Here is a 115343-nt window from a genome sequence, read left to right on the forward strand (position 1 = left end):
TCTGACTGATACAAATTTTGTGCTATCTAGATTTAGCTGTTAGCTCAGTTGCTGCTGGTATGAATGAATAGGCAGTTGGCTTGCTCTTTCTTATCCAATTGGTCGAAGGTTGAATCCTTCACGGCCCACCACTTTCTGTTTCGATCGATTACCGCAATAATCCATTTCCTTGTTTCAATCGTTTACTTCAATAATCTACTTATATATTCAATTTTTACAGCGTTCGTATAACGTGACGATTATGAGATAGGTCGTTAGCTCAGTTGCTGATGGTATCGATGAATAGGCAGTTGGCTTGCTCTTTCTTATCTAATTGGTCGAAGGTTCGAATCCTTCACAGCCCACCACTTTCTGTTTCAATCGATTTTCGCAATAATCTACTGCAAAAACTTACTCGTTTTATCTATTCTATTTTTAAAATTGAAAATGCCAAATATGCTTCCAAAACGGTTGTTCGTTTTATGAGCACGGTTCTTGTCATGTATATTACTCGATAATGTGTATGCAGCATTTATGTAATAGATAAAACTGGTGAAGCCTGCTATCTCAGTCTCTATCTGCATATCGGTTATTTTAAGGAAGCATCTCGCCTAATGGTTTTTATTCTCCATCCCATTCTAGGCAGAAATATTGGCAGGTAATCATTCTAACGAAATTTTTAAGTTGTATACCGACTCAAGACTGTTGGTAAAGTTGGACAGAGTAAACTGGCAAAGACTCAATAAAATAGTTCAGAGTTTTAATTAATGAGATGACAAAATTGTTACACATTTCTTGCAGTGCAATAAAAATCTAAACTAATAAGTGTAAGGTATTGTTTTAAATGCATAAGGTGTTCGCTTGTAAAGTCTCTTCTAGATATCCCCCTATTTATCTTTCAGCAAAACCTCAAATTTCATTAATGATTTATCCCCCCAAAAACGGTACTAATTAACACTTTGGATAATTCTTTACTAATATTAGCGGCGTTGAATGGGAATGTGATTAATTTGTAAAGGTCGTTCTACCTTTGTCTGATAGACCTATTGCTAATGTTGACTTGTTGTTAAGTCGGTCATATTTCGTAAGGAAAATAAAAAATATGGGAGAAAGGGAATGAAACAAGCAAAACTAAGCGTTCTTTGCGCAGCAGCAATTGCGACAATGAGCGTCAGTGCATATGCAGAGACAGATTTTAAGTTCGGTGGTTATGTAAAAGCTGATGTTATGTTTAGTGACTACAGTAATGGCGCACCTGATTCTGGGAACCTATCTCGTCAGTTTTATGTACCAGGGACTATTTATGGTGACTCAAGCAGAGGCAACCAAGTCGTCGACTTTCATGCAAGAGAGTCACGCTTTAACTTTAAATCGTCTACTGATATTGATGGTCATAAGCTGGTCGGCTTTATTGAACTTGATTTTATGACTCATAGCGACGGTAACGAGCGAGTATCAAACAGTTACTCTCCTCGTATTCGTCAAGCTTTTCTCAGCTTTGACAATTGGGCCGCTGGCCAAATGTGGACCACCTTCCAAAACCCAGGTGCTTTGCCTGAAAACTTAGACTTTGTTGGTGCAGCTGAAGGTACGCCGTTCGTGCGTCAAACCATGGTTCGCTACACCAATGGTGGTTTTCAGTTCTCTGCTGAGAATCCAGAAACGACGTTAAACGGCTATCGTGATCCAACGGGTGCCCGTATTACTAGTGGCAGCGGCATGGTGCCTGATTTTGTTGCGCGCTACAACATGAAAACAGAAGGTGGAGCAGCCTTTACCTTTGCAGGGCTAGCACGACAGCTTAATATTGAAAAAGATGATCTAGATTCATCTGAGTTTGGTTATGGTTTGAGCTTTACCGGTGTTATTCCTGTTGGACAAGATGATATTAAAATGTCAGCGACCTATGGTGAAGGCTTAGGGCGTTATATGGCACTTAACTATGCTAATGCCGGTGTGTTGGACGCTAATGGTGATATAAATGCTATAAGCTCATACGGTGGCTACATCTCTTACCGTCACTGGTGGAATGATAAATGGCGTACCAGTATCACAGGTTCTGGCTTCAAAGCTGATAACGAAATCAATTTAATCGGTAATAACGTCAACAAAGATTCATACTCAGGATACCTCAACCTATTGTATTCACCTGTGAAGCCACTAACAGTGGGCGTTGAGTATATGTACGCTAAGAATACTAAAGAAAATGGTTTTGATGGCGAGTTAAGTCGAGTCATCTTCTCAATGAAATATGTGCTTTAGTCGATGGGGTAGATAGATAACTAGATAAAATGTTACCCACAAAAAAGGAGGCGATAGCCTCCTTTTTTTGTTTAAAGCGCTTAACTTATGCCGCTGGCATTAACTCGTTGTCTCGCACATACAGTTCAAACTCAGTACAGCCACCAACATGGTCTTTGTCGACAAAGATCTGTGGAACTGTTTCAACTGGCTTACCGACTGTTTTTTCTAGATCGGCTTTGCTGATCCCTTCAGCGTGAATATCAACATATTTAAATTTGAAATCATCACGCTTTTCAGTAAGTTGCTCAGCAACTTGAACTGCTCGAACACAATAAGGACAACCTGGACGACCGAAAATAACAACAAACATAATAATTCCTCTAAAATAGCTTGAGCACTTTATAACATAGCCAGGAGATTAGTTCTAATCGATATTTAAACTCGGTTTAATCGCATTACTGATTTCTATTCTAATTCAGAAGGTTGTGTTTGATAGCGGCCATGGTAATCAAAGATAGACTCCAGCAGATCCCAACCTTTTTTACCTTTTTTCAGCAACAATAAGTCGGGCTTTCTAAAACAGGACTCATCTGCAGCTAGTTCTTGTGCCGAGCTATATTTCTTATGCTTCATCCCAGGCGTCTTGCTGTGGGGGAAAATAAACAGTGCAAAGACGGCTCTTATCTGTGCGGGCGTTTGCATCTTGAAGTAACGACAAAAATCATTGCCCTCGATATCGATATAACGCACTACTAAACGCTCCTTTTCAGGCTCGAGCAACATGGTTTGACATTTGAACAAGTGATGATGTTTCTGTTGTAATACCTCTTTGAGCCTCTTATCAGGATCAACCAATACAGCCTGACAATGGCCACATATCTTGGCGGCAATATCGTTCTCTTCGCCGCAATTAGGGCAAGACTTGGAACGAAAGCGAAAATCGCACTGTTGTTTGCCCTTAGCCGTTTCAATCAAAGCTTGGCAACGTCTACCAAAATGCTCAATGATATCGCCATCATCATCGGTTAAGCCCCAAAATATATTGGCAAAATCACACACAGGGCAGTGAACTTGCACCGGCTTACATTTACTGTTGGGTTTAGGTTGACCGACTTCAGGATAGAATAAGTCATAGCCGTTGGCTGCATAATCAATAATCAGGCATTCGGTTTTGTCTTTGTCGATCCTTAAGCCGCGGCCAACCATCTGCTGGAAAAGGCTTACCGATGCGGTTGGACGCATAATCGCAATAAGATCAACATGGGGTGCATCAAAGCCAGTAGTTAATACGGCAACATTGACTAAAAATTTGATCTGCTTGGCTTTAAAAGCGCTGATGATCAGGTCTCGGTCTTCTCGTGATGTCTTAGCGGTGACCAGTGCTGGGTTATATCCCGCAAGCTTAGCCATTATCTCTTCTGCGTGTTTTACCGTAGCGGCAAAGATAATCACCCCTTGACGATGTTTTGCTAGTTCAATGAGTTGTTTAACAATGGCCGTGGTGGCGCGGCCACAATGATTGAGTATGGAGTTTACTTCTGACTCGTTATATTCGCCTGTCGGCGATGAGGTTAGTTCACTAAAATCATATTGGGCGCTCAAGCCATCAAACATCTTAGGCTGACTCAAGAACCCCTGCTTAATTAAAGGGCGCATCGGCAGTTCGAAAATGCACTTTTCAAATACAGGTTTATCAGTATTACCTATTTTTCCATGATAGTGATGGCGATAGATCCACCCTAAATCTAATCGATATGGGGTGGCGGTTAATCCTAGTAGCCTTAAACGCTGGTTCTTGGACCTTAAATGGCTTAATAGTTGTTGATACTGACTGTCTTTATCAGGACTTACGCGGTGGCATTCATCGATAATCACCAGGCTGTAGGGCTCGTCAAATTGAGTCGGGCGCTTAACCGCTGACTGAATACTGGCAACCACTGTCTTGCCAGCCGTTGATTTTTGATTTAACCCAGCAGAATAGATGGACGCTTTATCGGTGAGTAAGCCGACTTTTTCGGCATTTTGCGCCACCAGTTCTTTTACGTGGGTGAGCACAAGTACGCGGCCTTTAGCTATTCTGGCAAGCTCTGCTATGACAATGCTTTTACCCGCGCCAGTAGGCAAGACAAGCACCGCGGAGTCGGCACTGGATTTAAAATGGCTGATGGCCGCATCGACCGATTGTTGCTGATAATCTCTAAGTTGCACGAGTTAGTTTCCGTTTGGCATGCCATTGGAGCAGAGCGGATAGCGAAATGATCACACAAATATGCAGTGACGATAAGTAAAATTTTGGCCTGTTTATTAAAGTCATAAGAAAAAGCCCCTCAGTGAGGGGCTAGGGAAGGTAAAACGGCTATAAGTGCTTAAGCATTACTCGCTGCGGTTAAGTCGTGACTCAATGAGAGTGTCAATCACTGCAGGATCGGCAAGAGTTGAAGAGTCACCTAAGTTGGTTACTTCATTTGCGGCAATCTTACGCAAGAAACGACGCATGATCTTGCCCGAACGTGTCTTAGGTAGACCACCTGCAAATTGGATTAAATCGGGTGTGGCCAATGCACCAATCTCTTTTCTAACCCACTGTCTAAGTTCCTGTCGCAGCTCTTCTGTTTCTACAGTGCTTCGAGTGAGCGTTACGTATGCATAGATCCCTTGGCCCTTAATGTCATGTGGATAACCCACTACAGCGGCCTCAGCGACATGTTCATGAGCCACTAGCGCACTTTCAACTTCAGCAGTGCCGAGTCTATGACCTGATACGTTAATAACATCATCGACACGGCCAGTGATCCAGTAATAACCGTCTTCATCGCGTTTTGCACCGTCGCCAGTAAAGTACATGCCTCTAAAGGTTTTAAAGTATGTCAGCACAAAGCGTTCATGATCGCCAAATACGGTGCGCATCTGTCCTGGCCATGAATCTAGAATAACCAGATTACCTTCATTCGCGCCTTCAACTATATTGCCCATGTTGTCAACGAGTGCGGGCTGGACGCCAAAGAAGGGACGGGTAGCAGAGCCAGGCTTGGTGTCAGTAGCACCTGGCAGTGGGCTAATCAAAATACCGCCAGTTTCAGTTTGCCACCAGGTGTCAACAATAGGGCAGTTCTCATGACCAATAACATCGTTGTACCAGCGCCATGCTTCTGGGTTAATCGGTTCACCGACTGAGCCCATAATGCGCAATGAACTGCCATCAAAGTTATCGAACTGCTCTTTGCCTTCGGCCATTAGCGCGCGAATGAGCGTCGGGGCGGTATAAAGGATATTAACCTTATGTCTGTCAACTATCTCACCGAGTCGTGCTGGTGTCGGATAATTTGGCACACCTTCGTGGATTAATACGGTTGCACCATTGGCGAGTGGACCATACACCATATAGGAGTGCCCCGTGATCCAACCGACATCGGCAGTACACCAATATACTTCGCCGTCTTTATAATCGAATACATACTCGTGGGTCATCGCCGCGTATACCATGTAACCACCGGTGGTGTGTAACACACCTTTCGGGTTACCGGTTGAACCTGAGGTATACAGTAAAAACAGTGGGTCTTCTGCACCCATCTCTTCCGGAACACAATACTCTGATGCAGTATCCATCAAAGAGTTCCAGCAGATATCACGACCTTCAACCCAGTTGATGTCGCCGCCAGTGCGCTTCATTACAATGACTTTTTCAACGCAATCGACGTCAGGATGAGCGAGTGCCTCATCGATATTGGCTTTGAGAGGAATAATACGACCCGCTCGTAGACCTTCATCGGCGGTGATCACCACTTTAGAATTACCATCAATAACGCGAGATGCGATTGAATCAGGTGAGAAGCCACCAAATACCACAGAGTGAATGGCACCAATACGGGCGCAGGCAAGCATGGCTACGGCAGCTTCTGGCACCATAGGCATATATATTGTGACGACATCGCCGCGTCGTACCCCTTGGCTGCGAAGGGCATTGGCAAATTTACATACATCTTTGTGTAATTCACCATAAGTGATAGTGCGTTGATCTTTAGCATCATCGCCTTCCCAGATAATAGCGACCTTATCGGCGTTAGTTTCTAAATGTCTGTCTAGACAGTTAGCTGATGCGTTTAACGTGCCATCATAAAACCATTTGATAAATAAGTTATGGTCATCGAACGAAGTCTTCTTTACCTTAGTGAAGGGCTTTATCCAATCGATACGGTTGCCGTGTTCTCTCCAGAAACCTTCAGGATTTACAATCGACTCCTGATACATTTTTTTATATTGTTCGTCATTTACAAGTGCGTTTTCAGCGATTTCACTTGGAACTTTGTAGAGAGACTGCATGCTCATTGGGCTTCCCTTATCTAATAGTGCGTGAGAAGAGTATGAATTGTGTAAGGGCTATATCTCTATTAGACCTTGGTCTAGTAAAAAAATATCCTTATTTTTTAAATGGTTGTAAATTAATTTTGGCTAGATTTCATTTGTTTTTTACCGCAAAATAGGGAAAAAAAGAGAATCCTATGAATTTGACTGTGCTTGTTGGCACCATTGCCATTATTTATGTCTGTCTATTGTTCCTCATCGCATGGGGCGCAGAGCGCTGGTTTAGCCGCATTACCAAGCGTATTCAAGCGTGGATCTATGGTTTAAGCCTTGCTGTGTATTGCTCCTCTTGGAGTTTTTTAGGCACGGTCGGGCAATCTGCCGATGACTTATGGTCATTTCTGCCAATCTTTATCGGGCCTATTCTTATTTTTACCGTTGGATTTGGTCTGCTTAGAAAAATGGTGATTGTGTCTAAGGCGCAAAATATTACCTCTGTCGCCGACTTTATTGCGGCAAGATACGGTAAGTCACAGCTACTAGCGGCAATTGTGACCCTAATCGCCCTGTTTGGCATCATGCCCTACATTGCGCTGCAACTTAAGGCGATGGTCTTTAGCTTGAACCTTTTTCAACCTGAAGGGGCGTTGTTTGATGGCGCTAAAGTATCGTTAGTCATTACTGGCATATTAGCTGTTTTCGCCATCTTATTTGGTACTCGTAAACTGGATGCAACCGAGCATAACCCTGGCATGATCCTCGCGATAGCATTCGAGTCGTTGGTTAAGTTAGGGGCTTTCTTATTGGTTGGCGCTGTGATCAGTTTTGGTGTTTTTGATGGCTTTGGCGATATCTGGCAGCAAGCGAATGCGCGGGATTTGATCGGTAAACCCAATTTGCGCATTGAATCTCTAATGCCTGAGTTACTGGTGGGAATGGCGGCCTTTTTATGCATGCCAAGACAGTTCCATGTGATGATGGTTGAGTGTAGTAATGAACAAACCATGGTTAAAGCGCGGTGGATGTTTCCGCTCTATTTGTTGTTGTTTGGTCTATTTGTTGCGCCGTTAGCGTTAGCCGGAAAGCTATTGTTGGGTGATGCCGTTGCTGCGGATACTTATGTGATTAACCTTCCCCTAGCGCTTGATAAACCTTGGCTTGCCGTTGTGGCACTGCTTGGCACTTTATCAGCGGCGACAGGCATGGTGATTGTCGCGGTTGTGACGATTAGCGTCATGGTGAGTAATGAGTGGCTGGTGCCATTAATGCTGCGTACCGGGCAGATAAAAGCTCGAAACTTCAGCCAGTTCTCGCAATTATTACTCAATGCTCGCCGATTGGCGATCATGCTTATTTTAGCGTTGGGCTATTTTAGTTATCTGTCGTTTATGGATAACGACTCTTTATCCTCTCTAGGTATGTTGTCTTTCGGTGCATTCGCGCAGCTGGCACCCGCGTTAATCGGTGGTATGTATTGGAAAAACGGTAATCGAAGTGGCGTGTTCTTGGGACTCGCGGTCGGGTTTGGTTGTTGGTGTTATATCCTGCTGCAAGGTGTGGCTCAATCACCTGGACTTGTTATAACCGATTTTGCCTTACTCGATTCGATTAAACCTAATGTTCGCGATATTCTCATCGCCTTGCTAGCGAACTGTGCTTGTTATGTACTTGGTTCTGTATGGTTTCGTGCCGGTGTTGTTGAACGAATGCAAGCTAGCGCTTTTGTCACTCCAGGGCAGTTAAAGAAGTCCACAAACCGCAAGAGTGCGGCGGTTTCACAGCAAGATTTACTCATCCTAGCGAGTCGTTTTGTGAGTCCAACCCGAGCATATGAGAGCTTCTCTGGTTTTTCTGAAGATGCAGTAAAGAGCGATAGTTGGCATAAAGTCGCCCCGCCTGAATTGATTGAACACACAGAACATATGCTCTCGGGAGTGCTTGGCGCCTCTAGTGCGTCATTGGTGATGGATTCGGTGTTACAAGGTCGAGACTTGGCGTTAGATGAAGTGTTTAGCCTTGTGGATGAGGCGTCTTCAAAAATCATTTTGAGCCAAGATGTGCTGCGCGGCGCGATTGAGCACGCATATGAAGGTATGAGCGTGGTGGATAAAGATCTGAATCTTGTGGCTTGGAATTTTAAATATGCTGAGCTTTATCAGTATCCAGATAATTTTTTGAAGGCTGGTATGCCCATTAGCGATGTCATCCATTTCAATGCAAAACGCGGCTATTGCGGCCTAGGTGATATTGATGAACAAGTTGACAAGCGGGTGCAGCATATGCGAGATGGCTCTCAACATGTGTCTGAGCGACAACGTAAAGATGGTAAGGTTATAAAGATCCAAGGTAATCCTATGCCTGGTGGCGGCTTTGTTATGACGTTTACCGACATTACTCAATATCGTTTGCAAGCCAAAGCGTTGCAAGAGTCGAATGAGACACTAGAAGCCAGAGTCAAAGAGCGTACTTTTGAGCTATCGATGCTGAACAGTAAGCTGCTGGAGTCGAAGGCGCAAGAGGAGATGGCCAATGCCTCAAAGAGTCAGTTTCTAGCCGCAGTAGGGCATGATTTGATGCAGCCATTAAATGCTGCTCGATTATTTACGGCATCACTCTCGCAGTATCCAAATTTGGATTTAGAAGCTAAAACAACATTAAGTCATGTTAATAGCTCCCTTAAAATTGCAGGAGAACTGCTGACTGACTTACTGGATATCTCTAAATTGGACTCTGGCATGGTAGATGTCAATCGCCGAGATTTTGCTATTGCGGACTTACTCGATGGTTTAACGGTAGAGTTTCAGGCAATGGCTAAAGACTGCTCAATAAGGTTTAGTTCAATCCCCTGTTCAGCAACCATTAACTCAGATCCGAGTTTGCTCAGGCGAGTACTGCAAAACTTCCTAACCAATGCTTATCGCTACGCTAAGGGTAATCGTGTGCTGTTGGGTTGCCGTTACCACAAGACAGAGCTTGAGATCCAGGTACTGGATACCGGTTGCGGTATTGATGAGAGTGACACACTGGAGATTTTTAAAGAGTTTAAGCGACTCGATAATCCACAAAGTAAAAGTGTCAGTGGCTTAGGTTTAGGCCTCGCCATTGCCGATAGAATAAGCCGTGTTTTAGAGCATAAAATTAGTGTGACTTCAATTTTAGGTCAAGGCTCTGTGTTCTCCATTAGAGTACCACTTGGCGTAAAAGTAACCGCGCCCACACCAAAGAAAATACCGTCGTTATTGCAACCATTAGCGGGTATCAAGGTTTTGTGTATTGATAATGAAGAGGCGATTTTAGCAGGGCTTGAGAGTTTATTGACTCGCTGGCAATGTGAGGTCATTTGCGCCAGTGATTTTGCCGACGCTCGCATTAAATTAGGCCTAAAAGGCGTGGCTCCTGATATCGTACTGGCTGATTATCACTTAGATAACAATCAAAATGGTGTCGATGCAATGGATGGCGTCCGTAGTCTTTATGGTGAGCATCTGCCGGGTATTTTGATCACCGCCAATACGCGTAAAGATCTGATTGATGATGTACACGCCCGTGGCTATCACTATATGGCTAAAATGATCAAACCAGCCGCCCTAAGAGCGTTGATTTCAAGTCTGGTTAGTAAAGGCTAGTTATCTAGCGATGAAAAACGGCACACCGACTAAGTGTGTCGTTTCCATCATAATAGGCTAGTTACTCAATTTTGACGGGGGTTAGGCCTTTATCTCTAGAATCGACCGCACTTTCTACATCGAATCCGCCAGCCTTCCAGTTTTTTGCCTCTTGAGCATCAAAAGATTGGCTTTTCCAACTACTAGCATTGGTTAGATCAAAGCCTTGCTTTGACCAGTTTTGAGATTGCTCAGGGTTAAATCCGCTACCTTTCCACGCTTGCGCTTTTTCAGCATTAAAACCAATCTCTTTCCATGCTGCAATGTCACGCTCTGACATACCTTTCCAGGTGGCAGGCGCTGAAGCACAGGCACTGAGGGTGAAAATGATAATCGCTAAACAGAGTTTTTTCATATCACAGTCCTTCATGTTAATCGTTAATTAATCTGCCGAACCTGCAGAGATCATTCCCTGAAAACCCATCGACAATAAATTTGCACAACTTGTTATCTATACCGTTCGACATTGACGTGCTTGGGGAAAGCACTGCACTGTGGATTAATCACTACTCTATGAGGAAGGGTATAAAACATTCACTATTGAAGATAGTCGCTGAAATATCACTCGACAAGTTATAGCAATAGCATTAAGTCTTCAGTCAATTCGGAATCGCTCAAAATTTTCAATTCAAACTGGATAAACAGCCTTTACCCCCAAAGCGGTGTTCGGCTTGTTTGACTCTTCTTGCTCAAGAAGAGTCTTAGCATTAAGACTACTTGACCAGAATATAAAGGTGGATATACTGAACGCCGTGTAAAATATATAAAACATAGAAGTGATCGATTAATCAAAAGGAAATTGTTATGTCAGAACCGCGCTGCAACTCCTACTACAACGCCACCATTACTGATGAAACAGATTACCCCGAACTTGAGGGAGAAATTCGCGTCGACGTAGTGATTGTTGGGGGTGGTTTTACTGGCGTCGCGACGGCTGTGGAACTATGTGAAAAAGGCTATAAAGTTGCCATTGTTGAAGCGAATAAGATCGGTTGGGGGGCAACAGGGCGCAATGGTGGGCAGGTGACAGGAAGTTTGTCTGGCGATGCTGCTATGACCAAACAGCTTAAGAATAAATTGGGTGCTGCAGCTGAACAGTTCGTATGGAATATGCGTTGGCGTGGGCATGAGATTATTAAGGCCCGAGTTAAAAAATATGCTATTGAGTGCGATCTTAAATTTGGACACATACATACCGCTTACAAAGCTAGCCACATAGGTGAGCTGCAGAAGACTTTTGATGAAGGCTGCAGTCGTGGAATGGAAAGCGAGCTAGCGCTGCTATCAAAAGCTGAGCTGCCCGAATACATTAATACGCCTTTGTATCATGGGGGCCTGCTTAATAAACGTAATATGCACCTTCATTCTGTCAATCTTTGTATTGGCGAAGCTAGAGCTGCTGAAAGTATGGGGGCGCTAATTTTTGAAGGTTCAGCTGTACTGAATATTGATGATGGTGTGGTTGCGACAGTGACAACAGCAAAAGGTAAGATCAGCGCCAATAGTGTAGTGCTGGCAGGTAATGCTTACCATAAACTGGCGCGAAAAAAGCTCAGAGGTATGCTGTTTCCTGCATCGCTAGGTAATTGCACTACCGCACCATTGACGCCAGAGCAGGCTCAAAACCTTATTCCCAAAGACGTTGCTGTCTATGATACTCGCTTCGTGTTGGATTATTACCGTTTAACCGCTGATAACCGTTTGATGTTCGGTGGTGGCACTAATTACTCTGGCCGTGATTCAAAGGATGTTGCCAAGGCATTGAGACCCGCTATTGAACGCACATTCCCTCAGTTAAAAGGGATAGAAATAGAATACCAGTGGACGGGGATGGCAGGGATAGTGCTAAATCGTATTCCTCAGCTTGGCAAAGCATCGGCTAATGTTTTTTATTGCCAAGGTTACTCTGGCCATGGTGTGGCGACGTCTCATATTATGGGCGAAATTATGGCCAGTGCTGTAGTTGGAGAGCTACAAGAGTTTAGTTTATTTGCTGAGATGTCACATCTGCGGATCCCGCTGAATGAGTGGTTTGGAAACCAGGCGCTAGCGTTAGGAATGATGTATTACAAAGTGTTGGAGAACTTTAGATAATAAAGCTTGGTATTAATCTATTCGAGGGAGTTTGAAGTGGTAATAAGGCTGGTTACCATTTGCTTTTATTGAGTTATTCCAAATGGGCGCCGGCATATTTAAATCATAAAAAACCGCAATTAATTGCGGTTTTTTATTAACAATGTTTAGCAGGCTAGAGGTCGATTTTTTCCATCTCTAGCTGCTGTAAAGCGATAACGGCTTGAGTTCGATTTCGCACGCCGAGTTTTCTGAATATTGCCGTGGCATGGGCTTTAATTGTTGCCTCTGAAACACCTAAATCATAGGCTATCTGCTTATTAAGCAAACCTTCGGCAAACATCTGCAGCACCTTGTACTGCTGCGGCGTGAGATCGGATAGTTTACTGGCGACTTGATCGGTACCGTCTGCACTTATCTCCAATAACTCAACACCATCAGGCAACCAAACATCACCGAACAGAACAGCTTCGAGTGCTGCTGCAAGGGTTTCCATTGACGAAGATTTAGGCATAAACCCTGAGCTTCCATAATGGATTGCGCGGCTAATGGTTGTATTATCTTCATGAGCGGAGATCACAACCACAGGCAGTTCTTGGTAGTGGGTTCGAAGATGGATCAACGTAGAATAACCGTGAGAACCCGGCATCTGTAGATCGAGCAGTACGACATCATATTCAATGTCTTTATTGTCTAATAATTTCTGCAGCGCATCAGCGCTATCAGCTTCAAACCATTGGGTATTGATAAATGCAGACGACAAAGCGTGTCTTAGTGCATTCCTAAATAAAGGGTGGTCATCGGCGATAATAATATTTAAATTTTCAGGCTTCATGGCTTTATAGGGTAATTTTTGTTGCGCGTGAAGGTAGTTCAATGTAACAGATAAATGATAAGGGGTTCTATGAGTTTATCAGCGAAAGGTTATAATTTCGTGAAATTCGCTACAGAGTTAGACTTTGGTCTAAAGGTTTAGCAAGCGATTAGTAGCTCTGCTTTATCGCTGAAAAGAAACAATGAGGATTATGCTGCTAATCCTCAACGCACGGCTATTCTTGAGTCCAAACCGTGGTGGGTTTTCTGTCATCATCAACGGCGACAAAGGTAAACACACCGCGTATGGCATGTTCGCGATGATCTCTATACATGTCTTCAACGAAGATGTTCACCTCCACTTTGATTGAGGTGTTACCCACATGGATCACGCGAGCGATGATTTCAGCTAGTGAACCCGCAGGAATGGCTTTATTGAAATCGATTCTATCTGAGCTTACCGTGACGAGTGCTTTTCGACAAAAACGGGTGGCTGCGATAAAAGCAGTTTCATCCATCCAAGCCAATGCTTCGCCACCAAACAGGGTGTTGTGATGGTTGGTTATAGATGGAAATACAGCTTTGATCACACGAGCTTCAGATTGCTCAACTCTAAGTGACATGGCTTCATTAAATTGAGTCGGTGTGTTTGTTAAGGGCATACGGCAACCTAAGGTTATGCATTGTAGGCGCGCGATTATAGTCGTTTGTTAGCGCTCAAAACAGCTAATTCATACATATGTTTAAATGTATTAGAGGCCACTAGAGCAATATAGATAATCAAGCAGCACACCAATCGCTGTAAGTGATTTTTACTAGCTTTACAATCGCATTAATTTTCAATACGTTGATGATGTTTTATTTGAATGAAATTTATAGAGTTAATGGCGATTCGGACTATTTGTATCGCTATACAGAGGTAAAAGGAAAAACTTAATGTACCAGATAGAGCGTAAAGATAAGCTATCACAGCAGGAACAAAATACTATTTGGGATGGTATAGAAGCTTTTAGCCAAACTAAAGTTCCCGCAACAGGACGGCAAGAATTAGCATTTGTACTGCGAGATCGTGAAGGATTACTAATCGGAGGTGTTATAGGGAACTATGAAAATTCTGGTTGGTTATGGATCGACTCTCTATGGGTATCGGCCGATCTGCGTGGTCAAGGATATGGTATCCGTTTACTAGATAAGATTGAGACTGAAGCTCGACTTCATGGCTGTGAACATTCGCATTTAACCAGTTTTAGCTATCAAGCTGTAGATTTCTATAAACGACAAGGCTACCGCGTTTTTGGTGAACTTGAGGACTACCTTCCAGGCCATAGTCGCTGCTGGTTAAGAAAAAACTTAGTTTGAGACTCTCATTGATTTGGTAATTGCTAGTGTTAGCCCGATAGAAGATAGAGTCAGTAGCATAAAATGGCTAAAGATATAAAAAACGCAGTCACTTTGCGAGGTGACTGCGTTTTTAAGGATCTAAATTTGACTCGAGTAAGATTATTTTTTCAATAACTCGATTCTTGCGCGAGATGCTTTGGCTAGATCGCGCAGTAATATTTCTGAGTCTGCCCAGTTAAGACATGCATCGGTAATACTTTTACCGTAGATGAGTGCTTCACCTGGCACGACTTTCTGATTGCCTTCCTCAATAAAGCTTTCTGCCATAATGCCAGCAATTGCGGTTGAGCCTTGGCTCATCTGCTGCATGATAGAGTCGGCAACACTTAGCTGTTGTTTGTGTTTTTTCTGGCTATTACCGTGGCTAAAATCAACTACCATACGTTGAGTTACCCCCACGCTATTAAGTTGTTCTACGGCTTTTTCGATATCTGCACTATGGTAATTAGGCTGCTTACCACCACGTAAAATGATGTGGCCAAATGGGTTACCATGGGTACGATAAACGGCCATTGCACCGTCTTTATCGGGTGAATAAAAGATATGTGGTGCTTGTGCTGCTCGCACTGCATCGACGGCAATATCGATATTGCCATCAGTACCATTTTTAAAACCAACAGGGCATGACAGTGCAGAGGCCATTTCGCGATGAACTTGGCTTTCAGTGGTACGTGCGCCAATAGCGCCCCACGTAATCAAGTCGGCAATATACTGACCATTGACCATATCAAGAAATTCGGTCGCGATAGGTAACTTAAGTTCAGTGATCTGCTGTAACAAGTGGCGTGCTTTACGTAAGCCTTTATTAGGGCTAAAACTACCATCCAAATCTGGATCTGAAATAAGGCCTTTCCAACCAACAGTAGTCCGAGGCTTTTCAAAGTAGACGCGCATTAGAATGCACAGGTCATCTTGATATTGGTGGTGCAATGTGGCCAAACGCTTAGCGTACTCAAGTGCAGCTTCAGTATCGTGTATAGAACAAGGGCCGATAATGACAAGTAAACGTTGATCGTCGCCATTGATAATAGCTTCAACTTCACGTCGCTGCTGCACTAAGTAGTCGGCAGCATCTTGGGTTAAAGGGTATTCAGAAGCGAGTTGTGCAGGTGAAATCACCTTACATAAAAGGGAGGTACGTAGTTCGTCTGTTTTAATGGTCATTCACAATACCGAGCGTTCGTATGGGCTGTTTGCCTGATTACCTCGGATTATAACTAATCGTAGCGCTATGCACAGTGGCAAATCATGGAAATTTGCCGTTTCATTGTAACTATTTGATTTATGTTAAAGGCTTTTACGCTAAAAAGCCTTTAAATAGGGGATGGACATTTAAAACATATGGCGTTCTAAACTGGTGGCTTCGAGGATTTTGGTTGAAATCTCTTCAACTGAATGATTGGTCGTGTTTACGAAAGGGATCCGCTCTCTTTTGTACATCATCTCTACCTCTTTCACTTCCAATCGACATTGACGCAGTGAGGAGTAACGACTGTCCGACATGCGGCTTTGGCGGATCTCATGTAAACGAACGGGATCAATCGTTAGGCCGAATAATTTATCTTTGTTGCGCTTTAATGCATCCGGGAGCTTCAAATTGTCCATGTCATCCTCAGTAAAAGGATAGTTCGCTGCCTTTATACCAAACTGCATCGATAGATACAGGCTTGAGGGGGTTTTACCACAGCGAGACACACCCAGCAAAATGAGGTCAGCTTTATCCATATGCTTCATTGTTTGGCCGTCATCATTCTCCATTGCATAGTTAATCGCTTCAATTCGTGCTTCATAACTGTCATTGGTTTTACCATGGGTACGGTGTAAAGCTGGCGTTGCAGTTATGCCTAATTGTTTTTCCAGTGGTGCAACGAAGGTGTTCAAAAAGTCATAATCTAAACCTTCACTGCTATAGATGATGTTTCTAATCTCGGCTTTTACGATGGAATGGAAAACAAGAGGGCGCTCACCTGTTGTAATAAAACAATCATTAATTTGCGCCTTCACAGCCTCTGCTTTTTTTTCTGTTTCAACGAACGGAATTGTAAGTGCGTCAAATTCAAGGGGAAACTGTGACAAAACTGCATGACCAAACACTTCTGCAGTGATGGCTGTGCCATCAGAGATATAGAATACTTTACGTAACATTTTGACCTCTTGTAGTAATAAAATTACAAATAAAATTATACATTTACGCTTGTTGCCGTGGAGTGTAAAATGCCGATGCTCTCGTGTGAAGAGCCAAACTAAAATATACTTGCGGAGATTAGAACTGTGCAGCAATACGTACTCTGGTATCAAGAATTAGGCATGGGTGACGTCAACAAGGTAGGCGGCAAGAACGCCTCTCTTGGTGAGATGATTAGCAATCTTTCAAATGCAGGTGTTCAAGTGCCTGGTGGATTTGCGACAACGTCTTTCGCGTTCAATGAATTCCTTGAACAAAGCGGACTTAACCAGAAGATATACGAGATTCTAGACGTTCTAGATGTAGATGACGTGAACGCACTCGCTACAGCCGGTGCACAGATCAGACAGTGGGTTATCGATACTCCATTCCACCCAGAATTTGAGCAAGTGGTTCGTGACTCTTACGACAAGCTTGCTGCTGAAACAAGTGACGCATCTTTTGCGGTTCGTTCTTCAGCTACTGCAGAAGATATGCCGGATGCTTCTTTTGCAGGACAACAAGAAACATTCCTGAACGTTAAAGGTTATGAAGCTGTGCTAGTGGCAACTAAGCATGTATTTGCTTCTTTGTTTAACGACCGCGCGATTTCATACCGTGTTCACCAGGGATATGACCATAAAGGTGTTGCACTATCTGCAGGTGTTCAGCGCATGGTGCGTTCAGACACAGCATCTTCAGGTGTGATGTTCACTATGGATACTGAGTCTGGCAACAATGATGTGGTATTTATTACCTCTTCATTTGGCCTCGGCGAAATGGTTGTTCAAGGTGCTGTTAACCCAGATGAGTTTTATGTTCATAAGCCAAGTTTAGTTGCTGGCCATAAAGCGGTTGTTCGCCGTAATATCGGTAGCAAACTTATCCAGATGGTTTATTCAGACGATAAAGCTCATGGTAAGCAAGTAAAAATTGAAGATATCGCCGCTGATAAGCGCCGTGAATTCTCAATCAATGACGCAGAAGTACAAGAGCTTGCTAAGCAAGCAATGACAATCGAGAAGCACTACGGTCGTCCAATGGACATCGAGTGGGCAAAAGACGGTAGCGACGGTAAGTTGTATATTGTTCAAGCTCGCCCTGAAACTGTTCGTTCTCGTGAAGATGTACAGCTTATTGAGCGTTATCATCTTAAAACTAAAGGTGATGTCCTTTGTGAAGGTCGTTCAATCGGTCACAAAATTGGTAAAGGTGTTGCTAAAGTCCTGAAGTCAATTGACGATATGGACCAAATTAAGCCCGGTGATGTACTTGTTACTGACATGACAGACCCTGATTGGGAACCTATCATGAAGCGTGCAAGCGCTATTGTCACCAACCGTGGTGGCCGCACATGTCACGCTGCAATTATTGCACGTGAACTCGGTGTTCCAGCGGTTGTTGGTTGTGGCGATGTCACTGAACGTATTAAGAACGGTCAAGAAATTACAGTCTCTTGTGCTGAAGGTGATACTGGTTTCATCTATGACGGTCTGCAAGATTTCGAAGTGATTTCATCGCGTGTTGATTCAATGCCTGATCTTCCTATGAAGGTCATGATGAACGTGGGTAACCCTGACCGAGCATTTGATTTTGCTCGCCTTCCTAACGCAGGTGTTGGTCTGGCGCGTCTTGAGTTCATTATCAACCGTATGATTGGTATTCATCCAAAGGCACTACTTGAGTTCAATCAGCAAACGGCTGAGCTTCAAGAAGAGATCCACGAGATGATCGCCGGTTATGAGTCGCCAGTTGAGTACTATGTTGCTCGCTTGGTTGAAGGTATTGCCACTATCGCTTCAGCGTTCCACCCAAAGAAAGTGATTGTGCGTATGTCTGACTTTAAGTCAAACGAATACGCAAACCTTGTTGGTGGTGACCGTTATGAGCCAGAGGAAGAGAACCCAATGTTGGGCTTCCGTGGCGCTAGCCGTTATATCTCTGAATCGTTCCGTGACTGTTTCGCACTTGAGTGTGAAGCGATTAAACGTGTACGTAATGAGATGGGTCTTACCAACGTAGAGATCATGATCCCGTTTGTTCGTACCGTGAGCGAAGCTGCGCAAGTGATTGAGCTGCTGAAAGAGGAAGGTCTTGAGCGTGGTAAAGATGGTTTGCGCGTTATCATGATGTGTGAGCTGCCATCAAACGCACTGCTTGCTGACCAGTTCCTTGAGCACTTCGATGGTTTCTCTATTGGTTCAAACGACTTAACGCAACTGACTCTAGGTCTTGACCGAGATTCTGGCATTATCAGCCATCTATTCGATGAGCGTAATGACGCCGTTAAAGCACTACTTTCAATGGCGATTAAAGCCGCTAAAGCCAAAGGCGCTTACGTGGGTATTTGTGGTCAAGGTCCTTCAGATCACAATGATTTCGCAGCTTGGTTGGTTGAACAGGGCATTGATACGGTATCGCTAAACCCTGATACTGTTATCGATACTTGGTTATATTTGGCCAACGCGCATAACGAAGCTTAAATGCTAAAGTGCGCGGTTAAATCTGCGTGATTTAACATTTCGTTAAAAACATTCAAAAAGCCGCTATTTAGCGGCTTTTTTTTGTTTATACTAAGCCCATAATCTTAAGAATAATAATTGACAGAAGCTGCTATGTTACCGAAATTATCGCATCAACAAACGCTTGAACCCACCTACCTTTCTTTTTTAACGACGTTAGAAGAGGGAGCGTTTTCGGGTGACATCGATACCCGCTATAGTGCGCGTTTAGCCCAAGCGACCGATAACTCGGTATATCAGTTTTTGCCACAAGCGGTGATTTATCCTAAAACGGCTGAAGATGTGCAGGTCGCACTGCAGCTTGCTAATCAAGCTGAATTCGCCAAGGTTGTCTTTAGTGCGAGAGGCGGCGGTACTGGCACCAATGGTCAATCATTAACCCACGGTATCATTGTCGATATGTCGCGTTATATGAACCAAGTGCTCGAGGTTAATGCGGCCGAAGGGTGGGTAAAAGTCCAAGCTGGCGTAGTAAAAGACGCGCTAAACGATGCATTGCGCCCCCATGGTTTCTTCTTTAGTCCTGATCTGTCGACCTCCAATCGTGCCACACTAGGCGGCATGATCAATACCGATGCTTCTGGCGCAGGTTCCTTGGTATACGGTAAAACCTCTGATCATGTCCTTGGGCTCACTAGTGTTTTGTTTGATGGTAGTGAGCTGCGCACTAGGCCAGTCACTCTTGCAGAACTAGACGATGTAACAGCGGTTACCGATAATGTGTTAGGTCAGCAGCTGATCACCACTATTGCTCAAATGTGCAGAGACAATCGAGAGCAGGTTGAGCAACGCTTTCCAAAATTAAACCGCTTTTTGACCGGTTACGATCTTAAAAATGTATGGGATGACACGCTAGAGAATTTCGACCTGTCACGAATTTTGACGGGTTCTGAGGGTACGCTGGCGGTGATCACCGCAGCCAAATTAAATATTACCCCGCTACCGACGTGCCGAATGATGGTTAACATCAAGTATGATTCATTTTTATCCGCGCTGCGCCATGCCCCCGATTTAGTTAAAACCAATGCCACTGTGGTGGAAACGGTTGACTCAAAAGTGCTCAACTTGGCAAAAGAGGACATAATTTGGCATTCGGTGTCATCACTGATCACCGAGGTTCCAGGTAAAGAGATTGACGGTTTAAACATGGTTGAGTTTGCGGGTGAGCAAACCGATGTTGAAGCAAGACTGGCGAATCTTGAAGCCATGTTAACTGCGCAAATTGACAATAACGAAGCGGGGCTTTTGGGGTATCAGGTCACATCTGATCGAGCCAGTATTAATACCATCTATGGGATGCGCAAAAAAGCCGTTGGTCTATTGGGCGCCGCTAAAGGCACTCGTAAGCCGCTGGCATTTGCCGAAGACACCGCCGTACCTCCAGAAAAACTGGCTGATTTTATTATTGAATTTAGAGCTCTGCTCGATAGTCATCAGCTGCAGTACGGCATGTTTGGTCATGTTGATGCCGGTGTATTGCATGTGCGCCCAGCGTTAGATATGTGCGATGTAGAAGATGAGAAACTGCTAAGAACGATTTCTGATCAAGTGGCCGAATTAACGCTTAAGTATGGCGGCTTGATGTGGGGCGAGCATGGAAAAGGTGTACGTGGCGAATATGGCCCAGCGGTGTTTGGTGAGCATTTATATGGCTTGCTAGAGGACGTTAAAGGGCTATTTGATCCGCAAAATAAGCTTAATCCAGGTAAATTAGTGACACCCAAAAACAGTGGGCCGATGATTTACAATGTCGACAGTGTTAAGCGCGGCAGCTTTGATAGACAAATTCCTATCCAAACCCGAAATGCATTTCCTGATGTGATGAACTGTAATGGTAATGGCCTGTGTTTTAACTACAGCGCTTATTCGCCAATGTGTCCATCGTTTAAAGTGACTGGCGACCGAGTTCAATCCCCCAAGGGACGTGCTGGCCTTATGCGTGAATGGTTGCGTTTGCTTGAAGCGGAAGGAATCGATGTCAACGAGCTTGCACGCGCTAAGCCATTAGGTTGGCTGCAACGAGCGCAGAACACCTTAAAAATTGATAAAGAGTATGATTACTCACATGAAGTAATGGAATCACTTAAAGGTTGTTTAGCGTGTAAGGCATGCTCTAGTCAGTGCCCTGTTAAAGTGGATGTGCCCAAGTTTAGAGCCCAATTCTTTGATATCTATTATCAGCGTTATCTGCGCCCTGCAAAAGATTACTTGGTTGCAGGTATCGAAGACTCACTGCCGTTAATGGCTGCAGCGCCAAAACTGGTTAATGCGGTCTCACAAAATCGCTTAAGCAAATGGGTGATAAAGAAGTCAATTGGCTATGTCGATACGCCTGCTTTATCAGTGCCGACGTTAAAGCAGCGGCTTGAAGGACACGTGAGCCGTGGTTATGATTTAGCGGCACTGCAACAAATTTCAGAGTCAGAGCGCAAAAACTACGTCTTAGTGGTACAAGATCCCTTTAACAGCTTTTATGAAGCGGGGACGGTGCTACATTTCATACAGCTTATTGAAAAGTTAGGGCTAAAACCTGTGCTACTGCCGTTCAAACCCAATGGCAAACCTATCCATATTAAAGGCTTCTTGGACAAGTTTGCCCGGACTGCTAAGTCGACTGCCGATTTCTTAAATGAGATTGGTAAACTTAATATGCCCATGGTCGGTATTGACCCTGCCTTAGTGCTTTGCTATCGAGACGAATATCTTGAGGTACTCGGTGGCGCAAGAGGTAACTTCCATGTCCAGTTGGCTAATGAATGGTTATTGGATGTGCTTAAAACTGAGCCGACGTTAACGCAAGGCGAACATGCAGCTCAAGGGAGCGAGCACAGTCAACCCGAGTTCACCTGGTTTAGCCACTGCACAGAATCTACCACCAAGCCAAATACTGCAAATGAGTGGCAAGGTATTTTTGAATATTTTGGCGCCAAGCTTAATACTGTCAACCTAGGTTGTTGCGGTATGGCTGGGACTTATGGTCATGAAGCTGAAAACCTCGAGCGTTCAAAATCCTTGTATACTATGTCTTGGGAGCAAACGTTATCGGAGTTACCTCAATCGCAAATCTTGGTTTCAGGCTATTCTTGCAGAAGTCAGGTGAAGCGTTTTAGCGGTTTTAGGCCAAAACATCCGCTAGAAGCATTGTTAAATTTACTGTAACGACATCCAATATTAAAACTAGCATTAGCTAGTTTTTTTATACACTTACAAATGAGTCTACAGTTAAAAAGTGTGGAGGCCGAAATGGCAACAAAGGTATCGAATGCGTCTGATGTGATTACATCTTTAAAAGCGAGCGCCCCCTTGTGTGCAGATAAAGCAATTTTTGAAATCACAGATAATGGTGACTGGTTTTATCAAGGTGGAATATTACCGCTCAAGTTTAGTAAGCTGTTTGCCAGTATTTTGAATAGAATTGATGATGAGTACTTTCTCATCACGCCGGTAGAAAAGTTGAAAGTCGAAGTCGCTAGCCAAGCATTGATCATTGTGGATTATGATGCAGATGGAAAGGGTGGATATGAAGTGTTGTCGAGTATTGGTACCCATCACAACATCCCGTCATTTGACGGGTTTATCGTCAGTGACGAAAGCATCACCGCAACGGTAGAAAGAGCAATCGTTGCTCGGCTAAACAGAGCTTGTTTTTATCGCTTTATCAATGAATTTTTAGCTTAAGCAGCTTGTGTTACCTTAAGCTTAATGGACTATTTTAAGCTAATGATTAATAAGCTGTTTGATTGAATATTGATAATTAGCTAATCCGAAGGCTAGTTTCTTCCAGCGTAAGTGATAAGATGAAATGAAGCGCTATATTGCAGTGGAGGTGCTGATTGAATCGGTTTGAAAGTTTAGGTTACCTGGTCTCTCATCTAAATGTAGACCTACAAAATGCGTTAGATCAAAAGCTTAAACGCTATGATCTGGACATAAAGCTCTGGCCAGTGCTGTTTTCACTTTGGCAGGAAGAGGGGGTGACACAAACTGAACTTTCCAAACGTTGTGATGTGGCTAATTACACCATGACCAGATTACTCGATCAGCTTCAACAGCAGCAATTAATCACCCGCCAGCAAGATGTCGACAATCGTCGAGCCTTCAATATCTATTTGACCAATAATGGAAAAGCATTAGAGCAGGATCTTATTCGTGAAGCAGAGCGAGTCAATGAAACCTTTCTGGATAACTTAGATTTTGACGAACGAACGACATTCTTAGCGCTTATTAACAAAATCAATCGGTTTACAGATTGAACCTTGTCTTATCGATGTCCTTATAACGCGATGAATTTCTGGCTCAAAACAGAATTTTCATAAAATGGTACTCGTTAAATGGAGTTTTTATGTATCGAACCCTACTCATCGTGACTGTAATCGCTGCTTTAACAGCGTGTTCGGTCAATATCAATAAATCTAAAGCTAAGCCGCCAACAGCACCAGTAGTTAAACAAACAAGCTCTAGCGAAGGGTTTATTCAGTCTATTTCACTTGCGAATGGCTCAAGCATAATCGTTGCAGAGGGGCGCTTAGAGCCTCGTTCTATTGGCAGTATCAGTGTTAAATTGTATAGAGATCTGTATGTGGGGGACTTTATTGCTGCGGTTAATTTTGCTCGTGATGGAACAATTGTTAAAGCGGTATTGATTGAAAATGGTTTAGATAAACAAAAATTATCAATTACAACAGTGACAGCAGGCAGCGGGAATTATCTAGCAAGTCAGCTCGTTTGTGTTACATCTAATGATATCACGTTATGCTGAGTTATTGGCTTAACTGATTGTCAGTATTAATACGATTAATAAGCCGATAGCAAGAATACTTTGTTGAGTTATTAAACGGCTTCGATATAGATCTTTTTTCCCCTGTTTTAGACTTGCCACTAAGTTGTTCTGTTTATATATCAGGCAGATAAGCTGTTCGGTCCTTGGATCGAGCAGCAGATGCAGCCTCGCGGGTTTACCATCTTTGAGCACAACATTGTGCTCGCTCTGGTGGCCAAAGTTTAATTTTCTAGATACCCGCTTGCCATCGACATATGCTTGTTCTAAACCACACCAGTTACTGGCTTGTAGCTCAATATTTTCTTGGTTGAGATCATACTTAAAACACACCATGTTACGACCCACTATTATCCTAGGGCCTTTAATTCAAGCAGAGGAATATGACCTTTGCCAGTTCAGTACAATGAAAATTTTATGAATGATCGCTATATCATTGGAACGACATAAGTAATAGGCAAAAAAAAGCCAAGCTAATGCTTGGCTTTTTAAAAATACTCGATATTTACTTCGCAGCGTTAATGATCTCGCGCGCCATTTCATCAGCGACATCACCGGTTGTGCGGTTTTGTGCATCAGCCTGTTTGAAAATGGTGATAAGCGTATTGTAGATCTCTTCTACTTTGGCCGTTGCTGCGGTGGCATCATAGTCTTTTTCAAAAGAGACATTGATAATACCCCCAGCGTTAATAACGTAATCTGGTGCATAAAGTATGTTTTGCTCTTTTAACAACTCACCATGACGCACTTCAGCAAGCTGGTTATTGGCACAACCTGCAACAATAGTCGCTTTTAACATCGGAATGGTGATGTCGTTGATTGTTGCACCAAGTGCACAGGGGGCGTAGACATCAACATCTTGATGATAGATATCTTGCGGTGCCACAACTGTGGCGCCAAATTCAGTTGCCACTTTATCCAACGACTCTTGATTTATATCGGTAACGATAAGCTCTGCGCCTGCTTCGTGCAGGTGACGACATAGGTAGTAACCAACATGGCCAACACCTTGAACTGAGATCTTTAGCCCTTTAAGGCTGTCTAAGCCACGCTGATGCTTCACAGCAGCTTTAATACCCAAGAAGGTACCAAGAGCAGTGTATGGTGAAGGATCGCCACTCTTGCCTTCTAAACCCGCCATATAAGGCGTCTCTTGATGCGCGATCATAATATCGGCTGTTGAAACACCAACATCTTCAGCTGAATAGTACTTTCCACCTAAGGTATCAATACAACGGCCGAACGCTCTAAAGAGGGCTTCACGATCTTTTACTTTAGGATCGGCAATAATAACTGACTTGCCGCCACCCATGGTCAGGCCAGCTAATGCATTTTTATAGGTCATTCCACGAGAAAGACGAAGTACGTCGGTTATCGCTTCATCGTCAGATTCATAATGCCACATTCTACAACCGCCTACAGCGGGGCCTAAGTTGGTGTTATGAATTGCAATAATGGCTTTGAGGCCGCTTTCTTTATCCTGACAAAAAACGACTTGTTCATGGTCGTCAAAAGAGATGTGATTGAATACTGCCACTTGTTGATCTCCGCTCTGAGCATCGATAATACCGCTACTGCTAGATTACAGTGCGATCTGCTTGTTATATTTATTGCAGAACGATAGCATTTAGCGATACTCTCAACAAAGCAAAGATTCGGATTATTTGTGATCCATGTGGCAATTCTGCTTTCCACTTTACGTTAACGTAAAGTTTTAAGTGTTACTTATGCTAAATAAGTTGGTAAATTATAAAAGAGTTGCTGTTTTTAAGGGCTCAAAAAGAAAATAAGAAAGGAAGGAAGAGATGGCTGAAGAAGTCGAGCAAGCTCAAGACCAAGAAGCGTTAAGACAAGAGTGGATCAGAACTCAGTTTCAAAAAGCAAACAAATTTCTCGCTGAAAAAGGGATTTTGCCCAGTAAGGTTCATGCTGACGAAAGCCGTTATTTAGCGCCATTTGTTGCCATTTGGAAAATGGAATCTAAAAAGCCCTCTAAGCAAACATTTTGGGTGATGTCCGGTGACCTGCCGTCTGATTACGTTGATGTTAACGTTGCCGCTACTGCGAGAGATGCAATTCGTCATTTTTCTATGATTTGGCAAATGAAAGCGGAGAATATCAGGCGCTCAAGTTTGGTCAAAGACCCTGCGCAAGCGAAGTTTGCCGAACTACTAATCTCTCGAGCTGAAGGGCTCTATAAAATGCAGGCTGATGATAAAATCTGGGGACCTGTTACTTAATCTACGCCGATAAAACCCGTTAAAAAAATGCCTGAATAAATTGCTTTATTCAGGCATTTTATTTTCTGAGCATAATTTATTAAGTGAATACATATAGGCATAAAAAAGGCCGCTTCATGGCCTGATTCAACACTCGATGTTAGATCTCTGTCACATTAACCCAAGTAAAAGTAACCACGATTAAGCAGTGTCACAATGAGCTCTTGAGTTGCCACATTTTGCAGTAACTGCTTAGTTTTTTCTGCAGCAAAACTGCAGCTGTTCGCCAGAATGGTGACATCGGCAGTGATATTTTCTGGATGCACAAAGGGCTCGCCGTTAATAAATACCCGTGATAGCGAATCATTTTCTAGCTGTAACAATTTTAAACCACCGATACGGCATAACAGTGCGCCTTGCTCAATATCGTCCTTCAGCATGTCGGCAGTGTAAGGCTCTTCAGGCTCACACAAATCTAATTCAAATCGATTCTCACTCAACATGTTGCCCAGCATCGTTTGATAACTTTCAGGGGAGCTGGCGAGTTCGCTTATCAGTGCCATCATATCTTGCTGGTGGCTAACACTCACTTGGTTAGCGACAGTCGGTTCTGATGTTGATGTGAAACGCTTTAACCCCGTATTGGTATCAATTAGCGCATCTGCTAATGCACTAAATAGCTCTTGCTGACTCGGCGCTCTATAGCCTATTGAATAGCTCATCGCAGTGGTTAACGTTTGGCCCTGATGTGGATAGCCTGGAGGGATGTAAAGCATGTCGCCTTTTTCCAATACGACATCAATGATCGGGGTAAACCCTTCTATCAATGGCGTGGTTGGGTCATTATTTTTCGGTGCATATTGGCCTTTTTCGCCCACAGTCCAGTGACGCTCGCCTTCACCTTGAATAATAAATACATCATAGTTATCAATATGCGCACCGACGCCACCACCAGGTGTTGCAAAAGAGGCCATTAAATCATCGAAGCGCCAATCAGGAATAAAGCGGAAGGCATCAATAAAGTTGGCTGAATCTGGATGCCAATGATTTAACGCTTGTACCAGCAATTGCCAATGGCTGCTGCCAAACTGATCATAATCTTCAAAGGGTCCTTGGCAGATCTGCCAATCGTTGTCCTTGGTTACTACAACACGAGAAGATACTTCCTCCTCACAGGCTAAACCTGCAAGTTCATCTGGACTGATGATCTCTTCAAAATGTGGAAATGCATTTTTGATGAGTAATGGCTTTTTTTGCCAATAGTCCCTAAGAAAAGCGTTGGTGTCTAAATTAAGGCTGTACATTTTGGCTGCACCCATGAAAAGGATAAAAATAAAGGCGATAAGCCTAAGCTTACCGCCTTATTTGCACCATTAGTAGTCTAACTACATCTGGTCTTTTTGTTTACTTAAGCTCATCAACAAAAGTTTCGGCACGGCCAATATAGTTGGCTGGTGTCATCTTCTTCAGGTCGATTTTCACGCTTTCTGGTAGCTCAAGGCCATCGATAAACACAGCAAGTTGCTGACCATCGATGCGCTTACCACGGGTCAATTCTTTTAGCTTCTCATAGGGCTTTTCGATGCCATAACGACGCATGACAGTTTGTACTGGCTCTGCTAGTACTTCCCAGTTGCCATCAAGTTCTTTACGCAGTTGCTGTTCGTTAACTTGTAGCTTGCTGATCCCTTTCAATGTCGCTTGATAAGCGATAAGAGAGTGAGATATACCAACGCCTAAGTTACGCAAAACAGTCGAGTCAGTAAGGTCACGCTGCCAGCGAGAAACAGGAAGCTTTGCGGCTAAGTGTTGCATTAACGCGTTTGCAATCCCTAAGTTACCTTCAGAGTTCTCGAAATCAATTGGGTTAACTTTATGTGGCATGGTTGAAGAGCCAATTTCACCGGCAATAGTGCGCTGCTTAAAGTGACCTAATGCGATGTAACCCCAAATATCACGATCGAAATCGATAAGAATGGTGTTGAATCGCGCGAGTGCATCAAACAACTCTGCAATGTAATCGTGTGGCTCAATTTGAGTCGTATACGGATTCCAGTTGATGCCAAGACTAGTCACAAAACGTTGTGAAAGGGCATGCCAATCAACTTCTGGGTAAGCAGATATGTGAGCATTGTAGTTACCTACAGCGCCATTGATTTTACCCATAATCTCAACGTTTGAAACTTGCTTCAGCTGACGTTCAAGACGCACAACAACGTTAGCCATCTCTTTACCTAAAGTAGAAGGTGAAGCGGGTTGACCGTGGGTACGGGACATCAATGGTACCGTCTTGTGCTCTTTTGCTAATGCTTTAATCGCATCAACAATTTTCTGGCAATAGGGTACAAGCACTTGTTCACGTGCTTCTGTTAGCATTAACGCGTGAGAAAGGTTATTGATATCTTCAGAGGTACAAGCAAAGTGGACAAACTCGTCAATTGCAACAAGCTCTGCATTATCTGCAATACGTTCTTTAATGAAGTATTCAACCGCTTTAACGTCGTGGTTGGTGGTGGCTTCAATATCTTTTATGCGCTGGGCATCGGCTTCGCTAAAGTTATCTTTAATTTGATCAAGCAAAGCCAATGCAGCTTCACTAAAAGGGGGAACTTCTTCAATTTCTGGGCAGCTAGAGAGCAGCTTTAGCCAGTTTACTTCGACTTGAACACGGTATTTGGTCAGGCCGTACTCGCTGAAAATCCCTCTTAATGAGGCGGTTTTACTACCATAACGACCGTCTACCGGAGAGATAGCAGTTAGTGCGGAAAGTTCCATTAGAAGCTCCTTGATGAACTTGTCTTATATTATAGGGTGAGGCTTTTCATAGCTGTATCGACTATTGTTTTTCTTGCGAAGACAAGATGCCTACGCTTGCCTCCTAATTGTCGCCATAACACTGCACTGCGCATGGCAGACAGTAACAGGGCGCGAATTTTGTGCTGAGTCTGGGTGCGTTTAAGGAACTCTGGGTTACCCGAAATTTGCAGCTTTGGCCCTAGCTCGCTAACGATATCACTGTATATACTGGCAAAATTAGCAATAACCTGCTCATCAGTAATGTCGAAGTGTCCAAGTTGGCGATGAATTTGACTTATCCGCTCAGACAGCATTCCCATGGCATTTGATGAGCGGGTGAGTTTGCGCTCCAGTGCCAAAATACCCACTAGATAGCGGGTGACTTCAACATCTTTTTCTTTGCCGTCACCCAGTTGGGCAACAATCATTTGGTAGCCTTTTTTCAACGCTTCTTGATCAGCGTATACATCGGCTGTTGAGTCGGGGTTAGTGACTAACACTGAATTTAAACTGGCCGCTAGCGCGTCTTTATCGGAGTCGCCATTGCGTGCTATGTATTGTACTTGGGCTACGGCTTGCAATATGCCAGCAAAAGCCATTGTGCGTTCAAACAGCTGATCGCTCATGGATTAATCTCTTATTAGTTCGTCAATTATTCCGCCGCCAAGACAGATTTCACCATCATAAAATACAGCAGATTGGCCTGGGGTTACAGCGGCGACTGGCTCATTAAAAATAACGCGAATTTGATCGGCACTGTCATAAGTCACCGTACAAGCTACATCTTGTTGACGATAACGGGTTTTAAGAGTGATTTGAGCGCCATTATCAGGCCCTTTTCTATCAACCCAATGCAGTTGGTTAGCCACTAGGCCATTAGACATCAGGCGAGGGTGTTTGCCGCCTTGACCAACAACTAACACATTACGTAGCAGATCTTTATCAACAACATACCAAGGATCATCATTACTGTTTTTAAGACCACCAATGCCTAAGCCTTTACGTTGGCCTAAGGTGTGGTACATCAAACCTTGATGTTGACCAATCACTTCGCCTTCGCTGGTTTCGATGTTACCTGGCTGTGCCGGCAAGAAGGTGGCAAGAAAATCAGTAAACTTGCGCTCGCCAATAAAGCAGATGCCAGTACTGTCTTTCTTGTCGTGGGTGATAAGCCCCATCTCTTTGGCTATTTCACGTACTTCGCTTTTTTGTAACTCTCCAACAGGGAATAGTGAGCGGGCAACTTGCTCGTGGCTGAGAGTATATAAGAAGTAGCTTTGATCTTTATTGCCATCAACACCGCGGAGCATTTGGCGGGTGCCATCGATGTCACGGCGACGCACGTAGTGACCCATGGCGATATAATCGGCATCGAGTATTTCATCTGCGAACTCGAGAAAAGCTTTAAACTTAATCTCTTTATTACAGATGATGTCTGGGTTAGGCGTGCGGCCTGCTTTGTATTCAGCAAGGAAATATTCAAACACATTGTCCCAGTACTCAGAGGCAAAGTTGACGGTATGCAGTTTAATACCAAGCTTGTCACAGACAGCTTGCGCATCTTTTAGATCATCAGCTGCCGCACAATATTCATCCGTGTCATCCTCTTCCCAGTTCTTCATGAACAGGCCTTCGACTTGATAGCCTTGCTTCATCAGCAAGTAAGCAGAAACAGATGAATCTACACCACCGGACATGCCGACGATGACTTTTTTACCAAGATGAGTGGGTTCGATTGATGTCATAAATTCTAAAAAACCTTTGTGTTTGACGAGTGTCGCAGCCATGTATTAGCTAAATATATGGGTAAAAAACCTAATTACAAGGGAGGCCTAAATCAGCCGCTTTCTGCGGGGGCATATTCTATCACGCATTATGTGACTGAGCTATCAAAGCAATCGATCATTTAGTATTTCCAGTGGATAGCGTTTGTTGTTTTGATAATCTTCAATACATTTAAGCACTAGCGGGCTTCGTAGCGTAGATTTAAGTGCAAGTATCTCCGTTAATGTAAGCCATTTACTGCTGCAGATAGCGGGGTCTAAGGGCGTTGAAGTGACACATTGCTTAAGCGTTGAATAAAAGGTGAAACGTACAAACGCAAGCTGCTCTGTTGCCGTATATTGGTATATCGCCACCAGTCCTTCGGGTTCTATATCAAGACCCGTCTCCTCTTTAACTTCGCGAATACAGGCATCAATAATCGACTCGTTCGGCTCAAGATGGCCAGCGGGTTGGTTATATCGGATCTCGCCATCTATCAGCTCTTCGACCAACAAATATTTACCGTTAGCCTCAATCACACAGGCTACAGTTGTGTTAGGTTCATCCCCATCTTACCTGAAGATGCAGGATTCAGTGGGAATTTAATGGGCTTTAATCAAGGCTTTGGTTGTCACTAATGGTCGCTCCCTTAGTAAAATCAATAACACAGAGTAAAGCTCATTAAAACCCATCGCAGAAGGCGTTGTGCAAGCCCACTTCGTTGTTGCACTAATTTAAAAGGGAATAACCATTTCTACGTTAATGCGCCTAGAATTGAACTGGCACAACACCTCTGAAACGAGCATCTTCAAGTAGGATGGGGATATAGCGCTCAGACATTCTTAGCCTTCATATCCAGTTGGCGGTACTGGCCATTAGGTAAATCATCTAGACTCCATTGGCCTATTTTATAGCGGATCAATCTTAACGTTGGAAAACCAATATTGGCGGTCATTCTTCTGACTTGACGGTTTCTACCCTCACAAATCTCAATTGTTAACCAAGTCGTAGGAATGCTGGCGCGCTCCCTAATCGCAGGTACTCGTGGCCATACTGCAGGCTTGTCCATAATGCTAATGTTAGCCGGTAAGGTTAAACCGTCTTTAAGTTCCACCCCTTTACGCAGTTTATCAAGATCCGCTTCCGTCGGTGCACCTTCAACTTGTACCCAGTACGTTTTAAAGGTTTTCTTCTTTGGTTCAGTAATTTGAGCCTGCAATTTACCGTCATTAGTGAGCAGCAATAAACCTTCGCTATCTCTATCAAGACGTCCCGCTGCGTATACATCAGCAATCGGAATAAAATCTTTTAGGGTTTTACGGCCTTGTTCATCAGTAAACTGACAAAGAACATCAAAGGGTTTGTTAAACAATACGATGATAGGATTCTGAACTTCTTTGGGTCTATTCGATGGACGGTAGGGCTTGTTCGCCGACTTTGCGGAGAAACCATTGGCTTTAGTGGGTTTCTTTTGTGGTTTTTTCTTTGAAAATGGCTGAGTCACACGAATTAACTTTTTAAAAAGGGGCTAATTTTCCTATTGTACTGCTCATTCGCCATTAGTGGAATTTGAATCTTGCGCGGAATGTTTTATGATGTCGGCAATAAAAGTGTGATCCGCAACTAAATTCGCGAATTTATGCGATCTCAATTGAGAGCGTGGCGGTAGGAAAAATAACAAGTTATCGCACAACGTGAGTGACGATAAGTATCGAAAGTGACTGAATTTTTTACCTTTTCATCATGAAAATAGACATAATTATTATAAAAATCTTAAATTTAAAATAATGTAGGACGAAAAATGAACGATAAATCATCAACGATCATCTATACCGAAACTGACGAAGCTCCAGCACTGGCAACTCTTTCTTTGTTACCTATTATTCAGAAATTCACTCAAAGTGCAGGTATTGACGTTGAGACCCGTGATATTTCACTGTCTGGCCGCATCATCTCTGTTTTCCCTGAAAACTTAACCGCCGAACAAAAAATCAGTGATGCACTGGCTGAACTTGGCGAGCTGGCTAAAACACCTGCAGCTAACATCATTAAGCTCCCCAATATCAGCGCATCAGTTCCGCAGCTTAAAGCGTGTATTTTAGAACTGCAGAATAAAGGCTACAACATTCCTAGCTACCCTGATGAACCTGCTAATGATATTGAAAAAGATATCCAAGCGCGTTACGACAGAATTAAAGGCAGTGCGGTAAACCCGGTATTGCGCGAAGGAAATTCAGATCGCCGTGCACCAGGTTCAGTGAAGAAATTTGCTCAAAAAAATCCACACTCGATGGGTAAATGGTCTGCAGACTCTAAGTCGCACGTTGCTCATATGAGTGAAGGTGATTTTTACGGTAGTGAAAAGTCGGTCACTGTTGCAGCTGCGGGTAGTGTTTCAATTGTATTGAACAAGACTGATGGTTCTGAGCTGGTATTGCGCAATGCAATCGCGCTGCAAGCCGATGAAGTGATTGATTCAGCTGTCATGAGCAAAGTGGCTTTGGTTAGTTTTTACGAGCGTGAAGCTAAAAAAGCGAAACAGCAGGATGTTTTATTATCGCTGCATTTAAAAGCCACCATGATGAAGATATCGGATCCGATTCTTTTCGGTCATGCCGTTAAAGTTTACTACAAAGATGTATTTGCTAAGCACGGTAAGTTATTTGAAGAACTAGGTGTTGATGTCAATAACGGTGTCGGTGATGTTTACGCCAAGATTGCGAGTTTACCTGCAGATCAAAAAGCGGCTATAGAAGCTGATATCGCAGCGGTTTACGCAAGCAGCGCTGAACTGGCGATGGTTGATTCAGACAAAGGCATCACTAACTTACATGTGCCAAGCGATGTGATTATTGACGCATCAATGCCTGCCGCTATCCGTACCTCGGGTAAGATGTGGGGTCCTGATGGTCAACTAAAAGACATGAAAGCAATGATCCCTGATCGTTGTTATGCCGGTGTTTATCAAGAAACTATTGATTTTTGTATCAATAACGGTGCATTTAACCCTAGCACTATGGGTAGCGTACCTAACGTTGGTCTGATGGCTCAAAAAGCCGAAGAGTACGGCAGCCACGATAAAACATTTGAAATCGCAGCCGCGGGCAGCGTTAATGTCGTTGACCAAGATGGCGTAGTGCTAATGTCACATGACGTTGAAGCCGGTGATATTTTCAGAATGTGTCAGGTTAAAGATGCACCAATTCGTGATTGGGTAAAGCTTGCGGTTAACCGTTCTCGCTTGTCAGCGACTCCAGCAATATTTTGGTTAGATACGGATCGTGCTCATGATACAGAGATCATTAAAAAGGTTGAGCTGTATCTTAAAGATCACAATACAAACGGTCTTGAGCTGCACATCATGTCTCCTGTTGAAGCAACACGCTTTACGCTGGAACGCGTCAATGCGGGTAAAGATACCATCTCAGTAACGGGTAACGTTTTACGTGATTACCTTACTGACTTGTTCCCGATTTTAGAGCTAGGTACTAGTGCTAAAATGCTTTCAATTGTGCCACTAATGAATGGTGGTGGATTGTTTGAAACTGGCGCGGGTGGTAGTGCACCTAAGCATGTTCAACAAGTTGAGAAAGAAGGTCACCTGCGTTGGGATTCATTAGGTGAGTTTTTAGCGTTAGGTGCATCATTAGAGCATCTAAGCCAAACAACCAACAATGCCAAGGCACAGGTATTAGCAGATACGCTAGACTTGGCAATCGGTCAGTTCCTTGATACCAACAAGTCACCGTCACGTCGTGTTGGTGAACTTGATAATCGCGGTAGCCATTTCTATCTAGCGATGTATTGGGCACAAGCGGTAACCGCGCAAACACAAGATAGCGAGCTACAAGCGCAGTTTGCTCAGTTTGCTGAAGACTTGACTCGTAATGAAGACAAAATTGTTGCCGAGTTAAATAGTGTACAAGGTCCAGCAGTTGATTTAGGCGGTTACTATCGTCTTGATGCGGCGAAAGCTGCAGCTGTAATGCGTCCAAGTGCAACATTGAACGCAATTGTTAATGGCTAAATGATAAAAGGCCTGTATCGCGCAGGCCTTTTTACCAGCAATAAAAAAGCAGAGTAGGTCGCTACTCTGCTTTTTTTATTTCAATCACGACTAAACTAGTTAGTTGTCGATATTGCCGACGCGTGCATACCTTTTGGACCTGCTTCCACTTCGAAACTGACGGGTTGGCCTGCTTTTAGAGTTCGATAGCCTTCCATTTCGATGGTAGAATAGTGCGCAAAAACGTCTTCACCGCCAGCATCAGGGCAAATAAACCCGAATCCTTTGGCGTTGTTGAACCATTTAACAGTTCCGCTTGCCATACTTCCACTTCCTTCTGTTGTTCACTTCCCAGTAAGATAGTAAAACTTATCAGCGAGGAAAATCCTCGCGTACTGAACACAATGAAAGCAGAAAAGCGTGTTGTCAAGATAAAATTAACAAGCGGGCAACATTATCCTTACAAAGTTGCACGTACTATTTGGTATAATTTGTGGTATTAAATAGATTGAGTTTGATAATCAATTGGAACAAGCCAAGACTAGAGGCTAGTATTGAAGCATGAGCAGAACAGAAAACGTAGAACACGTAGAAGAGAGTGTTGAAACGGAACTAAAACAACCTTCTCTGTATAAAGTTATTTTAAATAACGATGACTACACGCCAATGGACTTCGTTATTGAGATTTTACAGCTATTTTTTAGAAAGGATGAAGTACAAGCCACTGAAATAATGCTTGCAATTCATCATCAAGGAAAGGGGATTTGTGGTGTTTTCCCTTTTGGTATTGCAGAAACTAAGGTTGCTCAGGTAAATCAGTTTGCAAGACAAAACGAACATCCGTTATTGTGTTCATTAGAGGAGGCCTAATTTGGTTGAATCTGTTGTTAATTTTTGGGGGTGCTTATGCTAAATAAAGATCTTGAAGTCACCTTAAATCTGGCTTTTCAGCAAGCCAGAGATGCACGTCATGAATATATGACGGTTGAGCATCTATTGTTGGCGTTAATCGATAATCCGGCCGCACAAGAGGCGCTAGTTGCTTGCGGAGCAAACCTTGATAAACTCAGAGATGAAGTTTCGAGTTTTATTCAACAAACCACGCCTATCATTGCCGATCCTGAAGATGAGAAGGAAACACAGCCCACGCTCGGTTTTCAGCGCGTTTTGCAACGAGCCGTTTTCCATGTGCAGTCATCCGGGCGAAACGAAGTCACTGGCGCTAATGTTTTAGTGGCCATTTTTAGCGAACAAGAATCTCAAGCTGTTTATTTATTACGTTCTGGCGATGTTAATCGTCTTGATGTGGTCAATTTCATTTCCCATGGTTTTTCAAAAAATGATGTTGATACCGATGCTGAACCCAATCGTATTGAAGATCATACTGAAGCTGCAGAAGAGCGCAGCATATTGTCGCAATTTACCGCTAACTTGAATGAGTTAGCTAAAAAAGGTGAGATCGACCCATTGATTGGTCGAGGTGAAGAGATTGAACGCTCTATTCAAACCTTGTGTCGTCGCCGTAAGAATAACCCATTGTTAGTCGGTGAAGCTGGCGTCGGTAAAACGGCAATAGCAGAAGGGCTAGCTTATCGAATTGTAAAAGAAGAAGTGCCTGAAATCATGAGCGAGGCGACTGTTTACTCGCTTGATTTAGGCGCATTGCTTGCGGGTACCAAGTACCGTGGTGATTTTGAGAAACGCTTTAAAGGTTTACTCAAAGAACTGGCAGATGATGAGCATGCAATTTTATTTATTGACGAAATTCATACCATTATCGGTGCAGGCTCAGCGTCTGGCGGCGTAATGGATGCATCAAACTTACTTAAACCACTGCTTTCAAGTGGTCATTTAAGGTGCATGGGTTCGACAACGTTCCAAGAGTATCAAAGTATTTTTGAAAAAGACCGCGCATTGGCGCGTCGCTTCCAGAAAATAGATATCAACGAGCCTTCTGTTGCTGAGACGACTAAAATCCTTCAGGGACTGAAGTCGACCTATGAAAAATATCATAATGTGCGCTACACCATGGCCGCATTGAGTATTGCAGCCAAGCTGTCTGATAAGCACATTAACGATAGGCACCTGCCCGACAAAGCCATTGATGTGATCGATGAAGCAGGCGCTCGCATGGCGATGTTACCTGCAAGCAAGCGGAAAAAAACCATCGGTCAAAGTGAAATCGAAACCATTATTGCAAAAATGGCGCGCATACCTGAGAAGTCGGTATCTAGCTCTGATAAGGACATGCTTAAGAACCTTGAGCGTAACCTTAAGATGGTGGTATTTGGTCAAGACATCGCTATTGAGGGGCTTAGCTCCGCTATTCGCCTATCTCGTAGTGGTCTAGGCGGTGAAAATAAGCCCGTCGGTAGTTTCTTGTTTGCCGGTCCCACCGGCGTAGGTAAAACCGAGGTGACTAGCCAGTTAGCTAAATGCCTTGGGCTTAACCTGATTCGATTCGATATGTCTGAGTACATGGAGAGTCACACGGTGTCACGTCTTATTGGTGCACCTCCAGGATATGTTGGTTACGACCAAGGTGGCCTGTTAACCGATGCGGTGATTAAAAATCCGCACTGCGTGGTGTTACTCGATGAGATTGAAAAAGCCCATCCGGACGTTTATAACTTGCTGCTGCAAGTGATGGATCACGGTACCTTGACAGATAATAACGGCCGCAAAGCTGACTTTAGACATGTCACTGTCGTGATGACCACTAATGCAGGTGTACAGGAAACCGTTCGTAAATCGATCGGCTTTAAGCAGCAAGATCATACTCAAGATGCGTTATCGGAAATTAACAAGGTGTTCTCACCTGAATTCCGTAACCGATTAGATTCCATTATCTGGTTTAATCATCTTGATATGACTGTTATTGCTAAGGTCGTAGATAAGTTCTTAGTTGAGTTGCAAGCTCAATTAGACGACAAGTCAGTGATGCTCAATGTCACAGATGAGGCAAGAACCTTATTAGCCGAGAAGGGTTACGATAAGTCTATGGGCGCAAGGCCAATGGCGCGGGTAGTGACAGATTTAATTAAACGTCCACTTGCAGATGCGATTCTATTTGGTGATCTTGAAAAAGGTGGTGTTGCCACTGTTGATGTGAAAGGCGATGAGATTGTGATTAAAGTTGAATCACAGGAAAAAGCAGTGCATTAATGACGGTTGAATGGAGTCGTCATTTGGCTCCATCCTCTGTTAATTAATCATTAGCATTAAGGTGTGGTCAGTATCACTGAATGACAGATAATAAAAAGCCGGCGTAAGCCGGCTTTTTTTAATACGTTATGGGCTAATAATAACTTAGCGTGAACGGAAGACGATGCGTCCTTTGCTCAAATCGTAAGGGGTCAGTTGAACCGTTACCTTGTCACCCGTAAGAATACGGATATAGTTTTTACGCATTTTTCCTGAAATGTGTGCCGTTACGACATGACCATTTTCAAGTTCTACACGAAACATTGTATTTGGCAAGGTTTCAAGGATTGTGCCTTGCATTTCAATGTTGTCTTCTTTCGCCATTAATCAGTTATCCTGTTTAGCCTTCAAATATTAAAAACGGGCGTATCATGCCGCAAATTCACGTCGCTGTAAAGAAAAGGTTGAGTGAATCACGGCTGTAGCGTCGTTATTAGTCAATTGCTTATATTTTTGATCTTAATCTCTGTAACCCAGCCTGAATGCGTGAGAATTTGGTGGGGACGATAGTCTCGTTTGTAATTCATCTTTCGTGATTCATCAATCTGATAACCTAAGTACAAAAACTGTTTCTGCATCATCTTGGCTATCTTGGTTTGCAGTAATATTAGCAGACTTCCTAAAGAGCGCTTATGCTCATCGGGATCAAAATAGCTGTAAATAGCCGATAGACTGTTCGGCAGCACATCTGTGACTGCAACGCCAATAAGTTTGTCTGCGAAAGAGAGCTCAATAAAGATAGGTTGCGTCCACTTCGCGGTGGCAAAACTATCGTACTGCTCAGGAGTCGCTGGGTACATTGGGCCGTCTAGATGACGTGTATTAACATAGCGTTCATATAAGGCATATTGCTCGTCTGTTTTATGGTCAACTATTTTCCAACTTAAATCTTGGTTATTTTTCAGAGTACGCTTCTGTCTTTTTGATAGTTGAAATTGATCAATTTCAAGTCTAATGGGTAAACACGCGCTGCAGTGAGGGCATTGTGGTTTATAGATCATACTACTACTGCGACGAAAACCTAACGCCAGTAGCTGCTCAAACAAGCCGACATCAATGATATCCTCTTGTAATACCATGAGCTGCTCTTGTTGCTCCTCAAGGTAGCTACAAGGAAAGGTTTTGGTTCTGCCAACCGTGATAGATCTAGAGTTAGAGTTCAATTGGTACCTCTGCAGTTAACCAGCTGTCTGGATTAACCTTGCCGTCTCTTAGGTGCTTAAGCAGTGAGAGAAAGTCTTTTCGCTTTATTGATTTAGCGCCCAAGCTGTCCAAGTGTGGATTAACCACTTGTGCATCAATGAGCTTAAAGCCACAGCGTATTAGGTGTTGCTGTAATAAGATCATAGCAGCTTTAGAAGCATTAGTGCGAAGATGGAACATCGATTCGCCGCAAAAAACTTGCCCAATAGCCAGGCCATAAAGCCCTCCAATGAGAGTGCCATCTTCCCACACCTCAATCGAGTGAGCATGACCTTGATGATGCAAGCTAAGGTAAGCCTGTTGGATATCATTTGAAATCCAAGTTTCATCTTGTTCTGCTCGAGGGGCTGCACAGCCTTGAATAACCGCAGAAAACTGTTTGTTAATGCTAAAAGTCCATGGTTGTTTTTTGAGGTATTTCAATAAGCTGCGGCTTATTTTTAAATTGCCGGGCACAAAAACAGCGCGGGGATCCGGAGACCACCACAAAATGGGATCATCTTGGTTAAACCAAGGGAAAATACCATTGTAGTAGGCATTTAGCAGCCTTTCTGGCTGCAGGTCTCCACCAACCGCAAGTAGACCATTAGGGTCGCTTAGCGCCTGCTCTGGTGGTGGGAAATCGTGTTGATCTTGATTTAAATAGGACAGTGAGTTCACAATTGAGTAAAATTAGGCAATGTACATACCTTTAAGTTAGCGGAAAAATGCATATGTTGAAACCTCATCTTATTGTTTTTATGGTTATCAGTCTGTTTTTGAGCATTCCTCAGCTCAGTGCAGCCCCTTATGATCGTAATCAGGCAGTACCTGTTGAAAAAGTTGAATTCGGCCAAGTCGCTTCTGTGAGAAACATTAAGGAGAAACAGTTGGTTGAAGACCAAAATCGCGGTTGGAAAACATTTGGTGGTGCATTAATTGGTGGTGTTGTTGGTCATCAATTCGGTGGTGGCTCGGGGCAAGATGTCGCCACCGTCTTGGGCGCACTTTTGGGCGCTGGCATTGGTAATCGTTATGGTGATAGCTCATACTATCAAGAGCTTAAGTTAGTAGAGATGATGATTACCCTAGACACTGGCGAACAGGTCATGGTGATCCAAGATTTAGATCAAGGGATGATTTTTAACGTCAATGATGAGGTTAGAGTGGTTTACCTCAAAGGTTACGTTAGAGTCGATCAGCAGATGTGAGCAACTTAAGTCACTTAGGCCTTTTGTGCTTAGCTCTAAGAAGCCCTGTAGTGTGTTTAGTCTAGCGTTGCTATCAAGCAAGGCTTTGAAGACGATTACGTTTCATACTCTGAAAAACATCAAGTTTGGTCTACAAGTCTCAGTAAATCATTAAAATTAGATCTAACTAAAATTTCACTTAATCGAAGTAAGTTAATCCCACTAATGCAAGCTAAAGGTTGTAAACCTATTGGTAGGGTGCTTCCGTGGTAATATAACAAGCTAATAAATAAGGATAAAAAATAGTTGGCTGTTTTCGTTCCTCAACATTTTAGCCAAACATTTATAAGCCCTTTAACAGTGAGTTGAACGAAGCCGCTGCGTGGAGCCAGAATGAGGCTTCGATTGAGTGCCTAATTCACACAGGAACCGCTAAACTTACAAAGAAATTAAGGAACACAAAGATGACAAGGAGTGTCAATGACAAATTTGAAAAATGCTCTGATTCAATTGATAAAGTTGCCCTATAGCCCAGAGTCAGCCTCAAAAAAAAGCAAATCCCTACAGCATAAATCATACCAATTAATATGGACGCGGCAGCGGTCAAATCCAACAATTGATTTGTGCCTTGCAGACAGCACAACTCACAAATACTAAGACGTTATATGCTTTTCAAATAATGGAGTTTTAAAATAGTATGGAAACAAACTTAAAGATCATTGAAGCTTTAGCTAATGGTATAAATCCACTAACAGGTGAAGCTCTGCCTGAAGAATCTCCTTACAATAGTCCTGAAATTATCAGGGCTTTATTTTCCACATTGGAGTTCATAAAATATCCAGCTAAGAAGCAACCTAAAGTTAAAAAAACTCTTGAGCAAAAGCAGGCAGAAAACCTTGAAAACGGTTTACCTAAAAATGCTGGCTTACCTTGGACTGAGGAGCAAAAAAATAATATCGCAGAGCAATTTAAAATAGGTAAATTAGTTTCAGTTCTTGCTGTTGAGTTTGAGCGTACAAATGGTTCAATTAACTCAGAACTCAAAAAACAAGGTTTAATAGAAGAGTAAGCAGCATATAAGAAGCTGTTAATATGATTAATCGTGCCGATGTTTGCTGCTGATTAATCGTGCCACACACAATGTTTGCGGTATTGCTTGGGGTAACTAAGCTTACTTTATTAGCTGATATTTGTAATAGGTGAGCCTTGTCTCAATGAGCTAATTGCCCGCATGGCCAACAAAGAAGACAACTGCAGCGGACGATTTTGGGAGGGGGAGGTTCAGTGTTAAAGATTACCTGACCTGGGTCGATGAAACAGGGCGTATCATTAGGGGTGATAAGCGAGGAGCAATCAGCACACAAAGCCAGCAGATTTTGACTAGGCTAAATCGCCTGAAACTGAAATAAAAAGTGCAGCTTAAAATTTAAGCAAGTAGTGCCAAGTACCTTAAAAAAATACCGTACACTTCAAATCTGCAGTAAACTTTTAACATTATATAATATCAATATTAATATTTTTCATTATAAATATTTGTATCTCTATAAATGATTCACTCTATTATTTTATAAATATCCAATGTCAATCTGCAGTCGTTTAATCTATGTAAATACAGTCCATTAGTATAGAACACTTAATTAAATCCAAAATATTCATAATGTCTAATGTTTGCTTCACAATACTGTGAAGAACTCCACTGTCAAAAGGTCAATTTTTTGACAGCAGCATGTTGCGAATGGTATTCGTTTCGTGTAAAACATGTTGCTGAATCGTATGAAGGTTGTATTTTTATTGGTGTCAATAGTTCGTAAGTGTGTGTTTCTGGTTGCTATTTATGCGCGTACCAAGCTCGGCTGGTTAAATATCAACCTGTTCGTATGAGGGGGAGCTGACTTTACTTGGGGCATATCAATATCCAAATTTATCTAGTAGAAATTATTTTACGTTAACTGCCAATTACATTCCGTTTTCATACTGCACGAAAAAAATATACGAATAAATAACTCCAGTCATTAATACAGCTGTAAATAACTTGCTGAGTAGGCTGGAGTTAGATAACTATAAATGAGACTTAAATGAATAAAATAAAATTCCGTCTTCCTGATAGGCGGGCACTGATTTCGAGTGCGATTTTACTGTCGTGTATCGGCTCTCCCTTGAGCATTGCATATGCACAAACCGGTGCCACCTATATTACCGATACCGGCCCGACTTTGGATGAATATTTTGGCAATGGAAATACCATTAGCTTTGACATTAATCTTAGTGGTGAACTACCTGCTAGTGATGCCAAATTAACCATTTATGGCCATGATGTAGATGAGGAAGCAGGGGAGTTAGATGAAGTATTTTTCAATGGATACAGCTTAGGTTATTTAAGTGGAGAAGATGAAAAGTGGAGCACGACCATTTTTGATCTTCCTCTTGAGTACATACAGGCAAACAACAACAGTGTTACCGTTGAACCAGACGTCATGGGTACTGGCTGGGTGGTAAAGGTTGACTGGGGACAGTTGTTGATCGATGGTGGCTCACGGGAACATGCAGAAACAACTCGGGTAACGATTGCAGACTACAGCGTTTTTAATTCAACGGTTAACATCGATACCACATCGAGTGTATCTGTAAAAAGCGATGGTGATTTCAGGCTAGAAGTGAGCTTGGTAGCGCCTGATCAAACGGCAACAAGTGTTGATAGCCACAATTTTTCTGCCAGTGCAGGTGAGCAGAAACTATTGGGTGTCACCTCAAATTATAATCTGTCATTGGCCAGTGGCACCTATACCATCAAAGCGAGCATATTTTACATTGATAACGGCGTGCCGATTCAACAGGATATTGATGAAACAAGCTTTGAACATGTTATAAACTTGGGGCCACAACAGAGCAATACAGCTCCTATTGCCAATGATGATACCGCAACGGTTGATGAAGATAGCAGCGTGACTATTGATGTATTGTCAAATGACTCTGATGCAGAAGATGGCAAGCCGACGATCACCAGTGCTAGCGCCACAAATGGCAGTGTGAACATAGTCAATGACAAACTTTTTTATCAGCCAAACAGCCAGTTTAGTGGTGTCGATACCATCAGTTACACAGTGAGTGACTCCGAGAATGAAACAGATACAGCGATAGTCACAGTCACGATCAATCAAATTAATGATGCACCAACGATTACCGGCAGCCCAAGTACTCAGATCAATCAAGGCCAGGCGTATAGTTTCAGCTCTGCAGCTGCTGATATCGATGGCGACAGCTTGTATTTCAGCGCGACAGGACTGCCGCAGTGGGCAAGTTTCAATGCGCAAACGGGTCAGTTAACTGGCACGCCAAGCAACGGTGATATCGGCAACTCTGCTGCCATTGTCATTACGGTACGCGATCGCCAAACCGGTGGCCTCAGTGCCAGCTTAGCGCCGTTCAATATCGAAGTTTTCAATATAAACGATGCGCCAACCATCACAGGTAACCCAAGTACCAGTGTCAATCAAGGCCAAGCCTATAGCTTCAGCCCAACGGCTGCTGATATCGATGGCGACAGCTTGTATTTCAGCGTCACAGGACTGCCTCAGTGGGCCAGTTTTAATGGGCAAACAGGCCTGATCACTGGCACGCCAAGTAACGATGATATCGGCAACTCTGCTGCCATTGTCATTACGGTACGCGACCGCCAAACCGGTGGTCTCACTGCAAGCTTAGCGCCGTTCAATATTGAAGTTATCAATATTAATGATGCTCCGACCATCACAGGTAACCCAAGTACCAGTGTCAATCAAGATCAGGCCTATAGCTTTAGCCCAACAGCTGCTGATATCGATGGTGATAGCTTGTATTTCAGCGTCACAGGACTTCCGCAGTGGGCAAGCTTCAATGGGCAAACGGGTCAGTTAACTGGCACGCCAAGCAACGGTGATATCGGCAACTCTGCTGCCATTGTCATTACGGTACGCGATCGCCAAACCGGTGGCCTCAGTGCCAGCTTAGCGCCGTTCAATATCGAAGTTTTCAATATAAACGATGCGCCAACCATCACAGGTAACCCAAGTACCAGTGTCAATCAAGGCCAAGCCTATAGCTTCAGCCCAACGGCTGCTGATATCGATGGCGACAACCTGTATTTCAGCATCACAGGACTGCCTCAGTGGGCAAGTTTTAATGGGCAAACAGGCCTGATCACTGGCACGCCAAGTAACGATGATATCGGCAACTCTGCTGCCATTGTCATTACGGTACGCGACCGCCAAACCGGTGGTCTCACTGCAAGCTTAGCGCCGTTCAATATTGAAGTTATCAATATTAATGATGCACCGACCATCACAGGTAACCCAAGTACCAGTGTCAATCAAGACCAAGCCTATAGCTTCAGCCCAACAGCTGCTGATATCGATGGTGATAACTTGTATTTCAGCGTGACAGGTTTACCGCTGTGGGCCAGTTTTAATGTGCAAACAGGCCTGATCACTGGCACCCCAAGTAACGATGATATCGGCCACTCTGCTGCCATTGTCATTACGGTACGCGATCGCCAAAGCGGTGGTCTCAGTGCGAGCTTAGCGCCGTTCAATATTGAAGTTGTCAATGTTAACGATGCGCCAACGATTACCGGCAACCCAAGTACCAGTGTCAATCAAGACCAAGCCTATAGCTTCAGCCCAACAGCTGCTGATATCGATGGTGATAACTTGTATTTCAGCGTCACAGGACTGCCGCTGTGGACCAGTTTTAATGTGCAAACAGGCCTGATCACTGGCACCCCAAGTAACGATGATATCGGCCACTCTGCTGCCATTGTCATTACGGTACGCGATCGCCAAACTGCGGGTCTCAGTGCGAGCTTAGCGCCGTTCAATATTGAAGTTATCAATATTAATGATGCACCGACCATCACAGGTAACCCAAGTACCAGTGTCAATCAAGATCAGGTCTATAGCTTCAGCCCAACAGCTGCTGATATCGATGGTGATAACTTGTATTTCAGCGTCACAGGACTGCCGCAGTGGGCAAGCTTCAATGCGCAAACGGGTCAGTTAACTGGCACCCCAAGTAACGATGATACCGGCAACTCTGCTGCCATTGTCATTACGGTACGCGATCGCCAAACTGGTGGTCTCAGTGCGAGCTTAGCGCCGTTCAATATTGAAGTTGTCAATGTTAACGATGCGCCAGAAGCTGCCAATGACACCGCAATCGTAGATGAAGATAACAGCGTTACTATCGCTGTGTTAAGTAACGATACAGATAAAGATGATGACAAGCTTACCTTAGTCTCTGCAAGTGCAAATAATGGTGAGGCGAGAATTACCGCAGATAAACTACTTTATAAGCCTGACGCTGATTACTATGGAATAGACACCATAATTTATAGCATCAAGGATGGTAAAGGAGGGCAAGCCAGCGCTACTGTCACCGTTACTGTAAATAGTGTTAACGATGCACCTGTTACAAAGCCTAGCAGTGCAGAAGTGATGGAAGATGAAAGTGTCACTATCGATGTCGTCCATAATATTAAGGATATTGACGGCGGCATCATTACGCTAGTTCACGCTGCGGCCGAAAACGGTACCGTGTCGATTGTCGATGGCAAACTGGTCTTTACGCCGAATGCAAATTTCCATGGTGTAGATACGATCACCTATACCATCACAGATGGTCAAGGCGCTGAAGTTTCCGAAATAGTGACTGTCACAGTGAAGCCTAAAAATGATGCTCCAGAGATTGAGGGAACGCCAATCACAGAAATTGTGGAAGGTGAAGCGTATCAATTTGCGCCAGTGGCGAGTGATTTAGATATAGACGATGAGTTGAAATTCTCTGTAGAGGGGGCGCCGAACTGGTTAAGTCTCGATACTAAAACGGGTCTGCTAACGGGTATTGCTGAGTTTAGTGATGTGGGCTTACACGGACCGATTAACCTATCTGTCACAGACGGCATTGAAACCGCTGCGTTAGATGCCTTTAACATTCAGGTGATTGCTAAAGATAGCGATGGAGATGGTCTACCTGATGGTAATGAACTCTTGTGTCAATTGGACCCATTTGATCCAACAGATGCAAATGCAGATAGCGATGGTGATGGCATAACCAACAGTGAAGAGTGTCTCAATGGCGGTGATCCATTCCTTGATGATGTCGCGCCTGAATTACAGCTCCCACAGGATGTCAGTATCGATGCAAACGCACTATTTACTAAGGTTGAATTGGGTACTGCTGAGGCTTTCGATTATCTCGAAGGTGTTAAAGTCAGCTGCTGCGAGCCACAGCCAACATCACTGATTGATGGTCTACCATTTTTCCAACCTGGTATTACAAAGGTGATTTGGGAAGCAACTGATGCAGCCGGTAATACCAGCCAGGCAGAGCAAACGGTTAATGTGCATCCATTGATCACCTTCGCAAAAGATCAAACAGTTACAGAGGATAACCAGATACAAGTTCAAGTTCATCTTAACGGTCCATCACCTGTGTACCCGCTAGAAATCGGCTACCTAGTATCAGGTACCGCGACTGACACCGATCACGACCTCGAGTCTGGGATACTGGTTATCGAAGAGGGGATCGAGGCGAGTATCACTTTCAATATCTTTGATGATGATATTGATGGCGAGGGCAGTGAAACCATCGAATTGACCTTAGATGGCGATTTTAACATGGGTAACAAGCAAAGCCATCTGATCACAATCGTTGAGGGTAACCTTGCACCTAAGGTTGAATTAACCGTTAACCAAAATGGTATTCAACGGACACAGTTAGCAAGTGACGACGGTTTAGTCACCATAGATGCTCAAGTGAGTGACCTAAATATCACCGATAGCCATCTGTTAGAGTGGCAGATAAGTGATGACAGTATTATTAATCTGTCCTCCGATCCTGATGTGTTTAGCTTTGATCCTGCAGGGCTAACCCCGGGTGTCTTTACCATAGCTGTTTCTGTTAGTGATGATGGCGAGCCTGTGTTAACGACACAGGCTGAACACAGGCTGTTACTAAGGTCTAGTCTGCCGACTTTAGGTTTAGGTGACAGTGATAACGATGGGATCTCTGACCGAGAAGAAGGCTATGGAGATATGGATTTCGACGGCATTCCCGATTACCTAGATGTCATTGCAGAGTCTAACGTGCTCCCTGAAAGAGCGGCTAACCAGCAAGGTTATCTGGTTGAGTGCGACCCTGGTGTGAGTTGTCGATTAGGAAACTACGCCTTACTCGGTGAGCATGGTGGCGTGCAGATCACTGCAGATGATATTGCCATTGAAGGTGATGATCTTATCGCCGATAGCTATAGCAATGTGGGTGGGGTTTTCAACTTTGAGATCCACGACCTACCTATTGCCGGTCAATCTGTACAGGTAGTTATGCCACAGCGCGTACAGATCCCAGCAAATGGGGTTTACCGTAAGTTTATCGACGGTCAGTGGACTCATTTCACCGAAGATGCTAACAACTCCTTGAGTTCTGCCCTAGGAGAGCCTGGATACTGTCCACCCCCTGGTGAGAGCAGCTATCGTGCAGGCCTAAACGAGGGTGATTGGTGTGTACAGGTAAATATTGAAGATGGTGGGCCTAATGATGCCGATGGCATAGTGAATGCGAGGATTGTCGATCCCGGTGGCGTCGCTATCTCTCACAGCGTTGCACCTGTGAATTCAGATAAAGATGCTAGTAATTCAGGCGGCAGTCTAAATTGGCTATATCTGTTACTGACAGCGAGTGTCGTTGCCTGCCGACGTAAAAGGGTAAAAAACCGTAAAGCATTGGCACTTACTGGGGTCGCTCTGGCCTCAGCAATGCAACCTATAGCGGCTCAAGCTGCGGAAGAAGCACCAACTGATTTGACAGCCCAAGGCTGGTTTGTTTCGGGTGACTTAGGCATGGTGACATCAACAGGAAGTGAAGATCGTATCAATGCAGGTATTGCGGGGTTCGATGCTCAGCTTACCGATCTCAACGAGCAGCGATTTGGTTGGAAACTTGGCGCGGGTTATCGCTTTAATGACTACTTTTCATTGGCTTTGGAGTTCATTGAACTGGGCGAGGTGGATGTGAGTTTTGCTGGTGAAGTTGCCGATCCGTTAGCGTTTTATGAGCAAATAGAGAAACTTCATCCCGTTTCAGCTAGAGGCCCAGGTTTATCTATGCTATTGCACTATCCCATAATGCAAGATATCGACCTACAGGGACGCCTAGGCGCTTTACGCTGGGAGGATCAATATGATACTCACGAACCCATCGATGGGTTCGTCGGTAGTGATACTGACAAAGGAACCGATCTCTATTACGGCCTTGGTGTCAGTTGGCGTGTAGCGCCTAAATGGGAAGCCAATCTAGAGTGGCAACGATTTAATCTGCAAGATACCACAAACATGTTTAGCTTAGGGATCAGGTATTACTTTGGTGATGCTAAGTCTACAATTAGCAGTTACTCAGCCCCTGCAACTGCGAACACTCCAGCAGTGAAAGAGCCAGCGGTAGTTGCGCCAGCAGTGGTAAACGTAGCGGTAATAAAAGCTGCACCAAGCCCGCTACCTGCAATCGCTCAGCCGCAAATGATGGTGGTCAAGTTTGCTCGCGATAGCAGTGTCCCGCAAGGTGATGAACTGGTGCAACTGGATGATTTTATCAGCCAGTGGGCTAACAAGAGTGTGGAGTTCATCATCGCTGGGCATACATCTTTGCGCGGTGCACAAGCCTATAACCAGACGCTTTCTGAGCGTCGTGCCAACTTTATTGCGAAACACCTGTTAAAAACACACGGGCTGAAGGTTAAAGTCATACGTGCCTATGGTGAGACCAGGCTTAAAGTCACAGGAAGTGATGAAGCCGCCAATGCACAAAATCGTAGAGTAGAGGTCAGCATACAAGCCAAGTCATCTCTCTAGGTTTGTTCAAGCCCTAGATTAGGGTTAGATAAGTGCTAAGGCAGTAGCCAAAACGCCGCGATTAATCGCGGCGTTTTCATTTTTAGCCCTCAACCACAATGGACCCGACGGCCTCCTTTTAGATATTGCGCTCTGCGGCTACGCGACAGCAAGAGCACAGCATGCAGCCCCTGTATCTAAGGCTAGAGGCTGGTTTACACAAACGAGTAGCTGCTTTGACTCAGTTTCAATATAGTGGATTCAATTAGCGCTAGCTGCTTTTCGAACTCTGTTTCATCGCATGTGCCGCCAATACTTAATCGAATATGATTATGGTGTTGGTGGATTAGTAGGTGGTAAGGTTGGTAATTGTTTTGCTGGTAAGTTAGATAGCATGTCTAATGCCGAGGGGAATTGCTTCTCAAGTTTCTAGCACCACAAGAAGCGTTATGGTTGGTAATACTGCTGCAACAGGCTTAGCAAATAAAGCCGCAGATCTAGGGATTTCCGTAGCGGATAAGAAAGTGAAAGAAAACTTATAAAAAGGCTAAATGTGAATGGAATTTTTTAGGTTATATAAAGTTCAATTAATATCTTACTTTTTCTTATCATTAATATGCGGAGGAGTTATATCAATTGAAAATGGTTTAATTCGTGGGTTAGGTTTTACTGTAGTCTGCCTAGTGTTTTTGACCTCTGTATCATACTTTTCTTACCGGAAAAGTATTTCTAAAAATGGGAAAAGAGACATTAAGTAATGTCGCAAAAATTACTGACTAAGATTTGAATTCAAAGCTCCGCAAGGGGCTTTATTTTTGGCTGCTTTGAAGCCAAACCGCGTTCTAAATTCAAGTACACACGAGAGTAAAAAGGAGCTGTTGCTGCTTTTTTTATAACTAAACTTTATCCGTAAAAACATTTACTGACCGAAAACAAACGCTTGCTCACTCTCAAGCCAGGTCGGGTATTTCTTCATTATCGTTATAAACTCATCACTCTGAAGATGATCCGCTAACCATAGTTGCACATTTTTATAAGCGGATTGCTCGAACCAGACTTTGTCGACATGGGCAAACTGCCTGATGAAAGGATAGATGGCATAATCAGCTATAGAGGGTGTTATTCCCAAAAGCTGAGGGTGTTTGGTTAATAGGCTTTCAAGTTGGGCGATAAACACTTCGCCTTGTTCACGGTAATACTGCTGACTGTATTCGGGATTGCGGTCGGCATATTTATATTTATCTAGCCAGTCTTTAAAGACCTGATCATTATAATCAATCAGTGCTTTAGCTGATTCTTGTTTGTTGCTAGCCGCTGTTAATAGCAGGTCGTTGGGATCGTTTTGTGCCAGTGCCCAACACATGATCTCGAAACTCTCTTCAATCACTTCACCATTGGGTAAAATCAATACAGGCACAGTGCCTTTCGGTGAGGCTAACAGCATCGCCTCTGGCTTATTTTTCAGCACGATTTCTCGCAAGCTAACCGTTTTGTTTGCGAGAACTAGGCCAAGCCTAGCGCGCATCGCGTAGGGGCAACGCCTAAATGAATACAATGTGGGTAGGGTCATAATATTATTGTTTGAATAAAAACTATGCTGCTATTTTTAACTGACTCAAGCTAAATAACAATCATTATTCAGTTTTATGATAATGCTGGGTTAGGGCAACGAATTAAGCTAATACTATTAACCTTACTTTTTGTACCTGTTTGTTGCGGCGTGATTCAGGTAGACTTCGTGCTCTATTTTGTGCGGTGGCTCACATTTCGCCTCTGCGGTTCTAAATGCACTGAAGATGAAGCTTCAGCGAGCAGTATTAAGAGGTTTGTATGTCAAAGGTTGTCGTTTGTGCCATGTATAAGTTTGTCTCTCTGCCTGAGTTTGAAAATATTCAAAAGCCATTACTCACTGTGATGGAAGAGTCTGGCATTAAAGGCACATTGCTGCTGGCTGGTGAAGGGATCAATGGCACGGTTGCGGGCTCTCAAGCTGCAATTGATGCATTGCTCGCATGGTTAGCCACTCAGCCAGGGCTTGATCACATCGTACATAAATTGTCTTTTGACGACGACATGCCTTTTTACCGCACCAAGGTAAAGCTTAAAAAAGAGATCGTGACCATGGGGATCGAAGGTATTGATCCTAATAAAGTGGTCGGTACTTATGTTAAGCCTAAAGATTGGAACGCCTTAATCTCTGATCCTGAAGTGCTTTTAGTTGATACGCGTAATGACTATGAAGTGCAAATTGGTACCTTTAAAAATGCGCTCGACCCACAGACCACCACTTTTAGAGAGTTCCCAGAGTACGTTAAGCAAAACCTTGATCCCGCTAAGCATAAGAAAGTGGCCATGTTTTGCACTGGCGGAATTCGCTGCGAAAAATCGACAGCATATTTAAAAGAGCAGGGCTTTGACGATGTTTACCATCTAGAAGGTGGTATTTTGAAATACCTTGAAGAGGTGAGGCAGGAAGAAAGTTTGTGGCAAGGTGAGTGTTTTGTGTTTGATAACCGCGTCGCGGTTAACCATGATCTTGAAAAGGGTCAATACGATCAATGTAACGCTTGCCGTATGCCCATCACTGCGGCAGAGCAAGCATCACCGCAGTTTGAGCAAGGTGTTAGCTGCCCGCATTGTATCGATAGTGTCACCGATAAACAACGCGCACGTTTTCTAGAACGTGAGCGTCAGGTGCAACTGTCAAAACAGCGTGGTGAAGCGCACATCGGTAGTGATGTGAGTGATGTTATTAAGTCGCGTCGAATTAAGAAAGAGCAGCTTAAAAAAGCTCAAAATGAAAAAAATCTTTAACTAGCACTCGAGTGAAACCAAAGGCAGCCTAGGCTGCCTTTATATACCCATCCTACCTGAAGATGCAGGATTCAGTGGGAATTTAATGGGCTTTAATCAAGGTCAGTTATTGCTCCTGCATAACTGACATTCACACCATCCTTGGTGCTTGCATTGATTGCCACTAATGGTCGTTCCCTTAGTAAAATCAATAACACAGAGTAAAGCCCATTAAAACCCATCAACGAAGGCGTTGTGCAAGCCCACTTCGTTGTTGCACTAACTTAAAAGGGAATAACCATTTCTACGCTAATGCGCCTAGAATTGAACTCGCACAACGCCTCTGAAACGAGCATCTTTAAGTAGGATGGGTATAGTTGTTGTTACTCACTGTTATTAGATGGTTCGGTTTTTCTTTTTGTGAGTTCAGCAGACTTTTCATCAGTTTTCATTACACCATTGAGCAGTTCCATCGGCAATGGGAATAAAATCGTCGAATTCTTCTCACTGGCTATTTCAGTTAAGGTTTGTAAATATCTCAGTAAGATAGCATTGGGTTCAGTGGCAAGTGTGGTCGCGGCTTCGACGAGTTTACTCGATGCCTCCATCTCACCCGAAGCATGGATAACTTTAGCACGACGCGTCCTTTCAGCTTCTGCTTGGCGAGCAATCGCTCTTATCATGGTCTCGTTAAGGTCGACATGCTTTATCTCGACATTAGAGACTTTTATGCCCCAATCATCGGTTCGACCGTCAAGGATCACTTGAATATCTGCATTTAACATTTCACGGTTGGCTAGCATCTCATCGAGTTCATGTTGGCCCAATACTGAACGTAACGTGGTCTGTGCAAGTTGGGATGTTGCTTGTAAGAAGTCTTCAACATTGATAATTGCTTTTTGGGGATCAATCACTCGAAAATACAATACAGCGTTGACCCTCACCGAGACGTTATCTCTGCTGATCACATCTTGGCTCGGCACATCCATGACAACGGTTCTTAAATCGACTCTTACCATCTGTTGAATGAAGGGAATGACAATGACCAGACCGGGTCCTTTTACCTGCTGAAAGCGTCCTAACAGAAAAATAACTCCTCTCTCGTACTCTCTCAAGATCCTGAAAACACTGATAAGTAACGAGATGAAAATAAATAGCATTACCGCACCGAATATAGTGCCGTTATTGACTATGGGTTCCATTAGAGGCCTCCTTGGGTTCAACTATCGATACCAGTAACGACAGGCCGTTAATTTCTATGATGGTAACAGTCTGACCTTTGGTGAGTTTTTGCGGACTGATTGCATTCCAACGTTCGCCATTTAAAAAGACAAAACCTTGCCCATCAAAGTCGTCAATGACAGTCGCATCGGCGCCAATAATAGCTTCTTGGCCGCTTACCACAGCGTTGTTTCTCATACGCAAAATATAGCCTAGTGCGAACACGAAAAATAATATGCTGACGAAAGCAATACTGGCGATGAGTACGGGTGATACTTGAAACTGAGGTTGTGGGGTGTCGAAGAGAAAGATTGACCCGACCACAAATGCAGCCACTCCTCCGACGCCAAATATACCAAAGCTGGGTAGCATCGATTCGGTTATGAGTAATACGATCCCTAATATCAGCAGTGCTAGCCCGGCATAGCTCAATGGCAACATTTGGAATGCATAGAGGGCAATAATGAGCGAAATCGCTCCTGTTATGCCCGCTATCCCAATACCAGGACTATAAAATTCCAGTAGCAGACCGTAGATGCCAATGATCATTAAAATGTAAGCAATGTTGGGATTAGTGATGGTGGCGATAAACTGATTTTGCCAACTGGGTTGTTTATTCACTAATACGGCGTCTTTTAGATCCAAGGTGATTTTTACGTCGCCTAACTCTATAACCTTGCCATCTAAGCTCTCGATGAGTTGCTGCGGAGATGCTGCGATTAGATCTATGACATTAAGTGCCAAAGCTTCTTTCGCTGTTAATGTGGCAGCCTCTGTGACCGCAAGCTCAGCCCATTCTTCGTTTCTCCCTCGAAGTTGCGCTAGTGAGCGTATATAGGCGATAGCATCGTTAAGGACTTTCTTCTCCATTGCCGAGGGGGCGAGATTCTCTGGTTGCGCATCTTCCCCTTTTTTCAAAGGACTGATTTTGTCGGGGGAGGGGCCCATTTGCACCGGTGTTGCCGCGCCAAGGGTTGTCGCTTTCGCCATCGCTGCAACATGGCATGCATACAAAATATAAGTGCCAGCGCTAGCGGCTCTGGCTCCTTTAGGGTAGACCAAACAGGCAACGGGAATATCGGAGGCCAAAATAGTTTGATTGATATCACGAAGGCTGGAGACTAATCCGCCAGGCGTATCAATGGTGATAATAATGATGGGTGAGTTGTTTTGCTGATTAGCAGTGTTAATTTCAGTCATTAGCTGCTTGCTCACCGCAGGTCCTATTGGACCTTTGATGCTAACAACAGGAATTTCAGTGACTAGGTTTTTTTTGTCCGCACTTTGCAGCCCCATACATAGTAAAGAGATTAAGGCTACGCATAGGGCTAATCTCCAGCCATACATAATAAAACCTTTGTCATTCGTTTAGTCGATTTTCTGCTTCAGCTTAGGGTATATATCCTCATTCTACTGGATCTTGCATCTGCAGCTAGAACGAGGATATAGAGTTAAGTCTAGTCTATTTTCGCTGAAGCGATGGGCTTGTCCCTATTTCGATTTTTGTAAATAACGCTTTTTGCATCTTATTAACTGTGCTATTTTTCACGGCTTTTTTATGGTTAACGGGATCGGCTCATGTTTGTAGGTTTTGACTATGGTAGTGCCAATTGTGCAATAGGTATTATGCAGGGTGAAGAGGTGCGCATAGTCCCGCTGAGTGGTGATGACAAATATCTGACTTCAACGCTTTATGCAGTGGACAGAGAGTTGATTGCTGAAGAGGTGTTAAAGCAACTACCTAGCGATCAAAAAGCGCAATATACCCGTCTGCGTTCGGCGCAATTAAGCCGAGCTGCATTTACACGGCGTGAACTTGATCTATTACCCCACGAACAGGCGGTATTTGTCGGTGATGCGGCGGTTGATGCTTATCTGGAAATGCCAGATGAAGGCTTTTATGTCCGCTCTCCAAAATCATTTTTGGGTGCAACAGGCTTAAGAGAAAACCAAATTGCTCTTTTTGAGGATATCGTCACCTTGATGATGATGCACATTAAAGGCGCCGCAGAAAAAAACATGGCTGCAACCGGCAGCATAATCACTCATGCGGTAATTGGCCGACCAGTGAACTTCCAAGGCACTGGTGGCGAACAGAGTAACCAGCAAGCGGAAGCTATTTTATCACTCGCTGCAAAGCGCGCTGGATTTGTTGACGTCGACTTTTTGTTTGAACCTCTGGCAGCGGGTATGGATTATGAAGCTTCTTTAGAGGAAGATATGACCGTGCTTGTGGTTGATGTTGGCGGTGGTACAACTGACTGCTCGATGGTAAAGATGGGACCGAGTCATATTGATAACCGTGACCGAAGCGTCGACTTCTTAGGTCATAGTGGCCAACGCGTGGGTGGTAATGATCTTGATATTGCACTGTCCATGGCAGCATTTATGCCTCATCTTGGTTTGGGAAGCTTAATGATGAATAAGCTGCCAGTACCAAGCAAACCCTTCTGGAATGCGGTGGCTGTGAATGATATTAGTGCCCAGCGTGATTTCGCGACACTCAATTCAAAAAGGCTTATCGAAGACTTGGCTAAAGAAGCGCAGCAACCTGAGCTGATAAATCGTTTACTTAAAGTCCAACAACACCAGCTAGGCTATAAATTGGTCCGCAGTGCTGAGCAAAGCAAGATAGCCTTATCAAGCGAAGATAGCATAGATACTCAACTAGAATATGTTGATGCTGGCTTACATGCCAAGGTCACTGAAGCTGATTTTGAAAAAGCGATAACCATACCATTAAGCAAAGTTGAATCATTAATGCGTGAGGCATTAACCACTTCAGGCGTTAAGCCCGATAGAATTTACGTCACTGGTGGCACAGCCCGAAGTCCAGCCATTTACAAGCGTATTTCAGGCTTATTCCCAGACATTCCAATTGTCGTTGGTGATCACTTCGGTAGTGTGACTGCGGGATTAACACGTTGGGCGCAAAGAGTATTTGCTTAACCATGTGTTAGCGTTATTCTGTTTCAATATAGGTATAAAGGAAAGTAATGAACAAATTAGTATTAGTGAAAACCGCTGTGATTGGCGTTGTTGCAGCTGCCATTGCAGCCGTAACGTTAACGGGCTGCGGTGATGATGTCGGCAAAGTCAGCCTAGGCTTATTTACCACAAAAGATGTGATTATTGATGCACGCAAAGATCCTAAACTGGCGGGTGTTACCTGTCATATTAGCCGTATTGAGGCCAATCTTAGTCTAGCTGATCCCTCTGATATGAGTATTTCATGTCGGCAGACGGGCGTGATTACGGCGGCCGATATTGCCAGTATCGATAAAAGTAAAAATGGTGAGGTGGTATTTAAAGCATCACTTAGCATTCTGTTTAAGTCGCTAAAAGTACGTCGTATTTATGATAGCGAAAATCAAACACTGCTTTATCTGTCCTACTCGACAAAAGAGACCAATGGCAGCCATAAACATGCACTCTCTACAGTGCCGTTATATGGCACTGAAGCTTGGATTGAGCCAGCAGTGGCAACTCATTAGAGCCGGTAAACTCATAACGCGAGAATAACGTCATGTGAGTGTGTTGCAAGCATCGACACTGCTGTAGAAAAAAGCCGCTATCAAATCTAATTTGATAGCGGCTTTTTTAAAGCGTCTATTTGAGATCTATACCTATCCTACCTGAATCCTGAATCCTGAATCCTGCATCTTCAAGTAGGATGGCTATAAGTTAACTTTCGCTAATCACGCTGACGGCAGTACCTGCAACAGAGTCATATATAATTTTTATGTCAGCTGTTGCACGACCCGCGGTGTCATTAAGCGTACGCAATACATAGCTGCATTGCGTCTGTCCCGTTGGATTGGTATCTGCTTGGTGACGATAAGCCTGAAAGTCGCTGCCATTATCGACGCTGGATAACGATACAGTTGCAGGATCTTCGAGTAAGGTATTCCACAAATCAACACAACCTTGCTCGCCTTGGCCAATATTGGTCGGCTGCCCCATAGGGTTGCCTTTATCAATGCCTAGGGGAAAACCGAGCGTATTGATATCTAACTCGCCGCCTGCGTAATCTGGTAAGTCATTTAGCGAGCTATTATTACCCAGTATTTGCCATCGTGTATGGGCAAAGGTAATGGCTTGTTGGTAGGCTGCTGCAGTGGCTTGGACGCGGCTGATTTCGGCATCACGCCTGAAATCGATAAATTTTGGCGCGGCAATTACGGCTAAAATACCAAGCACAATAATGACGACGACCAATTCAATTAAGGTGAATCCTTTGACTTTACTATTAGCTTCCATGCAATTTTAACTTCCAATATAGTGTGGCTATTCGGTGTTTTGAAATCCACTGAATGAACAGATACTTAATGTGATTGGCATAATAGTAATCGATTTGTTAACAGACGGAAACAACTAAACCGCCAAAATGGCGGTTTAGTTGTTTTACAACGCGTATAAATTTACTTATTTAGCACTGCATTAAAGCGAACGAATGCGGCGTCGAGATCGGCAATGAGATCATCGACGTTCTCAAGACCAATATGCAGCCTAATGAGTGGCTTACTGTCGTCCCACTGCGTAGCGGTGCGTATTTTACCGATACCAAATACACCTAAAATCAGGCTTTCAAAGCCGCCCCATGAAAAACCCATCTTAAAGTGATCCATGTTTTCAACAAAAGCGGTGACCGATTGCAGGTCTCCCTGCTTTAATACGAATGAAAATAGGCCATTGGACGCAGTAAAATCGCGTTTGAAAAACTCATGTCCTGGGCATGTATCAAAAGCGGGGTGACGCAGATGGTCAACCTCTGGCCGGCTATTAAGCCAGTTAGCGACTTTTAATGCATTCTGCTCGTGTTGGGCTAAACGAATACCCAGGGTGCGCAGGCCGCGACTGGCGAGATAGACATCATCAGGGGATGTGCACTGGCCTAAAAGGTAGCTGTTTTCCCGCAGCTGTTGCCAATGTTTTTCATTGGCAGTTGCCGTGCCCATCATCACATCAGAATGGCCCACGATATATTTAGTCGCCGCTTGAATTGAAATATCGACGCCCATCTCGAACGGGCGTGAATTAATTGGCGACGCCCAAGTATTATCGAGCATAACCACGATACCTTGTTCGTGAGCAATTCGGCTCAGTGTGGGCACATCTTGAATTTCCATGGTGATAGAGCCTGGAGACTCTAAAAACAACACCTTGGTGTTTGGCTGAATAAGTTCGCGGATACCTTCGCCAACCATAGGATCATAGTAGGTGGTTTCTATGCCATAGCCGGCTAATAACTTATTACATAAGTCGCGCGTTGGCTCATAGGCACTGTCGACCATCAATAGGTGATCGCCCGCTTTTAAAAATGACAGCAAGCTATTGCTGATAGCCGCGCTACCAGAGGGGTAGAGCGCGGTGCCAACACCGCCTTCAAGTTCAGCGATAGCCGCTTGAAAGGCAAAATGAGTTGGTCCGCCGCGGCGACCATAAAACATCTCGCCATTGGCTTTGTTTTTAGCCGCAAAACGCAGTTCTTCCATCGTATCAAACACCATGGTTGATGCGCGAAAAACGGGTGGATTTATCACGCCTTGAGTCCACTTCTTGTCGCGGCCAAGACTAATTATCTGCGTTTCTTTTTTCATAGAGCTCTATTTCCACTATAGGGTATTTTTAGTTTTAGCCATCTTAACATCTAAACGGCTAAAGTGAAGTGTCAATCTACTCATCCTGTGCATCGATTTAGCGATGTTGGCTTTTCTTTACTAATAGGCAGTTGGATTAATATCTCAACCCCAAAAACGGCACCTTGATCATTGACTCTATTTTGTGCGCTGATCTTTCCTTTATGGAACAGGCTGATTAACCGAGCAATATACAAACCAAGGCCTAAGTGCGGTTTATCCTGTGCTTTTTGCGCCCTCACTGAGACCATGGATTCAAAAATCTGCTGCGACATATTCTCAGGCAGAGGTGTGCCGTAGTTGGCAACAGATAGCTGCGCCACCTTATTATTAACCTTAAGGCTCACTTCGATAGCACTATCAGGGGTGCTAAATTCCAGCGCATTGGCAATGAGCTTATCCATTAGTTGCGCAATGTATTCTGGTACGCCCTCGACAACCATCGCTTGTGAGTCGACATCAATATTGAAAAGCTGCTTAGGGTAGGTCATTTGATACCCCTGCATGCAGCCACTAATCACTTTTTCTAATGGGAACAGTGATTTTTCAGCATGGGTTAAACTCTCTTCCAGTCGTGTCGCTTCGCTCATATTATTGAGGATCATATTAAGGCGGTTAACCCCTTCCTGTGCCCGGTCAACATATTTTCGGCTATCAGGGTTGAGCGTTTGCAGACTTAGGTGTTCCAGCGATGAGCGCACCACAGCAACAGGCGTACGAAGCTCGTGGGATAAGCGTGATGACATGTTTTCTAGGTAGTGAGTATATTGACCTAATCGACTGACGATACTGGCAAAACTACGAGACAGATCGCCAATTTCATCACGCACTTTTGAGCCTTGAATGGCTTTCTTAATGCGCCCTTGGTTATCAATCGCTTGCTCGGCTTCATCACGCAATTTACGTATTCTGCTAGAGATGTTGGATGCAAAAAAGAACAGTGCCAAGGTGCCCATACTCATAATGGTTAGGATCACATTAAACAGCTTCTCTAAGGCTTTATTGCGCAGCGTGCGGATCCCATGGGTGGTTTCTTCGGCAATAACCACGCCCATCACTTTATCATCGATCCAAATTGGGCTGGCAGCGGCTAAAACCACCGCCTTGTTGTCGGGAGTGAGTCGCCATGTGGAGCCTTGTTTCCCCTGTAACGCTTTGTTGATGTGACTGCCTTGCAGTACGGTGGAGTCCTGTAGTGAGTCGACAAAGTCCTTCGAGGGGATGGTTAGAATTTTATAATAGAGCGGGTACAAGTATTGCTGCTTAAATCGGTCCCATGGGGTTTTACCCTCTTTTTCCACTGTGGAGCGGGCCCAAACACTGTTGTCTGAACGGATATCACCTGACTTTGCCAGCACGCGGCCATGCTTATCGAGCACCCAAATCCGTGAGCTATTGTGGGCCATGCCCTTAATGATGTTTTCGATTTCTGGTGAAGGCACCAATACCGTGCCGAGTTTATCTACATCATCGATAGCAGAGGTACCGACAATGGCATGCAACTGTCGAGTGTTGTTGTCGTTAACATCATAGATGGCAAAGCCCAGTTTACTGCCAACCATATTCAGTGGGATCCGCAGTTCGACATTGTAGCCTTTAGCTGATTTAAGCCATTTACCCTGAATTTTAACTTCAGGTGTGACAGGTGTTGTCAGTGCTGGATCTTCTGGTAGCTCAAAGGCGCTGATCCAACCATCTTTTGTGGTTGCCACAACATAACGGCGAAATTGGCCGTCGGGTGCTAGCGTTGCAATGGCGATATGGTCATTTCGATCAATGCTTAAGCTGTTCTTGCCGCGATAGACCACCTGTGGATCGCTGACCTCAAAAAAACCGTATAGATAGCCGGCGTATTTACCCACCATATGGGTAAATTCGATGGCTAATGGCTCGGCTGGGTCGCGTTTATAGATCTGATAATCTTCACCATAGTGCAGTGAGCGGTGACGATAGGGCTGCCAGTCGCCAAGCTTACCGTCGAGTTGAATCGGGCCCGCTAATGGATAGGCGTAAAGATCGCGGCCCTTTTCGACTTGAGTCAAGAAGCTTGCTTGGCTATCAAACAATTTCGGCCGCTCGTGTAATGCGGTCGCGAGTGCTTGAGTGGTGCCCTCAAGGGTTTTCTCTTGCCCAAGTCGTAGGTATTTTTCCATCTCCCACACGTATTCGTAACCGAGCCATGGCAAGCACAGTAGGAATAGGGATAAGACGCCGACTTTGGCGCGTAGGCCTATAGGAAGATTAAACATTTAGCTTTGCGCATCCCATCGATAACCCATCCCATAAACCGTATCAATGCAGTCGAACAGGGTGTCTTGGGCGAGGAACTTCTTGCGGATCCGCTTCACGTGAGAGGTAATAGTGGAGTCATCGACAAATATTTTTGCCTCCTGCATCAGCTCTTGTCGTTGCCTGACATGGCCTGGTCGCCTAGCAAGTGCGTGTACCATCCAAAATTCGGTCACGGTTAGCTCTATGTGAGTGCCAGCCCAATAAACCTGCATGCGGTTGATATCAATCGACAGTAACCCATGTTCGATGACAGGGTTATCGTCATTGCTGGCATCTTTAAGCTCTGAACGTCTAAACAGGGCTGCCAGTCGAGCAATTAAGTGCGGAAAGCTAACGTCTTTGCTGAGGTAGTCATCAGCGCCTAATCGTAGGCCACATACAGTGTCAAAGTCGCTGTCTCTAGCTGTCAAAAAGATAATTGGCACCGTGCTCGACATCGCTCGAAGTGACTGGCATAGGGTAAAACCACCGTCGATCTCATGCTCTAAACCGATATCAATAATAGCCAGATCGGGCAGCCGAGTATTGAATGCTCGCATCGCCTCAGGTCGATTGGCATAAGCCTGCACGCTGTAACCTTGCTGCTGCAATACGTCTTTGTAATTTTCCCTCAGGGCGGCTTCATCTTCTACTATCGCGATTCGTTTCATGGCTTATTACTTATAGCGTTGTCTCTGTAATTGATTGTGACTATACAGGATTTTATCTGGGTTTAAAGGCAGCAACAGCGATTGCCATTTTGTTGCCACATTTGATATTTAAATTGCCACGTTTGCTCCCCTTTAAAGACATTTGGCTGAGGTTTAATAGCGTTATTGAAATGACGCCGCATCTCGGCAACTTAATAAGAGACTCAATCTGAGACTCAATCTAAGTTAGTACCTAAAAGGGAAATATTATGAAAAAGCACATTATCGCATCACTGGTTATCGCCTCTATCACACTTTCATCGTACGCCAGCGCCGAAGAAACAATAGAGAACGCAGAACGTAGCCATAACGAAGAGCTCATCGGTTTAAGTTCTGGCATCGTTGTCGGTGCGATTGTCGGTGGCCCAGTGGGCGCCATAATCGGTGCCTTTGCCGGTAGCTTATTAGGTAAGTCGGTCGGCGATGATGATGAGATAAAAAGCCAGCAAGTCATGCTAGAAAGTAAGCAAGATGAGCTCGCATCTCTAAATGAAGAAAATGAATCTTTAATCGCATTATCTACTCAATATGAAGATGCTCAACAGCAACTTACCACGCTCAAAATGGCGCAAGAGAGAAAGTTAACTGAGTTAGCATTAGGGCTTAATGTGCAGTTTAAGACGGGTTCATCAGCCATTGAGCCTCATTTTGCCCAGCAACTCGATGATGTCGCTTACGCAATGTCTTTGTCGCCTGAATTGACCTTGGATTTAACCGGCTACGCCGATAGACGCGGTGATAGTGATTACAACCAAGCCCTATCTGAGCAACGTGTTGCTGAAGTGACAAGTTACCTCGTTAATCAAGGCGTGGCTGATGATCGTCTTAATTATCAAGCTTATGGCGCCAGCTCACCGTTAACGGCTGAGCAGAACTTTGAAAATGATTTCTTTGACCGCCGTGTCACGCTAAAGCTGCAAACCCATGACAGCGAACTTGCCGCAAACCCTGCTCGCTAATCCATCTAGCTGATCTGGCTGTTTGATATATCGATTCAGACAGCTTTGCGTTTATAAGGAGATAAAGATGGTTAGGCAAATTACATTCGCTCGCAGCCCCATGAGACTGTTGCTATGGCAGAGAGCGCTAATATTGGTGACAATATTTTACGCCGCGGTTATTAGCTCGGCCATGGCGCTTGGATCTATGGATGTAGAGCAAACGGATGGCAGTAATAGGGTAACCGATGAGATCCAGCAGGGTAGCTTGATCACGTTCGATGCTAGTGGCAACAAAAGTGTCTCATTACCAATGAAAACCCAAGTGACTATGCAGGTTTCTGGTTGGACTAATCGGGTCTCTTTACGCCATGAATTTCATAATGATCAACTCTTTTGGGTTAATGGCGAATACGTTTTTCCTCTGCCCAATGAAGCCGCAGTAGATGGTCTCAAAATGTGGGTCGGCGATAGAGTGATAGAGGGGCAGATAAAAGAGAAAGCAAAGGCTAAATCACTATTTAGTGATGCTAAAAAGGCGGGTAAAAAAGCCAGTTTACTGCAGCAAAAACGGGCGAATATTTTCAGTGCTCAAGTGGCAAACTTAGCGCCAGGTGAAACCTTAATTGTAGAGCTCAGTTATCAAGAGGTGGTTCATTATGACCAAGGGGTGTTTAGCTTGCGCTTCCCTATGGTGGTGGCGCCAAGATATCAGCCTCAAGGAGCGTCTACTGCAGCAAAGTCCCCATCATCAGCTTATGCTGACTCGGCAATGGCCCTGTGGGATAGCTTAAGGCTTAACAATAAAAGCGGTCAAAATCGGATAAATAGTGTTGATATCGAGGTAGATCTAAATGTGGGCATGGCAATTGATAAGATTGACAGTCCATATCATCAGGTTGAAGTGAGTCGTAAAGACGATGAACAAGCGCATATTCGTTTAACGGCTGCCACGGCCAATAGTGACTTTGTACTCTATTGGCAACCCAAATTGGCTAATGCACCCAGGGCTGCAATATTTAGCCAAATCGGTAAAACCTATGAAAATCCAGAGGTGAGCGAGCTAGATAAAAACGCAGCCACTAACGATGACGCTGAGCAAGCAATAAGGTCAAAGGCACAGTCATCTGAGTACGCATTACTGATGCTGCTTCCGCCGCAGCAAGAGAGTATCTCTGAGGTTGTTGCACCTAGAGAGCTGATATTGGTGATAGATACATCCGGCTCAATGTCTGGTGAAGCCATTGAACAAGCCAAATCGGCCATTATTTATGCCTTAGCTGGGCTCAGGGCTGAAGATAGCTTCAATATATTGCAGTTTAACTCAAGGGTTTACGCACTTGCTGAGCAGCCACTTAAGGCCAATGCTAAAAACATCGGTATTGCACAAGCCTATGTGCATAGCCTGCAAGCTAATGGTGGTACCGAGATGTCACTGGCATTGGATAAAGCGCTCAATCAGCAACCAAGTGCCACACACTCTTTACGACAGGTGCTGTTTATTACCGATGGTGCTGTAGGCAATGAATCGCAGCTATTTAACCAAATACGCAATCAACTGCAAGCTAGCAGACTGTTTACTATCGGCATCGGCGCCGCACCTAATGGTCACTTTATGCAAAGAGCGGCAGAGCTCGGCCGCGGGACTTATACCTATATTGGCAAGCAATCTGAAGTGAAAAGTAAAATGGTGGCTATGCTCGATAAACTAGAGAAACCCACGGTCACCGATGTCGAGGTGCGTTTTGCCGATGGCAGCATCCCTGACTATTGGCCGGCGACCATCCCTGATTTGTATGCGCATGAGCCCATTATGGTGGCAATGAAGCTATCAAGCTTTAGCGATAAAGAGTTCGTCGTTAGCGGATTACTCGCGGGCCAGTATTGGCAGCAGCAACTTTCAATCAAAAATAGTTCGCTAATCAATACTAATGGCAATCCTAATGCAAATTCTAGCACTAGCGCCAAGGGCTTAGATCTAATCTGGGCACGGAAACAGATAGCGGCTTTAGAACTCTCTAAAGAAGCGGCTAATCGAGATCGCATTGAAAAACAAATTACTGCCATCTCGCTCAATTACCATGTGATGAGTGCCTATACCAGTTTGGTGGCTATTGATAAAACACCCGCTCGACCTGACGGCGTTAAGCTTGTTAACGGCCAAGTAGTGCCACATATGCCAAAAGGTTGGCAGCGCTTACCGCAAACCGCGACTAGCAGTTACGCCTTGATAATTTTCGGTAGCATGCTATTGGCACTATCACTGCTTTATGGACTGTCTTTTGCTGGCGTGAGCAGAAGCGTGGGTCATCATGTAATCAAGGCTGACGAATGAATTTGCGCAGTGTAAATATGACTGACAATAAAAAAGGGCTGCGCCGAAATGGAACCTATCGACGGCTGCATATTTTTTTTACCAGCTCACTGTTTATTTTAGGGCTCACTTTTATTGGCCAAGGAGGCTATATGCAAGCTAAAGCTTACTTTGCACAGTTTTTAATCCAGCAAGCGTGGCAAAAAACCCTGGATGATCAGCAGCAACATAAACCCTGGTCATGGGCTGATACTTATCCGGTTGCCAAACTTGAGTTTTTAGCGTCAAGCCGTGCTCGAACTCAAGATCAAACATTGAGCCAAGCAGACAGTGCAGATACAAAGAAAAACCCGAGCCTATATGTGCTATCGGGTGCATCGGGTAGGAATTTAGCCTTTGGCCCTGCTCAAGTATTGTCATCAGCAAAAATTAATAGCAGTGGCAATACTGTAATTGCGGGACATCGAGATACTCATTTCTCGCTGTTAAGTGGTACCAAAGTAGGGCAACTCATGACGTTGCAAGATGGAGCGGGAGCCGAGGTGTTGTACCAAGTGGTGGAAACTCAAGTCGTGCATGAAAGTGACGTTTCTGTAATGGCGGATCTAGGAGAGGCCAAGCTAACGTTAGTGACCTGTTATCCGTTTGACAGCGCGGTGGCGGGTGGGCCGCTGCGTTATGTGGTTACCGCGGTGCCATTGGATAAAGTGGAAGCTATTTAGTCTCATATTCTGCGGAGGAAAACAGCCTAATTAGACATCGGCATCACTCGATTACGGCCAAGGCGTTTTGCTTCATAGAGCTGTTTATCTGCACGTTCAATGAGTGTAGCGTCGGTGTCTTTTTCTTGGTATTGAGCAACGCCAAATGATGCTCTGACATTATCAACTCGTTGATCTTTACGCTTATCCTTTAAGATTAGTTTTTCTAGGCTACGGCGCATCGACTCGGCAAGTTGTCTCACTCTCCCCAGCTGGCTCTTTGGCACTAATAGGGCAAACTCTTCGCCACCAAAACGATAAAGTTTAATCCCGTCATGACAGCCTTCATTCAGTCTTCTGGCCACGGCCTTTAATACTTGGTCACCCAGCTGGTGGCCATAAGTATCATTAAATGCCTTAAAATGGTCAATGTCGGCAATAACTAGGCACAATCCCTCAGGAGTTTGCTCTATGAGTCCTTTGATATCTTTATTGAATGCTCTGCGGTTGAGTGCGCTGGTTAATGCATCAAAATGCATGTCATGCTCAGATTTTTTCAGTTGAATTTTGAGTTGATTAATCTCTGACTGTGCATGAGCTAACTGTTCGGTAAAGTGCTGGGTACTGTTTTTAATATCGTAGGCGTCGCTAGCGAGATTTTTAACCAGTGACAGTACTTCTTCAATAGAGAAACCTTCGTTTTCAATTTTATTGAGCTTATCAAAATTGCTGTCAATCTTAGTTTGAAACTGGTTTGCATCGACATTGGTATCTTTTAATGATTGCGATAGGTCGGTCACCATAGCATCGAGATTTTGACGCATTTCAATAACGCCTAGTTCTATCGGATCTGAAAGATAGGCTTGATACAAGCGCTCACTCTGACTCGGGGGGCAAGTACTGTATTGACTCAGCAATTCATCTAACTGTCGATTGAGCTCGGGACTACTTTGACCAACATAGGCGTACCATAAGGCATAATTGATTGGAGTGGTGGGGATTTGGTGCTTTAGCATTAAAGGAATGGCTTTCTTTAACTTAGCAGCCGCTTCCCTTAGCAATTCATTCGACATTATTTTGCCTTAACTTGATCAATAAACTCACTTTGTCATTATTATGCAAATGAGTGATGGCATCATTGTGCATTTTATAAAGCCATTCTATTATGATTTGCCTTTGTGAATACATCTCTTTAATGAAAATAAACTACAAAGTTGCAGAATAATTAAAAAAAACAACAATAATATAAAATAAAAGGACATGCAGTGAAAAAACTCATACTAGCAAGCGTGTTGTCTGCGTTAATCTTGCCATCTTTTGCCCATTCAGATGACGGCGCTGTTAGCCTAGATCTTGATAAATATCGAACCCATGTAAAGACTCTTGCTAGCGATGAATACGGCGGACGAGCACCTTTGTCAGCGGGGGAGACGTTAACCTTAAATTATATAGAAGCTGAGTTTAAGAAGATGGGGTTACAACCTGGCTTTGGTGACGAGTATTTGCAGCCTGTACCATTGGCAAAAGTCACTGCAGATCAGAATATGATCCTCAACATTGGATCGTTAAACCTGACCAATGGCACTGAATTTACCGCCCGCACACAGCAAATAAGCGACCGCGTTAAACTTGAAAAGAGCGAAGTGGTTTTTGTCGGTTATGGCATTAATGCTCCAGAATATAACTGGAATGATTATCAAGATATTGATGTTAAGGATAAAACTGTCATTGTACTCGTTAATGACCCAGGCTTTGCCACTCAAAATTCTGACTTATTTAAAGGTAATGCCATGACCTATTATGGCCGCTGGACCTATAAGTATGAAGAAGCGGCAAGGCAGGGGGCAAAGGCGGTATTTATTGTGCACGAAACTGCGCCGGCGGCTTATGGTTGGGGCGTGGTGCAAAACTCAAATACCGGCGTTAAATTTACCTTAGTTGATGACAATAATAACCAAGGTCAAGTTGGCGTGATGGGGTGGATCCAACATCAAAATGCCAAACAGATTTTTGCTGAAGCAGGTTTAGATTATGAGCAGCAAAAGCTAAAAGCTGCCATGGCTAATTTTAAGGCGGTGACTTTAAACACAACGGCTAGCTTAACGCTCAATAACCATATTGAACGAGCCCAGTCATACAATATTATGGCTTTACTACCGGGTAGCGAGCGCGCTGATGAAATGGTGGTGATGCACGCTCATTGGGATCATCTCGGCACTCGGGTCGATAAAAAAGGCGAGAAGCATATCTACAATGGTGCGGTCGATAACGCTAGCGGCGTCGCTGGTGTACTTGAACTGGCCAGAATGTTTAGCTTACGTGCTAAAGAGCAACCCTTTAAACGCTCAATACTGTTTACCTCGTTCACAGCTGAAGAAACGGGCTTAATTGGGGCACAGCATTTTGCTAAGCAACCGCCGATACCGACAAAAAAGATAGTCTCTTTCTTGAATATTGATGGTATGAATGTCAATAACAGCGTCGATTACATATTGCGTTATGGGCAAGGGGTATCAGAGATGGAACACTATCTCAATGACGCTGCTAAGCATCAAGACCGCTTTGTAAAGGGAGACCCTCTGCCACAAAATGGACTTATGTTCCGCTCTGATCATTTTGCATTAGCGCAACAAGGGGTACCAGGATTACTGTTTATGAGCCTAGGGGACACCGATCCTGATTATATTGCTCATAAATACCATAAAGAAGCGGACGATTATGATCCAAATTGGACTCTGGGCGGTGTACGCCAAGATATCAGTTTAATCACCGACATTCTTGCAACGCTTGCCAATAATGATGATTGGCCTAAATGGTTAGAAGAGTCAGACTTTAAAAACAGACGTGCCCAAGACGGGAAATAGCGAGTAGGAATAGTTAGCGAGCAATAAAAAAGACACCGCAGGGTGTCTTTTTTATTGCTATCACAGTGTTCAGTTCAGCCATGGTTAGAACTGATAGCTCACCGAAAGCATGGGTCCGGTAAAGCTGTAGTAAATATTGTAATCGGCAATCTTCATATCGGCATTTTTCAAATTAGAGGTATATTCGACATCCACTTCATAATAGTTAAACGCCGCAGTCATATGCCAGTTATCCGTTATCGCCGCTTCGACTCCGAGTCTAATATCGACTAAACCGCCTTTTAAGTCATCCAGCTTAATATAGAAATATTGCGCATGTCCGCTGAACTTAAAGCCTGGGTATATTTCATAACTGCCATATACACCGATATCAGGTAAGGGGGCTGTGAGTTTCTCATCGACAATTTTAGGGATAGTTACCGTGTCAGGGCAGCGAGTTTCAGTGTCGACATCACAGACCCCTATATCCCCTTTAAACGCGGTTTTAATGAACATCGCGTGTATGCCAACTGAGACGCCTACATCGTAATTATCGCCTTGCCAAATATCATATCCGTAGCCGATACGGGCAATATCGATATTAAGGGTGGTATCTAATGAGATCCCAGATTTTACGTCGTAGATAGTGTCGTTCCAAGTAAACTGAAACGGTTTCTCTACTGATTGGACGAGTGCGTTGCGATGAAGTTGTTTCCAGTCGGCATATAAATTATGTCTATCATTAAATCGATGGGTGAATTCAAAGAAAGGCAGGAACTGAGAGTCTTCAAGCTTTAAGTCTTGCTCAAAGTCGAGGGAGAAATTATTACCCAGAAGAGGGTCGTTTACATCAATACTCGAATCAGTATTAGCATAAAAACCGCCAACGCGAATAATAGTATTACTCTCCGCTTTGACGCTATAGCTAGTCACCAAGGCCAATAAAGTGGCTGTGATAAATGTGAAACTTTTAGACATTAAAAGTAACTCCGCAATCTCTTATAATTTTTATTTTGCAACTGTTGAATCGAGTCAACAGCCTAGATATATCAAAACAGCATAACAGCATATGCCAAAATGTGAACGATATGTTTCAGCATATGTGTTATTTGTTTGATCTATTACAGGATAACTACATTTTTAACTAGTTTAGGCGTATTTTGTGGCGGATATGACAGAAATCGTACTCAATGGGATATAACTCTAAAAGTGGCTTACTGACTACAGGGGGGAAGAGGATAGGTATATATAGCAAAAAATGCTCTTTTGTTAGGGTTATCTTGTTAACAGAAAGAGCATCTCTGTAGCTGAAAAGAGCGTTATATAAATTTAGGTAATAAGATCAGTGCCCAGCTCAAGCCACAAAAAGCTAAGCTCATAAATACTGCTGCCGATGCAATATCTTTAGCTTGACCACTTAATGGATGGATCTCATCACCAATTCTGTCAACAACCGCTTCAATCGCTGAGTTCAATAGCTCAACGATCAACACGATAAACAGACCTAAGATGAGCAAAATACGCTCAACGGTTGTGACATCGACCAATAACGCTATTGGCAACATAATGACAGCGAGGATCAATTCTTGTCTGAATGCGGCTTCGTGTTTCCACGCAAGTTTAAGGCCTTGCATCGAAAATCCAGTTGCTCTAATTACGCGCTTAATACCATGATTATTTGCAGGTTTCATATGTTCCCATCTGTGTGCGATTATTTTTAATTTGAATTTACCCCAAAAATTGCGGCTCAGTATAACACGTTAAAATGATGTGTTAATGCAAAAGGGTCCACCGATAATTCAGCCATTTTGCTGATGGACTAATTCTGTTTGGGGTCTAGACTTTTAAACGAGAATAAGCACTGTGCTACTCCCTTGATACGAGTTGTGTATGACAAAATTATTTTGCCAAAGTTCAGGTATACGTTCAGGTCTGTTTTCTTTTATAAGGCTGTTGATTTTTTCGCTAACAATATCCATTGGGATGACAGTGGAGTTAGTGGCAGTTGAAATGGCTAAACCTCCTATACAGCTAGCAAAAGAGTATCAGCCACAGCGGATCGCTAAACTGTCTGACTACTTAATAAGTGAAAAACTAGATGGAGTAAGGGGCTACTGGGATGGCACTAATATGTTATCTCGTTCAGGCAGAATCATTAATGTGCCCCATTGGTTTATTGAAGGCTTGCCAAGTTACCCCATTGACGGCGAGCTATGGATTGCGCGAAATAACTTTGAACAAGTATCGGCTATCGTTCGCAAAAATAGAGCCAGTAAAGCGGAATGGCAGCAGGTGCGCTTCATGGTTTTTGATTTGCCAGCAGAAAGCACACCTTTTATAGAACGATATCAAAAGGCGCTGGCTGATTTATCAAATATCAATCCTTACATTCAAGTTATTGAGCAATTTTCCTTGGATGAGCAAGCCCAATTAGATGAACGGCTACAATCGATTGTTGCGGCAAATGGTGAAGGCTTAATGCTGCACCACAAAGCAGCGCACTATCAAATAGGCCGCAGCAGTGACATTGTCAAATTAAAGCCTTTTTACGATGCAGAAGCTATTGTTTTAGCACACCAACCCGGGAAGGGTAAATACACCGGCATGATGGGGGCTTTGCTGGTTGAAAGTCTGCAGGGAAAACAATTTAAGATAGGCACCGGCTTTACTGATGCAGTACGCCGTAACCCACCACAGATTGGTAGCATCATAACCTTTAAGTATTATGGTGAAACCCAAAAGGGAACCCCTAGATTTGCCAGTTTTCTACGGGTAAGAAAGCCACTTTAATGCTCTTATTCACCCATTCACGTAGCGCGAACAGCTATTTCTTTTGACCGCTATTTGAGTATTTTACTAGCATTTTCAGTCATGCATGGGATGGCCCAAGTCGCCCTGCAATAGACAGTAAAAATTTCATGCAAGGTTCTTTAATTCATGACGCTTTATATCAGTTAATGAGAGAGCAGGTTTTAATAAAATCTCACTATTCATATAGTCACAACTGAGCCAAAGTAGCTTCAATCAATTGTTGAAGATACTTCGACTCACCTCTGGATTACTTTTTCATCAACACCCACGTCTAAGTAAAAAAGTGCTAAATGGGCAAATTACACTCAAGCGAATTTTGATGCTCTTGCTGTTCTTGAGTTTTATGCCGTTGATGCCAGCGCTCACTCAGCAAAAATACCGCGGGCGCAAAAATCAAAATAGTGGTCATTGAGAAGAAGGTACCGAAGTTTAAGCTGATCACCATTGGGATCAGATATAGCGCTTGAGTCGATGTTTCGAATAACATTGGCGCTAAACCCAAAGTGGTGGTCATTGCAGTAATAACCACCGGCCTAAAGCGGCCTAAGCTGCTACTAATAATTGCCGTTTCAATATCACCACCTAGGCGTAAGTGTTGTTTTATCTCTAATAAGAGCACAAATGAGCCATTAAGCACCAACCCCGATAGCGCTATCATGCCAAACAGGCTCATCACGCTAAAGCTTATTAGGCGACAATTAACTGACATTCACACCCTCCTTGGTGCTTGCATTGATTGTCACTAATGGTCGCTACCTTGGTAAAATCAAAAATATAGAGTGAAGCCCATTCTTAATAAGAAAAACCTACGCTTCTGAAACGAGCAGCTTCAAGTAGTATTGTGATAAAAATTTAGGTCATCTTGTTGCTAGTATTAGAGATAACAATATATAAAAAAAGCGCTGAATTCAGCGCTTTTTAATATATAAAATGATTAACTTAAACGTTTACCTGAGCGTTTTAATCGCTCTTGTTCGCGTTTTATCTCTTCTTTAGCTTCTTTTTCAGCAAGCATTTTAGCGACTTTAGCTTTTTCCAATTCAGCCATTGCCGGTGTCTCTAATGATATTCTGCCAATTTTACCTGAACGGTATTCATGCAATAGTAATTCAGAGACTTTATGCAGATCGATTCGACCACCAGGGCGGAGGGCACCGCGCTTACGGCCAATCGCTTCAAGTAACTCAATATCGGTATCTGGTAACTCTTTAAGCTTATAGCGCTCTTTCAGCGCTTCTGGATAAGCTTCTAAAAAATACTCCGCGGCAAACATGGCTACATCTTCGTATTCGATAGCGGTATCTTTTATCGCACCAGTCACCGCTAAGCGGTAACTACTATTTTCGTTATCCACTTTTGGCCACAAAATACCTGGGGTATCTGACAGCACAATCCCATTACGTAAATTAATGCGCTGCTGCGTCTTCGTTACAGCAGGTTCATTACCCGTTTTAGCAATAGTACGTCCAGCAAGCGTATTGATAATGGTTGATTTACCCACGTTTGGGATCCCCATGATCATGGTACGGATATCTTTTTCAAGTTTGTCTCTGCTTGGAACAAACTTACGACATAGGTCCGGGATCTTTTTAACTTGAGACGCTTGAAGAGTGGTAATCGCCATGGCTTTTACGCCTTGCTCTTGTTCTAAGTACTCAATCCATTTCTGTGTGGTTTCAGGATCGGCCAGATCAGATTTATTGAGCAATTTTATGCAAGGTTTGTCACCACGGAGCTGTTGCACCATAGGGTTTTCACTACTATAAGGGATCCTCGCATCAAGCACTTCAATCACCAAATCGACTTGAGGCATAACCTCTTCGATCTCTTTTCGTGCTTTGTGCATGTGTCCTGGATACCACTGAATTGCCATGTGTGTGCTCTTCTATCTAATAACTATATTGCGGAGGATTTTACCTTGTTCGGCCGAATTTTAACAAATAAAAAGCGCTAGAAAGCGCTTTTTTGCTATTAAAGCGGCTAAATAACCCCTAATTCACGTAGGCGTTCCATCAAATAGCTATCAGCAGTGTAGTTCTCTGATAACTTTACCTCAGGCTTCGGGTGTAAAAACAGTGGTAGAGAGACGCGTGCCTTGGTCATATCACTACCTTGTGGATTAATCACTCTATGGCTCGTCGATGGGAAATAGCCTGCGGATGCTTCTTGTAACATGTCACCGATGTTGATGATGATATTGCCAAAGTCACTGGGTACATCTATCCAAGAGTTGTCTTTAAGCTGTACTTGCAGACCAGGCTCGTTGGCTGCAGGGAGTATTGTTAGCAAATTGATGTCTTCATGAGCAGCAGCGCGAATTGCGCCAGCTTCTTCATTACCAGATATTGGCGGGTAGTGGAGAACGCGTAAAAGTGTTTTGTTGCTATCTTCTATCATTTTTGGCAGTGCCATAGCGAACTTATCTTTTACTTCCTGGGGTGAATATCGCTCTACCCATTGCAGTAATTCAGCTGCCAAGCTATTGGCATTGTCATAATACTTTAGAATATTGGCTTTGAGTTGTTCTGGAATGCGACCCCAAGGATAGATGTGGTAGTACTCCTTAATGTCTTTAACTGTGTGGCCTTTCGCTGTTTCTGAAATCTCCGCGGGGAAAAATCCATCTTGTGTTTCAGGATTAAATAGAAATTGTCTTTTCTCGTCGGTATTAAAGAAAGCCTGCCACTCGGTGTAGATATCTTCAACCAATTGCTTGTCGATAGGGTGGTTACTTAACACGCCAAATCCAGTGTCACGTAGTGACTTTACAAATTTCTCAGCACTGCCTGTCGCTCTATAATCAATTGTCTCTAAAATCATGTTATCTGTTCTTATTTTTAGTTAACCCGAGGCAAGTTTAGCGGCGAGGATACTGCGAAGCAATCCTTAGTGATTTAGATCACACTGGTTATTGTTTGTGCTAATGAATAGTGTCGCTGAAATAGGCATTAATACAATAGATATTAATGTGTTAGCAATCAACACTGTCTTGGCATTATACTACTAAATAAATTAAGGCTTTTTGTTAATAAAGCAACATTGTCGCTGATTTATGACATTATTGACTAGAATATAGATCTGCTGCAGCTTAATTTGGCATATTAAGTTGGTGAGTAATATGGCTCATTAGTTGTGATAGATGAAGCATTTGCTTCAACCTACGGTCTATGTGGATCAAGATATAAAGATAGAGTGGTTATCATGGGTAAACTGACAGAATTTGAAAAACAGGTCATAGAGCAAAAAGGCACTGAAGCACCTTTTAGCGGTGAGTATCATCAACACGACGCTAAGGGCACTTACTGCTGCAAAAAATGCGATGCGCCCTTGTACCGCTCAGACAGTAAGTTTAACGCCCATTGTGGTTGGCCAGCCTTTGATGATGAGATAAGTGGCGCAATAAAGCGCAATATTGATGCAGATGGTCAACGTGTTGAAATCGTCTGTGCGCAGTGCGATGGGCATTTAGGTCATGTGTTTGAAGGGGAGTTTCTCACGCCCAAGAATATCAGGCATTGCGTTAACTCGGTATCGATGACCTTTAAGTCAGCAACCGCTGTACCTACTGTTGAGCATCATGATGAACTAGCGACCTTTGGTGGCGGCTGTTTTTGGTGTACCGAAGCTGTTTTTTCTGCTTTAGATGGCGTTAAAAGTGTTGTTTCTGGTTATGCCGGAGGTAATGCCGATGACGCACATTACAGAGCCGTATGCAGTGGCATGACAAGCCATGCTGAGGTTGTTCATATTGAGTTCGATCCAGAGATCATTAGCTATGAGAGTTTGTTAGCGGTATTTTGGCAGAGCCATGATCCCACCACACTAAACAGACAAGGAAACGATAGCGGACCTCAGTATCGCTCAGTAGTGTTTATTCACAGTGAAAAGCAGGCTGAGATAGCTAATGGCATGATGAACACATTGACTAACGCGGGTGTGTGGCCAAATCCAATCGTGACAGAAGTATCCGCTTTTGATGGTTTTTATGCTGCTGAAAACCAACATAAAGATTACTTTGCACTTAATGGCGAACAAGCCTATTGCCAGATAATTATTAAACCTAAAGTGGATAAAATTAAAGCACTCTTTGCTGAATTAATTAAAGATAAGTAGAGAACCATAGAGTATTAATCGCAGCAAAAAAAGACGAGCTATTAAGCTCGTCTTCTTATTTCTGCTATAAACTTTTATGAATCGAGTTTATCGTCAGCCACTTTGTAGTGAGGATCTTCAATCAAGTTAACTTCGACTAAGTCGCCAGCTTTATGCAACAACTCTTTACAGTCATTACTGAGGTGACGCAGATGCAGCTTCTTACCGGCACTGACATAACGCTCCGCTAGAGTATCAATTGCATCGAGTGCAGAGTGGTCACAAACGCGAGAGTTTTGAAAGTCGACGATGACATCTTCTGGATCTGTTTTAGCAGGAAACAGTTCTAAAAAGTCAGCCACTGAACCGAAAAACAGTGGACCATTTAGCTTGTAAACTTTCCAGCCATTTTTATCTTCGCTAATTTCAACGTTGATATGCTTTGCATGTTCCCATGCAAATACCAATGCCGATACAATAACACCAACAAATACAGCAAATGCGAGATCAGTGAATACGGTTATGATAGTCACTAGGATAATCACAAAAGCATCGTGCTTAGGGACTTTGCGCATCACTTTGAAGCTAGCCCATTCAAATGTACCCAACACCACCATGAACATTACACCCACAAGTGCGGCAAGTGGGATCATTTCAATCATTGATGAGCCGAACAAGATGAAGGCAAGTAGTGCTAGCGCTGCAGTGATCCCAGATAGACGACCACGGCCGCCAGAGTTAATGTTGATCATGGACTGACCAATCATCGCACAACCCCCCATAGCACCAAAGAAACCACTGGTGATGTTACCAACACCTTGACCGATACACTCTTTGTTACCACGGCCACGAGTGCCTGTCATCTCATCGATAACAGTGAGTGTTAGCAGTGATTCAATCAAGCCTACCGCGGCAAGAATAAGCGAATATGGCAAGATGATGTAAAGCGTCGCTAAGCTAAACTCAACCGCAGGAATAGAGAAGGTGGGTAAGCTACCCGCTATTGTTGCGTGTTCATCACCACTCATTGATTTAAGAAAATCCAGTACGGTTCGGGTATCTAGATTTAAGAAAGTCACCAGTAGAGTCACGGTTAAAATCGCAGCTAGTGATGACGGAATTGCGGTGGTTAGCTTAGGCAAGAACTGAATAATGACCATAGTAAGGAGCACGAGTCCTAGCATCAGTACCAGCTGATCTTGAGGTAACCAGCTCATTACGCCATTGGCATCAGGTGTTTGAAACTGTCCTAGCTGAGCTAAGAAAATAACAATGGCTAAGCCATTAACAAAACCTATCATGACTGGGTAGGGAACAATGCGGATAAATTTACCGAGTTTTAATACACCAGCCGAGACCTGAATGAGACCTGCGAGTACCACTGCTGCAAAAAGATATGCTACACCATGTTCAGCAACAAGGGCGACCATAACAACGGCCATAGCGCCAGTCGCGCCGGAAATCATACCTGGGCGACCACCGATGACGGCAGTGATTAGTCCCATGATAAAGGCGGCATACAAACCGACCATAGGCTCTACACCGGCAACGAATGCAAATGCAACCGCTTCTGGTACTAAAGCAAGGGCGACGGTTAAGCCTGAAAGTAAGTCAGCTCTTGAACTGGAAGTTTTGTGACGAATGAGATCGAACATTTAGCCTCTGTTAACAATTTGTTGGATAGGAATAAGTCTGGGCGCGAATACTATCAAAATCCGGCTTATTTTAATATAAAAAAAGCCATGCTCTTAAGCATGGCTTTTTGTTACAGATCTAAATTTAGATTAGGTGCGAACCGTATCCGAATTAGCGCTGTTTGACACTTTTGATTTTACTGCATCGCTTTGCTCAGAGGTTTCATACTGGCGACCCGTTGGGGTCTCGATGTTTGCTCTGACTTCAACAACAGGCTTGGTCGTGTCTGACATGACCATTGAACCAAATCGGCTTGCAGACTTAGCCTTAACAACAGGCTTTGCTTCCACGACTGCAGGCTGTGCAACAACGTCTACTGCAACAGTTTTGTTTTCAGTAGGTGCTATTGCTGCTGGCTTTGTCATTGGTGCAGACGCAGCTTTTGCGCTAACCGTGGCTTGGACAGCTTTAGCTTCAACCGGTGCTTCTGTGATAACAGTTTCAACCTTAGCAGGCTCAGGTGTTACTACTTCTGCTTTAACGACTGGTGCTGGCTCGGCAACAACCGGTGTTTCAACCACTACTGCAACTTCTGGAGTTGGCGTTGGTTCAACTTGTACTTCAGGCGTTGGCTTATAAACCGGAGAGGTATTCATCGCTGATGAACTCGCGGCAGAGCGACTCGTCTTAGCTTTAGCAGGTTTAGTTTCAACAGCGACTGCTACGGTTTCAGCTTCTGCTGCAACAGGCTCAGCTTTAACTTCAGTTATAACAGGCTCAGCTTTAACTTCAGCTGCTGCCGCTTCAACCTTAGGCTCACTGACTTTAGCGACGGGCGCTTCAGCATGAGTTTCAAACGCTTGAGCCGGTGCGCTAGCTTCTAGTGCGTCGTTTGGCGTAAATACAGCAGTCTCTGAAGTGTTTTCATCTTCATCACGACGACGGCGCTGGCCAGCAGCACGAAGGTGACGAGGGCTACGACGACTTCTACGTTGACCTTCTCGAGGCTCACGTGATTTATCATCAGTTGTAGCATCTGCAGTTTGCTCAACCGCGACTGACTCTGAAGCATCAATCGGTGTTGTAACGACTTCTGCGTTAAGAGCTGTATCTGTAGCTGTGTTGGTTTCAACAACATTTGCTACTTCAGTGTTAGCCACTACTGCATTGTCAGTTGCTTCAGTGTTTTCTACTGCTTCAACTTCAACTTCAACTTCAACTTTAGCTCTTGGCTTACGAGGCTGACGCTTTGGACGAGCAGGTTTATCATCTGCAACAACCTGTACTTCAACTGGCACTTCAGAGATAGCAACTACGGCTGTAGTTTCTTCTTGCTCGTTGTTGACGCGAACCTTACGACGCATGTTACGACGTTGACGACGCTCACGAGCAGCTTCTTGCTTAGGTTCTGCATTCTCAGTGCTAGTGTCTACTGCCTTACGAGGTTTTTCACTTCGTTGGGGACGTTTAGTCTCTTCTTGCACTTTAGCAGAGTTGTCATTAGCGTCATTTCGAATGCTCTTCGTACGCTTATCTTTACTTTGCTGACTGTCATTACGGTTCTCGTTGCGGTTGCGGCGAGGGTCGTTACGACGAGTACTATTATTGCGACGGTTATTGTTACGTGCTTGACCGTTGCGGCTGGTTTTATCTTGCTGCTTAGGTTCATCCTTGGTTTCTTCAGTGCTACTAAACAGTGAGCTGATAACGGCTGCAATTTTAGAAAACAAACCAGGTTTAGCGGGTTTTACAGGCGCAGGCTTAGCTGCTACTGGGGTTGGAGCCGCTATTTTTGGCGTTGAGAAACCTTTTAGTGTTGGTTGTTGCGGTGTCGCTCTTTCAAGCTTACGAGGCTCGTAAAGCTTAGCTTCTTCTTGCTCAAGCAACTTATAGCTCGACTCGCTGATTTGATCATCTTTACGATGACGCACTACGCGATAATCTGGTGTAGTCATGTTTGGATCTGGGATCACATACACTTCAACATTGTGACGCTTTTCAGTGATACGAATTGCTTTACGCTTTTCGTTCAACAGGAATGCAGCAACATCAACAGGGACTACGGCTTCAATCTGCGATGTGTTCTCTTTGATGGCTTCTTCTTCCATCAAACGCAAAATTGAAAGTGCAAGTGACTCAGTACCGCGGACGGTGCCTTGTCCATGACAACGTGGACAAAGGTGAGCTGCTGACTCTTCTAAAGATGGGCGCAAGCGCTGGCGAGACATCTCCATCAAACCAAAGCGTGAAATACGGCCTAATTGAACGCGAGCTCGGTCATGATGAACGGCATCTTGCATACGCTTTTCAACTTCTCGTTGATTGCGAACCGGGGTCATATCGATGAAGTCGATCACCACTAAACCACCTAAATCACGCAGACGTAGTTGACGTGCAATTTCGTCAGCAGCTTCTAGGTTAGTGTTTAGCGCTGTCTCTTCAATATCGCCACCTTTAGTAGCACGAGCGGAGTTAATATCAATAGAGGTCAGTGCTTCTGTTGGATCGATAACAATCGAACCACCAGAGGGTAAGCGTACTTCACGTTGGAAAGCAGACTCAATTTGCGTTTCAATTTGGAAGTGGGTAAATAGTGGCACTTCAGCGTCATAACGCTTAATACGCTCAACAAAGTCAGGACGAACTAACGCGACATGCTCTTTAGCTTCTTCATAAATACGTGGGTGATCGATAAGGATCTCACCAACGTCACGACGTAAGTAGTCGCGAATAGCACGAACGATAACGTTGCTTTCTTGGTGGATTAAAAAGGGTGCAGGTGCACTTTCAGCAGACTCTTTAATTGCTGCCCAGTGATGTTGTAGAACTTTTAGGTCCCACTTCAATTCGGTTGGATCTTTTCCAACGCCCGCGGTACGTACAATAAGGCCCATACCTTGTGGAATATCAAGTTCAGAAAGTGCAGCTTTTAGTTCGATGCGCTCATCACCTTCGATACGACGAGAAATACCGCCGGCACGTGGGTTATTTGGCATTAATACTAAGTAAGAGCCGGCAAGACTGATAAAAGTTGTCAGTGCAGCCCCTTTGTTGCCACGCTCTTCTTTATCAATTTGAATGATAACTTCCTGGCCTTCTTTAATCACTTCCTTAATGTTAGGACGGCCTTGGAAAGAGTAACCTTTTGGGAAATATTCGCGTGCGATCTCTTTTAAAGGTAAGAAGCCATGGCGATCTGCGCCGTAGTTAACAAAAGCAGCTTCTAAAGACGGCTCTACACGAGTGATCGTCCCTTTATATATATTAGCTTTCTTCTGTTCGTGACCTGGGCTTTCAATATCTAGATCATATAATTGTTGCCCATCAACTAGGGCTACGCGCAACTCTTCAGATTGAGTTGCATTGATTAACATCCGTTTCATGATGATTTAATTCTTCTTTATAAAGGTCATCAAACGATACTGATTTCACTGCATTACGGGCCTAGGATTAAAAAACAGGACCTCACGGTCAGTCTCTAGGCAAGGTGCGCATTGCTGTTAGACGCATTCTCTGCGTGTCGCATCCTATTTATGGCTTATTTTTTAATGTTTACAAAAACAAGGAATTCGTTGTAAAACGTCAACCAACCCCATAAATTCTTAAAATACTTTCCAGTAATGCCAATTCGAAACGGTAACGTCTGACGACGAGCTAAAATTATTCTTCGAAATTGGGTCGTTTTCAGCAGAGAAACCAGTTGTAAGTTGGGGTTACGTTTTGATTTAGTCGTGAAGGCCCAGTTATTGACCTTTTGATTGATACAACGACCTGTAAATCAATTATTTACTATCAAACTGTAAACATTTTTAGTCTCATGCTTTAACGCTGTGCTAGGAGGGCTTGTGAACAGTTTATCCACTGATTATCCCCGTTAGCGGGAGAAATATAGCAATAATAGATAAAATCAGCAATTGAAAAGGCACAATTCTTTTCACTTGTTGTACAATATGCCGCAACGAAACACATAGCGGCGCAGCATGAATACTCCATCTCCAAAAGTAGAAGTTCGACTGGTTACCATCGATGAAGACCATACCGGACAGCGTATCGACAATTATTTAGTCACTAAATTGAAAGGCGTTCCTAAAAGTATGATCTATCGGATTATACGTAAAGGAGAGGTCCGGGTGAATAAAAAACGCATTAAACCCGAGTATAAATTACAAGATGGAGATGTGGTTCGTATCCCACCAGTGCGCGTGTCTGAGTCGGGCGACCGTCCAGGCCCGTCAGCCAAATTAACCAAGGTGTCGCAGTTAGAAGACCGTATTATCTACGAAGATAAATTCATTATTGTACTGAATAAGCCATCAGGCATTGCAGTACATGGCGGCAGTGGTGTTGATTTTGGCGTCATTGAGGCGATGCGCTCTTTACGTACGCAACAGAAGTTCTTAGAACTGGTTCATCGTTTAGATAAAGATACTTCAGGTCTGTTACTCATTGCCAAGAAACGCAGCGCGCTTAAACATCTGCATGAACAGCTTAGAAATAAGAAGATGCAAAAAGATTATCTTGCGCTAGTGAGAGGCGAGTGGCAAAAACACGATAAGGCCGTCAAAGCACCGTTATTAAAGTTAACGCTTAAATCTGGTGAACGCATTGTCAGAGTTAATAAAGAGGGTAAAGAGTCTGAAACCCGCTTTAAGATCATGCAGCGTTATAGTGGTGCAACATTGGTGCAAGCGAGCCCAATCACCGGGCGAACCCATCAAATTCGTGTGCATTGTCAATATGCAGGTCATCCTATCGCTTGTGATGAAAAGTACAGCGAACAAAAATTTGATGATTCGATGCGAGTCCACGGACTGAATCGACTCTTTTTGCACGCCGCTCAGCTTAGGTTTATTCATCCTGACACAGACGAGATTATGGAAGTGAAAGCACCTATGGATCCTGTTCTAGAATCTACCTTATCTAAGCTGAAAAAAGTATGAAGTCATATGAGCTAGTTATTTTTGATTGGGACGGAACCTTAATGGATTCCGTCAGTAAAATTGTGACTTGCATGCAACAGATGGCAGGGGCTCTATCTTTAGTCAAGCCAAGCGAAAATGCGATTCGCGATATTATTGGCTTATCTATGGATGAAGCACTTAAAACGCTGTATCCAAAGCTAGGGCAAGGCCAGTTTGAGCCAATGATCGCCTCATATAAAGATCATTATCTAACACTTAATACCACGCCCAGCCCTTTATTTGAAGGTAGCGAAACGCTACTACAAGAGCTCGCAACGCAAAACTATCGTATGGCTGTCGCGACAGGTAAGGGCAGGAATGGTTTAAACCGTGTTTTAGCAGAAACGGGCTTGGGTCACCATTTTGAATCTAGCCGCTGTGCCGATGAATCAAAAAGTAAGCCTAATCCTGACATGCTATATGAGTTGCTAGAAGAGCTTAATGTTGCTCCTGAACGCGCTCTGATGGTGGGTGACTCAGTGCATGATCTAAATATGGCGAATAATGCTGGCATTGACGCAGTCGGTGTTAGTTATGGCGCTCATAGCTACGATAAACTGATAGTGGCAAAGCCAAAAGCGATTATCGATACTCCGTTGGCACTGTTAAAAGTACTAACTAAGTAGGTTTTTACCCGCCGTTTATCGTACCACTTGTTCAGGGCTCACTCTTTTCGAGCTTATATTTACCGTTATAATAGGCGACAGTTTTACTATCGCCTATTATATATCAGTCGGCTATATCCGTCGGCTAAAGAAAGCTAATCCAAGTGACAGATTTGTGGAATAGGCTAGCTTTAGTCGATGCGGGTTAGCCTTGCTGCTTATTTTTAGGATATTTATTTTTCAATTTAGAGTTCATTATTTACAACACTTCGATCCCTTGCCTGTGTAACAAATCTATCAGTGAAATTAACGGCAGACCGACTAATGTATTGGGGTCCTTGCCTTCTAAGCGTTCAAATAGTGCAATTCCTAAACCTTCACATTTAAAACTGCCAGCACAATAAAAGGGTTGTTCGATGTCGACGTAGCGGCTTATCGCTTTTTGGCTGAGTGCTCTAAAGTGGACAATGAATGGTTCAACGATGGCTTCCACCTGACCACTTTTAATATCTTGTAGAGCCAGCCCTGTATAGAAGGTAATAGACTGCCCACTGGACTGAGAGAGTTGTTCTATTGCAGTTTCACGATTGAGTGGTTTGCCAATAATCTTATTATCTATGACAGCTACTTGATCTGAGCCTATAACGACTCCCTCAGTAAACTGTGCCGCGCCTGCAGCCGCTTTTAACTTAGCGAGTCTTAGCACCAAGTCTTGTGGTGATTCATTTTCTAACGGTGTTTCATCGACTTCAGGGGAGCAGCAGCTAAAGGACAGATTGAGTTTATCGAGTAGTTGCTTTCGAAATGGAGACGTGGAAGCCAGTATAAGCGGTTTTGACATGGTTTTACCTTTGGGGGAGAAGAGCAAGATACTTTAAAAGGATTTTCGCTAAAGATGAATACTATTTGCAAGTCATTATCGGACTGACATGTTTTTAATCATCGACAATATCTAATGATTGTATGAATTCGCTTAGCCTTGTGATTTTGATGGTATCGATTTTGGCGTTAAAATGAAACCAATAGGTAGGGTTAAGTCGTTGTACAGCAGCGAGAGAGGGGATAGCAATGCTTGATCATACTATCGTGAGTTGGATATCAAGGGCGGGTTCGGCGGTCAAGTTATCTCCTGCTGGTTAGCTGCCATCATGTTGTACTAGGCTAGGCCATCGCCAGTTTTATGAGTCTTTCGTCAAATTTGTTAACTGGTTTGCTCGACGTGTGCTACTCATAGCGCTATTAAATAGGGCTAATGTTTAACCTCATTGAGATTAATCTAATGCGAAAATGACCTGACTAGTTGCGTTGTTATCACAAAACTTACTCCTTCGATGGATTTACCAACACTTAAACTCATTTACCACTGAAATTTAATGTCATGGGCCTTGGGTTTCTTGTACAATGCGGTTACCTAACAACTCACGTTAGCTGAATCAAACGGCGGTTAATCACCTTGGAAGTATAAGGGTGTTGACTTCTGCTAAAATTCACCTAAAATGCGCGCCTTATGCAAACAGTAAAGATACCGGTTTCAATTGATCCCGTTCGCGCTTCCGCAAGCCAACTTTCTTATGAAGGTTTGGTGCCCGGTAAGCAGTTAAAGCGATTAAATGAATTAAGTGCCGGCGACTGTTCTGATGTGGTAGTGTCGCTTGAATGTGGCGTAGATATACAGGGGATAGTCTACCTTAACGGGAAGGCTGTGACGGAGCTCACTCTGAATTGTCAACGTTGTATGACACTATTTACCACTGAGGTTACGGTCGAGTTTAGTTTTGGTCTTTGTAAGACTGAAGCTGAAATCGATGAGCTCCCGGATGCGTATGAGCCAATTGAGTGCAATGAAATTGGCGAAGTCCGTCTACATCAATTGATTGAAGATGAATTGATAGTCGCTATGCCTTTGATTGCCATGCATGAGAATGAAGATTGTCATCAAGGTAAACAAGATATAGTCGTAGGCGTGATCGAACCCGCTCAAGAGGAGCGTCCAAATCCGTTTGCAGTGTTAGAAAAACTGAAGAGCAAGTAATCTAGGAGACAGGTCCCATGGCAGTACAAAAGAACAAAAAATCTCGTTCAAAGCGCGGTATGCGTCGTTCACACGATTCTTTGAGCACGCCTCAATTATCAGTGGATGCAACGAGCGGTGAACTACACCTTCGTCACAATGTGACTGCGGATGGTTTTTACCGTGGTCAAAAGGTTATCAACAAGTAATTTGTTGAGACCCTGATGACAAATCTGACGCTTGCGTTAGATGCGATGGGGGGCGACTTTGGTCCCCGCATCACAGTGCCTGCAACTTTGCAGGCACTTCGCTTAAATCCCCTTTTAAAAGTCATTCTCGTGGGCGATCAAGTCCAGATTGACGAATATCTAGTATCTGCAGAACCCGCAATTAAAAATCGTATTGAGATTAAACATACAACCGAAGTGGTGACTATGTCTGATCGCCCCGTGCATGCCTTAAGACATCGCAAGCAAAGCTCTATGCGGCTTGCAATTGAGTTAGTGCGTGACGGTAAAGCTCAAGCTTGTTTAAGCGCGGGTAATACAGGTGCGTTAATGGCGATTTCCAAAGTACTGCTTAAGACATTGCCCGGTATTGACCGTCCAGCACTTGTTAGCTGTTTACCCGCGGTAAATAACACCCCGGTTTATTTATTGGACTTAGGGGCAAACGTTTCTTGCGATTCTGAAACCTTATTTCAATTTGCGGTGATGGGATCAGTGCTTAGTGAAACGGTTGATAAAACGGTTTCGCCAAAAGTGGCTTTGCTCAATGTGGGTGTAGAAGAGATTAAAGGTAATGATCAGGTCCAACAGGCCGGTCAACTACTGCAACAAATTCCTCAAGTGAACTACACTGGTTTTATTGAAGGTGATGAGATCTATTCGGGTAATGTCGATGTGATCGTGTGTGATGGTTTTGTCGGTAATATCACCTTAAAAACGTCTGAAGGTATTGCTAGGCTGCTAACTCACCAGCTGAAGAAAGCCCTGAATAAAGGCTTTTTCGTACGTATTCTCGCCAAAATAATCGCGCCTCGCATTCATTCTTTGTTGAATCAGATGAACCCCGACCACTACAATGGAGCAAGTCTGATAGGATTGCGCGGAATTGTAGTAAAAAGTCATGGGTGTGCAGATGAAGCTGCTTTTTTACAAGCAATAAGCTTGGCAGTAACCGAAGCACAACGTCGACTCCCTAAGATGATCGAAGACCGTCTTGAGTCGATTCTTTTAGACATTAATAGCTGATAAATTCCTTATGCATACAAAAATTCTCGGTACTGGTAGCTATCTACCGGTACAAGTGCGCACTAATCAAGATCTAGAAAAAATGGTGGAAACCACCGACCAATGGATTGTTGAACGCACAGGTATTTCAGAGCGTCGAATCGCAGCAGTAGATGAAACTGTTGCTACCATGGGATATCAAGCTGCATTAAAAGCCATCGAAATGGCCGGTATCGATGCAACTGAAATTGATATGATTGTTTGTGGCACCACCAGTGCAAGCAATGCTTTCCCTGCCGCCGCTTGTGAAATTCAAGCCATGCTCGGTATCCATACTATTCCTGCTTTTGATATTGCAGCGGCATGTTCTGGTTTTGTTTACGCATTATCAATTGCTGATCAATATGTGAAATCAGGTGCAGCGCGCAATGTGTTGGTTATCGGTGCAGATGTATTATCTCGCTTGTGTGAACCTGAAGACCGTTCGACTATAATTCTATTTGGTGATGGTGCCGGCGCCGCAGTTATCGGTGCATCAACCGAACCGGGCATCATCTCGACCCATATCTATGCCGATGGCCGACAAGGCGATCTGCTCAAATGTTCAATCCCACCGCGTAAAGGCGAAACGTCCGAAGCAATGGGTTATATGACCATGAAAGGTAACGACGTATTTAAGGTGGCGGTAACGCAATTATCACACGTTGTCACTGAAACATTGCGTCAAAATAATATTGAAAAGTCTGATATTGATTGGCTGGTGCCACATCAGGCAAATTTTAGAATTATCAAAGCGACCGCAAAGAAATTGGATATGAGTCTTGATAAAGTTGTACTGACTTTGGCAAAACACGGTAACACCTCTGCTGCGTCAGTGCCGATTGCACTAGATGAAGCTGTGAGAGATGGGCGGATCCAACGTGGTCAAATGATATTGCTTGAAGCCTTCGGTGCAGGATTTGCCTGGGGAAGTGCTTTAGTTCGCTTTTAACTACCGTATTAACGGTAAGACGTAAATTTGAAAGGTAATTTATATGGAAAATACCGCTTTTGTATTCCCGGGGCAGGGTTCCCAAGCATTAGCCATGCTGGCAGAACTTGCTGAGTCTCAACCTATAATTGGTGAGACGTTTGCGCAAGCAAGCAATGTGCTTGGTTATGACCTGTGGGAACTGGTGCAACAAGGACCGGTTGAAGCGCTTAATCAAACCGATAAAACTCAGCCAGCGTTACTCGCGGCAAGTGTTGCCATTTACCGTGCCTATGTTGCCTCTGGTAAGCGTTTGCCGAAGATGATGGCAGGCCATAGTCTGGGTGAATACTCAGCGTTAGTGTGTGCTGGTGTGATAGATTTTGAAGTGGCAATCAGATTGGTTGAGCTACGTGGCCAACTAATGCAACAAGCGGTACCAGCAGGTACAGGCGCAATGTTTGCCATTATCGGTCTAGATAATGATGCTATCGCAAAAGCATGCGAAGAAGCGGCTCAAGGCGAAGTGGTTAGCCCGGTTAATTACAACAGCCCAGGCCAAGTGGTGATTGCTGGTGAAAAAGCAGCGGTAGAACGCGCAGCGGCGATATGTAAAGCAAGTGGCGCTAAAATGGCGGTTGCATTACCGGTGAGTGTGCCATCTCATTGCCAGTTGATGAAACCCGCTGCCGATAGACTTGCAACAGCGCTTAATGATATTGAGTTCAGCGCACCTTCAGTTACCGTGATCAATAATGTCGATGTCGCGAGTCCTGTTGCGGCACAAGAGATTAAGGATGCCTTGGTTCGACAACTATATCGCCCTGTAAGATGGTCGGAAACTGTCGAATTAATGGCGTCGCAAGGTATCACTAATTTATTTGAAATCGGCCCTGGGAAAGTGCTAACCGGGCTGAGTAAGCGTATTAACCGCTCACTCACAGCAAAAGCAATTAACGATGCTGCGTCATTCGCAGCATTGACCGAATAAGGAAATCTAATGAGTATTAATTTTGATCTGACGGGTAAAGTTGCCCTAGTAACGGGTGCTAGCCGGGGTATTGGCCGTGCAGTTGCGGAAACGTTAGTTGCAGCAGGTGCTGTTGTTATCGGAACCGCGACCAGTGAGCGTGGCGCTGAAGCGATTCAAGCTTATTTGGGCGATAATGGTCATGGTCTTGTTTTAAACGTGACTGATAGCGATTCGGTTAAAACCTTGTTTGCAACAATTAAAGAAAAAGCGGGCGATGTTGATATTTTAGTTAACAACGCAGGCATAACTCGTGACAATTTATTGATGCGAATGAAGGACGATGAGTGGCAAGATATTATTGACACTAATCTAACCTCTTTGTTCCGCACTTCAAAAGCTGTCATGAGATCGATGATGAAAAAACGTCATGGACGCATCATCAATATTGGCTCAGTGGTAGGTACCATGGGCAATGCAGGCCAAACTAACTACTCTGCCGCTAAAGCAGGTTTGATTGGATTTACAAAATCTCTTGCAAGAGAGGTTGCATCTCGTCAAATAACAGTTAATGCTATAGCCCCTGGATTTATCCAGACAGATATGACAGATGAGCTGACAGAAAGCCAGCAACAAGCTATCATGTCGCAAGTGCCAATGGGAAGGCTTGGTCAGGCGCAGGAAATTGCTAACGCAGTCCTCTTTTTAGCGTCAGACTCCGCCGCTTACATCACTGGAGAGACTCTCCATGTGAACGGCGGCATGTACATGGTTTAGGGAACGGCGGGCAATTACCTCTTTAGAGGGGTGATCTGCATCAACGGTGAGTCGATTTTGTGGTTAGACCACAAAAGTTAAGCTTGCAATGTCCGCCAAATTCAATAAACTACTGACAATCTTACGCAAGTGTGTAATTTGAATTAGGAAAGAAAACAATGAGCAACATCGAAGAACGTGTAAAGAAAATCATCATCGAGCAACTAGGTGTTAAAGAAGAAGACGTTAAATCAGCAGCATCTTTCGTTGACGATTTAGGTGCCGATTCTCTAGACACTGTTGAATTGGTTATGGCTCTAGAAGAAGAGTTTGATACCGAGATCCCTGATGAAGAAGCAGAAAAGATCACTACTGTTCAAGCAGCGATCGATTACGTTTCTAAGAATCAGTAATCTAGAATTTCTGAAAACAGGCGGCATTTATGTCGCCTGTTTTTGTTTGTAAAAGCCACTGATTGATGTAAGTCTTTAAGCAATAATGTCCTCGCTTCCGCTTCAATACACCAATCAGACCTGGCTCGTGAAGGTATTGGTAGTTCAATCTCTTTAGTACTATCATAATACCAATTCCACTAAATATAGTTGGTATATACCTCATTTTTAATTAGATAAAGGTGATAGCGTGTCTAAACGTCGTGTCGTCGTAACTGGCTTAGGCCTAGTTAGCCCTGTGGGCAATACTGTGGATTCTACTTGGAAAGCACTCGTTGCCGGTAAAAGTGGTATCGCACCAATAACCAAATTTGATGCTAGCGAGTTCACGACTCGTTTTAGCGGTTCTGTTAAGGACTTTGACGTTGAACAGTACATGTCACGTAAAGATGCCCGTAAGATGGACTTGTTTATCCAGTACGGCATGGCTGCAGGCATACAAGCTGTAGAAGATTCAGGCCTTGAGATGGATAAGCTTGATCCTAGCCGTGTCGGAACCGCCATTGGCGCTGGCATGGGCGGATTGCCTTTGATTGAGAAAAACCACGCGGCTTTAATGAAAGGTGGACCGCGCAAAGTGTCGCCCTTTTTTGTGCCCAGCACCATCATTAATATGATCTCAGGTCACCTGTCGATTAAATACGGCATGACCGGCCCCAATTTCGCCGTGACAACGGCTTGTACAACCGGTGTACATAATATTGGTTTTGCGGCGCGTACAATCGCTTATGGCGATGCTGATGTCATGGTTGCCGGTGGCGCAGAAGATGCGACTTGCCCATTAGCGGTTGCTGGTTTTGGTTCTGCAAAAGCACTTTCTACTCGTAATGATGATCCGCTGGCGGCGAGTCGCCCTTGGGATAAAGACCGTGATGGTTTTGTTATTGGTGACGGCGCCGGTGTTATGGTCATGGAAGAGTATGAGCACGCCAAAGCACGTGGTGCCACGATATACGGTGAGCTTGTCGGCTTCGGTATGAGCGGCGACGCATTCCATATGACGTCACCACCCAGTGACGGTGCAGGTGCTGCAGCGGCAATGGCCAATGCAATTAACGATGCTAAAATAGGTCGTGAAGCTATCGGTTACATCAATGCACATGGTACATCAACTCCTACGGGTGATAGAGCAGAAGCTGCAGCGGTAAAATCAACATTTGGTGCTCATGCATACGACTTAGCCGTTAGTTCGACTAAATCGATGACAGGGCATCTCTTGGGCGCTGCAGGTTCGGTTGAAGCTATTATTACTCTACTGGCACTTAGAGATCAGGTTATTCCGCCAACATTGAACTTAGATAATCCAGATGAAGGTTGCGATTTGGACTTTGTTCCGCATACTGCGCGCGATTATAAGTTCGAGTATGGCTTATGCAACTCATTTGGTTTTGGTGGTACTAACGGCTCGTTGCTGTTTAAGAAAATCTAGTCGTCACTATTTAGATGAATAGTTGTTGAATTTAAAAGCGCCTATTGGCGCTTTTTTTATATCTACAGCGGCCAAAATAGTCGAAAGGTTAACCCTATATATTTACAAAATTAATATTACTTCATATTGATTTAATTGCTTTAACAACTTCCCAAATGAGCAGATACTCACCGAAAACTGAGTGCGTGATTGAATGTTTCATTCATGCAATGATCTTTAGGATAAACTAAATTGCTAAACCTTTCCGTCGTACCCATAATGCCAATCCTAGGCATGCTGACTGCTAATTTAAATGAACTTATTCGTGGCGAAGCTATTCAATGGCACCCTAAACTAACCATTGGGATCAAAACGTTTAATGTCGCTATTACTGCATTTGCCATTATATGGTTTGCTCTATTAGTTACTGCCATTGATGTCAGCGAGCTGGGGGGCATCATTGCCGGCGTTGAAGTACTTGTGCTATTTTTGGCTGGTATAAGCTTCTACTCTCTGGTCAGTTTGCCGAAGTTTATTCATAGGACAATACAGCTTTGGCTGTATCGATTTGCTTTACCGATCATGTTAATCGGTTCCTTTTGGGTTATTCAGTATGGTTAATTGGGTGCTGTAGTGCGTTATTTCGCGTAAACTCAATCTACTAGATAGTTTTTATTTTGAGGTCGATATGGCAGGAACCGAAAGGCAGCTTACGTTACGATTTTTAGCAGAACCTGCAGACGTTAATTTTGGTGGTAAAGTCCACGGCGGCGCGGTAATGAAGTGGATCGATCTCGCGGGCTACGCTTGTGCTGCGGGTTGGAGTGGTAAATATTGCATAACGGCTTATGCTGGCGGAATTCGTTTTATTAAGCCTATTCACGTTGGTAACATCGTTGAGGTCACTGCGAAGGTTATTTATACCGGCAGAACATCAATGCATTTAGGCATAGATGTGAAGGCCGGCGACCCTAAAACAGCAGCAAGACATCTCACAACACATTGTGTGTTGATTATGGTGGCTGTTGATGATGAAGGTCAGCCGACCCCGGTTCCTGAATGGGTACCGAGTACCAGTGCCGATATCGAATTACGTGGATCTGCAGTGCGCTTAATGGAGATGCGTAAAAAGATTGGTGCGGAGATGGAAGCCCACGTAACCTTATAGGTCTAAATTAATCAAATTTAAATAATAGGAAAGCTAGCATTTGCTGGCTTTTTTATTATCTACTAGAGACTTTTTTGTTTAAGCCAACCACAGTAGAATGCCTTAAAACAACATAGAATTCCCCTACATAATAGGAACAATAATGGCTAAAGTTGCATTTATCGGTTTAGGAGTGATGGGTTATCCCATGGCGGGTCACTTGGTTAAAAATGGCCATGATGTGACGGTATATAACCGTACAGAGTCTAAAGCTAGAGCATGGAGTGAGGAGTTTTCAGGGCAATACTGTTCAACGCCAAAAGCCGCGGCAGCAGGGCAAGATATCGTCTTTGTTTGTGTTGGTAATGATGATGACTTACGACAAGTCACCCTTGGGGAGCAGGGCGTTTTAGCAGGTATGAAACCGGGTGCTATTTTAGTCGATCATACAACGGCTTCAGCAGATGTGGCAAGAGAGATTGCAACTGCCGCAAGTAAAGTTGAAATTGGCTTTATCGATGCGCCGGTATCTGGCGGCCAAGCTGGCGCTGAAAATGGCCTGTTAACGGTCATGGCCGGTGGCGCCGAAGCAACCTTTGATAAAGTAAAAGCGGTTATTGACTCCTATGCACGTTGCGTCGAGCTTCTCGGTGACGTAGGTGCAGGACAATTGACCAAGATGGTTAATCAAATCTGTATTGCTGGTGTGGTACAGGGACTCGCAGAAGGACTGCACTTTGCCCGTAGTGCGGGTTTAGACGGCGAAAAAGTCGTTGAAGTGATCAGTAAAGGCGCGGCGCAATCGTGGCAGATGGAAAATCGCTATCAAACCATGTGGCAGGGCGAATATGATTTTGGCTTTGCCATTGATTGGATGCGCAAGGATTTAGGCATTGCCCTAGAAGAGGCTCGTCGTAATGGCTCACAGCTGCCATTAACCGCGCTGGTAGATCAATTCTATTCAGAGGTTCAAGGCATGGGCGGTAACCGTTGGGATACCTCTAGTTTACTGGCGAGGCTTGAAAAAAACAGGCGTTAACTTGCTGCGGTTAACATAAAAAATGGACTGCCTAGGCAGTCCATTTTTAGTTTAAGCTCAGAATAACACGCTAGAATAGGAGTTATTCAGGTTCAACCACGATATGTTCAAGTTCTACAGCAGCGACTGCGTGTAGCGCATCCATTGTCGCACCCACTAATGAAACCACGCCTTTAGAGGACTCGATGAGTACTGCACGGTTAATGTCACTGAAATCACGATTGTGACGCGCCATAGTCGATAGCGCCATTTGCATCGGTAACATCGACGGGTTAAACGCTGCATTTTCAGCGTAGCGGCCACAATAGGTGGCACCATCTTTAGTCTCTAATACCACGGCTGCATAGTTTTTGGTGTACGGAGCGTAACTAAGACCTGCATGATCGACTGCCTCGATGATCATCGGGTCTGAGCTGTCCAGACTCAGCTCATGCTGCTGCTTGGTTAGCAAGGGCTCTGTGATATTTAGATCGCTCGGACCAAAGGCATAGGGTAGATAATGGGACAGAGGTTGAATTTCTTGTTCAGGAAGGTGGATGTTCACCTTCTGGCCTTCAACCAGCTCATTCATAAATTGGCGACAGTGGCCACAGGGTGAAAAGTTAACGATGACATCTTCAATTTGACGTTCACCACTTAGCCAAGCATGGCTAATCGCGCTCTGCTCTGCGTGCACAGAATGAAACAGCGCTTCGCCAGGTAACTCGAGGTTGGCACCCATGTATATATCGCCGCTTTTGCCTTTTGCTATCGCGCCAACATAAAAATTACTGATAGGTACTCTTGCAAGCGCCGCAGATATTGGCAGTAACGCCAGCAGCAACGCTTGCTCATCCATCTGGGTCGCCGTTTTTAATTCATCAAGTTGCTGAGCATCGATATGCCCAGCAAAGTCTTTATCTAAAATCGGTACGATTGCCGTCGCGAGAGGCTCCGGTAAATTAGCTATGCTTTTCAAAAATCGGTCTTGCATTCGCTACTTCCTTTCAATTAACGCTATTGGAATATCATTCTAGTAAGCTTGTTACATATAGAATGCGACATAGATCGCATTTTATGGCCTAAAAAACCTAAAGACTTCTAAGATAATGACATAAAGCCTGTAATAATTTCTGCTTTGATTCATCTTGCTCAGTTTCTTCAATGATGTTTTCAAGCCTGATCATATAGTCAGGATCATTAAGTCTTGGCTGACAGAATTCACGCCAACGAATGAGCTCTGAATCATCCAGTGTTTCAGGATAATTACGCGCCCGATATCGATACAACATTTCCGGTAAGCGTTCATCGTCAAACGAAAGCTCAAGTGCTGCCAAATTGACGGGCTTAGTATTACGGATCATCTCCATTTTGGCCTTGTCCGCATGACTAAAGAAGCCACCGCTATAAAGCTGAAGATCGCAATCTGTAATGACGCGATCTGACTCGATATCAAAATCAAACACGTCAACCAGCTTCTCTCTTATCTCTGGGTGCTGTCTAAGTCGCTTGTATTGCTCTCTTGCGAATGCCTTATCGATATCAAGACGAGCTGCATTCTCATCGGTTAACGTTTTAGCGCCCGCAAGAAATGGGCTCTTATTGATATGGATCTGCTTAATGCCGATAGGTAGCTCATCTTCGGCTAAATCGTCACGCCTCGTGTACATGCGCTCTCTAATCTGCTCAGCCGTTAACTCAATGAGTGGCGTGACATCCATGGCCAAATTGACACAAATAACCGCATTCTTATTGGTGGAGTGAAAGGCCAGCGGCGCAATTAATGTCGTACAACCATTGAGTGCGCTAATTTTAGAGCTTACATGTACTAGGGGCTTCATCTCCAGCACATCAATAAGCTTACTAACTTCCTGTTTTCGGCGCAGACTGAAGTAGTAATCGAACAGTTTCGGCTGCACTGATTTTATAAGCTTAGCCATCGCAATGGTGGCATAAACATCCGACATGGCATCGTGGGCTTTCTCGTGACTAAGGCCATTGGCAACCGTGAGCTGTTCAAGTTTAAAACTGGGCGAGCCATCTTCTTTTTGTGGCCAGTTTATTCCATCGGGTCTAAATGCATAGCAAGCACGGACTAAATCAATGATATCCCAGCGACTATTGCCGTTTTGCCACTCTCTAGCATAGGGGTCGAAGAAGTTGCGATAGAAGCCATAGCGGGTGACTTCATCGTCAAACCGAATTGAGTTATAACCGACAACACAGGTGTTTTCTTGGCTGAATTGATGGTTGATTTTAGCCATGAATTCAGCTTCTGGCATCCCTTTCATATTGGCCAGTTGCGGGGTGATCCCGGTGATCAAAATGGCTTCTGGCGATGGCAGGTAGTCGTTTGCAAGCTTACAATAAAAGGTCACTGGCTCCTCAATAATGTTGAGGTCCATGTCTGTCCTGACGCCAGCAAATTGAGACGGTCTGTCTTTTGCTGGGTTTGCACCGAATGTCTCGTAATCGTGCCAATATAAAGTAGGTTGTTTCTTAGCGTTTTTCATAGTTCACTTATGTATCAAAAATATGGTTATTTCTTTTAAATATCAAATATTAAGAATGAATTAGGTTCGTTTCTGTTCAACCTTGAAATACAGTGTTAAAATAAAGTTGTGCATCATAATGTGCATCACGAATGTTAACAATGTGCATCACGCGAAGGTTGGTCAAATGGCATTATCTGATAGTAAATTAAGGAATATAAAAGCACCTTACCACGGCCCCATTGAGATTGCTGATCGTGATGGTTTAAGTGTACGAATTACCAAGAATGCTGTCATTGCCTTTTATTATCGCTTTCGTTGGCAAGCTAAGCAACAGCGAATCAAAATTGGTCGCTACCCGGATCTCAAACTTGCCGAGGCTCGTGCAACCGCGCTGGAGTATAGACAGCTGTTAGTTGACAATTTGGACCCTCGTTGCCACGGCGTTAATAGAGGTGCAGCGCGGCTGCTTGGCGATATCAGCAATGACTTTATGAAAGCATACGCTTACCCTCAGCTATCGCCAACGACTGTTGTTCTGTATGAAAGCTTTATCTCCAAGTACATAGTGCCTAATTTCAATATCGATGTTGAGCGATACAGGTACACGGAATGGATTAAGTTACTTGATGGTGTAAGAGAAGAAACGACAGCCGCAAACGCTGGCAGTATTCTTAAGCGTTTAAAAACGGTTATACGTTGGTCAAAAGCGCGTGGTGAAATTAAGTCATCAGCCTGCTTAGATATACCCATTAAGGCTATAGGTGCTCACCAGTCGCGCAGAGAGCGCGTATTAGAGTGGGGCGAGGTGGCAGGGTTATGGCGCCAAGTTGAAGCGAGTAGGGCGACACCTAAAACCAAAGCCTGCGTAAAGCTGCTTATCCTAACAGGTGCTCGAAACGCCGAGATAAGAGGGGCTAAACGCTGCGAGTTTGATCTTGATAAAGCCATCTGGATATTGCCTAAAGAACGCTCTAAGACGGGCAAAATGATTCGGCGTCCGTTAAGCAACCAAAGCATCAGTATCATTGAGTCGTTAGATTTTATTTATGGGCAAGACCGGCATTTCTTGATTGAGGGATTAAGCCAGGATAAAGCGCTTTCAACTCATGCGCTAAATCGATACGTACAACGTCTAAATGAACAGCTCGATTATCCTCACTTTGTACCGCACGATTTCCGGCGAACAATATCAACTCGACTGAGTGAGAATAAAATAATGCCCCATGTCACTGAAAAGATGTTGGGCCATGAGTTGGGTGGGATCATGGCTATTTACAACAAGCATGATTGGTATGATGAGCAGATAATTGCCTATCAGTTATATTGGGATTTGTTGAAAAAGCATATTCTGCAGGGTTAGTGGGTTATAGTAGCCCAATGCTATTTAACACTTTCAATAGCATACATTGATTACAGTTCTATGCTAGCTTATGCCGAAACTAGGGGGTGAGCATATATTCTGGTTCGTATTGTATGAATCAGAAAAGTAAACCCGTTTTAGATATACACAGAACTTGACCCTATGGTTCGTTACTTAGGCTAGACAGGTAATGTAATCCTTTTGTAAAAAGTTTGTTTAATAGGGTATTACGAGAGAAAATTTAACAGCTCGAATAATGGAGAATTAAAATGTCTGTTGGCTATTCAATTCGTATAGATTTTGACACTACACAAGAGCGTCCTGAGCGCGTATTTAATGCAATGGCGATGTATGTGGAGGGTTTCAATGAATTACAAGAGGCATTTATCCGTGGATACGGTAACAATATTGAGTTTAGGTCTTCACTAGACAGCACTCGCGAAGGTTCATGTATTGCTGATATTTGCCTTCATATTAAAGATAAAGTACGCAACGCAAATTTCAATAATATATTTGATGGAATTTACGAGGGTGTGAGGAAAGAAATATCAACCACAAGTAAGGTTGATTCTGAAAATGATATCCGCATTTTCGCCGACAATGTATATACATCTGCCGCAGCTAACGAAGAAGAGTTCAAACAGTTTACATGCCAAGGTGATGCCCATTTACTTGACATAGCTGACGCATTAAACAAGATATATAAAGCTAAAGGTTTTCTCACACCAGAGGATATCGTTCAATTTGGGCGTAAATTAGACTTTATTGATATAAGTGAGGGCTTTGCTTGCCCTCGTAATGGAGATCAGATTTTTGAAGATACGATTCAGCCTTTCCCATCTATAGAAGTCTTCATAGTTAGACGCCCTTCATATGTCGAGAATCTTCAATGGGACTTTGAGTGTAGTACTCGTAAACCCAGAACATTTAGTGCGAAAATGCTAGATGAAAAATGGTTTACAAAATGGTCAAACCATCAAGAACAAATATGGCCTGGCGATGCTTTACATGTACAAGTAAGAACGAAGCACAAATCTAATAAATTCAAAAAGAAAGTGACTTTCGAAACTGAGGTCTTGAAAGTAATTAGTGTTGTACCTCAGAATGAAGTTGAGCAATTCATATTGGGTTTAGAAAATGACTAGAACTTATGATGTAGCTAAAAAAGAAGCGGTATTTATTGCTTTACCTTTGTTGGTACTGTTCATAATTAAAATACTTAGTGATGATTTGGTGTCATTCGTTAAGCTTTCTGACTTTTCTTTGGCAACCTCGATCATGTATGGGCAATTATTGGCTAAGACGCTAGATGTACCAGATAAAAACAAAAAAGGTGGAAGGTTTAGCACTTATCAGGTGTACATATTCACGGTATCAATTATCTCTATGACTATGTACATCGGCTTTCAGGTATTACCTGATATCAATTTTTATTTTTACGTGTTTCAAATTTTTATTTTCCTACTCGGTATCATCTTCTACATACCGCTCTCAACGCTTATGAGTGACCTTCGGGAAGGTTAACTGACCTAGCCAAACCTTTCTTATTCATCGGAAAACGGTGAAGACAAACGATTGGTGATAATTCGGGCTGCCTAATTTAGGAGTTGTGAAGTCTTCGGTGTTCTAAAAGATACCGACATGACATGACATGATGGGTCGGCGCTGGAAGATTGTAAGTCCCCCACAATTATTGTCTGGTATTACACTTTTAGGGATTCAATCCGAGTTAGATATTAAAACTTCAAAACATTTGCTTAACCCTGCTTGAGCGGTAACTAGAATAAAATAGTAATTAACAGGCGATTACCGCCAAACTGATATTTGTAGGGAATGACGAAAAAGTTGTTTTTTTTCAGGTAATAACAAGGTTTTTTATGGGTATACTCATTTGATTGTGCGATACTTGCGCTTTTAATAATCACGAACTCAATGAATATGCCCGTCTTAGAAACTCTAGCCTCGAAGGCTCTCTTAACATTAACAACTTCTATTGTAAAGAAATTCACCGACTTTGGTTGGACAAAAATAGCTGATGAAATTAGTGCTTCTTTCGATGAAAATTCTATTCGTAATTACTGTAATGCATGCGAAGAATATATAAATATTAGGACACTCTATTCCAGTCAATGTGACGTATTTATCGATGATGTTTACGTGCCGTTGTTCATGTCGCCAATGAATGATCCAGAACAAAAATTTGAAATAACCAATTTGAATTTTTACAGCGAAGGTATTACGAGCATTATTGGCCGTGCCGGTCAAGGTAAATCGACCTTTTTAAGGAAAATGCTAATAAATGAATTTAAAAATGGCAGGTATCTACCTGTTTTTTTTGAACTAAAGTACTTTGGTGAAGGACAACTGTTAATTGACTTAATTGTAGATTGGTTTGGTCGTCACAATGTGAGTACAAATAAGAAAGGTATCGAAAGACTGTTCAAAAGTGGATATATCAAGCTTTTTCTAGATGGGTTTGATGAAATGCCGCCAAGTATAAGAGAAGAAGCTCTGGGCAAGATTAAGGATTTTTCCAGGTTATACCCCAAAACGACAATTATAGTTACAACAAGACCTGATACGATAATTACCACTGAACCGTTTGTTAGCAATTATCAGGTTTTAGATCTGGAAGTTGAGCACATTCGACTGTTATTTGAAAATATATCCTGTCATGATTTGGATTCAGTTAGTGAAGCTATGGCGCAAATTGAGAATAACCCAAATATAAAAAAAGTCGCTGCAACCCCTATACTGGCAATTCTTTTATTTTTGACTTTTAAGGCTTGGTCAAAGATACCTGACAATCTATCTGATTTTTATAAAAAAGTGTTTTTAACTTTGCTTACTCATCACGATAGCTTAAAACCAGGTAAAAAAATTGATAGGGGGATAGACATTCCACTAAACGATTTTCAAATCGAAGAAGTGTTCTCTAATTTTAGTTTCCTCAGTTTTAGCGAAGAAATGTACGACTTCACCCATGAAGAGGCGAGTAAATTTGCTGAGATTGCTCTCGATGAAGCCTGCTATGACAATGTTGAACCTACGAAGTTAATTAATATAATTAAACAATGCACTGGCATCTTGTGTAATAACGGTTATGACAAGATTGTCTATTCTCATAAATCACTGCAAGAGTACTTTACGTCGGTGTACATAGCACGACAGGATCTTGATGATAAGGCTATTTTTTATAAAGAATGCCACAGAGGAGATGAGGAAACCAAATATAAAGAAGTCTTAGCTTTTTTATCTGGTATAGACACCAAAGAATATACAAAGTACTACCATATTCCTTGTTTCAACTCGATTTTTGATCCAAAAGATATCAAAAATGTGACTCGCAAGGAGTGGATTAAGGGTGCATATAAAGTAATGGAAGGTGTCCATTTATCATTTACTCAAGACATTTTGGACCATCCTAGTGTAGGTTTGGCCGTAGGTAAGGCTATCGATAAAAAGGCCAGTAATATTTATGAACTCAAAATTTTTCACCCTATTGTAATGAGCGTATTTGCAACGAACTCTAGCAAAATGTATGTTGAAAATAATCACGAGACCCTAGTACAAGAGATAGATAAGCTTGATAAAGGTGATGGCGTAATAGTTCCTTTGATAGAAGTTTTAGATGTACTCCCGAATAACCACAGGCTTGATTTTGAGAAAATTCTAATAGAAATAATGAATCGGAGTATTGTAAAAGAGCATGAAGCGTTAATAGATTTTTGCTTTAAGAAGGAAAGACCAAGCTTACTCAAGACTGCATTTAAACGGAAAAAAGATAGTGAAAGTATTATTGCTTAACCACTAATTATAAAAGGGCTCTATGGAGCCTTTTTAATCGAAATAAAACTACAAGATTTACAAACCCGATGTATGTATCGTTAGTCCGTCGAATTTTCCTAGTGATAAGCCATAAGATAACAAAAAACAGTACCATGGAAACGGATAAATTTTAGTATGGTAAAACATACTAGCAAGATGTGAACGAGCTTTTACTCTGCCTGATAATGTGGCAGTAAAAGCCTAGATAAACTGTCAGTTTTAGCTACATAGCTACATAGCAACTTAAAACTGACAGATTGCATCTAAATGAGCTTTTTACCCGTTAATGCACCTCTTGCTTTCTCTCAATGAATGCAATTATTTCGGTTTGTCTATATTGCTTTAAGCCATTTTGGATTAAACACAGCGGTCTAACGATCTTGGTAAAATCAGGGTCCTTAACCACTTTAGTGTAAAACTTTGCCCTGCTAACGCTAAGAATTTTCATGGTTTGTGTGGCTGATAGTAATTTTTCATCTATCAAATAGTTTTTGATAGGTGCATCTTCAGATTGAAATTTAGTTGAATCCATTGCTTTGTCCTTAGGCTGCAGCTGCAGCGATTGTTTTAATGCAAATGTAAGGTAGGTTTGCTCGGGTAAGAGCCTCGGCAAACTGTGGTGGCACGCTGTTGCCCACTCTGGCAACTTGTCGTTTTTTGGTGGTTTTTCCGTTGTAGTCCTTAATGATGTATTCAGGTTTAAAGCCTTGGCAGGCAAACAACTCGTGTGGTTCCAACATACGCATACCAATATCAATGATTTGATAGGGTTCACCTTTTATCATTACCAAGCCAAATCGGTCGTTAGTGGTGATGGTGTGCAGAGGTTGATCACACGGTACGCCGTCTTGTTCGTTACCGTAATATTTGATAAAGAAAGCTTTTACTTCGCCAATGTGTAAACCACCTGCGGTAATTGTGTGCACGGGTTCGTTAGTGGCATGACCTATATTGGTGCCTCTTAGTTTTATCATGTGGCTGGTTACTAACTGAGATTTATCAACCCCAGCAGTGATAGTGCCTAGTGGATCATTGATGGAATGGCCTATGCTGTTCCCAAATTGGCGGCACACAACCGGTGATACAACAGCAAAGTGACCGCCTTTTACTTCAGCACAAATGGTGCGTAGCGGTTCATTAACTGGCATATTTCGTTGACTGCTGGCATTGGCGTGTTCGGTGATAAATGGTGCTATATCATGACTAGGTACAATAAATGGCTCTTTGGCATCGATGATGAATTTTTGTATGCCTTTGGCTATTCGCTTCATGGTGTTTTCAGCTAATGGCTTTTTACGGCCAAAGATAGATTTGCAGGGCAGAGACCAATCGATACATTCTGCGGCGGTTCTGTATGGCAGCAACTCACCACTTGTCACCTGATCACTACCTGGTGCTGCGTGGGTTGGCTGCGGCCAAACGATAGGGAGTCCATCACAGCGAGCCACCATAAATAAACGTTTGCGAATGGTTGGTGAACCATAGTCACAGGCGCGCATTTCACGCCACTCAACCTTATAACCTAAACCTTTTATGAGCTGGCTAATGTCGGTCAGGCCTAGCACATCGATACATTCAGCTAGTGCAGGGTGATTTGCATTAATGCCAGTCGATAATATATTAACGAATGCTTTAAAGGTTTCACTTTTACGTTCCGGGCATGGCTTGGCCGTTTGGGTTTGCTCACATTCAATGACTGGCCCCCACGTTTTAAACTCTTCTACATTTTCTAGCATGATGACTTTTGGGCGAGTCAGCAGCGCCCAACGAATCACTACCCAAGCTAGGCCGCGAATTTGTTTGCTTACGGGTTTACCGCCTTTAGCTTTACTAAAGTGCTTGCAGTCAGGCGAGAACCAAGCCAAATCAACAGGCTTACCGGCTGTAGCTTGGACTGGGTTCACGTCAAAAACAGATTCGCAATAGTGCAGGGTGTCTGGGTGGTTTACTGAATGCATGGCAATGGCGTCTTGGTCATGATTAATAGCAATATCAACACTACGACCTAATGCCCAGCTTATTCCTTCAGAAGCACCGCCACCCCCTGCAAAGTTATCGACTATTAGACCGTTCATGCTACTTCTCCCATTGGTTCACATTTATCAAGCATGGCGTTGAGTTCGGTTAATACATCACTGTGCTTGTGTTGTAATAACAACAACTCATTAGCGCGTTCGCAGAGGTGGCGGTGACGATAATTACTAATTTTTTCTGGGTAAGCAGCGAAAGCCTTTTCGACTAGCTCAAATACCTCATTGGGCCAAACTGATTTGGTTTGATTATCTTTTTCTGTCTCCCGGGCAATTTGCTCTTCAATGTCAATTTGCGTGTTTTGTTGTGGCTCTACAGTCATCCTTATATTGGCCGCTAACTCGACAATTCGCTGGGTGAGACTTTGCTTAACTTCTTGTTCAGAATCCCCATTGAGTAAGCAGTGATTGGCAAAGGCTTCAAATTCACTCTCTACATCAAATGCAGTGTTTGCAGTGATTAACTCCTTGCTCAAGCTGTTTTCACTATCAAGGTAGTCATTCCAAGCTCTAGTCACGCAGAAAGTAATTGAAAATGCCGATGCGATAGGCTGCGTTCTGTTTTGATTATCACCTGGTGCTTTTACTTGTGCTGCAGCTTCGACCATATCAAGCATGATTTGGCCATCTCGCAGTAGATCATCGCGATTGATGTAACCCATGCGTTCGCCTTGCCATTCTTTATCAAATACGGCTATGGCACAGGCAAAACCAGCGCTTGATGCTTCCTGTTTTTTATCAGCCGGTTTAAACCATTCTGGCAAGTCAAAGCTAATGCGGCCACGAATAAAGCAGACGTGATCGGCATCTTCGGGCCACCAAACTTCCGATGTTGCCGATTTAATGACGTAAACCATTTTCGCGCCTTTATCACGCTCTATTAGCGTTTTTTTGATGATACTGCGCATGCCTGTTACTGCGTTGCCATCTTCTATACTGGCGCGGGAGTAGGGCGGGTTTGCATAGGCTTTGCCGCCTTTAAGTTCGGCAGTCCAATCTTGGGTTAGGGCGTTATCTTCTACTGTGTAAAACTTAGGGCATTTGTTGTTACTACCATCGGTGAATAGGTCCAGTACAAACGGGCCGTACTTAGCAAATACGCCCCAAAACAATGCAGGCGGTGTTTGCCACTGATCGCCGACTTCTTTCAAATAGTGTTGTGTTTGCTGCTTTAGCTTGGCTAGCCTTTGGGCGTAGCTACTTGGCGCTGTTGTTGTCTTTGTCATAATGCTGTTCCTTAGCTTGCACTTGATGCTTTGTTATCACTTAACTGATTAGGGTTACTGGTGTAGCCAAAACGCGCCCAATCAAGTTCTTTGACCTGTTCGATATTGCTGGCGACCTCTTCGAGCCGTTCTTGGGCTCTGACCAGGTTTGAAACTTCAATACCAAAGCGAGCGGCAGCGCGTTCAACTGGTAGCGCGTTGACATAATGCTCAATGAGGGCTTTCTTTTGCGGCTCAGAGTTCATCTTGGTGAACTTTTGGATCAGCAGCTGCATTCGCTCGATAGGCTCATGGCCTGCTAGTAGATAGTTCATTGCTTATCCCTCTAGTTGTCGCATTGCAACACGCTCGATTATTGTCTGGTGTTCACTCATCATTCTTTGTTTGGCTTGCTCATTCAGCGCTATTAAGCGGGTGAAAGTGGCACGTTCATGGGGCCAGCACTTAATGGCTTGGTGATGGCTTTGTATTTGTTTTTCGAACCATTCAAGTGCCCATGTTAAATCTTGCTCGGCTAGAAGTTGGTCGTAATGTTGCTGGTGCCTTACCTGCTTCATCAATCTGCTTACGCGGTTAGTTGATGTAGGTTTGTCTGATGACTCCATACATTAATTACTCCGGTTATCCCTTGCTTGGGTTCGGTATAGCGAAGGCTAAACAGTTGCCCAAGCTCGCCTGCGTGATGCATGTACTGTTGTTGGAATGCTTGGCTTGGGTGGTTATAAGCTAAGTACTTAGCCAATTTAGATGCTCTATGTTGTACTCGTGGACAATCTATCGGTTGAGATATGCCTTGTGATTTCGCCATTAAGCAAGCAAAACGAATCGCAACTAAAAGACGAAACTCAGTGCGTTGCTTGGGTGTTGTTTGTACTTTAGTTAGAATCATTTTGCTTACCGGTTAGATAACTTGACTATAAAGTTAAGTTATCTTGACTTTATAGTCAAGTCATTGTGTTTATAAAACTTGATTTTTATGTTTATTTGAATCTTAAGAAGCTAAGAGATATGGATAGAAGAAAGACAAAAGTGGGAAAAAGTTTGTTTACATCTTGTTTATCAGCTTTAGTCATATCTCATCTAGTGTGAGACGAAAAATTCAAGAAATGACCTCACTGTTCGCCAAAAAAGGACTAGAGTGCTTCATTCCTAACACCTCAATACAGCTGTGTACCTACACAGTCGTATTGGCTTTTCCAACAAATCAAGCCAAAAAATCAACAATTATTCCCACTTTACTATTGTGGGGTGTGAATAAACTATGTAAATTCAGTAGCATGAAAGTGTGCGACCTTGAATAGCTGAAATAGCAGGCAAGTAAAATGTGCGACTAAGTTTTATCAGTAGGTGTATTGGATACAATTTGGTTTAATTTGTCGTAATGCATTGTATTGATACATATGTAAGGCTTGATGCCCGTGCACGCTTTCTCGAGTGGACTTGGCAAAACGCGCAGGTCGTATATACAAATGTTAGCTTTTTTCTACCCTGGAGATAAATTTGAGTTTTAACAAACAAGATATGACAGTTCGTTTTGACGAAACGGCTACTTTTTTTGATGGCTGTCTATATGTAGATATTGATTATACCGATGATCAAAAAGCAGTCAGTGTTACGGTAGGTTTTGATGGGTTCGACTCTCAAACTGTTACCCTAGAGCGAGGTCAAGCACATGTATTTAACTTTGGCCTTATTTTTGAATTTAGAATTTTTAAAATTGAAAGTTATACAGTGAACATTCAAATCGGGGAAAAAAAAGTTAGTAATAGTATCAATAGTGTTTTAGCTAATTCAGATATATTTAGCGTACCTGATTCGGATGAAAAATTTTCTTCGAGTGAAATAGATGAACTTAAATCTAAATTGGAATCTATGGAGAGTGAGTTGCACTCTATGTACAAATTTACTAAAGAAGAAGCTGATTTTACTAGAAAAGCGTTCGATTTAATAAATAAAAATCTTGAAAGTAGTAGTAAAACCAGTTGGAGACAAACAACATATAGCATTATAACTAGCGTCGCGTGTGCAGTAGCTCCGGAGCATTTTGAACAAGTTGCAAGCCTGTACGGTACAGCGAAAGAACACATCATTCCGGTTTTTAATGCATTAACAAACAAAAGCTAACCATTATTTTCCGCTTAGCAAGGCGTTATGTTTCATAAGGAATCAGAGTGAGACGATTATCTGCAATATTAATACTACTATGCATCACATATTTCATTGGTGGCTGGATCGCCGTTCATTTCGGACTTTTTGATAAAGATGTCTATTTCTCTTATGCGGGAATTGTTGGTGGCTTAGCCTCTGTTGTTGGTTTATTTGCCTTTACAAAGCCTGCTTTAACCAAGACTGATCTTCAAGAGATTGAAATGGATTCTTTAAGGTCTATTGCCAAAACAACTGATGAGTTGAGAGGTTTAGAAGAAACCAGAGCAAAGACAAAAGAAGAACTAGGTGATTTAGCAGTTCAAAAGAAAGCGATGGAATTGCTAGTCAAAAAAGCTAGCTTAGCTCTATTCCTTAAAGAACAATATTCACATCTTGAGAAAAAAGTAATTGAAGAGGTATCTTCTAATACTGAGCTTAATGAGAGTCTTGAAAAATTAAAGGAAGTATCTCAAAAACTTAATGCTTTGAATGAAGAAATTGATAGAGATCCTAATGTTAGTCAACTCAAAGATATTTTGAGTACAGCAAGTCGTCGTGAGCCAACATTGGATGATGCAATTGAACAAATGCCTTCTATTGCTAAATTGACTTTTATAGTAATTAGGGAAATGGGCTTGGTAATCACAAACCTTACCCGTGCAATCAAATGAAACATAACAAGAAGCTCAACCAGACAGCTAAAGCTGTCGCATTTTTTTCAAACCGCAGCAAAAAAACTGCGCCAGCACGCTGCTGGTTAGCTTAGCGTTAGAGCTTAAGGAGTATTCATGACTGAATCTGTAAATGAAATGCCAGAAAGCAGCAAAAGTGCAAAGGTAGTCCGAGGCGCAATGCAAGCTGTAGGCGGGGCTGTTCCACTTGTTGGAGGTGTTTTCTCTGCAATTTCGGGAGCGTGGTCTGAAAATGAACAAGATAAGGTAAATAAATTTTTTGAGCACTGGGTAAAAATGCTTGAGGATGAGTTAAAAGAAAAAGAAGAAACGATTATTGAAATAATGGCTCGTTTAAATTTACAAGATGAAGCAATTGCAAAGCGTGTTGAAAGTAGATCCTACCAATCATTGTTAAAGAAAACATTCCGAGAATGGTCTTGCGCTGAGAGTGAAGAGAAGCGTGAATATATACGTAATATATTATCAAATGCGGCGGGAAGCTCTGTATCGAGTGATGATGTAGTTCGCATGTTCATTGACTGGATTAATCAATACTCGGAGTTACATTTTCAGGTAATCGGATCAATATATAATACTAACGGAATTACTCGAGGCCAAATCTGGGAGAAAGTTGGTAAAAACCGAGTTCGCGAAGATTCTGCTGATGCTGACTTATATAAACTATTAATCCGAGATTTAAGTACTGGTGGTATAATTCGACAATACCGAGAAACTGACTATCATGGAAACTTTATTCCTAAGTCTACACAACGCAGATCTAAAGGAAGTGGTCCTAAGCCTGCAGTTTCAGCTTTTGATAATGTGGAGGGCTATGAACTTACCGCATTAGGTCAACAATTCATACATTATGCAATGACTGATTTGCCATTAAGAATCGAGTTTTCTGGTGCTTAAGCTCTAGCAAGGCAATTAAACGGAACTAAAACTGTGGGTTAGGTTTCGCTACACATTATAACCCACCATTTTAGTCCACTTATTGCGGCGTTATACAATTTAAAGGTTACCTATATTTATGAGCATGAAAAAAGAGCTGATATTAATTGAATATGATGAAAAGCAACGATTGTACTCTCAATTTTCTCTATCGATAGCGTCACTAATTAATACGTTATTAAGTGCATCTGAAATTGATGCTCATTCAGTGAACTCTAGAGTTAAAGAAAGAAGCAGTTTACAGAAAAAGATTGATAAAAAAGATAAATATAAATCCTTGTCAGAATTAACTGATATCGTTGGCATCAGAATTATTACTCATTACTCTGATGATGTTGACCTAATTGCTGATTTAATTGAGAAAGAGTTTTTAATTGATGTTGAAAATTCAATAGATAAAAGAGCTAGCTTAGATCCTGACAGATTCGGATACCTATCTTTACATTATGTTGCTGAAATATCAGAAAGTCGATCAGGTTTACCTGAATATAGGGGGTTTAAATCGTTGAAATTTGAGATTCAAATCCGTTCTATTTTACAGCACACATGGGCGGAAATTGAACATGATATTGGTTATAAATCAAAAATAGAAATTCCCAAGCAAGTACGTCGTAAATTTTCACAATTAGCCGGCCTACTTGAGTTAGCTGATGATCAATTTATTCAAATTAGAAATGAACTAGATAGTTATGAAAACGATGTACACGAGTCAATAGAGAAAACCCCTCAGTTTGTGAGTATTGATAAGGTATCTCTGTATAATTATGCCAACACAAGTAATTTTTTAAATCTACTAGATTTAGAAATCGCAGAAATAATTGGTGTTGAACTTGTTGACTCAACAAAAGATAAAGCTGCAAGTCATGTTAAATATTCGAACTATTTTGGTATCGAAAGTATATCTGAAATTGAAGAATCATTAGAACTGAATAGAGGTTTAATTATACAGCGAGCTAAAGATGTTTATGTTACGAAAACTGATGAGACAAAATTAAGCAAAGGGATCTCCATCTTTTATATGTATCAAGTATTAGGCTCGAAAATAAAAACAGAAGAAGAAATTTTAAAATTTTTAGATGAAATGAAATTGAGTTCAACTGATGAACGAAATGATTTTGCTTCATATTTGCATAGTTTTGGAAAGTAAATTGTATACCAAATTGCTTAAGCGGGAAATAACAGTTGCCCATCGCTTCGCGATTATATCCAACCTTTCTTTTCCGCTTAGCAAGGCGTTACCTCACAACCGGAAACCAATCCAAATCGAATGCATTAGAATTAATAGTCTAACGCGTTTATGTCCAATTTAGTTATATCAACACCGAGTACCAAAAAACTTTGCCGATCACTTTGATATGTTTTAGGGCATCTGCTTCGTAGCGTTCGTCGGGATATTCGTCAATGTTATAACTACGCAAGCGAAGTCCATTACCTGGTAGTCTGTAAAGCATCTTTACGCGTAACATGCCGTCATGGTTAATGGCGTACATCTTACCGTCTACAATATTGATTGCGGCAGTATCAATACCTACTGTTGAACCGTGGGGTAATACCGGCTCCATGCTATTACCACTGACTTTAACGCAAGCGGCGTTATAGGTGTCTACGTTTTGTCGTTTTAAGGTCGATTTAGCAAATCGAAGTTTAGGCCCTTTATATTCGACTGCCTCAGTAATACCTTCTCCAGCAGCTAGCTCTACTTCCATGTAAAAGGGTACCTCTACTTCATCTTGGCCCAATGGGCTACCGTTGTCCCATGGTTCAAATCCACCGGCCCACTCAGCATTCTTTTCTACTTTTGGGCTTTCTACTCCATATAACAAATACTCAGGAGTGCATCCTAGCGCTTTAGCTAATCCATGAAGATTCTCACCTCTTGGAGAGGTTGAACCTGACTCCCAAAGCGAGATAGTGGCTTTTGTAACGCCGATTGTTTTAGCAATTGCTGGTTGAGTGAATTTCCCAGCCTTGCGACATTCTTTAATTCGTTCATTCATCATAGTAAAGCAATCTTAACTTAATGCTGGTTAAGTTTCCTATTCTGTTGTTGACTTCGTGGTCAAGTTTTCTTAACCTTTGTTTTGGTCATATATTGGAGTCTTAGATGAAGACAAAAGATGCAATTTCGTACTTTGGGAATAAATGCTCACTCGCTGGAGCGCTTAAGTTATCTAAATCAGCCATAAGTCAGTGGCCTGAAGATGTCCCTGAGCTTCGCGCTTATCAAATTGAGCGTTTAACGAATGGCGAGTTAACCGCCGTTCCTCAGCCGAATCATTCTGACAATGCAGCTTAACCACTGACATTAACTTTAATAGGAAAAAGGAAAGTTTGCATGAAAACACAATCACGTTTGGCTTTTTTGATGAAAGCTGTGCATCGGGTGTTGGAGCAACCACGGATGACGCGTTTTGCTTTTGCGATGGATGTTGTTGCTGCAGTTGAACGTTTGGACATGCTTGAGCTATTGGCTGCAGAGGGCGTTACTTTTGCAAATACCGATGACGTTCATAACGATGCACGAGTGAATGCGCAGAAGTTGTTTCGATGGCTGGGGCAGTACGAGGGCCAGCATCCAATCGTTGATCGGTTGTTTTATGTTGAGCAAGCGATCGTATCTGCTATGCCAACTCATTTACGAGTTAACTATCTCAATGATGTTTATAGCGCTGCAGGGGTGACAGTGATTGCTGATCAGCGACCAGATAACAACGTGTTAAAGCCTGTGGATATGGCAGTGGCATTAACTAAAGAGAATGCAGAGGCTCAGGTGGCTGTGATCCATTTAGGCGAAGCGCCATCAAATGAGTTAGTAGCTAATGCTCACCGGGAGTTAAGAGAGTCTGCTGCAACTACGCAAGCATCAATGGTGCTTTTGGAGCAAGAGTACCCGTTCTTAGTTAGCAAGCTTGCTAAAGAACAGAGGTAGTGGCTGTGATGAATCAGTTTAGTGATAACCGTTTAATTGAAAGAGTGAAGAGGGGATTCGCCGATGTTATATGACGCTGGTGAACGTTGATTAAAGACATAAGAAAGCCCGCTTAAGTTTGGCGACCGAACGGGCTTAATACCTACAAGAGGCAAGAGTATGTTACTGAGACAAGGGTGTTTCGTCAATTTTTACGCATTGTGGGGGAATCCTACATGAGCATGGAATTGATGGTTAAAGCGATGAAAGCCAAAGTGGGCAACCCTTTGCGCAAGTTAGTGCTAATTAAACTGGCTGATAATGCGAGTGATTCTGGCGAGTGTTGGCCGAGTTATCAGCATATTGCTGAGCAGTGCGAGATCGCCAAAAGTACCGTTAGAAAGCACATCAAGGAACTAGAGGAGGCGGGACTTCTTACTATCACTAATCGCAAAGGGCCAAAGGGAAATAGTTCGAATCTTTACATTTTGACCCTATGCCGACAGATAGCACCCCCTGTGCCGTCAGATAACACAGGTATGCCGTCAGATAGCACAAGGGGTATGCCGTCAGATAGCACCGGAATCAGTCACTCTTTTGAACCAGTCAATGAACCTTTAAAAGATATAGCGACTCGTTCAAAAAAATCAGCGGTTGATAAGTTAGATTTTTCAAGCTGGCCAGCTATGCCAACGGTTCAAGTTTTGGCTGACTGGATTGCTATGCGCAAAGATAAAAAAGCAAAACTAAATCAAACGGCGATTAACCGTCTTGCTAAGCATTTGCATGATGCGGTTGCTGCTGGGTTTTCTGTTGAGGATTGCATTGCGACTTGTGCAACGCGGGGTTGGGTAGGCTTTGAGGCGAAATGGTTGATTAATGCGGGCATGGGGAGCAGCGGTGGCAAATCTAGCCCGTTGTTGATTCCGACTCACTCGCAAGCCAACGCTGAGCAGTTTAATTCTTACGATCAAGACTTTGACACGGAGCTATAACGATGCAAACCATGATGAATACAAACACTGTACTGAGTTCTATGTTGCGCAAACTGCGTTGTCCTGATCATATTAAACCCTGCAGCCGTTCGCATATCGAACAGCTCAAGTCAGAGGATGAACACGAGTCTTTTAAGCGTCACCAGTTGCAGATTTTGAACAAATTAAGCGGTAAATCTGGCCTCAATACTCGTTTTTTAGAATGTACATTTGATAATTACTTTACCAGTTGCCCTGGGCAAATTAAGGCGCTTGATATTGCTCGTAAGTATGCCCATCGTTTTGTTGAATTGCGGCTGATGGGTAAGGGCTTTTTGTTTACGGGTACACCGGGTACTGGTAAAAACCACCTCGCTAGCGCTATTGCTAATGAACTGATTTCTCGCAATCACTCTGTTGTGTTGATGAGCGTGATGGACGTGTTTGCTCGAGCTAGGGAGTCGTATGGAAAAAATGGATTAACGGAAGAGCGTTTACTTGCTGAGTTTGTATCGCCGGATTTATTGATCATCGATGAGATAGGTTTACAGCGTGGTTCATTAGATGAACTGCTTTGGTTCACTAGGATCCTTGATAAGCGCTTGTATGCAAAAAAACCAACGGGATTTATCACCAATTTAGATAAGACCGGTTTGCAAGATTTGCTTGGCGAACGAGCTTATGAGCGCTTACAAGATGCAGCTAGTGTTTTAGTTAAATTTGAATGGAAGAGTTTCAGGGGAAAAAAAGAGGCCATAACTCATGACAGCTAGCGGTGTCGATATTGGCAAATTGAATGATGCCGCGATTAGGCGTTGGCTAAAAGGTGGGGTGACTCGTGATTTTAGAGATCCGCGTTTTCCTGAGTTGCGGTTACGTGCCAATGCTGACCGGGCTAAAGCAAGTGTGTTTTTGGTGTTAAATGAGAGTGGTAAGACTAAATGGGACAAAATTGCGACCTGGCCAAGTGCGTGTATAAAAACCTTGAGTGGTGATCTGCCGGTGATGCTGGCTAAAAGGAGTGTTGGCAATATGGTGACCGGTCAATTTGAAACTGTGGGCTGTTTACTCACTTGGTACCAATCGCACATTAAGAACAATTCAACCTACAGTAGCAGCTGGCGCAGTAACGTAAGTTCCTTGATTAGATGCCACTTGTTGCCACGCTTGGGCTCGCTTTCTTTGGCTTCTATCAGCTTTGTTGAACTTGATGCTCGTTTAGTTAAAACCATGCTTAAAGATGAGTTTGCCCCTAATTACATTCGTGAGGCAGTAAACAAATTAAAGGTGGCGTTCTCTGCTGCAGCAAAGCTGCGGTTGATATCTACCAATCCGATCGCCGGTTACCAAGTTACCGACTCAATTAAGCTTAATGGCGCCAAAGATACCCGTCTATTTGAAACTGATTTGACTGAGTTATTTGCTCGCTTGAGTGATTCAGCTATGCCGGTGACGATGCTCTTTGTGTTGATGATGATGTTTGGTACTCGGATTAATGAGACTCGACAAGCGCGGTGGGAATACTTTGCCGGTGATACTTGGGTGATCCCTGCTAGTCACGCCAAGAATAAGCAAGAACATAGAATGCCATTAACTCAATCGGCCAAGGCGCTGATTAACCATTACCGACAGTGGCAACTCAAGCATGTTGGTAAGCGCTCAATCTTATTCCCTGGTGTTAAAGGGCCAATCTCGATCCGTACCGCTCATGATTGGAATACCCAAATTAGGTTTAAATATTTTACCAGCCATGATCTGCGCATTCTGTTTAGGACCATGTTGGCTGACTTGGGTGTCGATACCATGATTGGCGAGCGATTGGTTAACCATGCATTGCCGGTGCTTTTGCGTACCTACGTTAAATCAACTTTGGATAAAGGGATGAGCCAAGCGCTAGAGCAATATCACGCCTATTTGATTGAACGTGGTTTTTCTTCTGTTGCGCCTGAGATATTGCCTAGATCACTTGCTGATCATGGGAGTGCTCAAACGCCTATGGCTAGTGGGTGGGTTTAATAATGACTGCATCATTACTAATAGAGTATGCAATTAGAGAGTTTTGGGGGATTTAATGGCTAAACGTGGCGCTGATTTACTGAGAACGGCTCGTATGCTGAGAGGGTTTACCCAAGATGAAGTGGCTCAGACATATGGTGTAAGCGCTAAAACTTATCGCAATTGGGAACGGGGCAATACATCGGTTTCATACGATGATCTGTCAGCGATTTGTGAGCAGGTATTCCACATGCCGTTAGCCAAAGTGACGGAGGTCGCCAGCCATGCAGCATGATTTACCGATTGAGCCCATGATGAACATCAAGCAGCTACGCGTAGAGTTAAAAGCTTGGGGGCGTTATTGGGCTAGCCAAGAACAAGGGCAGGGCTATGCAAGTCGTAGCGCTTGCGACCGCTTAAGTGAACCGTTCACGCCGAGAGGGTGTGGCGGTACCCGCGATCATATACCGCCTGATCACATCAATCGTTATGACATGAAAGTCTATTGCCTGGCACACGATTGTCGCCGAGCGTTACGGGCGCAATACATCTGCAAAGGACAGTGGCCATTGATGGGATTTGATACCGAGAAGACATTTTTGTATTGGTTGAGGCGTGCTGAGATAGCACTAACGTGTTGATAGTATGGATTTTAAACAGGTGAAAAAAAGAACGGGTCCTTCTGACTCGAGACACTGCGGGGGCGGGGACGCGCAGTGCTTCACTACATATGAGTTTTTCTTAGGGTTGGTTGTTGTTTTAATGGTTGCGATCTAACCCTTGCTGAATTCAACTAACTAATTTGTTAGCTCGCAACTGATTTTGTTAAAGTTTTAATCGTTTTCGATACTGGTTTAGTAGCCGATTACATTGTGATCTAACATACCAACTTAGCGATCCTTTATAGAATAATTTAGATTCTCACATGCAATATCGTGAGCATTTGGTGAGGAGGTCTTGTAACTCATCCGTTAGCGATCGCTAAATTACACTCTAATTTGATTTACTAAAGCTAATTTTGTGGCAAGGTGGATTTGAAAACAAACTCCCTATGGTATGCAAGGTAGATTTTTTGTTGGTAGGTAAATGAACCTATATTGAAAGGGTAGGGAACACCCCAGGCCTTAAGGATATTGCGGATATGTGGTTCTATAATCAGTAACTCGCCATTATCGGAAAATGATATCCACCCTCGATCATAAAGGCGGTCAATATGAGGAGAAAACAGAAAACCGTTATAGCCATCTAGCTTTTCTAGGTTATTAGAGTTACGCCATGGTTTACTGTGGCTAGCAACTAAAAATCGCTTGTCATCTAAGCCTGTAACACGACATTTTGACTCCAATAACTCTAAGTTGCGCCGATACTTACCTTGCCCTCTGCGTGACTTTATCAGCTGTTCTTTCTCTGTCTGCATTAAAGATATATCTTGTTCTATCTGCTGAACAATTGTGTTCTCTTGCTTATCTCTTAGTATTTCTTCCGCATCGACGTCGATTTTAGTTTTATTCTTTTGGCCTGCTAAGGAATAAAGCAGTAGAGCTAGTTCGTCAGTAATACTCGCTAAGTAGCAACTTTGGTTTCCGTTACCATTTTGCTGAATTGGGGCATACTTACTCGCAAGTAGTGGTCGGATTTGAGCTATATGATCTTTTGCTCTAAATGGTATATCAATCATTTTCCATTTAACTTTGACTAACCAGCCTTCGTTGTTCCAATTATCGCCTTTACTTCCAAACTCGCTTGGCTTTGATGCTGATGCGCAAGAATCAACTACTTCACCTATCGCTCGAATCTCTGCAAAAGCAAATGAGAACACGATATCGCCAACAGATGTTTTTGGCATATTATTATAACTGTTGTTATTGGCGCCATTAGCGTTCTTTTTTGGCGACCAGATGTACCCACCGTCGATTTCCTCTCGATGTGTTTGTTTGTGATTTACCCACCAGTAGCGCATTCATGGCCTCGTTAATTTCGTAGAAGTAGGGACGTAATCAAATCAACTTATTTCTGTACTGAAATGATTGAATACTAGATGTTATCTTAAACGAACAAAATTGACTAAGCCATTCAAGATTAGTGGACCTTGAT

Annotated in this window: 99 protein-coding genes and 1 pseudogene; 54 read left to right on the top strand and 46 right to left on the bottom strand. The window is 43.3% G+C overall.

Annotated elements, in window-relative coordinates; genetic code table 11:
- Positions 1–1095 precede the first annotated feature (1095 nt).
- The gene (locus L2755_RS04170) at positions 1096–2241 is read left to right on the top strand and encodes a DcaP family trimeric outer membrane transporter (RefSeq protein WP_248979490.1); all 1146 of its coding nucleotides are present in this window, start codon (positions 1096–1098) and stop codon (positions 2239–2241) included.
- Between the two features lie 85 nt (positions 2242–2326).
- Here the strand turns inward: L2755_RS04170 and L2755_RS04175 are convergent, their stop codons facing one another.
- From L2755_RS04175 to acs, 3 genes are all read right to left on the bottom strand, one after another.
- The gene (locus L2755_RS04175; protein ID WP_248979491.1) at positions 2327–2593 is read right to left on the bottom strand and encodes a GrxA family glutaredoxin; all 267 of its coding nucleotides are present in this window, start codon (positions 2591–2593) and stop codon (positions 2327–2329) included.
- Positions 2594–2688: 95 nt separating this feature from the next.
- Positions 2689–4431 (bottom strand): DNA repair helicase RadD, encoded by a 1743-nt coding sequence (radD, locus tag L2755_RS04180; RefSeq protein WP_248979492.1) that lies wholly within the window; start codon positions 4429–4431, stop codon positions 2689–2691.
- Between the two features lie 165 nt (positions 4432–4596).
- Positions 4597–6549 (bottom strand): acetate--CoA ligase, encoded by a 1953-nt coding sequence (gene acs / locus L2755_RS04185; RefSeq protein ID WP_248979493.1) that lies wholly within the window; start codon positions 6547–6549, stop codon positions 4597–4599.
- A 173-nt stretch (positions 6550–6722) separates the two neighbouring features.
- Here acs and L2755_RS04190 point away from each other — a divergent pair, with 173 nt between their 5' ends.
- Positions 6723–10151, top strand: a complete 3429-nt coding sequence (locus tag L2755_RS04190; protein ID WP_248979494.1) for a PAS domain-containing hybrid sensor histidine kinase/response regulator — start codon at positions 6723–6725, stop codon at positions 10149–10151.
- Between the two features lie 61 nt (positions 10152–10212).
- Here the strand turns inward: L2755_RS04190 and L2755_RS04195 are convergent, their stop codons facing one another.
- Positions 10213–10545 carry a hypothetical protein gene (locus tag L2755_RS04195; RefSeq protein WP_248979495.1) on the bottom strand — a complete coding sequence of 111 codons (333 nt, stop codon included), beginning with the start codon at positions 10543–10545 and terminating at the stop codon, positions 10213–10215.
- A gap of 449 nt (positions 10546–10994) precedes the next feature.
- On the opposite strand from L2755_RS04195, the gene L2755_RS04200 reads away from it, so the two are divergent.
- Positions 10995–12284: an NAD(P)/FAD-dependent oxidoreductase gene (locus L2755_RS04200; protein ID WP_248979496.1), complete on the top strand. Its 1290-nt coding sequence runs from the start codon at positions 10995–10997 to the stop codon at positions 12282–12284.
- Between the two features lie 154 nt (positions 12285–12438).
- Here the strand turns inward: L2755_RS04200 and L2755_RS04205 are convergent, their stop codons facing one another.
- Both L2755_RS04205 and L2755_RS04210 read right to left on the bottom strand, forming a co-directional pair.
- Entirely contained in the window at positions 12439–13098 is a 660-nt protein-coding gene (locus L2755_RS04205) for a response regulator transcription factor (RefSeq protein ID WP_248979596.1), read from the bottom strand.
- 214 nt (positions 13099–13312) lie between these two features.
- Positions 13313–13738 carry an acyl-CoA thioesterase gene (locus L2755_RS04210; protein WP_248979497.1) on the bottom strand — a complete coding sequence of 142 codons (426 nt, stop codon included), beginning with the start codon at positions 13736–13738 and terminating at the stop codon, positions 13313–13315.
- A 274-nt stretch (positions 13739–14012) separates the two neighbouring features.
- Between L2755_RS04210 and L2755_RS04215 the strand changes: the two genes are divergently transcribed.
- Entirely contained in the window at positions 14013–14435 is a 423-nt protein-coding gene (locus L2755_RS04215) for a GNAT family N-acetyltransferase (protein WP_248979498.1), read from the top strand.
- Positions 14436–14576: 141 nt separating this feature from the next.
- On the opposite strand, the gene L2755_RS04220 is transcribed toward L2755_RS04215, so the two are convergent.
- Positions 14577–15641, bottom strand: coding sequence for a 3-deoxy-7-phosphoheptulonate synthase (locus tag L2755_RS04220; protein ID WP_248979499.1), 1065 nt, complete (start codon positions 15639–15641; stop codon positions 14577–14579).
- 168 nt (positions 15642–15809) lie between these two features.
- Positions 15810–16622 (bottom strand): posphoenolpyruvate synthetase regulatory kinase/phosphorylase PpsR, encoded by an 813-nt coding sequence (ppsR, locus tag L2755_RS04225; protein ID WP_248979500.1) that lies wholly within the window; start codon positions 16620–16622, stop codon positions 15810–15812.
- A gap of 126 nt (positions 16623–16748) precedes the next feature.
- Here ppsR and ppsA point away from each other — a divergent pair, with 126 nt between their 5' ends.
- From ppsA to L2755_RS04250, 5 genes are all read left to right on the top strand, one after another.
- Positions 16749–19124 carry a phosphoenolpyruvate synthase gene (gene ppsA / locus L2755_RS04230; protein WP_248979501.1) on the top strand — a complete coding sequence of 792 codons (2376 nt, stop codon included), beginning with the start codon at positions 16749–16751 and terminating at the stop codon, positions 19122–19124.
- Positions 19125–19256: 132 nt separating this feature from the next.
- Positions 19257–22322, top strand: coding sequence for a D-2-hydroxyglutarate dehydrogenase YdiJ (ydiJ, locus tag L2755_RS04235; RefSeq protein ID WP_248979502.1), 3066 nt, complete (start codon positions 19257–19259; stop codon positions 22320–22322).
- Between the two features lie 84 nt (positions 22323–22406).
- Positions 22407–22841 carry a DUF1285 domain-containing protein gene (locus tag L2755_RS04240; protein WP_248979503.1) on the top strand — a complete coding sequence of 145 codons (435 nt, stop codon included), beginning with the start codon at positions 22407–22409 and terminating at the stop codon, positions 22839–22841.
- 155 nt (positions 22842–22996) lie between these two features.
- Positions 22997–23416, top strand: a complete 420-nt coding sequence (locus L2755_RS04245) for a MarR family winged helix-turn-helix transcriptional regulator (RefSeq protein WP_248979504.1) — start codon at positions 22997–22999, stop codon at positions 23414–23416.
- Positions 23417–23505: 89 nt separating this feature from the next.
- Complete coding sequence (locus L2755_RS04250; protein WP_248979505.1) at positions 23506–23922, top strand: PliI family lysozyme inhibitor of I-type lysozyme; 417 nt, start codon at positions 23506–23508, stop codon at positions 23920–23922.
- Positions 23923–23931: 9 nt separating this feature from the next.
- Here L2755_RS04250 and L2755_RS04255 read toward each other — a convergent pair whose 3' ends face one another.
- Entirely contained in the window at positions 23932–24276 is a 345-nt protein-coding gene (locus L2755_RS04255; protein WP_248979597.1) for a hypothetical protein, read from the bottom strand.
- A gap of 169 nt (positions 24277–24445) precedes the next feature.
- Positions 24446–25477, bottom strand: a complete 1032-nt coding sequence (locus tag L2755_RS04260) for a Leu/Phe/Val dehydrogenase (protein WP_248979506.1) — start codon at positions 25475–25477, stop codon at positions 24446–24448.
- 268 nt (positions 25478–25745) lie between these two features.
- On the opposite strand from L2755_RS04260, the gene L2755_RS04265 reads away from it, so the two are divergent.
- Complete coding sequence (locus tag L2755_RS04265) at positions 25746–26180, top strand: DUF4826 family protein (RefSeq protein ID WP_248979507.1); 435 nt, start codon at positions 25746–25748, stop codon at positions 26178–26180.
- A 155-nt stretch (positions 26181–26335) separates the two neighbouring features.
- Here L2755_RS04265 and L2755_RS04270 read toward each other — a convergent pair whose 3' ends face one another.
- The 6 genes from L2755_RS04270 to L2755_RS04295 all read right to left on the bottom strand — a co-directional run bounded on the left by L2755_RS04270 (position 26336) and on the right by L2755_RS04295 (position 32223).
- Complete coding sequence (locus L2755_RS04270) at positions 26336–27463, bottom strand: ribosomal protein uL16 3-hydroxylase (RefSeq protein WP_248979508.1); 1128 nt, start codon at positions 27461–27463, stop codon at positions 26336–26338.
- A gap of 100 nt (positions 27464–27563) precedes the next feature.
- Positions 27564–28934, bottom strand: coding sequence for an adenylosuccinate lyase (gene purB / locus L2755_RS04275; RefSeq protein ID WP_248979509.1), 1371 nt, complete (start codon positions 28932–28934; stop codon positions 27564–27566).
- Positions 28935–28963: 29 nt separating this feature from the next.
- Positions 28964–29581 (bottom strand): high frequency lysogenization protein HflD, encoded by a 618-nt coding sequence (gene hflD, locus L2755_RS04280; protein ID WP_248979510.1) that lies wholly within the window; start codon positions 29579–29581, stop codon positions 28964–28966.
- Between the two features lie 3 nt (positions 29582–29584).
- Positions 29585–30700 (bottom strand): tRNA 2-thiouridine(34) synthase MnmA, encoded by a 1116-nt coding sequence (gene mnmA / locus L2755_RS04285; RefSeq protein ID WP_248979511.1) that lies wholly within the window; start codon positions 30698–30700, stop codon positions 29585–29587.
- Positions 30701–30844: 144 nt separating this feature from the next.
- A complete protein-coding gene (locus L2755_RS04290; RefSeq protein ID WP_248979512.1) occupies positions 30845–31258 on the bottom strand; it encodes an NUDIX hydrolase in 414 nt (137 codons plus the stop codon).
- Positions 31259–31551: 293 nt separating this feature from the next.
- Positions 31552–32223, bottom strand: coding sequence for a pseudouridine synthase (locus tag L2755_RS04295; protein ID WP_248979513.1), 672 nt, complete (start codon positions 32221–32223; stop codon positions 31552–31554).
- Between the two features lie 297 nt (positions 32224–32520).
- Here L2755_RS04295 and L2755_RS04300 point away from each other — a divergent pair, with 297 nt between their 5' ends.
- Positions 32521–34746, top strand: coding sequence for an NADP-dependent isocitrate dehydrogenase (locus tag L2755_RS04300; RefSeq protein ID WP_248979514.1), 2226 nt, complete (start codon positions 32521–32523; stop codon positions 34744–34746).
- Positions 34747–34841: 95 nt separating this feature from the next.
- Here the strand turns inward: L2755_RS04300 and cspD are convergent, their stop codons facing one another.
- Positions 34842–35048: a cold shock domain-containing protein CspD gene (gene cspD / locus L2755_RS04305; protein ID WP_202285174.1), complete on the bottom strand. Its 207-nt coding sequence runs from the start codon at positions 35046–35048 to the stop codon at positions 34842–34844.
- A 238-nt stretch (positions 35049–35286) separates the two neighbouring features.
- Here cspD and clpS point away from each other — a divergent pair, with 238 nt between their 5' ends.
- Both clpS and clpA read left to right on the top strand, forming a co-directional pair.
- Positions 35287–35595, top strand: a complete 309-nt coding sequence (gene clpS / locus L2755_RS04310; RefSeq protein ID WP_248979515.1) for an ATP-dependent Clp protease adapter ClpS — start codon at positions 35287–35289, stop codon at positions 35593–35595.
- Between the two features lie 36 nt (positions 35596–35631).
- Positions 35632–37890: an ATP-dependent Clp protease ATP-binding subunit ClpA gene (gene clpA, locus L2755_RS04315; RefSeq protein ID WP_248979516.1), complete on the top strand. Its 2259-nt coding sequence runs from the start codon at positions 35632–35634 to the stop codon at positions 37888–37890.
- Positions 37891–38034: 144 nt separating this feature from the next.
- Here the strand turns inward: clpA and infA are convergent, their stop codons facing one another.
- The 3 genes from infA to aat form a co-directional block, all read right to left on the bottom strand.
- Positions 38035–38253, bottom strand: a complete 219-nt coding sequence (gene infA / locus L2755_RS04320; RefSeq protein ID WP_005500725.1) for a translation initiation factor IF-1 — start codon at positions 38251–38253, stop codon at positions 38035–38037.
- A 113-nt stretch (positions 38254–38366) separates the two neighbouring features.
- Complete coding sequence (locus L2755_RS04325) at positions 38367–39092, bottom strand: arginyltransferase (RefSeq protein WP_248979517.1); 726 nt, start codon at positions 39090–39092, stop codon at positions 38367–38369.
- The gene (gene aat / locus L2755_RS04330; RefSeq protein WP_248979518.1) at positions 39082–39792 is read right to left on the bottom strand and encodes a leucyl/phenylalanyl-tRNA--protein transferase; all 711 of its coding nucleotides are present in this window, start codon (positions 39790–39792) and stop codon (positions 39082–39084) included. The genes L2755_RS04325 and aat overlap by 11 nt, the downstream gene beginning before the upstream one ends.
- A gap of 53 nt (positions 39793–39845) precedes the next feature.
- Between aat and L2755_RS04335 the strand changes: the two genes are divergently transcribed.
- The 4 genes and pseudogenes from L2755_RS04335 to L2755_RS04350 all read left to right on the top strand — a co-directional run bounded on the left by L2755_RS04335 (position 39846) and on the right by L2755_RS04350 (position 49180).
- Complete coding sequence (locus L2755_RS04335; RefSeq protein ID WP_248979519.1) at positions 39846–40322, top strand: outer membrane lipoprotein; 477 nt, start codon at positions 39846–39848, stop codon at positions 40320–40322.
- Between the two features lie 676 nt (positions 40323–40998).
- Complete coding sequence (locus tag L2755_RS04340) at positions 40999–41370, top strand: hypothetical protein (protein ID WP_248979520.1); 372 nt, start codon at positions 40999–41001, stop codon at positions 41368–41370.
- 138 nt (positions 41371–41508) lie between these two features.
- Positions 41509–41692, top strand: a pseudogene (locus L2755_RS04345) (transposase); the annotation flags it as partial.
- Positions 41693–42376: 684 nt separating this feature from the next.
- Positions 42377–49180 carry an Ig-like domain-containing protein gene (locus tag L2755_RS04350; RefSeq protein ID WP_248979521.1) on the top strand — a complete coding sequence of 2268 codons (6804 nt, stop codon included), beginning with the start codon at positions 42377–42379 and terminating at the stop codon, positions 49178–49180.
- A gap of 898 nt (positions 49181–50078) precedes the next feature.
- Here L2755_RS04350 and L2755_RS04355 read toward each other — a convergent pair.
- Entirely contained in the window at positions 50079–50729 is a 651-nt protein-coding gene (locus L2755_RS04355) for a glutathione S-transferase (protein WP_248979522.1), read from the bottom strand.
- Between the two features lie 260 nt (positions 50730–50989).
- Here L2755_RS04355 and trhO point away from each other — a divergent pair, with 260 nt between their 5' ends.
- Positions 50990–51973: an oxygen-dependent tRNA uridine(34) hydroxylase TrhO gene (gene trhO / locus L2755_RS04360; protein ID WP_248979523.1), complete on the top strand. Its 984-nt coding sequence runs from the start codon at positions 50990–50992 to the stop codon at positions 51971–51973.
- 362 nt (positions 51974–52335) lie between these two features.
- Here trhO and L2755_RS04365 read toward each other — a convergent pair whose 3' ends face one another.
- On the bottom strand, positions 52336–53154 hold the full coding sequence (locus L2755_RS04365) for a slipin family protein (RefSeq protein ID WP_248979524.1): 819 nt from the start codon (positions 53152–53154) through the stop codon (positions 52336–52338).
- Entirely contained in the window at positions 53135–54520 is a 1386-nt protein-coding gene (locus tag L2755_RS04370) for an NfeD family protein (RefSeq protein WP_428847774.1), read from the bottom strand. Before L2755_RS04370 ends, L2755_RS04365 begins: the two co-directional genes overlap by 20 nt.
- A 231-nt stretch (positions 54521–54751) precedes the next feature.
- On the opposite strand from L2755_RS04370, the gene yegD reads away from it, so the two are divergent.
- Together yegD and L2755_RS04380 are read left to right on the top strand one after the other, a co-directional pair.
- Positions 54752–56122 (top strand): molecular chaperone, encoded by a 1371-nt coding sequence (gene yegD / locus L2755_RS04375; RefSeq protein WP_248979525.1) that lies wholly within the window; start codon positions 54752–54754, stop codon positions 56120–56122.
- Positions 56123–56169: 47 nt separating this feature from the next.
- Positions 56170–56667 carry a CreA family protein gene (locus tag L2755_RS04380; protein WP_248979526.1) on the top strand — a complete coding sequence of 166 codons (498 nt, stop codon included), beginning with the start codon at positions 56170–56172 and terminating at the stop codon, positions 56665–56667.
- Between the two features lie 190 nt (positions 56668–56857).
- On the opposite strand, the gene L2755_RS04385 is transcribed toward L2755_RS04380, so the two are convergent.
- The 4 genes from L2755_RS04385 to pdsR all read right to left on the bottom strand — a co-directional run bounded on the left by L2755_RS04385 (position 56858) and on the right by pdsR (position 61754).
- A complete protein-coding gene (locus L2755_RS04385) occupies positions 56858–57433 on the bottom strand; it encodes a type II secretion system protein (protein WP_248979527.1) in 576 nt (191 codons plus the stop codon).
- A 161-nt stretch (positions 57434–57594) separates the two neighbouring features.
- Entirely contained in the window at positions 57595–58773 is a 1179-nt protein-coding gene (locus L2755_RS04390) for a cystathionine beta-lyase (protein WP_248979528.1), read from the bottom strand.
- Positions 58774–58853: 80 nt separating this feature from the next.
- Positions 58854–61061, bottom strand: coding sequence for a proteobacterial dedicated sortase system histidine kinase (pdsS, locus tag L2755_RS04395; RefSeq protein WP_248979529.1), 2208 nt, complete (start codon positions 61059–61061; stop codon positions 58854–58856).
- Complete coding sequence (pdsR, locus tag L2755_RS04400; RefSeq protein ID WP_248979530.1) at positions 61062–61754, bottom strand: proteobacterial dedicated sortase system response regulator; 693 nt, start codon at positions 61752–61754, stop codon at positions 61062–61064.
- Positions 61755–62002: 248 nt separating this feature from the next.
- On the opposite strand from pdsR, the gene pdsO reads away from it, so the two are divergent.
- From pdsO to L2755_RS04415, 3 genes are all read left to right on the top strand, one after another.
- Positions 62003–62752: a sortase-associated OmpA-like protein PdsO gene (gene pdsO / locus L2755_RS04405; RefSeq protein ID WP_248979531.1), complete on the top strand. Its 750-nt coding sequence runs from the start codon at positions 62003–62005 to the stop codon at positions 62750–62752.
- A 67-nt stretch (positions 62753–62819) separates the two neighbouring features.
- Positions 62820–65066, top strand: coding sequence for a marine proteobacterial sortase target protein (locus L2755_RS04410; RefSeq protein WP_248979532.1), 2247 nt, complete (start codon positions 62820–62822; stop codon positions 65064–65066).
- A gap of 17 nt (positions 65067–65083) precedes the next feature.
- Positions 65084–65767, top strand: a complete 684-nt coding sequence (locus L2755_RS04415) for a class GN sortase (protein WP_283102719.1) — start codon at positions 65084–65086, stop codon at positions 65765–65767.
- Positions 65768–65793: 26 nt separating this feature from the next.
- On the opposite strand, the gene L2755_RS04420 is transcribed toward L2755_RS04415, so the two are convergent.
- The gene (locus tag L2755_RS04420; RefSeq protein ID WP_248979533.1) at positions 65794–66819 is read right to left on the bottom strand and encodes a GGDEF domain-containing protein; all 1026 of its coding nucleotides are present in this window, start codon (positions 66817–66819) and stop codon (positions 65794–65796) included.
- A 192-nt stretch (positions 66820–67011) separates the two neighbouring features.
- Between L2755_RS04420 and L2755_RS04425 the strand changes: the two genes are divergently transcribed.
- The gene (locus L2755_RS04425) at positions 67012–68610 is read left to right on the top strand and encodes a M28 family metallopeptidase (RefSeq protein WP_248979534.1); all 1599 of its coding nucleotides are present in this window, start codon (positions 67012–67014) and stop codon (positions 68608–68610) included.
- A gap of 84 nt (positions 68611–68694) precedes the next feature.
- On the opposite strand, the gene L2755_RS04430 is transcribed toward L2755_RS04425, so the two are convergent.
- Both L2755_RS04430 and L2755_RS04435 read right to left on the bottom strand, forming a co-directional pair.
- Positions 68695–69567 carry a hypothetical protein gene (locus L2755_RS04430; RefSeq protein WP_248979535.1) on the bottom strand — a complete coding sequence of 291 codons (873 nt, stop codon included), beginning with the start codon at positions 69565–69567 and terminating at the stop codon, positions 68695–68697.
- Positions 69568–69908: 341 nt separating this feature from the next.
- Complete coding sequence (locus tag L2755_RS04435; protein ID WP_248979536.1) at positions 69909–70280, bottom strand: diacylglycerol kinase; 372 nt, start codon at positions 70278–70280, stop codon at positions 69909–69911.
- Positions 70281–70479: 199 nt separating this feature from the next.
- Here L2755_RS04435 and L2755_RS04440 point away from each other — a divergent pair, with 199 nt between their 5' ends.
- A complete protein-coding gene (locus L2755_RS04440; RefSeq protein ID WP_248979537.1) occupies positions 70480–71379 on the top strand; it encodes a DNA ligase in 900 nt (299 codons plus the stop codon).
- A gap of 307 nt (positions 71380–71686) precedes the next feature.
- Here L2755_RS04440 and L2755_RS04445 read toward each other — a convergent pair whose 3' ends face one another.
- The 3 genes from L2755_RS04445 to L2755_RS04455 all read right to left on the bottom strand — a co-directional run bounded on the left by L2755_RS04445 (position 71687) and on the right by L2755_RS04455 (position 74220).
- Entirely contained in the window at positions 71687–72109 is a 423-nt protein-coding gene (locus L2755_RS04445; RefSeq protein ID WP_248979538.1) for an efflux RND transporter permease subunit, read from the bottom strand.
- A gap of 225 nt (positions 72110–72334) precedes the next feature.
- The gene (gene ylqF, locus L2755_RS04450; RefSeq protein WP_248979539.1) at positions 72335–73273 is read right to left on the bottom strand and encodes a ribosome biogenesis GTPase YlqF; all 939 of its coding nucleotides are present in this window, start codon (positions 73271–73273) and stop codon (positions 72335–72337) included.
- A gap of 107 nt (positions 73274–73380) precedes the next feature.
- Entirely contained in the window at positions 73381–74220 is an 840-nt protein-coding gene (locus tag L2755_RS04455) for an isopenicillin N synthase family dioxygenase (RefSeq protein ID WP_248979540.1), read from the bottom strand.
- A 381-nt stretch (positions 74221–74601) separates the two neighbouring features.
- Here L2755_RS04455 and L2755_RS04460 point away from each other — a divergent pair, with 381 nt between their 5' ends.
- A complete protein-coding gene (locus tag L2755_RS04460; protein WP_248979541.1) occupies positions 74602–75513 on the top strand; it encodes a bifunctional methionine sulfoxide reductase B/A protein in 912 nt (303 codons plus the stop codon).
- 74 nt (positions 75514–75587) lie between these two features.
- On the opposite strand, the gene L2755_RS04465 is transcribed toward L2755_RS04460, so the two are convergent.
- Both L2755_RS04465 and rne read right to left on the bottom strand, forming a co-directional pair.
- Positions 75588–77147, bottom strand: a complete 1560-nt coding sequence (locus tag L2755_RS04465) for a SulP family inorganic anion transporter (protein WP_248979542.1) — start codon at positions 77145–77147, stop codon at positions 75588–75590.
- A gap of 129 nt (positions 77148–77276) precedes the next feature.
- Positions 77277–80510, bottom strand: a complete 3234-nt coding sequence (rne, locus tag L2755_RS04470; RefSeq protein WP_248979543.1) for a ribonuclease E — start codon at positions 80508–80510, stop codon at positions 77277–77279.
- A 597-nt stretch (positions 80511–81107) separates the two neighbouring features.
- Here rne and rluC point away from each other — a divergent pair.
- Together rluC and L2755_RS04480 are read left to right on the top strand one after the other, a co-directional pair.
- A complete protein-coding gene (gene rluC / locus L2755_RS04475; protein WP_248979544.1) occupies positions 81108–82067 on the top strand; it encodes a 23S rRNA pseudouridine(955/2504/2580) synthase RluC in 960 nt (319 codons plus the stop codon).
- Complete coding sequence (locus L2755_RS04480; RefSeq protein ID WP_248979545.1) at positions 82064–82714, top strand: HAD-IA family hydrolase; 651 nt, start codon at positions 82064–82066, stop codon at positions 82712–82714. The genes rluC and L2755_RS04480 overlap by 4 nt, the downstream gene beginning before the upstream one ends.
- Before the next feature lie 238 nt (positions 82715–82952).
- Here the strand turns inward: L2755_RS04480 and L2755_RS04485 are convergent, their stop codons facing one another.
- Positions 82953–83534: a Maf family protein gene (locus L2755_RS04485; RefSeq protein ID WP_248979546.1), complete on the bottom strand. Its 582-nt coding sequence runs from the start codon at positions 83532–83534 to the stop codon at positions 82953–82955.
- A gap of 666 nt (positions 83535–84200) precedes the next feature.
- On the opposite strand from L2755_RS04485, the gene yceD reads away from it, so the two are divergent.
- From yceD to L2755_RS04540, 11 genes are all read left to right on the top strand, one after another.
- Positions 84201–84725 (top strand): 23S rRNA accumulation protein YceD, encoded by a 525-nt coding sequence (gene yceD / locus L2755_RS04490; RefSeq protein ID WP_248979547.1) that lies wholly within the window; start codon positions 84201–84203, stop codon positions 84723–84725.
- 17 nt (positions 84726–84742) lie between these two features.
- Positions 84743–84913: a 50S ribosomal protein L32 gene (gene rpmF / locus L2755_RS04495; protein ID WP_202285125.1), complete on the top strand. Its 171-nt coding sequence runs from the start codon at positions 84743–84745 to the stop codon at positions 84911–84913.
- A 15-nt stretch (positions 84914–84928) separates the two neighbouring features.
- Positions 84929–85957, top strand: a complete 1029-nt coding sequence (gene plsX / locus L2755_RS04500; protein WP_248979548.1) for a phosphate acyltransferase PlsX — start codon at positions 84929–84931, stop codon at positions 85955–85957.
- A gap of 10 nt (positions 85958–85967) precedes the next feature.
- On the top strand, positions 85968–86927 hold the full coding sequence (locus L2755_RS04505; protein WP_248979549.1) for a beta-ketoacyl-ACP synthase III: 960 nt from the start codon (positions 85968–85970) through the stop codon (positions 86925–86927).
- A 43-nt stretch (positions 86928–86970) separates the two neighbouring features.
- Positions 86971–87897 carry an ACP S-malonyltransferase gene (gene fabD / locus L2755_RS04510; RefSeq protein ID WP_248979550.1) on the top strand — a complete coding sequence of 309 codons (927 nt, stop codon included), beginning with the start codon at positions 86971–86973 and terminating at the stop codon, positions 87895–87897.
- Positions 87898–87906: 9 nt separating this feature from the next.
- Positions 87907–88653, top strand: coding sequence for a 3-oxoacyl-ACP reductase FabG (gene fabG / locus L2755_RS04515; protein ID WP_248979551.1), 747 nt, complete (start codon positions 87907–87909; stop codon positions 88651–88653).
- Positions 88654–88811: 158 nt separating this feature from the next.
- Complete coding sequence (gene acpP / locus L2755_RS04520) at positions 88812–89045, top strand: acyl carrier protein (RefSeq protein ID WP_011496723.1); 234 nt, start codon at positions 88812–88814, stop codon at positions 89043–89045.
- Positions 89046–89274: 229 nt separating this feature from the next.
- Positions 89275–90513 carry a beta-ketoacyl-ACP synthase II gene (fabF, locus tag L2755_RS04525; RefSeq protein WP_248979552.1) on the top strand — a complete coding sequence of 413 codons (1239 nt, stop codon included), beginning with the start codon at positions 89275–89277 and terminating at the stop codon, positions 90511–90513.
- 231 nt (positions 90514–90744) lie between these two features.
- Entirely contained in the window at positions 90745–91113 is a 369-nt protein-coding gene (locus L2755_RS04530) for a hypothetical protein (RefSeq protein ID WP_248979553.1), read from the top strand.
- A gap of 67 nt (positions 91114–91180) precedes the next feature.
- Entirely contained in the window at positions 91181–91660 is a 480-nt protein-coding gene (locus L2755_RS04535) for an acyl-CoA thioesterase (RefSeq protein ID WP_248979554.1), read from the top strand.
- Positions 91661–91802: 142 nt separating this feature from the next.
- The gene (locus L2755_RS04540; RefSeq protein WP_248979555.1) at positions 91803–92678 is read left to right on the top strand and encodes an NAD(P)-dependent oxidoreductase; all 876 of its coding nucleotides are present in this window, start codon (positions 91803–91805) and stop codon (positions 92676–92678) included.
- Positions 92679–92760: 82 nt separating this feature from the next.
- On the opposite strand, the gene cdd is transcribed toward L2755_RS04540, so the two are convergent.
- Both cdd and sbcB read right to left on the bottom strand, forming a co-directional pair.
- Positions 92761–93651, bottom strand: a complete 891-nt coding sequence (cdd, locus tag L2755_RS04545; protein ID WP_248979556.1) for a cytidine deaminase — start codon at positions 93649–93651, stop codon at positions 92761–92763.
- A 97-nt stretch (positions 93652–93748) separates the two neighbouring features.
- Positions 93749–95170, bottom strand: coding sequence for an exodeoxyribonuclease I (gene sbcB, locus L2755_RS04550; RefSeq protein WP_248979557.1), 1422 nt, complete (start codon positions 95168–95170; stop codon positions 93749–93751).
- Between the two features lie 166 nt (positions 95171–95336).
- Between sbcB and L2755_RS04555 the strand changes: the two genes are divergently transcribed.
- From L2755_RS04555 to L2755_RS04570, 4 genes are all read left to right on the top strand, one after another.
- On the top strand, positions 95337–96512 hold the full coding sequence (locus tag L2755_RS04555) for a tyrosine-type recombinase/integrase (protein WP_248979558.1): 1176 nt from the start codon (positions 95337–95339) through the stop codon (positions 96510–96512).
- A 269-nt stretch (positions 96513–96781) separates the two neighbouring features.
- Positions 96782–97657 carry a hypothetical protein gene (locus L2755_RS04560; RefSeq protein WP_248979559.1) on the top strand — a complete coding sequence of 292 codons (876 nt, stop codon included), beginning with the start codon at positions 96782–96784 and terminating at the stop codon, positions 97655–97657.
- Positions 97650–98036 (top strand): hypothetical protein, encoded by a 387-nt coding sequence (locus L2755_RS04565; protein ID WP_248979560.1) that lies wholly within the window; start codon positions 97650–97652, stop codon positions 98034–98036. The genes L2755_RS04560 and L2755_RS04565 overlap by 8 nt, the downstream gene beginning before the upstream one ends.
- Positions 98037–98444: 408 nt before the next feature.
- Positions 98445–100319: an NACHT domain-containing protein gene (locus L2755_RS04570; RefSeq protein ID WP_248979561.1), complete on the top strand. Its 1875-nt coding sequence runs from the start codon at positions 98445–98447 to the stop codon at positions 100317–100319.
- 304 nt (positions 100320–100623) lie between these two features.
- Here the strand turns inward: L2755_RS04570 and L2755_RS04575 are convergent, their stop codons facing one another.
- From L2755_RS04575 to L2755_RS04600, 6 genes are read right to left on the bottom strand one after another with little or no spacing between them, the layout of a single operon-like run.
- Positions 100624–100872: a hypothetical protein gene (locus L2755_RS04575; protein ID WP_248979562.1), complete on the bottom strand. Its 249-nt coding sequence runs from the start codon at positions 100870–100872 to the stop codon at positions 100624–100626.
- A gap of 10 nt (positions 100873–100882) precedes the next feature.
- The gene (locus L2755_RS04580) at positions 100883–102415 is read right to left on the bottom strand and encodes a DNA cytosine methyltransferase (protein WP_248979563.1); all 1533 of its coding nucleotides are present in this window, start codon (positions 102413–102415) and stop codon (positions 100883–100885) included.
- On the bottom strand, positions 102412–103596 hold the full coding sequence (locus L2755_RS04585) for a phage N-6-adenine-methyltransferase (RefSeq protein WP_248979564.1): 1185 nt from the start codon (positions 103594–103596) through the stop codon (positions 102412–102414). Before L2755_RS04585 ends, L2755_RS04580 begins: the two co-directional genes overlap by 4 nt.
- Before the next feature lie 11 nt (positions 103597–103607).
- On the bottom strand, positions 103608–103910 hold the full coding sequence (locus L2755_RS04590) for a hypothetical protein (RefSeq protein WP_248979565.1): 303 nt from the start codon (positions 103908–103910) through the stop codon (positions 103608–103610).
- 3 nt (positions 103911–103913) lie between these two features.
- Positions 103914–104153 carry a hypothetical protein gene (locus tag L2755_RS04595; RefSeq protein WP_248979566.1) on the bottom strand — a complete coding sequence of 80 codons (240 nt, stop codon included), beginning with the start codon at positions 104151–104153 and terminating at the stop codon, positions 103914–103916.
- A gap of 8 nt (positions 104154–104161) precedes the next feature.
- Positions 104162–104485 (bottom strand): hypothetical protein, encoded by a 324-nt coding sequence (locus L2755_RS04600; RefSeq protein WP_248979567.1) that lies wholly within the window; start codon positions 104483–104485, stop codon positions 104162–104164.
- 611 nt (positions 104486–105096) lie between these two features.
- Here L2755_RS04600 and L2755_RS04605 point away from each other — a divergent pair.
- From L2755_RS04605 to L2755_RS04620, 4 genes are all read left to right on the top strand, one after another.
- Positions 105097–105720 carry a hypothetical protein gene (locus L2755_RS04605; RefSeq protein WP_248979568.1) on the top strand — a complete coding sequence of 208 codons (624 nt, stop codon included), beginning with the start codon at positions 105097–105099 and terminating at the stop codon, positions 105718–105720.
- A 47-nt stretch (positions 105721–105767) separates the two neighbouring features.
- Positions 105768–106415, top strand: a complete 648-nt coding sequence (locus L2755_RS04610) for a hypothetical protein (protein WP_248979569.1) — start codon at positions 105768–105770, stop codon at positions 106413–106415.
- 117 nt (positions 106416–106532) lie between these two features.
- Complete coding sequence (locus L2755_RS04615; RefSeq protein WP_248979570.1) at positions 106533–107333, top strand: hypothetical protein; 801 nt, start codon at positions 106533–106535, stop codon at positions 107331–107333.
- A gap of 118 nt (positions 107334–107451) precedes the next feature.
- Positions 107452–108519, top strand: a complete 1068-nt coding sequence (locus tag L2755_RS04620; RefSeq protein ID WP_248979571.1) for a GTP pyrophosphokinase — start codon at positions 107452–107454, stop codon at positions 108517–108519.
- A 163-nt stretch (positions 108520–108682) separates the two neighbouring features.
- On the opposite strand, the gene L2755_RS04625 is transcribed toward L2755_RS04620, so the two are convergent.
- The gene (locus tag L2755_RS04625; protein WP_248979572.1) at positions 108683–109372 is read right to left on the bottom strand and encodes a S24 family peptidase; all 690 of its coding nucleotides are present in this window, start codon (positions 109370–109372) and stop codon (positions 108683–108685) included.
- A gap of 104 nt (positions 109373–109476) precedes the next feature.
- Between L2755_RS04625 and L2755_RS04630 the strand changes: the two genes are divergently transcribed.
- The 7 genes from L2755_RS04630 to L2755_RS04660 all read left to right on the top strand — a co-directional run bounded on the left by L2755_RS04630 (position 109477) and on the right by L2755_RS04660 (position 113890).
- On the top strand, positions 109477–109668 hold the full coding sequence (locus tag L2755_RS04630) for a Cro/CI family transcriptional regulator (protein ID WP_248979573.1): 192 nt from the start codon (positions 109477–109479) through the stop codon (positions 109666–109668).
- 39 nt (positions 109669–109707) lie between these two features.
- The gene (locus tag L2755_RS04635) at positions 109708–110301 is read left to right on the top strand and encodes a toxin YdaT family protein (RefSeq protein ID WP_248979574.1); all 594 of its coding nucleotides are present in this window, start codon (positions 109708–109710) and stop codon (positions 110299–110301) included.
- 215 nt (positions 110302–110516) lie between these two features.
- A complete protein-coding gene (locus L2755_RS04640) occupies positions 110517–111275 on the top strand; it encodes a helix-turn-helix domain-containing protein (RefSeq protein ID WP_248979575.1) in 759 nt (252 codons plus the stop codon).
- Between the two features lie 11 nt (positions 111276–111286).
- Entirely contained in the window at positions 111287–112027 is a 741-nt protein-coding gene (locus L2755_RS04645) for an ATP-binding protein (RefSeq protein ID WP_248979576.1), read from the top strand.
- Positions 112017–113270, top strand: a complete 1254-nt coding sequence (locus L2755_RS04650; RefSeq protein WP_248979577.1) for a tyrosine-type recombinase/integrase — start codon at positions 112017–112019, stop codon at positions 113268–113270. Before L2755_RS04645 ends, L2755_RS04650 begins: the two co-directional genes overlap by 11 nt.
- 55 nt (positions 113271–113325) lie before the next feature.
- Positions 113326–113544, top strand: a complete 219-nt coding sequence (locus tag L2755_RS04655; RefSeq protein ID WP_248979578.1) for a helix-turn-helix domain-containing protein — start codon at positions 113326–113328, stop codon at positions 113542–113544.
- Positions 113534–113890 (top strand): hypothetical protein, encoded by a 357-nt coding sequence (locus tag L2755_RS04660; protein WP_248979579.1) that lies wholly within the window; start codon positions 113534–113536, stop codon positions 113888–113890. The genes L2755_RS04655 and L2755_RS04660 overlap by 11 nt, the downstream gene beginning before the upstream one ends.
- 371 nt (positions 113891–114261) lie before the next feature.
- Here L2755_RS04660 and L2755_RS04665 read toward each other — a convergent pair whose 3' ends face one another.
- Positions 114262–115209 carry an HNH endonuclease gene (locus L2755_RS04665; RefSeq protein WP_248979580.1) on the bottom strand — a complete coding sequence of 316 codons (948 nt, stop codon included), beginning with the start codon at positions 115207–115209 and terminating at the stop codon, positions 114262–114264.
- Between the last annotated feature and the right edge of the window lie 134 nt (positions 115210–115343).

It is taken from the genome of Shewanella abyssi (assembly GCF_023284025.1).
In the GTDB taxonomy this organism is placed as follows: Bacteria; Pseudomonadota; Gammaproteobacteria; order Enterobacterales; family Shewanellaceae; genus Shewanella; species Shewanella abyssi.

What these genes read in the sequence shown, in the direction of transcription:
- clpA (WP_248979516.1), top strand. Translation starts at nt 35,632, where the DNA reads ATGCTAAATAAAGATCTTGAAGTCACCTTAAATCTGGCTTTTCAGCAA.
- ppsR (WP_248979500.1), bottom strand. Translation starts at nt 16,622, where the DNA reads ATGTTACGTAAAGTATTCTATATCTCTGATGGCACAGCCATCACTGCA.
- L2755_RS04270 (WP_248979508.1), bottom strand. Translation starts at nt 27,463, where the DNA reads ATGTACAGCCTTAATTTAGACACCAACGCTTTTCTTAGGGACTATTGG.
- L2755_RS04635 (WP_248979574.1), top strand. Translation starts at nt 109,708, where the DNA reads ATGAAAACACAATCACGTTTGGCTTTTTTGATGAAAGCTGTGCATCGG.
- L2755_RS04640 (WP_248979575.1), top strand. Translation starts at nt 110,517, where the DNA reads ATGAGCATGGAATTGATGGTTAAAGCGATGAAAGCCAAAGTGGGCAAC.
- L2755_RS04585 (WP_248979564.1), bottom strand. Translation starts at nt 103,596, where the DNA reads ATGACAAAGACAACAACAGCGCCAAGTAGCTACGCCCAAAGGCTAGCC.
- L2755_RS04595 (WP_248979566.1), bottom strand. Translation starts at nt 104,153, where the DNA reads ATGAAGCAGGTAAGGCACCAGCAACATTACGACCAACTTCTAGCCGAG.
- L2755_RS04630 (WP_248979573.1), top strand. Translation starts at nt 109,477, where the DNA reads ATGAAGACAAAAGATGCAATTTCGTACTTTGGGAATAAATGCTCACTC.
- mnmA (WP_248979511.1), bottom strand. Translation starts at nt 30,700, where the DNA reads ATGACATCAATCGAACCCACTCATCTTGGTAAAAAAGTCATCGTCGGC.
- L2755_RS04505 (WP_248979549.1), top strand. Translation starts at nt 85,968, where the DNA reads ATGCATACAAAAATTCTCGGTACTGGTAGCTATCTACCGGTACAAGTG.
- L2755_RS04335 (WP_248979519.1), top strand. Translation starts at nt 39,846, where the DNA reads ATGTTGAAACCTCATCTTATTGTTTTTATGGTTATCAGTCTGTTTTTG.
- L2755_RS04220 (WP_248979499.1), bottom strand. Translation starts at nt 15,641, where the DNA reads ATGACCATTAAAACAGACGAACTACGTACCTCCCTTTTATGTAAGGTG.
- L2755_RS04465 (WP_248979542.1), bottom strand. Translation starts at nt 77,147, where the DNA reads ATGTTCGATCTCATTCGTCACAAAACTTCCAGTTCAAGAGCTGACTTA.
- L2755_RS04575 (WP_248979562.1), bottom strand. Translation starts at nt 100,872, where the DNA reads ATGGATTCAACTAAATTTCAATCTGAAGATGCACCTATCAAAAACTAT.
- yceD (WP_248979547.1), top strand. Translation starts at nt 84,201, where the DNA reads ATGCAAACAGTAAAGATACCGGTTTCAATTGATCCCGTTCGCGCTTCC.
- L2755_RS04455 (WP_248979540.1), bottom strand. Translation starts at nt 74,220, where the DNA reads ATGATTTTAGAGACAATTGATTATAGAGCGACAGGCAGTGCTGAGAAA.
- L2755_RS04645 (WP_248979576.1), top strand. Translation starts at nt 111,287, where the DNA reads ATGATGAATACAAACACTGTACTGAGTTCTATGTTGCGCAAACTGCGT.
- rpmF (WP_202285125.1), top strand. Translation starts at nt 84,743, where the DNA reads ATGGCAGTACAAAAGAACAAAAAATCTCGTTCAAAGCGCGGTATGCGT.
- L2755_RS04300 (WP_248979514.1), top strand. Translation starts at nt 32,521, where the DNA reads ATGAACGATAAATCATCAACGATCATCTATACCGAAACTGACGAAGCT.
- L2755_RS04650 (WP_248979577.1), top strand. Translation starts at nt 112,017, where the DNA reads ATGACAGCTAGCGGTGTCGATATTGGCAAATTGAATGATGCCGCGATT.
- L2755_RS04380 (WP_248979526.1), top strand. Translation starts at nt 56,170, where the DNA reads ATGAACAAATTAGTATTAGTGAAAACCGCTGTGATTGGCGTTGTTGCA.
- L2755_RS04480 (WP_248979545.1), top strand. Translation starts at nt 82,064, where the DNA reads ATGAAGTCATATGAGCTAGTTATTTTTGATTGGGACGGAACCTTAATG.
- L2755_RS04215 (WP_248979498.1), top strand. Translation starts at nt 14,013, where the DNA reads ATGTACCAGATAGAGCGTAAAGATAAGCTATCACAGCAGGAACAAAAT.
- rluC (WP_248979544.1), top strand. Translation starts at nt 81,108, where the DNA reads ATGAATACTCCATCTCCAAAAGTAGAAGTTCGACTGGTTACCATCGAT.
- L2755_RS04385 (WP_248979527.1), bottom strand. Translation starts at nt 57,433, where the DNA reads ATGGAAGCTAATAGTAAAGTCAAAGGATTCACCTTAATTGAATTGGTC.
- pdsO (WP_248979531.1), top strand. Translation starts at nt 62,003, where the DNA reads ATGAAAAAGCACATTATCGCATCACTGGTTATCGCCTCTATCACACTT.
- L2755_RS04565 (WP_248979560.1), top strand. Translation starts at nt 97,650, where the DNA reads ATGACTAGAACTTATGATGTAGCTAAAAAAGAAGCGGTATTTATTGCT.
- L2755_RS04535 (WP_248979554.1), top strand. Translation starts at nt 91,181, where the DNA reads ATGGCAGGAACCGAAAGGCAGCTTACGTTACGATTTTTAGCAGAACCT.
- L2755_RS04430 (WP_248979535.1), bottom strand. Translation starts at nt 69,567, where the DNA reads ATGTCTAAAAGTTTCACATTTATCACAGCCACTTTATTGGCCTTGGTG.
- L2755_RS04190 (WP_248979494.1), top strand. Translation starts at nt 6,723, where the DNA reads ATGAATTTGACTGTGCTTGTTGGCACCATTGCCATTATTTATGTCTGT.
- L2755_RS04200 (WP_248979496.1), top strand. Translation starts at nt 10,995, where the DNA reads ATGTCAGAACCGCGCTGCAACTCCTACTACAACGCCACCATTACTGAT.
- L2755_RS04170 (WP_248979490.1), top strand. Translation starts at nt 1,096, where the DNA reads ATGAAACAAGCAAAACTAAGCGTTCTTTGCGCAGCAGCAATTGCGACA.
- ydiJ (WP_248979502.1), top strand. Translation starts at nt 19,257, where the DNA reads ATGTTACCGAAATTATCGCATCAACAAACGCTTGAACCCACCTACCTT.
- L2755_RS04615 (WP_248979570.1), top strand. Translation starts at nt 106,533, where the DNA reads ATGACTGAATCTGTAAATGAAATGCCAGAAAGCAGCAAAAGTGCAAAG.
- cdd (WP_248979556.1), bottom strand. Translation starts at nt 93,651, where the DNA reads ATGCAAGACCGATTTTTGAAAAGCATAGCTAATTTACCGGAGCCTCTC.
- pdsR (WP_248979530.1), bottom strand. Translation starts at nt 61,754, where the DNA reads ATGAAACGAATCGCGATAGTAGAAGATGAAGCCGCCCTGAGGGAAAAT.
- L2755_RS04370 (WP_428847774.1), bottom strand. Translation starts at nt 54,520, where the DNA reads ATGTATGGCTGGAGATTAGCCCTATGCGTAGCCTTAATCTCTTTACTA.
- L2755_RS04485 (WP_248979546.1), bottom strand. Translation starts at nt 83,534, where the DNA reads ATGTCAAAACCGCTTATACTGGCTTCCACGTCTCCATTTCGAAAGCAA.
- L2755_RS04620 (WP_248979571.1), top strand. Translation starts at nt 107,452, where the DNA reads ATGAGCATGAAAAAAGAGCTGATATTAATTGAATATGATGAAAAGCAA.
- L2755_RS04195 (WP_248979495.1), bottom strand. Translation starts at nt 10,545, where the DNA reads ATGAAAAAACTCTGTTTAGCGATTATCATTTTCACCCTCAGTGCCTGT.
- infA (WP_005500725.1), bottom strand. Translation starts at nt 38,253, where the DNA reads ATGGCGAAAGAAGACAACATTGAAATGCAAGGCACAATCCTTGAAACC.
- L2755_RS04415 (WP_283102719.1), top strand. Translation starts at nt 65,084, where the DNA reads ATGACTGACAATAAAAAAGGGCTGCGCCGAAATGGAACCTATCGACGG.
- L2755_RS04240 (WP_248979503.1), top strand. Translation starts at nt 22,407, where the DNA reads ATGGCAACAAAGGTATCGAATGCGTCTGATGTGATTACATCTTTAAAA.
- plsX (WP_248979548.1), top strand. Translation starts at nt 84,929, where the DNA reads ATGACAAATCTGACGCTTGCGTTAGATGCGATGGGGGGCGACTTTGGT.
- purB (WP_248979509.1), bottom strand. Translation starts at nt 28,934, where the DNA reads ATGGAACTTTCCGCACTAACTGCTATCTCTCCGGTAGACGGTCGTTAT.
- cspD (WP_202285174.1), bottom strand. Translation starts at nt 35,048, where the DNA reads ATGGCAAGCGGAACTGTTAAATGGTTCAACAACGCCAAAGGATTCGGG.
- L2755_RS04445 (WP_248979538.1), bottom strand. Translation starts at nt 72,109, where the DNA reads ATGTCAGTTAATTGTCGCCTAATAAGCTTTAGCGTGATGAGCCTGTTT.
- L2755_RS04355 (WP_248979522.1), bottom strand. Translation starts at nt 50,729, where the DNA reads ATGACCCTACCCACATTGTATTCATTTAGGCGTTGCCCCTACGCGATG.
- pdsS (WP_248979529.1), bottom strand. Translation starts at nt 61,061, where the DNA reads ATGTTTAATCTTCCTATAGGCCTACGCGCCAAAGTCGGCGTCTTATCC.
- L2755_RS04580 (WP_248979563.1), bottom strand. Translation starts at nt 102,415, where the DNA reads ATGAACGGTCTAATAGTCGATAACTTTGCAGGGGGTGGCGGTGCTTCT.
- L2755_RS04560 (WP_248979559.1), top strand. Translation starts at nt 96,782, where the DNA reads ATGTCTGTTGGCTATTCAATTCGTATAGATTTTGACACTACACAAGAG.
- L2755_RS04625 (WP_248979572.1), bottom strand. Translation starts at nt 109,372, where the DNA reads ATGATGAATGAACGAATTAAAGAATGTCGCAAGGCTGGGAAATTCACT.
- L2755_RS04250 (WP_248979505.1), top strand. Translation starts at nt 23,506, where the DNA reads ATGTATCGAACCCTACTCATCGTGACTGTAATCGCTGCTTTAACAGCG.
- L2755_RS04665 (WP_248979580.1), bottom strand. Translation starts at nt 115,209, where the DNA reads ATGCGCTACTGGTGGGTAAATCACAAACAAACACATCGAGAGGAAATC.
- L2755_RS04210 (WP_248979497.1), bottom strand. Translation starts at nt 13,738, where the DNA reads ATGCCCTTAACAAACACACCGACTCAATTTAATGAAGCCATGTCACTT.
- L2755_RS04440 (WP_248979537.1), top strand. Translation starts at nt 70,480, where the DNA reads ATGACAAAATTATTTTGCCAAAGTTCAGGTATACGTTCAGGTCTGTTT.
- yegD (WP_248979525.1), top strand. Translation starts at nt 54,752, where the DNA reads ATGTTTGTAGGTTTTGACTATGGTAGTGCCAATTGTGCAATAGGTATT.
- L2755_RS04660 (WP_248979579.1), top strand. Translation starts at nt 113,534, where the DNA reads ATGCAGCATGATTTACCGATTGAGCCCATGATGAACATCAAGCAGCTA.
- L2755_RS04590 (WP_248979565.1), bottom strand. Translation starts at nt 103,910, where the DNA reads ATGAACTATCTACTAGCAGGCCATGAGCCTATCGAGCGAATGCAGCTG.
- ylqF (WP_248979539.1), bottom strand. Translation starts at nt 73,273, where the DNA reads ATGGCAATTCAGTGGTATCCAGGACACATGCACAAAGCACGAAAAGAG.
- acs (WP_248979493.1), bottom strand. Translation starts at nt 6,549, where the DNA reads ATGAGCATGCAGTCTCTCTACAAAGTTCCAAGTGAAATCGCTGAAAAC.
- L2755_RS04350 (WP_248979521.1), top strand. Translation starts at nt 42,377, where the DNA reads ATGAATAAAATAAAATTCCGTCTTCCTGATAGGCGGGCACTGATTTCG.
- rne (WP_248979543.1), bottom strand. Translation starts at nt 80,510, where the DNA reads ATGAAACGGATGTTAATCAATGCAACTCAATCTGAAGAGTTGCGCGTA.
- fabG (WP_248979551.1), top strand. Translation starts at nt 87,907, where the DNA reads ATGAGTATTAATTTTGATCTGACGGGTAAAGTTGCCCTAGTAACGGGT.
- L2755_RS04205 (WP_248979596.1), bottom strand. Translation starts at nt 13,098, where the DNA reads ATGAAGCCTGAAAATTTAAATATTATTATCGCCGATGACCACCCTTTA.
- L2755_RS04460 (WP_248979541.1), top strand. Translation starts at nt 74,602, where the DNA reads ATGGGTAAACTGACAGAATTTGAAAAACAGGTCATAGAGCAAAAAGGC.
- L2755_RS04390 (WP_248979528.1), bottom strand. Translation starts at nt 58,773, where the DNA reads ATGAAAAAAGAAACGCAGATAATTAGTCTTGGCCGCGACAAGAAGTGG.
- L2755_RS04555 (WP_248979558.1), top strand. Translation starts at nt 95,337, where the DNA reads ATGGCATTATCTGATAGTAAATTAAGGAATATAAAAGCACCTTACCAC.
- L2755_RS04540 (WP_248979555.1), top strand. Translation starts at nt 91,803, where the DNA reads ATGGCTAAAGTTGCATTTATCGGTTTAGGAGTGATGGGTTATCCCATG.
- L2755_RS04340 (WP_248979520.1), top strand. Translation starts at nt 40,999, where the DNA reads ATGGAAACAAACTTAAAGATCATTGAAGCTTTAGCTAATGGTATAAAT.
- L2755_RS04175 (WP_248979491.1), bottom strand. Translation starts at nt 2,593, where the DNA reads ATGTTTGTTGTTATTTTCGGTCGTCCAGGTTGTCCTTATTGTGTTCGA.
- sbcB (WP_248979557.1), bottom strand. Translation starts at nt 95,170, where the DNA reads ATGAAAAACGCTAAGAAACAACCTACTTTATATTGGCACGATTACGAG.
- L2755_RS04600 (WP_248979567.1), bottom strand. Translation starts at nt 104,485, where the DNA reads ATGATTCTAACTAAAGTACAAACAACACCCAAGCAACGCACTGAGTTT.
- fabD (WP_248979550.1), top strand. Translation starts at nt 86,971, where the DNA reads ATGGAAAATACCGCTTTTGTATTCCCGGGGCAGGGTTCCCAAGCATTA.
- L2755_RS04365 (WP_248979524.1), bottom strand. Translation starts at nt 53,154, where the DNA reads ATGGAACCCATAGTCAATAACGGCACTATATTCGGTGCGGTAATGCTA.
- L2755_RS04255 (WP_248979597.1), bottom strand. Translation starts at nt 24,276, where the DNA reads ATGGTGTGTTTTAAGTATGATCTCAACCAAGAAAATATTGAGCTACAA.
- trhO (WP_248979523.1), top strand. Translation starts at nt 50,990, where the DNA reads ATGTCAAAGGTTGTCGTTTGTGCCATGTATAAGTTTGTCTCTCTGCCT.
- L2755_RS04570 (WP_248979561.1), top strand. Translation starts at nt 98,445, where the DNA reads ATGAATATGCCCGTCTTAGAAACTCTAGCCTCGAAGGCTCTCTTAACA.
- L2755_RS04420 (WP_248979533.1), bottom strand. Translation starts at nt 66,819, where the DNA reads ATGTCGAATGAATTGCTAAGGGAAGCGGCTGCTAAGTTAAAGAAAGCC.
- L2755_RS04655 (WP_248979578.1), top strand. Translation starts at nt 113,326, where the DNA reads ATGGCTAAACGTGGCGCTGATTTACTGAGAACGGCTCGTATGCTGAGA.
- L2755_RS04410 (WP_248979532.1), top strand. Translation starts at nt 62,820, where the DNA reads ATGGTTAGGCAAATTACATTCGCTCGCAGCCCCATGAGACTGTTGCTA.
- L2755_RS04265 (WP_248979507.1), top strand. Translation starts at nt 25,746, where the DNA reads ATGGCTGAAGAAGTCGAGCAAGCTCAAGACCAAGAAGCGTTAAGACAA.
- acpP (WP_011496723.1), top strand. Translation starts at nt 88,812, where the DNA reads ATGAGCAACATCGAAGAACGTGTAAAGAAAATCATCATCGAGCAACTA.
- L2755_RS04435 (WP_248979536.1), bottom strand. Translation starts at nt 70,280, where the DNA reads ATGAAACCTGCAAATAATCATGGTATTAAGCGCGTAATTAGAGCAACT.
- clpS (WP_248979515.1), top strand. Translation starts at nt 35,287, where the DNA reads ATGAGCAGAACAGAAAACGTAGAACACGTAGAAGAGAGTGTTGAAACG.
- hflD (WP_248979510.1), bottom strand. Translation starts at nt 29,581, where the DNA reads ATGAGCGATCAGCTGTTTGAACGCACAATGGCTTTTGCTGGCATATTG.